This is a genomic window from Kitasatospora sp. NPDC030952, from assembly GCF_055571335.1.
The window spans coordinates 352116-465564 of record NZ_JBVIFM010000003.1; the positions used below are offsets into that span (position 1 = coordinate 352116).

The window sequence follows — 113449 nt, forward strand, 5'->3', positions numbered from 1 at the left end:
TGCAGGACCCGCAGACCGGCGCGGTTCGCGACCTCGTCCGGGACGTCCGGGAGAGCGAGGCGCTGCTGCCCGCGCTGCTGCCGGTCTCGGACGGACTGCTCTGCGCCGTCAAGCGCTAGCCGGGCACGCCCCGGGGCCCGCGGGGGCACCGGGAGAACGCACGGGCCCGGGTACGACGTGACGTCGTACCCGGGCCCGGCAGTACGTCTCCAGGAGACGGCGAGCACCCGCTGCGGTCAGCCGGTGACCTTCTTCAGGGCATCGCCCAGGGCGTCGGCCTCGTCAGGCGTGAGCTCCACCACGAGGCGTCCGCCGCCTTCGAGCGGAACGCGCATGATGATGCCCCGCCCCTCTTTGGTGACTTCGAGCGGGCCGTCACCCGTCCGCGGCTTCATGGCCGCCATGCTCGTTCCCCTTCCTGCAACCGCTCAGCTACGCACCGGCAGTCCGTCCACCGCCGGTATCGAACGCATTGATCGGAAGCCATTATCCCGCATGCCACGGCCTGATGACCAACATCACTCTCGGTGCATCCACGGCCGGACCGGCCGCAACCGTCGCAATTGGCGTCATAAGCCCCGGCGTGGCGGCGGTGGGGGCACCACCGGAAGGTGCGATACCTCACACTCCCCAGGCGGCCCTCCGCTCCGGCATCCTGGCACGACCACCGACGCGACGACCGTTTAGGGAGCCCTCCCCCATGTCCGATTCCGTGCTGTACGAGCTGGACGGCGGCCTGGCCGTCATCACCATCAACCGCCCGGAGGCGATGAACGCCCTGGACGTGGCCACCAAGGTCGCGCTGCGCGACGCCGTGACCGAGGCCGCCGGGAGCCCGGCGGTGCGGGCGGTGCTGCTGACCGGGGCCGGCGAGCGGGCGTTCTGCGTCGGACAGGACCTCAACGAGCATCTGGCGCTGCTGAAGCGCTTCGAGGAGACCGGCGAGGGCGCGCTGCGGACCGTCGCCGAGCACTACAACCCGCTGACCCGCGCGCTGGCCGGGATGCGCAAGCCGACCGTCGCCGCGGTCGGCGGGGTGGCGGCCGGCGCGGGCGCCTCGCTCGCCTTCGCCTGCGACTTCCGGATCCTCTCCGACCGGGCCGGCTTCAACACCGCCTTCGCCGGGATCGGCCTGACCGCCGACTCCGGCGCGTCCTGGACGCTGCCCCGGCTGGTCGGGCACGCCAAGGCCACCGAGCTGCTGATGCTGCCCCGGACGGTCAAGGCCGCCGAGGCGATGGAGCTGGGCCTGGCCACCAAGGTCGTACCGGCCGACGAACTCGCCGCCACCGCACGGGTCTTCGCCCGCGAGCTGGCCGCGGGCCCGACGGTGGCCTACGGCGCCATCAAGGAGTCGCTGGCGTACGGCGCCTCGCACTCGCTGGACGAACTGCTCGACAAGGAGGACGAGTTGCAGACCCTGGCCGGGGAGAGCGAGGACCACCGGATCGCGGTGCGCGCCTTCATCGCCAAGGAGAAGCCCGAGTACGTGGGCCGCTAGGGCCTGTTCGCCCCGCCGGCGCGGACGTGGCAGTCCGCCAGGTGGTCGTCGACCAGACCGCAGGCCTGCATCAGGGCGTAGGCGGTGGTCGGGCCGACGAAGCGGAAGCCCGCCTTCTTCAGTGCCTTCGCCAGCGCCGTCGACTCGGGGGTGACGGCCGGCACCTCGCCCAGTGTGCGCGGGGCCGGCCGGTCCGGGGCGGCGGCGAACTGCCAGATCAGCGCGTCGAGGCCGCCGTCCAGGTCGCGGGCGACCCGGGCGTTGGCGATCGCCGCCTCGATCTTGGCCCGGTTGCGGATGATGCCGGCGTCGGCGAGCAGCCGCTCCTTGTCGGCCTCGCCGAACTCGGCGACCTTGCCGATCTCGAAGCCCGCGAACGCGGCCCGGAAGCCCTCCCGGCGGCGCAGGATGGTCAGCCAGGACAGGCCGGACTGGAAGGCCTCCAGGCAGACCCGTTCGAACAGGGCGTCGTCGCCGTGCACCGGCCGGCCCCACTCGGTGTCGTGGTAGACCCGGTAGTCGTCGGTGGAGTCGCCCCAGCCGCAGCGGCGCAGGCCGTCCGCGCCGAGGACGGCGCCGTCGATCACCGCGGTCACTTCTCCTTCACCGGCTTCGCGTCCTCGGGGGCCTGCGACTTGGTGAGCGCCACCGCGGGCTCGACCACCGCGGCGAACTGCTCCAGGCCGGGCAGCGGTTCGGCGGCCGGGTCGGGGGCGGTGCCGGCCTCGACCGCGCCGCGCAGGTGGGCGGCGGCCTCCAGCTCGGCGATCCGCGAGTCGCGGTAGGCGAGTTCGGCGCCGAGGCGGTCCAGGACGTCGTCCACCTCGTCCATCCGGTAGCCCCGCACGGCCATCGGCAGGCGCAGCTCGTCCACGTCCGTCTTGGTCAGCGGCCGGTCCTGCGGCAGCCGGGCGGCGATGCGGTCCGGCACCGCCTCCGGCATCGAGCCGCCACCGCCGAGCGCCACCAGCGCGGCGCCGCCGACCACCACGGCCATGGCGACCACGATCACCCAGAACACGAGCTGTCCTCCCGAACTCCCGGTCGGCCTCCTCCGAGGTGCCAGGGAACCGGGCTGATCATGACAGCATGGTCCCTAGTGAGGCCGGGGGCCATCATCGCACCCGCAGGAGCTGTGGAGGAGACATCGGTGGCACTGCGCCTGGGACCGCGCGAATTCGGTGACGACGAGCTGGTGATCATGGCCATCGTGAACCGGACCCCCGACTCGTTCTTCGACAAGGGCGCGACCTTCGCCGACGAGGCCGCCTTCGCCGCCGCCGACCGCGCGATGGCCCAGGGCGCGGCGATCCTGGACATCGGCGGGGTGAAGGCCGGCCCGGGCGACGAGGTCACGGTCGAGGAGGAACTGCGGCGCACCGTGCCGTTCGTGGCCGAGCTGCGCGAGCGCCACCCCGAGGCGGTGATCAGCGTGGACACCTGGCGGCACGAGGTCGGCGAGGCGGTCTGCGAGGTGGGCGCGGACCTGCTGAACGACGCCTGGGGCGGGGTAGATCCCCGGCTCGCCGAGGTGGCCGCCCGGTACGACGCCGGGCTGGTCTGCACCCACGCGGGCGGCGCCGAGCCGCGCACCCGGCCGCACCGGGCCGGGTACGAGGACGTGATGGCGGACATCCTGCGGGTCACCGTCGGACTGGCCGAGCGGGCGGTGGAGCTGGGCGTCCGCCGGGACGCGGTGATCATCGACCCGGGGCACGACTTCGGGAAGAACACCCGGCACTCGCTGGAGGCCACCCGGCGGCTGCCGGAGATGACCGCGACCGGCTTCCCGGTGCTGGTCTCGCTCTCCAACAAGGACTTCGTCGGCGAGACCCTGGACCGGCCGGTGAACGAGCGGCTGCTCGGCACCCTGGCCACCACGGCGGTCTCGGCCTGGCTGGGCGCCCAGGTCTACCGGGTGCACCAGGTCGAGGAGACCCGCCAGGTGCTGGACATGGTCGCCTCGATCCGGGGCACCCGCCCCCCGGCGGTCGCCCGCCGGGGGCTGGCCTGAGGCTTTCCCCTCCTCCGGCGCTCGCTCGCCTCTTTCTGACGCTCGCTCGCCTGAGCATCTGGCGCTCGGTTCGCCTCCCTCTGGCGCTCGCTCGCGCTAGATCTCGTCGGCGGGCCGGCGGGCCTCGGCGAGGATCTTCAGGACCTCGTCGATCTCGTCGGTGATGTGGAACAGCTCCAGGTCGTGCGGGGCCGCCTTGCCCTGGGCGACCAGGGTGTTCTTCAGCCACTCGTAGAGGCCGCCCCAGTAGGCGCTGCCGAAGAGGATCACCGGGAACCGGGTGACCTTCCTCGTCTGCACCAGGGTGAGCGCCTCGAACAGCTCGTCCAGCGTGCCGAGTCCGCCGGGCAGGACCACGAAGCCCTGCGCGTACTTCACGAACATCGTCTTGCGGACGAAGAAGTAGCGGAAGTTCAGCCCGAGGTCGACGAACTCGTTGAGGCCCTGCTCGAAGGGCAGCTCGATGCCGAGCCCGACGCTGAGGCCGCCGCCCTCCGAGGCGCCGCGGTTGGCGGCCTCCATCGCGCCCGGGCCGCCGCCGGTGATCACCGCGTAGCCGGCCTCGGCGAGGGCCCGGCCGATGGCCACCCCGGCCTCGTACTCGGGAGAGTCCGCCGGGGTCCGGGCCGAGCCGAACACGCTGATCGCGGGCGGGAGTTCGGCGAGGGCGCCGAAGCCCTCGACGAACTCGGAGGTGATCCGCAGCACCCGCCAGGGGTCGGTGTGCAGCCAGTCGGTGGGACCGGTGGTGTCCAGCAGGCGCTGGTCCGTGGTGCTGGTGCCGACCTGGTCCCGGCGCACCAGCACCGGGCCCTTCTGCTTCTCGGGCCAGGCCTTCTTCTTCCGCGGCACGCCGACCTGCTCGGGGCCGTGTCCGTAGTGCTTGTCGTCTCCTGTGCCTGTCATGACGAAACCCTACGCCCGCCCTCCCCCGTTTTCAGGCAACGGGGGAAGGTCGGTTGGGCAACCGGAAGATGGCGTTCGACCCGGACGGATCGGCCTCGAACGTTTTATGTTCGGCTGGTCAGCTGGTCAGCTGGTCAGCCAGGCGCGCAGCCGGGCCTCGGTCTCGGCGATGGCGGTCAGCGAGCAGTGCTCGTCCCGCTTGTGCGCGTAGTTCGGGTCGCCGGGGCCGTAGTTGACCGCCGGGACGCCTAGCGCGCTGAACCGGGCGACGTCGGTCCAGCCGAACTTGGCGCGGGCCTGGCCGCCGGTGGCCGCCAGGAAGGCCTGGGCGGCGGGCTGGGAGAGGCCGGGGAGGGCGCCCGGGGCGAAGTCGGTCACGGTCAGCTCGAAGCCGTCGAAGACCTCGCGGACGTGCTTCTCCGCCTCGGCCTCGCTGCGGTCCGGCGCGTAGCGGAAGTTGATGGTGATCACGCACTCGTCCGGGATCACGTTGCCGGCCACACCGCCGTCGATCCGCACCGCGTTGAGGCCCTCGCGGTACTCCAGGCCGTCGATCTCCACCCGGCGCGGCCGGTAGTTCGCCAGCCGGGTGAGCGCCTCGGCGGCGTGGTGGATGGCGTTGTCGCCGAGCCAGCTGCGGGCCGCGTGGGCGCGCACGCCGGTGAGCCGCAGCTGGGCCCGCAGGGTGCCCTGGCAGCCGCCCTCGACCATGGCGCCGCTGGGCTCCATCAGCACCGCGAAGTCGGCGGCCAGCCAGTCCGGGTGGTCCTTGGCGAGGTGGCCGAGGCCGTTGCGGTCGGCCTCCACCTCCTCGCAGTCGTAGAACACGTAGGTGAGGTCGCGGTTGGGCTCGGGCAGGGTGGCGGCGAGCCGCAGCGCCACCGCCACACCGGACTTCATGTCCGAGGTGCCGCAGCCGTAGAGCAGGTCGCCGTCGACGTACGAGGGCAGGTTGTCGGCGATCGGCACGGTGTCCAGGTGGCCGGCCAGCACGACGCGTTCGGCGCGGCCCAGGTTGGTGCGGGCCACCACGTTGTTGCCGTGGCGGTCCACGGTCAGGTGGGGGTAGCCGCGCAGGGCGGCCTCGACGGCGTCGGCGAGTGCCTGCTCGTCGCCGCTCACCGAGGGGAAGTCGACGAGCCGGGCGGTCAGCGTGCCGCCGTCGAGGGTCAGGTCCAGGGGCGTCGGGTTCGGGCTGCTCATGGCGCCAGCCTAGGGCGTGTCCCGGCCCGGCGGTCGTGCACCCGGCGTGGTCGTCCTGTGACGCGGAACGCCCGTGGATCGGCAACCGGAGTGCGCCGCACATCCGTCCGAGTGGGTACGGTGTCGGATCAAGCAGGCAGGGCGCGAGAGGGGCGACGGTGGCCAGGAGAAGGCACAGCGATGAGCTGGGCGAGGAGCTGGGCGATGATGTGGCGCCCCGCCGCCGCGGTCCGGTGCGTGCGCTGTTGCTCGTGCTGGTCGGGCTGTTGGGCCTGGCGATGGTCGCGGGCCTGGCGGTGGTCGGGATCTGGTGGTTCGGGTTCCGGCAGGGCGCCTCGGAGGAGTGCACGGTGAAGACCGCGGCCGGCAGCGGCACGCTGGAGCTGCCGCAGGCCGCCAACGCGGCGACGATCGCCGCGGTGGCGCGTGCGCGCGGGCTGCCGGACCGGGCGACGGCGATCTCGCTGGCGACCGCGATGCAGGAGTCCAAGCTGCGCAACCTCGCGGGCGGCGACCGGGACTCGATCGGCCTGTTCCAGCAGCGGCCCTCGATGGGCTGGGGCACCCCGGACCAGATCGCGGACCCGGTGTACGCGACCAACAAGTTCCTGGACGGCCTGATCAAGGTCCCCGGCTACACCAGGATGCCGCTGACCGACGCGGCCCAGGCGGTGCAGAAGAGCGGCTACCCGCAGGCGTACGCCAAGCACGAGACCAAGGCGACCCTGCTCACCTCGGCGCTGGCCGGCCGGGAGCCCGCCTCGTTCAGCTGCGTGGTGAAGGACTACGCCAAGCCGGACCCGGCCGACTCGCCGTCGCCGACCGCCGGCGCCTCGGCCACCCCGGCCGCCCAGCCGGACCGCACCCAGGTGCTGTCGGACCGGGTGCGCCGGGAGTTCGGCAAGACGGTCACCCCGGCCGCCGGCTACGCCTCGACGATCAAGGGCGCGCAAAACGCCGTCGCGCTGACCCCGGACCCGGCCACCGCCGCGCTGACCACCTCGGCGGACACCGGGGCCGACGCGGGGGCGGGCGCCGAGCGGGCCAGCGGCTGGGAGGTGGCCCACTGGGCGGTCGCCCAGGCCCAGCAGCTGGGCATCGCGACGGTCGCCTACGACGGGAAGATCTGGCGCAAGTCCGAGTCCGAGGACGGCTGGCAGAACCAGACCTCGGGGACGTCCACCAAGCTCGTCCAGGTCACTCTGGCCCCGTACGGGAAGGGCTGACGGACACACGTTCGGGTTGCCGCCGGACGGGTGATTCCGGTCAACTGCGGTGGACCGGCCGCCCGTTCCGGCGACCCCGACCGGAGAACCGTCACTTCCCTTGGCCGGAGCCGGTCCGACGGCCTCCCGCGGGGTCCGGGAAGGCCACCCCTGCGGTCCTACGATCTGATCGTCGGTCAGGCTTTTTCCTTGCACCGGCCGAAACCTTCTGGCTTCTCAAGCGGTAACAACGTCGTCCGCCAGGTCCCGTCCGCACCCGGGTCGTCCGCCCGGCGGACGGGACGGACCCAGACCCCTTCGAGGAGCCTCATGTCTCACCCCCTCACGCGCCGGATCGCCCAGGCCGCGCTCGTCGTGGCCGCCGGAGCGACCCCGCTGGTCGCGGCCGGCTCCGCGTCCGCACTGGGCGGGGACGCCCTGCTTCCCAAGAGCGACCTCGCGGCGCCGCTGGGCCAGCTGACCAACACCGACACCGGTTCCACCCTGCAGCACACCACCCACCAGCTCGGCCAGGCGGCCGGCACCACCGGCGCCGCCACCGTCGCCGCGGGTGTACCGGCCTCCGCCGACGCCGCCGGCAACATCGTCGCCCACCAGCTCCCCGAGGCGAACGAGAAGGCCAGCTCGCTGACGGCGCCGGTCGACCAGACCGCCGCCACCACCGGCCAGCTCTCCGCCGTCACCCCGAAGGTCGCCTCGGCCCTGGCCGGCAAGCTCGGCGAGGCCGTGACCGGCAAGGGCATGGGCACCCGCAGCGCCGAAGCCGGCACCAGCCCGGTCGGCGGCCTCGGCCAGGCGGGCGCGCTCGCCCACGCGCTGCCCGGCGCCGACAAGCTCTCCGGCGCCGTCCCCGCCACCAACACCGTCACCGACGCGCTGCCGACCAGCGCGGTCGAGCGCGCCCTGCCGCTCGGCCCGGTCGAGCACGCGCTGCCCGGCGGCCTGCCCGGCACCGACGTGCTGGGCCTGGCGGAGCACGGCTCGGCCAACCGGCTCGGCGGCGCCGACCTCGGCCCGAACAACCCGCTGTCCGGCCTGACCGGCGCGCTCGGCCCGGTCGGCGGCCTGCTGGGCGGCGTGAACGGCGGCAGCATCAGCGGCCTGCCGCTGTAGTCCCGACGCCGAAGGGGCCGGGGTTCCGTTCGGAACCCCGGCCCCTTCCGTCGTACCGTCAGCGTGCCGCGGTCAGCCGCTCCACGGCCGCGGCGACCCGCTCGTCGGTCGCGGTGAACGCGACCCGGACGAACTCGCCGCCGGCCGGCCCGTAGAAGTCACCGGGCGCCACCAGGATGCCCAGCGCGGCCAGTTCGGCCACCGTCTCCCAGCACGGACGGTCCTGGGTGGCCCACAGGTAGAGGCTCGCCTCGGAGTGCTCGACCCGGAAGCCGGAGGCCTCCAGCGCCGCCCGCAGCGCCGAGCGCCGGGCCGCGTACCGCTCCCGCTGCTCGGCCACGTGCGCGTCGTCTGTCAGCGCCGCGACGGTCGCCGCCTGGACCGGCGCCGGCACGATCATGCCGCCGTGCTTGCGCAGCCCCAGCAGCTCCTGGACCACCACCGGGTCGCCCGCCACGAAGGAGGCGCGGTAGCCGGCCAGGTTGGAGCGCTTGGAGAGCGAGTGGACGGCCAGCAGGCCCTCGTGGTCGGTGCCGCAGACGTCCGGGTGCAGGACGGAGACCGGCTCGGCCTCCCAGCCCAGCTCGAAGTAGCACTCGTCGCTGACCAGCAGCACCCGGTGCTCCCGGGCCCACTCGACGGCGCGGCGCAGCTCGTCCGCGCCGAGCACCCGGCCGGTCGGGTTGGACGGCGAGTTCACCCAGAGCAGGCGCACCCGGGAGCCGTCCAGCTCGTCCACCGAGTCGTACTCGACCGGCTCGGCGCCGCACAGCCGTGCGCCCACCTCGTAGGTCGGGTAGGCCAGCCGGGGGTAGGCGACCTGGTCGCCCGGGCCGAGGCCGAGCTGGGTCGGCAGCGAGGCCACCAGCTCCTTGGAGCCGACGGTCGGCAGGACGGCCCGCGGGCCGATCTCCGCCCCGCAGCGGCGGTGCAGCCAGCCGGCGATCGTCTCGCGCAGCTCCAGCGGGCCCCAGACGGTCGGGTAGCCGGGCGTGTCGCTGTGCGCGGCCAGCGCCTTCTGGATCACCTCGGGGACGGGGTCCACGGGGGTGCCCACGGAGAAGTCGCAGAGGCCGCCGGGGTGGGCGAGGGCGGTGGCCTTGTACGGCTCCAGCTTGTCCCAGGGGAACACGGGGAGCCGGTCGGAAACGCGGCGCGCCGCCCCCGGGTGGCCCGGGAACGGCGCGCGCGTGCTGTTGGTGTTCACAGCTCAGTAGCCACCGATCGTCAGTGGTCGGCGTTCTGCGGCGGCAGAGCGGCGATGAACGGGTGGTCCCGCTCGATCAGGCCGAGCTTCGAGGCGCCACCGGGCGAGCCCAGGTCGTCGAAGAACTCGACGTTCGCCTTGTAGTAGTCCTTCCACTCCTCCGGAGTGTCGTCCTCGTAGAAGATCGCCTCGACCGGGCAGACCGGCTCGCACGCGCCACAGTCGACACACTCATCCGGGTGGATGTAGAGGGAGCGCTGGCCCTCGTAGATGCAGTCAACCGGGCACTCTTCGATGCACGCCTTGTCCTTCACGTCGACACAAGGCTGCGCGATGACGTAGGTCACGCTGTCGTTCCTCCTCGGAAGGGCCTGGCGGCCCGTTCTGTTCTGCTGCCGTGCGCGGTGAGCGCGGCGTCGTCGATGCCCGCCCCTAGTATCGCGGGTCGGAGCAGGCAAATGCACAGGAGGTGGCCGGATCATGACCCGAGACCAGCGGGAGAGCCGTCCGGAAGTCCGGATAGATCGCTCTGACGTGGGACTTCGAGTCTCCGTGCGACGCCTCTCGGAGTTCGTGGACGGCCGCCCGGTGTTCCGCGATGTGATCGGCGTGCTCACATCGTGGGACGATCAAGGGCTGACGGTCGAGCCCCGCTCCGGCGGACCGGTCACCTTCCCGGAGAAGCTGCTGGTCGCGGGCAAGGTCGTGCCGCCGTTCCCGGTCCGGCGCGCGCCGCTCCCCGCCGCCACCCCGGTCGAACTGCAGCGGACCGCCGGGCGCGGCTGGCCCGGGGTCGAACAGGAGGCGCTCGGCGCGTGGACGCTGCGCGCCGCGGCCGGGTTCACCCAGCGGGCCAACTCCGTCCAGGCGCTCGGCGACCCGGGCGTGCCGCTGCCCGGGGCGCTGGCCGCCGTCCGGGACTGGTACGCGGCGCGCGGACTGCCCGCCCTGGTGGAGGTGGTCACTCCCGGGACGACCGACGAGCTCCGGCCGCTGCTCGGCCCGCCGCGCTCCCCCACCACGGTGCGCACCGCCCCGCTGGCCGCGCTGGCCCGGACCGGCACCGGGCACGGGCGGGTGCGGCTCTCGCGGACGGCCGACGACGGCTGGCTGTCGCTGTACGGGAAGCTGAGCGAGGACCCGGCGGTGCGCGCGGCGGCCCGGCACGTCCTGCACGGCGGCCCCTCGGTCTGGTTCGCCACCGTGCCCGGCGCCCCCGGACAGCCGCCGCTGGCGATCGGACGCTGCGTCATCGACGGCCCGTGGGCCTGCTTCGGCGCGATCGAGGTGCAGCCGTACGCCCGCCGGGCCGGGCTGGCGACGACGGTCATGGCGGTGCTCGCGGCCCGCGCGGCGGAGGAGGGCGCGAGCGGCGCGTACCTGCAGGTCGAGGCCGGGAACGAGGCCGCGATCGCGCTCTATGACGGACTCGGCTTCACGACCAGTCACACTTACCACTACGCGCTCCTTCCCCAGGAGTAGCCGCCCGACCGTTCCATCCTGGTATGTCCGCTTGTCCGTCCGTCGTACGAAGGCCGTCGCCGTCACCGTGACCGAGCAGAGCAGAGACCGCTTCCGGACCGCCGCCCGCGCCGAGCAGCCCGACCCGGTGCTGCTCTGCCTGCTCGCCGCCGCCGAGCACGACCCCGTCCTCGACCCGGGCGATCCGGGCGAACCGCCCGGCGTGGACACCGTGCTGGCCGCCTGCGAGGCCGCCCTCGACCGGCACGCGACGGCCGTCCGGCAGGCCGTGGCCGAACGCTCGCCGTCCGGGCCGGAGGAGACCGCCGCCCTGCTCGCCGCCGTGCTCGGCGGGCGGGAACGCTTCCACGGGCGGCAGTCCGACTACCGGCGACTGGAGTCCTCACTGCTGCCGGACGTGCTGCGCCGGCGGCGCGGCCTGCCGATCATGCTCTCGCTGGTCTGGGCGGCGGTCGGCCGGCGCGCCGGGCTCACCGTCCACGGCATCGCCCTGCCCGGCCACTTCATCGTCGCGGTCGGCGGCCCGGGCGGCGGCGAGGAGTACGTCCTCGCCGACCCGTTCCACGGCGGACGGCTGCTCGACCCGGCCGACGTCGAACGGCTGGTCGCCGCCTCCGGGCACGACTTCACCCCCGCCCTGCTCACCCCCGCCCAGCCGCTGGACATCGTGCTGCGGGTGCTCGGCAACATCCGGGTCTGGGCCGCCGACCGGCCCGAACAGGCCCGCACCCAGCTGTGGGCCACCGAACTCGCCCTGCTGCTCCCCCGGCACCCGGCCCAGCTCCGCCTGGAGCGGGCCGAACTCCTGGTGCGGATGGGCGACTTCCTCGGCGGCGCGGCGGAGATGGACGACTACGCGCGGATCCTGGACGCCTTCGACCCGGACACCGCCGCGAAGGTCCGCCAGGAGGCCCGGGCGGCCCGCCACCGGCTCAACTGAGCCGCACCCCGACGGAGTTACAGCCAGCCCTTCTCCCGGGCGATCCGGACCGCCTCGGTGCGGTTGCGGGCCTCGGTCTTCTGGATCGCCATCGAGAGGTAGTTGCGGACCGTCCCCTCCGACAGGTGCAGGCGCCTGGCGATGTCCGCGTTCACCGCGCCGTCCGAGGCCGCGCCCAGCACGTCCCGCTCGCGCGCGGTCAGCGGGTTGGCGCCCTCGGCCAGCGCGGCCGCCGCCAGCGCCGGGTCGATCACCCGCTCGCCGCGCAGCACCCGGCGGATCGCCTCGGCCAGCTCGGAGGCGGGCGCGTCCTTCACCAGGAAGGCGTCCGCGCCGGACTCCATCGCCCGGCGCAGATAGCCGGGCCGGCCGAAGGTCGTCGCGATGACCACCTTCGTCCCGGGCGACCGGCGGTGCAGTTCGGCGGCCGCCTCGATGCCCGTCATCCCCGGCATCTCGATGTCCAGCACGGCGACCTGCACGTCGTTCGCCAGCACCGCCGCCACCACCTCGTCCCCGCGGCCCACCTGCGCGACGACGTCGATGTCCCCCTCCAGCCCGAGCAGCGCGGCCAGCGCCTCCCGGACCATCCCCTGGTCCTCGGCGAGCAGCACGCGGATCGAGGGACTGTTCTCTGCGTTACCCATGGCCATGACCTTAGGGCCTGTCACCCGGCGGAACGGGTGGGGATATTCGGGTGCTCCTCGACGGCCGCCCCGCCGTCCGCCACCACCGCGCCCCGGAACCGGAGAGCTAGGGAACCTGCGGGGACGGCGCCGACACCGTGCGCAGCGGAACCGAGGCCCGGACCCGGAAGCCCTTGCCGCGCGGTCCCGGGCCGGTCTCCAGCCGCCCGCCGACCAGGGCGAGGCGCTCCCCCAACCCGGAGAGTCCGTTCCCCGGCTGGGACTTGCCCGGCCCGCGCCCGTCGTCGGTGATCTCCAGGACGGCGTACCGCTCGCCGCTGCCCTCCCAGCTCTCGTCCGCCGTCACGGTGCAGACGGTGGCACCCTCGCCGTGCCGGACGATGTTGGTGACGGCCTCGCGCAGCGCCCAGGCCAGCGCGCCCGCCTCCTCGTTGGCCAGCGACGGCCAGGCGTCCACCAGTTCCGGCGCGGCCTCCAGCCGGACCTGCGCGGCGGCCAGCGCGGTACGGGCGGCGGCCAGTTCGACCGGCAGGGTGGGGCGGCGGAAGCCGGTCACCGCCTCGCGCACGTCGATCAGCGACTGCCGGGCGACCTGCTCGATGTCGGCGACCTGGGCCCGGGCCGCCTCGTCCTTGCCCGCGTCCATGAACCGGCCGGCCAGCTCGCTCTTCAGGGTGATCAGCGAGAGCGAGTGCCCGAGCAGGTCGTGCAGGTCGCGGGCGAGCCGCAGCCGCTCCTCGGAGGCGGCCAGGTGGGCGACGGCGGCCCGGGCCTCGCGCAGCTCCTTCATGGTGGCGACCAGCCGCTGCAGGCCGGTCATCGCGACGCCGGAGAGGAAGGCGCTGAACGCGAAGGTGGTGACGTTGTCGTTCCCGGCGTGGATCAGCACGCCCGTCGCGGCGGTGAGCACGGCCATGCCGACCAGTGCGCGCAGCGCGAGGTTCGGCGGGGTGATGACCGCGAGGCACACCGAGGCGTAGATGAACATGGTCAGGAAGGCGGCGCCGAGGCCCACCGAGGAGCCCACCGCCAGCACGATCATCGTCCCGACGATCACCTGGCAGACCCGCGGCTTCATCCCGGCCTGCGAGCGGAAGAACACCAGCAGCACGTAGGCGACCACGAAGACCGCCAGGCAGACCCAGCCGAGCGCCTGCCCGGCCGGGCTGTGGCCGCCGTTGACCAGGTCGCTCGCCGGGTAGGCCAGGTAGATCATCCACAGCAGCATCCAGGCGACCTTGACCATCAGCTGCCGCCGGGTCTCGACCGGGGCGCCGGGGACGTTCATGAAGGACGCGCGCGCCGGACCCGCCTCCGTCGGCTCGTCGGGGCGTCGGGTCCGGCGCTCGTCACTCATGTGGATCATCATGCCTGGCGGGTGTCACGCCGGTACAGGACCGTGGCGGCGGCCACGAACACCGCGAAGAAGGCGACCAGCCCGGAGACGGCCGCCAGGTCCAGCGAGTGGCCGGGCTGGGTGAAGGTGGCCAGCTTGTTGTACAGGAACACCGGGTTGAACCGGGCGAACTTCTCCAGCGAACCGCTCACCGGGAACCAGGTGCCGCCGAGCAGCGCCATCGCCATGTAGGTGATCATCACGATCGGCTGCACCGCGTCCGGCGCCGCCGCGTAGCCCAGCGCCACGCCCAGCGCGGCGAAGACGAAGCTGCCCAGCCAGAGCGCGGCCGCCAGCCCGATCCACTGCGGCACGCTCAGCGAGACGCCCTGGCTCGCGCCGACCGCGAAGACCACCAGGATCGCCGGCAGCGTGGTCACCGCGGTCGCCGCGATCTTGCCGACGGTGTACGCCCGGCCCGGCAGGGCGGTCAGCCGCAGCTGGCGCGTCCAGCCGCTCTTGCGCTCCAGCGAGATCCGCTGGGCGCTGCCGGTGAGCACCGCGCCGACCGCGCCGAAGGTGGCCATCGAGACCATGAAGTAGGTCTTCACGGGCAGGCCGCCGGCCTGGTTGCCGGAGCCGTAGGCGTTGATGAAGAAGACGTACATCAGCGCCGGGTAGACGACGGTGAAGAACAGGTAGCGCCGGTTGCGGAGGGTCCGCAGGATCTCCAGCTTGATCAGGGTGGTCATCGCGCGCTCTCCTCTGCCAGGTCCTGCTTGTCCAGCTCGCCCGTGATGGTCAGGAAGGCCTGCTCCAGGCCCACCCCGGCGACCTCCAGCCCGCGCGGGTACAGGCCCGCCCGGTAGATGCCGGCCATGCTGGCGTCGGCGTCCGAGGTCCTGATCCGTACCGTCCGCACCCCCGGGACGCGGGCGGTGACGTCCAGCGACCGCACGCCCGGCAGGGCGCGCAGCACGGCCTCGTCGAAGCGGGCGGCGTCCGCGGCGAAGTCGGCGTCGTGGAGCTCGAAGGCGATCCGGCGGGCTCCGGCGCGCGCCTTGATCTCCGCCGAGCTGCCGTCGGCGATCAGCCGGCCCCGGTGCAGCACCAGGACGCGGTCGGCGATCGAGTCGGCCTCCTCCAGGTAGTGGGTGGCGAACAGCACCGTGCGTCCGGCGTCGGCCTGGGCCCGCATGCTCGCCCAGAACGCCTGCCGGACGCTGACGTCCATGCCGGTGGTGGGCTCGTCCAGCACGATCAGGTCGCTGTCGCCGGCGATCGCCAGGGCGAAGCGGACCCGCTGCTCCTGGCCCCCGGACAGCTTGTCCACCCGGCGCTCGGCGAGCTCGGTGATCCCGGCGTCGGTCAGCACCTCCGTGACCGACCGGCCGCGCGGGTGCACCTTGCAGGCGAGTTCGACCAGTTCGCGGACCTTGACGTCGGTCATCAGCCCGCCGCTCTGCAGCATCGCGCCGACCCGCCCGTCCTCGATCGCCGCCCGCGGGGTGCCGCCGAACAGCGTGACGCTGCCCTGGTCGGGCTCCCGCAGGCCGAGCAGCAGGTCCAGGCTGGTGGACTTGCCGGCACCGTTCGGGCCGAGCAGGGCGACGGTCTCGCCCGGCCGCAGCACGAGGTCCAGTCCGTCCACGGCGCGCACCCGCCCGTAGCTCTTGCCGACGCCGCGGAAGGCGGCCACCTCGGTAACCATTCGCCCGGCTCCTCTTCCCTGGTGGTGTCGCGTGCGGTGCTGTCCGCACCACCTCAGGGTCCCGCTCGGGCCGGGGCCGGCGGCAGTGTCGGCCGTCGTGCCTTCGGTATGACGGATGTCATGCCGGCGGCCGGCACCCCGTCCACGGGTACCGGCCGCCGGATCGGCTGGTCAGGGGTGTTACAGCCCCAGCGAGCGCTTCACGAAGTCGACCTGGAGCAGCAGCAGGTTCTCCGCGACCTCCTCCTGCGGGGTCATGTGGGTGACACCGGAGAGCGGCAGCACGGTGTGCGGGCGCCCGGCGGCGAGCAGCGCCGAGGAGAGCCGCAGGGTGTGGGCGGCCACCACGTTGTCGTCGGCCAGGCCGTGGATGATCATCAGCGGGCGCTCCAGCCCGGCCGCGTACCCGGTCAGCGAGTTCGCCCCGTACACCTCGGGCCGCTCGGCCGGGTGGCCCAGGTAGCGCTCGGTGTAGTGGGTGTCGTACAGCTCCCAGTCGGTCACCGGCGCCCCGGCCACCGCCGCGTGGAACACGTCGGGGCGGCGCAGCACGGCGAGCGCGGCGAGGTAGCCGCCGTACGACCAGCCGCGGATCGCCACCCGGTCGAGGTCCAGCGGGAACTCCCCGGCGAGCGCCCGGAGCGCGTCCACCTGGTCGTCCAGAGTGGCCCCGGCGAAGTCGAAGGCGATGGACTTCTCCCAGGCCGGCCCGCGCCCGGGGGTGCCGCGGCCGTCGGCGACGACCACCGCGAAGCCCTGGTCGGCGAACCACTGGGAGTTGAGGTGGGGGTTGTGCGCCTGGACGACGCGCTGGCCGTGCGGGCCGCCGTACGGGTCCATCAGGACGGGCAGCAGGCCGTCCCGCTCGCGGTCGTAGCCGGTGGGCAGGAAGACGGCGGCCGGGATGCGGCGCTCCCCGGCGAAGCGGAAGACCGGGCGGGCGGTGAGGACCGGGGTCTCGGCGTACGAGGTGACGGTGGCGACGTCGTCGACCACCACGCCCTCCGGGAGGTCCCGGGCGACCTGCACCAGGGTGCCGGGCAGGTCGGGCTCGGCGGTGGCCCGGACGGTGATCCCGCCGGCGTGCACCGCGCTGGTGACGGAGGTGAACGGGCGGCCGTTGGCGGACTCCCAGGCCAGCTGCTTGCCGTCGTGGCTGATCCGGCCGACGGCGATCCAGCCGGGCTCGGGGTCGGTCTCCCCGGCGCCGCCGGCGGCGCTGAAGAACACCTCCCGCTCGGTGACCGCGACGACCGAGCGGACGTGCAGGTCGGCGCCGGTGACGGCCTGGTCGCCGACCACCAGGGCGCGCACGCCGTCCTGGTCGGAGATCCGGACCAGCTTGCCGTCCGGGGTCCACGCGGGCACCCCCGGGAAGGCCTCCAGCCAGGCCTCGTCCTGCTCCTCGAACAGCACCTCGGTGGCGCCGGTGGCCACGTCCAGGCCGAGCACCCGCTGGCTGCGCTGGTCGCGGGACTGGACCAGCAGCAGCGGCACGCCGCCGTCGGACCAGTGCACCCGGGCCAGGTACGGGAAGGCCTCGTGGTCCCAGACCACCTCGGTGCGCCCGCCGTGCAGGTCGAGCACCCAGAGCCCGACCTCGGCGTTGGCGGTGCCGGCCGCCGGGTAGGCGACCTCGGCGGGCTCGCGGTCCGGGTTGGCCGGGTCGGCGATCCACCAGCGGCGCACCGGGCTGTCGTCGGCCCGCTCGGCCAGCAGCCGCTCGCCGTCGGGGGACCACCAGAAGCCGCGGTCGCGGTCGATCTCCTCCTGGGCGATGAACTCGGCCTGGCCCCAGGTGACGTTCGGGCCGTCCGGCTCGGCGAGGGCCCGGTCGCCGCCGCCGTCGGTGCGGGTCAGCCGCAGTTCGCCGGCCGTGTTGGCGTAGGCGACGTGGGTGCCGTCCGGGGACAGCCGCGGGTCCAGCAGCGGGCCCACGGCGGGCAGTTCGGCGGTGCCGCCGGTGGCGAGGTCGGCGGTGAACAGCCGGCCGGACAGCGCGAAGGCGGCCCGGGCGCCGGCCGCGTCCAGGGCGTAGCCGACGATGCCGGCCGAGCCCTCCCGGCTGCGCTCGCGGCGGGCCTTCTCGGCCGGCGAGAGGTCCTCCTCGCCGCCGCCGAGCAGCACGGCCGGGTCGGCGGCGATCCGCTCCTCGCCGGTGGCGGTGTCGAGGGTCCAGAGCAGGTTGGCCCGGTCGCTACCGGATCGCGAGCGCAGGAAGACGACCCGCGAGCCGTCCGGGGCGACGGAGAAGGAGCGGGGGGCGCCGACGGTGTAGCGCAGGGTCCGCGCGTACTGCCGGGGGAAGGTGTCCGCAGGGGTGTGGGAGGTCATGGCACCAGACCCTACGACGGCCGACTCCCACAACCGGGTGACTGACGATCACTCGTTCGGAGCATCACCCCCGGGTACGCCCCGAAGGGGCCCACACCCCCTCCGACCGGCCCATGCGCCCCACCAGTGCCCCCGTGCCCCGGCGCGCGCGGACTCACTGAATGTAATGCTCCCCTTACTCATCGGGTATGACTGGTCAGGCGAGTGATCGTCGGCCCCGTCCCGGGCCCCGGTCACCCCACCCCGGTTCCCGTACGGTCCCACCGCCGCCCTCCCCAGGGGGCGGCGCCCGAGAAGGGGTATGAGCCCACATGGCCATGAACATCTCCGCAGCCGTGCTGATGCTCGTCATCGTGGTGGTGCTGATCCGCCGCTCCGGCCTCAAGCTGGCGCACGCCATCGTCTGCGCGCTGCTCGGCTTCTACCTGGCCTCCAGCTCGATCGCACCCTCGATCAGCCAGGTCACCAGCAACCTCGCCGGAATGATCAACGGCCTGAAGCTCTGACCCCTTCCGGCCGGTGGACAGGGGCCTGCCGCCGGCAGGCCCCTGGGCCTGTCTTCAATCTCCCGTCTGCGGGGCGACGCCGGTGCACGCACCTCGCCGCGTTGTCGTCGGTCGCCGATGCGCTGCATCGGGCTCCGCCCCCAGCCTCCGGCCGGGAGGTGCCCCCACCTCCGCCTTGCGATGCACGCACCCCAACGCCGCCCCGCCCGCCCTCCGGGCGGACGACGGGAGTTTGAAGACAGGCCCTAGGCTTCCTCCCATGACCGCGACTACCGGCCGCCGCCTCCTCCTGGTGCACGCCCACCCCGACGACGAGTCGATCGGCAACGGCGCCACCATGGCCAGGTACGCCGCCGAGGGCGCCCGGGTGACCCTGGTGACCTGCACCCTCGGCGAGGGCGGCGAGGTGATCCCGCCCGCGCTGGCCCACCTGACGGCCGATCGGGACGACACCCTCGGCGCGCACCGGATCGGCGAGCTGACCGAGGCGATGCGCGCCCTCGGCGTCACCGATTTCCGCTTCCTCGGCGGCCCGGGGCGCTACCGCGACTCCGGGATGATGGGCGTGCCCGACAACGACGCCCCCGGCTGCTTCTGGCGGGCCGACGTGGACGAGGCGGCCGGCCACCTGGTCGCGGTGATCCGCGAGGTGCGCCCGCAGGTGCTGGTCACGTACGACGACAACGGCGGCTACGGGCACCCGGACCACATCCAGGCGCACCGGGTCGCGATGCGCGCCCACGAGCTGGCCGCCGATCCGGCGCACCGCCCCGAGCTCGGCGCCCCCTGGCGGATCGCCAAGGTGTACTGGAACCGGATGCCCGGCTCGGTGCTCGACGCCGGGCTCGCCGCGACCGCCGCCGAGGCGTCCTTCCCGGGCGTCGCCCAACCCACCGACATCCCCGGGGTGGTGGCCGACGAGGTGGTCACCACCGTGCTGGACGGCACCGGTTACGCCGGGCGGAAGGCCGCGGCGATGGCCGCGCACGCCACCCAGATCACCGTGGCCGGCGCCTCCTTCGCGCTCTCCAACCACCTCGGCCAGCCGCTGTTCGCCACCGAGTACTACCAGTTGGTGCGCGGGCGGGCCGGTGCGGAACGGCCCGAACGCGACCTGTTCGCGGGCCTGGAGGGCGACTCCGCGGCCCCGGGCACCGACCCGACTCCCAGCGAGGGGAACGCCCGATGACCGCACCCGCCGCCAAGCCGAAGAGCCGATCGATCGCGGTGGCTGTCCTCGGCACCCGCGACGAACGGCTGGCCGAGCCCCAACCCCCGCGCGCCGCCCGGATCGCGGCGTATGTCCTGTTCTTCCCACTGGGCGTCGCGGTGTCGGTGTGCGGATCCTTTGTGCAGGCCCTGTGGCCGCCCGTGGGGGTTCTGCTGGCGCTCGCCGCCACCGCCGCGACCTTCTACGCGGGCCTGCGGGTCACCGGCACCCGGCTGGGCGCCGCGATGCCCGCGGCCGGCTGGTTCCTGGCGATGCTGCTGCTGATGGTGCCCCGGCCGGAGGGCGACAACGTGCTCTGGCCCAACGCCACCTCGCTGGCCTGGCTGTTCGTCGGCTCGATCCTGGGCGTGATCTGCGCCACCCTGCCGACCCGCACCAGCTGGTTCCCCGGGGTGCCCAACCCCCCTCGCTGATCCCGGCGGTCGGCCGCGTACGGTGGCGCGCACAACGCGCAGTCAGGACCACTCCCCCGTACTCTCATACCGGAGGAACCGGACGTATCAGGATCTGTCCGAAGCCGTTCACCGCTCAGTTCTTCCCAGTATGGTGGTCCCGCAGTACGTCGTACCCGACCGCCGTTTGCCCCAGGCCCGGCGACCACGAACCGCGGTCGCGCCGCACGGCCCGCCCGCGAACCCGGAGCAGAGCAGCATTGAGCAGCCGCGAATCTGACAACGCCAACCCGACGCCCCGGCGCACGGGCCCGGACGCCTACCCGTCGGGCACGCCGCCCTACGGCACCCCGGGCCTCCCCGGCGGCGACCGGGCCGCGGTCGGCGCCGACACCGGGTCGGGCGGCGAGGACGACGGTCCGAAGACCGAGACCACCCTGACCACCCGGGTCCGGATCAACATCCCCGGCTCGCGCCCGATCCCACCGGTCGTCGTCCGCAGCGCCGTCAAGAACGAGACCGCCCGGACCGACGAGGGCCCGGCCGAGCCGGCCGAGCCCGGCGGCCCGCGGCACCGCTCCGCACCCGCCTCGCCCGTCCTCGGCGTGATGGACGGCGGTGGCCACCCGGCCACCCCGCCGAACCTGCCGCCGGAGTGGCAGATCCCGCCGATCCCGCCGGCGACCTCGGAGTCCGAGTCCACCGGCGCCTGGTTCCGGCCGCGGCAGAAGAAGACCCCGACCGCCGAGCCCGCCCCGGCCGCCGTGCCGGCCGGCGCCCCGAGCGCGCCGCAGGCCCCGACCGGGCCCGGCGCCGCCGCCGAGGCCCGTCCGCAGGCCGCCCCGAACGGTGCCCGCCCGGCCCCGGCCACCGGTGCGGCCCGGCCGAACGGCCGTCCGGTGCCCGCCCAGGGCAAGGCGCCCAACCCGGGCTCCGCGCCCAACCCGGCCGCCCCCGCCGCCCCGTACGGCGCCGGGACCCCGGCCGAGGAGCCGGGCGTGTACGAGGCCGCCGACCCCTTCGCACCGGCCGTCGACCCGTTCGCGCCGGTCGCCGACCCGTTCGCCCGGACCGGCCCCGCCGCCGGTGCGCGCGGTCCGCGCGGCGGCCGTCCGCAGCAGCAGGCGCCGCAGCAGGGCGGCCTCCCGCAGGGCCCGCCCCGGGCCAACGGGGCCCGCCCGAACGGGCCCCAGCAGGGCGGACTGCCGCAGCGCGGCGGTCGCCCGCAGGCCGGGTCCGACCCGGAGGACACCTCGGTGGACGGCTTCGCGCCGATCCGCGAGAACACCCCGCCGCCGGCCGCCATACCCGGCCTGCCCCCGCACGACGCCCGGAACGGCGCCCCGCGCGGCACCGACGGCCGTCCCCAGCCGGGCCTGTTCGCCTCCGCCCCGACCGGCACCGACCCGTTCGCCGCCCAGCGCCCGGCCGCCCCCGGCCAGGACCCCTTCGCCACCCCGGCGGGCCCCGGCGGGCTCTTCCCGGGCGCGCCCCAGCCGGCCCCGCAGCCCGGCCCCGGCGGGCCCCGGCAGGCCGGCCGCGACCCGGAGGTCACCGAGGTCACCCCGCTGCCGGTCCCCGGCCCTCCGGCCGGTCCCGGCGCCCAGCCCGTCCCCGGTCCCGGCGCCCAGCCCGTCCCCGGTCCCGGCGCCGGCCCCGGTGCCACTCCGGTTCCCGCGCCCGGCTCGGCCCCCGCCAAGGCCAAGGCCGAGCCGGCGGCCCCCGCCAAGGCCAAGCGCGGTGGCGCGAAGAAGCTCGTCAAGCTCGGCGTCTACGCCGTCGGCGGGGTGCTCTTCCTCGGCGCCGCCGCGTACGGCACCGGCCTGATGCTCAACCAGTCCGACGTCCCCAAGGGCACCGTGGTGCTCGGCACGGACATCGGTGGCAACGGCCGCGACCAGGCGATCCACGCGCTGGACGCCTCGGTCGGCAAGGCCGGGCAGCAGCCGCTGAAGCTGAAGATCGGCGACCAGTCGGTCGACCTCGACCCGACCGTCGCCGGGCTGAGCTTCGACACCACGGCCACCGTGGACGGCCTCGCCGCGCACAGCTACAACCCGGTCGACGTGATCAAGTCGATCCAGGGCGGCACCAAGGCCGTCGCCCCGGAGGTCCGGATCGACCGCGCCAAGCTCAAGGCCGCGCTGGACTCGCTGGCGGCCGGCTCGGGCCAGGGGCTGCAGGAGGGCTACGTCAAGTTCGCCGACAACGGCGACCCGGTCGTGGTCCCCGGCAGGGCCGGCCAGGCGGTGGACACCAACGCCGCCCTGGACGTCATCGAGCAGGCCTACCGCGACCGCGCCGCCGGCAAGCCCGACCAGCCGATCGCGCTGGCCGTCACGGCCGCCCAGCCCAAGGTCTCCACCCAGGCCCTGCAGGCCGCCGCCGACAGCCTCGGCAAGCAGGTGACCAGCGGCAAGGTGCACATCGTGGCCGGTACCAAGTCCTGGGACTTCGGCCCCAAGACGGCCGCCAAGGTGCTCACGCTGGCCCCGGACGCCTCCGGCAAGATCGCGCCCAAGTGGGACCTCGACGCGCTGAACTCCCAGCTGAACGGGGTGTTCGACAAGGTGAAGACCAAGAAGAACGGCCAGAGCGCCGCGATCAGCCCGCAGGACGTCGCGGACGCCGTCGGCTCGCTGTTCGACAAGACCGGCGACAAGGAACGCACCTACAAGTTCCCCGCCGCCTGACGCCACCCGTCACCGTCGCCGTCGCCGTCCTCGCCGGTACCGACGAACCGGACACGAACGAGGGGCGGGACGACCGCATCCACCGGATGCCACCGTCCCGCCCCTCGACAACTCCCCCTCCCGGTCAGCAAGATGTGACGCCACACCATCCGCCACAGTCACCCCGGGAGTCACGCCGATGGGCCGCCGCCTCCAGCACCACCGGACGGCACTGCTCGCCGGTCTCGCCGTCCTCACGCTCTCCCTGGCGCTCTGCTCCTGCTCGTCCGGGTCGGACGGCGCCGCCGCGGACGCGGTGCCCGGCGCCAACGCCGGGATGCCCAAGCTCACCTCGGTCGACATCAACGCCCACGACCGCGCCCAGCTCCGCCCGGGCGGCACCCTGAACCTGGCGATCGCCCAGTTCTCCCACCAGTGGTCGCCGATCCAGACCGACGGCACGGTGTCCTCGACCGTCGCGGTCAGCAAGCCGCTGCTGCCGACCTTCTTCCGCTCGGACGCGGCCGGCACCCAGACCGTCAACCCGGCCTACCTCCAGGAGGCCCACGCCGAGATCAGGGACGGCCGCCAGGTGGTCACCTGGACGCTCAACCCGAAGGCCCACTGGTCCGACGGCACCCCGATCACCTGGCGCGACATCGAGGCCAACTGGCGTGCCCTGAACGGCAAGGACCCGGCCTACCGGCCCTCCAGCACCTCCGGCTTCGAGCAGGTCACCTCGGTCGAGCGGGGCAAGGACGACTTCCAGGCCGTGATGACCTTCGACCGGCCGTTCTCCGAGTGGCAGTCGATGTTCAACAGCGCCGCCAACGCCCCGCTGCTGCCCGCGAGCAAGGTCGCCACCCCGGACCTCTTCAACTCGGCCTACCTGGACGCCATCCCGCTCACCGCCGGCCCGTTCAAGGTCGAGCGCCTGGACCCGGCCGCGCAGACCGTCACCCTGGTCGCCGACCCGACCTGGTGGGGCGACAAGCCCGTGCTGGACCGGATCGTCTTCCACGCCATGCTGCCCGACGCGATGCGCACCGCCTTCGCCAAGGGCGAGATCGACCTCCTCGACAACGGCCCCGACCTGGCCGGCTACCAGGTCATCAGGAACACCAAGGGCGCGGCCGTCCGCCGGGCCGGCGGGCCGGACTTCCGCCAGCTCACCCTGAACGCCCGCAGCCCGCTGCTCACCGACCCGACCGTCCGCCAGGCCGTCTTCCAGGCGATCAACCGGGACGCCCTGATCCGCACCGACCTCAACGGCCTGGACTGGCCCGCCGTCCCGCTCAACAACCACCTGCTGGTCGCCAACCAGAACGGCTACCGCGACAACTCCCTGGGCCTGTCCCGCTTCGACCCGGCCGAGGCCGCCCGCAAGCTGGACTCGGCGGGCTGGAAGCTCGACGGCGACGTACGGAAGAAGGACGGCCACGAGCTGAACCTGCGGATGGTCGTCCCGACCGGGGTCGCCGTCGCCCAGAACGAGACGACGTCCCTCTCCAAGATGCTCAAGGACGTCGGGATCAAGGTCACCCCGGTGACCGCGGCGCCCAACGACTTCTTCGACAAGTACGTCAACCGCGACGACTTCGACATCGCCGTCTACGCGCTGCTCGGCACCCCGTTCCCGGCCAGCGGCAGCCGTGCCAGCTACGCCCAGAACAGCGCCGGCAACCGGGCCGGCGCGGGCAGCGCCGCCGTGGACACCGCCCTCGACCGGGCGGCCGGCGCCACCGACGCCGGCACCGCCTCCGAGGCGATCAACCAGGCCGACGGCGAGCTCTGGAAGGTGGCCGGCGTGCTGCCGCTCTACCAGCGCCCCCAGCTGTACGGCGCCCGCGCCGACCTCGCCAACCTCGGCGCCCAGGGCCTGTCCGACATCGTCTGGGAGAACGTCGGCTTCACCAAGTAGCGCCGGCCCTCAGCCGTGCAGGGTCTCCCGCCAGTAGTGGCAGGCGCTGCGGCGGCCCGGCAGCTCGGCCCCCTCCTCGGTCGCCACCGGTACCAGCGGCGGGAGTTCGGTCAGGCAGCGGTCCCGCACCCGGTCGCAGCGGGGGTTGAAGGCGCAGCCCTCGGGGACCCGCAGCAGGCTGGGCGGCAGGCCCTTGATGGCGTGCAGGTCCTGGCCCTTCTGGTCCAGCCGCGGGATGGATGCCAGCAGGCCCTTGGTGTACGGGTGGGCGGGCCGCGCGTACAGGTCGTGCACCGGCGCCGTCTCGACGATCCGGCCCGCGTACATCACCGCGATCTTGTCGGCCACGTCGGCGACCACGCCCAGGTCGTGGGTGATCAGGATCAGACCCATGTTGAACTCGGCCTGCAGCTCCGCCAGCAGGTCCATCACCTGGGCCTGCACCGTCACGTCCAGGGCCGTGGTGGGCTCGTCCGCGATGATCAGGTCGGGCTCCAGGGAGAGCGCCATGGCGATCATGATGCGCTGGCGCATCCCGCCCGAGAACTGGTGCGGGTAGTCGCCGACCCGCTGCCTGGCCGCCGGGATGCGCACCCGGTCCATCAGCTCGACGGCCTTCGTCTTCGCCTCGGCGCGCGACAGCCCCTGGTGCACCCGGTACATCTCGCCGAGCTGGTAGCCCACGCTGAGCACCGGATTGAGCGCGGACAGCGCGTCCTGGAAGATCATCGCGATCTGCCGGCCCCGGACCGTCCGCCGGAGCCTGGGGCTCATGGTCAGCAGGTCCTCGCCCCGGAACAGGATCCGCCCCGAGGTGATCTTCGCGGGCGGCATGTCCAGGATGCCCATGATCGCCTGCGCGGTCACCGACTTGCCCGAGCCGGACTCGCCCAGCACCGCCAGCGTCTCCCCCGCCGACACCGAGTAGCTCACCCCGTTGACGGCCTTGGCCACGCCGTCCTGGGTGTGGAACTCGACGTGCAGGTCCTCGACCTCCAGCAACGGCGTCCCGGGCACCAGGTTCTCCCGTCCGCCGCCGGTCACCTCCACCGCGTCCATGTGGGCAGCCCTCCTCAGCGCAGCAGCGACCATCGACAGGCGCAGAGCAACTATCAAGGAAGCGCGGCCACTTGGGGAGCCTGTGGCAGATCTCGGTTCCATCACGGCGAAGGGCGCGCCCTCGTCGCGAGGACGCGCCCTGGGGGCGGCAGCCGATCCGGCACACCGTCAGCCGGGGCCCTGCCCGTCACCCTTCTCCGCCGCGCCCTGCCCGATCTCGCGCTCCGCAACACCATCGCGCTCCGCAGCACTCTGCCCGATCTCGCGCTCCGCCGCGCTCTGCCCAATCTCGCGCTCCGCCGCGCTCTGCCCAATCTCGCGCTCCGCAGCGAAGTGACAAGCCGAGTCGTGCCGCGCCGCCCCCGACAGCCAGCCCGGCGCGGCCAGCAGCGGGACCTCCACCGCGCACCGCTCCTGCGCCTTCCAGCACCGGGTGCGGAACCGGCACCCCGAGGGCGGGTTGGCCGGCGAGGGCACGTCCCCGGTGAGCACGATCCGGTCCCGGGACTCGCGCGCCGTCGGGTCCGGCACCGGCACCGCCGAGAGCAGCGCCTGGGTGTACGGGTGGGTCGCGTGGTCGTAGATCTCGGTGTCGCTGCCGATCTCGACCATCTTCCCCAGGTACATCACCCCCACCCGGTCCGAGATGTGCCGGACGATGGAGAGGTCGTGGGCGATGAACATGTACGACAGGTTGAACTCGCCCTGCAGCTGCTCCAGCAGGTTGATCACCTGCGCCTGCACCGACACGTCCAGGGCCGAGACCGGCTCGTCGCAGATGATGATCTCCGGCTTGAGCGCCAACCCCCGTGCGATGCCGATGCGCTGGCGCTGACCACCGGAGAACTGGTGCGGGTACCGGTTGATGTACTCGGGGTTGAGCCCGACCACGTCCAGCAGGTCCTGGACGGCCTTGCGGCGGTCGCCCCTGGGCGCCACCTCGGGGTGGATCTCGAAGGGCTCACCGATGATGTCGCCGACCGTCATGCGCGGGTTCAGCGAGGTGTACGGGTCCTGGAACACCATCTGGATGTTGCGCCGGACGGCCTTCAGCGCGGATCCGGACAGCCGGGAGATCTCCTCCCCCTTGTAGCGGACAGACCCTCCGGTGGCCGGTTCCAGGTTCATCAGCACCTTGGCCAGGGTGGACTTCCCGCACCCGGACTCGCCGACGACGCCGAGCGTCTCGCCCTGCATCAGGTCGAAGCTGACCCCGTCCACCGCCTTGACCGCGCCGATCTGCTTCCTGAACAGCACGCCCCTGGTCAGCGGGAAGTGCTTGACCAGGTCCCGCACCTCCAGGATCGGCTCGCCGCGCGGCACCGGCTGGCCGAAGGCGACCTCCTCCGGTAGCACCGCGCCCATCGCGCTGGCCCCGTCAACGGTCATGGAGGGTCTCCTTCCAGAAGAAGCAGGCGCTGCCGCGCCCCTCCAGCGGGGTGCCGTCGTCCTCGGCGACCGGGAACAGCTCCGGCACCTCGGCCCGGCAGACGTCCTGCGCCCGGGGGCAGCGGGGGTTGAAGGCGCAGCCCTTGGGGATCCGCAGCAGGTTGGGCGGCAGGCCCTTGATGGCGTAGAGCTCCTGGCCCTTCTGGTCCAGCCGCGGAATGGAGTCCAGCAGGCCCCGGGTGTACGGGTGGGCGGGCCGGGCGTACAGCTCGTGCACCGGGGCGGTCTCGACGATCCGGCCCGCGTACATCACCGCGATCTTGTCCGCGACGTCGGCGACCACGCCCAGGTCGTGGGTGATCAGGATGAGCCCCATGTTGTACTCGGCCTGGAGCTCCGCGAGCAGGTCCATCACCTGGGCCTGCACCGTCACGTCCAGCGCGGTGGTGGGCTCGTCCGCGATGATCAGGTCCGGTTCCAGCGCCAGCGCCATGGCGATCATGATGCGCTGGCGCATGCCCCCGGAGAACTGGTGCGGGTAGTCGTTCACCCGCTGCTTGGCCGCCGGGATGCGCACCCGCTCCATCAGCTCGACGGCCTTCGTCTTGGCCTCGGCCCTGGAGACGCCCTGGTGGGCCCGGAACATCTCGCCGAGCTGGAAGCCCACGCTGAGCACCGGGTTGAGCGCGGACAGCGCGTCCTGGAAGATCATCGCGATCTTCCGGCCGCGGACCCTGCGCCGCTCCTCCTTGCCCATCTTCAGCATGTCCCGGCCGCGGAAGCGGATCTCCCCGCGCGGGATCCGGGCCGGCGGCATGTCCAGGATGCCCATGATCGCCTGCGCGGTCACCGACTTGCCCGAGCCGGACTCGCCCAGCACCGCCAGCGTCTCGCCCGCCCGGACGCTGTAGTTGACCCCGTTGACGGCCCTGGCGACGCCGTCCCGGGTGACGAACTCGACGTGCAGGTCCCGTACGTCGAGCAGCGGCCCCTCGTAGGGCGTCTCCCGCTCCTGCTTGCCGGTGTCCACGGCTGTACTCACGATGCGCTCCCCTCGCTCAGCGAAGCTTCGGGTCGAGGGCGTCGCGCACCGCGTCGCCCAGCATGATGAAGGCCAGCACCGTGACGGAGAGCGCCGCGGCCGGGAAGAACAGCACGTACGGCGCCGTGCGGATCACCTTCTGGGCGGAGGAGATGTCGATGCCCCAGGAGATGGTCGGGTCCTGGAGGCCGATGCCGAGGAAGCTCAGCGTCGCCTCGGTGGCGATGTAGCCGCCGAGCGCGATGGTGGCGACCACGATCACCGGGGCGATCGCGTTCGGCAGGATGTGCCGGAACATCAGCCGCCCGGTCCCGGAGCCGAGCGCCCGGCCGGCCACCACGTAGTCGGACTGCTTGACGGTCAGCACCGCGCCGCGCATGACGCGGGCGATCTGGGTCCAGCCGAGCACGCCCAGGGCGATGACCACGCTCCACACCGTGCGGGTGGCGAAGGCGTTCAGCAGCACCAGGGCGCCGAGCAGCAGCGGGATGCCGAAGAAGATGTCGATGATCCGGGAGATCACCGCGTCGACGCCGCCGCCGAAGTACCCGGCGACCATGCCGGTCAGCCCGCCCAGCACGGTGACCGCGGCGGTGACGAAGATGCCGACGGTGATCGAGGCGCGGGCGCCGTAGACGACCCGGGCGAAGATCGAGCGGCCCTGTGCGTCGTAGCCGAACCAGCCGGCCCCGAACACGTCGCCCCAGTCGGGCCGGCGCAGGTAGTCGTGCACCAGGTCGGCCTTGCGCGGGTCGGCGTCGGTGAAGGCGTACGGGAAGACCGCCATCACCACCAGCAGCAGGATCAGGACCGCCGAGATCAGGAAGATCGGCCGCCGGCGCAGGTCCCGCCAGGCGTCGCCCCAGAGGCTGCGGGCCTCCTCCCGCTTCTCCACGTCGGGTTCGACCAGGGTCTCCCGCTCGACCGACATGCCCTGCTCGCCCGCGTAGTCCAGGCGCGAGACCCCGGGCTTGGGATGTGGTTTGGCGGAGTCCTCGTCGTGGATGTCAGGCATAGCGGATCCTCGGGTCCAGGACCGCGTAGAGCAGGTCGACGAGCAGGCTGGCGACCAGGTAGACGATCACCAGGACGGTCACGATGCCGACCACGGTGGGTCCTTCCTTCGTGTTGATCGCCCGGTACAGGACGTTGCCGATGCCCTGCACGTTGAAGATGCCCTCGGTGACGATCGCGCCGCCCATCAGCGCGCCCAGGTCGGTGCCGAGGAAGGTGACCACCGGGATCAGCGAGTTGCGCAGCAGGTGCCGGACCACGATGGTGCGCCGGGGCAGGCCCTTGGCGACGGCGGTGCGCATGTAGTCGGCCCGCAGGTTCTCGCCGATCGAGGTGCGGGTCAGCCGGGCCACGTAGGCGAGCGAGAGCGATCCCAACACGACGGCCGGCAGCACGAGTTGGGAGAGGTCGTAGCTGTCCTGGACGGTCGGGGTGACCCAGCCGAGATTGGTGGCGAAGATCGTCTGGGCGATGTACGCCAGCACGAAGACCGGGATCGAGATCACCACCAGGGTCATGACGAGCACCAGGGTGTCCTGGACGCTGCCGCGCCGCAGCCCGGAGACCAGGCCGAGGGCGAGACCGAGGACCATCTCGAACACGAAGGCCAGCAGCGCCAGCCGGATGGTGACCGGGAAGGCGCCGGCCATGATGTCCGAGACCGGGCGGCCGGTGAAGCTGGTGCCGAAGTCGCCCTGGAACAGGTTCCCCATGTAGTGCAGGTACTGCTTCCAGACCGGCTGGTCCAGGAAGTACTTGTGCTTGATGCTGGCCACCACGGCCGGGTCGGCCGCTTTCTCCCCGAACAGCGCCGTCACCGGGTCACCCGGCAGCGTGTAGACCATCAGGAAGATCAGCAGCGTGGTGCCGAAGAACACCGGGATCATCTGCAGCACCCGCCGCAGCACGTAACTGCCCATCCGAGCCTCCTTCCAGGGCGGAACCGGCCGGGTCGGCCGGCGGAGAGGACCGGGCCCCGCCCTCCGTGCGGGGAGGACGGGGCCGGCGTGGGGGGCGGGTCAGCCCTTGACCTCGACCTGGGTCCAGGCCGGGTTGCCGAAGGAGTCGAACTTCACGTTCTGCACCTTGTTCGAGTAGCCCGAGTTGGTGCGGTAGTACCAGAGCGGGATGGCCGGCATGCCGCTCGGCAGCACGGCCTCGGCCTGCTGGTAGCCCGTCACCGTGTCGGCGACGCTGGCGGCCTCGTCGGCCTTGGTGGCCGCGTCGTCGAACTGCGGGTTGCTGTAGCCGAAGTCGTTGGAGGCCGCGCCGGTGCGGTAGACGTCGGACAGGAAGTTGGCGTTCAGCGGGTAGTCCTGCACCCAGCCGGTGCGGAAGGCGCCGTTGAGCTGGTGGGAGGTGATCGCCGCGCGGGCGGTCTTGAAGTCGGGCTTCGGGTCGCCCAGGCAGTCCACGCCGGTGCTCTGCCGGATCGAGTTGCAGACGGCGTCGACCCACTCCTTGTGGCCGCCGTCCGCGTTGTAGGTGATCAGCAGCTTGTTGCCGGGGACGCCGCCGCCCTCCTGGATCAGCTGCTTGGCCTTGGTCGCGTCGAACTTGCAGAAGTCGCCGCAGGCGCCGTCCTTGTAGCCCTCGACGCCTTCGGCGACCCAGGCGGTGGCCGGCTTGCGGGAGCCCTGGAGCACGGTCTTGGTGATGGTGTCGCGGTCGATCGCCATCGACAGCCCCTGGCGCACCTTGGCCTTGTCCGGCGAGGACCAGTCGCCCTGGTAGAGCGTGAAGCCGATGTTCTGGATCGCGCCCTGCGGGGCGTCGATCGCCCGGTCGCCGAGGTCGTTCTTGTACGTCGCCAGCGCGGACGGCGGGACCTGGTCCATCACGTCGAGGTTGCTGGACTGGAGGTCCGCGTAGGCGGCCTCGGACGTGGTGTACATCTTGAAGACGATGCCGCCGTTCTTCGGCTTGTCCACGCCCTGGTAGTCCGGGAAGGTCTTGGTGACCACCTCGGTGTTGTGCGACCAACTGACGAACTGGTACGGGCCGTTGCCCACCGGCTTCTGCCCGAACCCGGTCGGGTCCTTGAAGAAGGCGTCCGGCAGCGGCGAGAAGGCGATGTAACCGAGCTTGTACTCGAAGTACGAGACCTTGTGGCTCAGTTTGACGGTGAAGTGCAGGTCGTCGGTGACGGTCAGCCCGGACATCTTGTCCACGGTCGGCTTGCCGGAGGCCGGGTGGATGTCCTGGTAGCCCTCGATGTCGGAGAACCAGGAGCTGTTGATCTGGGCGTTGGCCGGGTTGGCGCCCCAGTTCCAGGCGTCCACGAAGTTCTTGGCGTGCACCGGGGTGCCGTCGTGGAACTTCCAGCCGTCCTTCAGCGTGACGTTGAAGGTCTGCGAGTCGCTGGTGTCGATCTTGTCCGCGACCTGCATCCGGATCTTGGCGGTGCTCGGGTCGTAGTCCACCAGGCCCTTGAAGAGGTTCTGGATGATGCGACCGCCGCCGACCTCGTTCGCGTTGGCGGGCTGCAGCGGGTTCTGCGGCTCGCTGCTCTGGTAGCTGAAGGTCTTGCCGGCGTCCGACGAGCTGCTACCGCCACCTCCGCCGCCACTGCTGCACCCGGTGGCCACCAGGACCACGGACGTCGCAGCGGCGAGCACCAGGCGAGCACGGGCGGCTACGGGCATGGAGGTCCCTCCTCAGGGGTGTGTGTCGCATCACACCCCATGAGATGCGCGCCCCGGCGACGGCGCGAGTCGGGAGCACCCGGACGGGTGCCGTGACCTCCCGCCGAGTTGACGCGGCGCCGGGAACACCGGACCGTCGCCGAACCGGGCCGACACGGCGTCGGAAACGCCGGAAGGGCCCGTGGCCGGAGCCACGGGCCCTTCCGGGTGCGTACGGGACGTCAGGCCGCGGCCGACTCCCGGACCTCGGCGAAGTGGCAGGCCGACTCGTGGGCGGCCGGGCCCTCCAGCGTGGTCGGGATCGCCAGCAGCGGGACCTCCACCGAGCAGCGCTCCTCCGCCTTCCAGCAGCGGGTGCGGAAGCGGCAGCCGGACGGCGGGTTGGCCGGCGAGGGGATGTCCCCGGTGAGGATGATCCGCTCGCGGTTCTCGCGCGCCGCCGGGTCCGGCACCGGCACCGCCGAGAGCAGCGCCTGGGTGTACGGGTGGGTGGCGTTCTCGTAGATCTGCTCGTCGGAGCCGATCTCGACCATCTTGCCCAGGTACATCACGCCGACGCGGTCGGAGATGTGCCGGACGATGGAGAGGTCGTGCGCGATGAACATGTACGACAGGCCGAACTCGCCCTGCAGCTGCTCCAGCAGGTTGATCACCTGCGCCTGGACGGACACGTCCAGGGCCGAGACCGGCTCGTCGCAGATGATGATCTCCGGCTTGAGCGCGAGGCCGCGGGCGATGCCGATGCGCTGGCGCTGACCGCCGGAGAACTGGTGCGGGTACCGGTTGATGTACTCCGGGTTCAGACCCACGACGTCCAGCAGGTCCTGGACGGCCTTGCGGCGGTCGCCCTTGGGCGCCACCTCGGGGTGGATCTCGAAGGGCTCACCGATGATGTCGCCGACCGTCATGCGCGGGTTCAGCGAGGTGTACGGGTCCTGGAACACCATCTGGATGTTGCGCCGGACGGCCTTGAGCGCCGCGCCGCCCAGGGTGGAGATGTCCTCGCCCTTGAACAGCACCTGGCCGGAGGTGGCCCGCTCCAGGTTCATCAGCACCTTGGCCAGCGTGGACTTGCCACAGCCGGACTCGCCGACGATGCCGAGCGTCTCGCCCTTCTTCAGCTCGAAGCTGATGCCGTCGACGGCCTTGACCGCGCCGACCTGCTTCTTGAAGAGGACGCCCTGGGTCAGCGGGTAGTGCTTGACCAGGTCCTTGACCTCCAGGATGTTCTCAGCCATGGAGGGTCTCCTTCCAAAGGTGGCACGCGCTGCGGCGGCCGGTGAGCTCCGTGCCGTCCTCGTCGGTCACGTGGTGCAGCGCCGGGGTCTCCGTGCGGCACAGGTCGGTGGCGACGTCGCAGCGGGGGTTGAACGCGCAGCCGGCCGGAACCTTGAGCAGGTTCGGAGGCAGGCCCTTGATCGCGTACAGCTCCTGGCCCTTCTGGTCCAGGCGCGGGATCGAGCGGAGCAGGCCCTTGGTGTACGGGTGCGCGGGCTTCGCGTACAGGTCGTGCACCGGGGCGGTCTCGACGATCCGGCCCGCGTACATCACGGCGATCTTGTCCGCGACGTCGGCGACCACGCCGAGGTCGTGGGTGATCAGGATCAAGCCCATGTTGTACTCGGCCTGGAGCTCCGCCAGCAGGTCCATCACCTGGGCCTGGACGGTGACGTCCAGGGCGGTGGTGGGCTCGTCGGCGATGATCAGGTCGGGCTGCAGCGACAGCGCCATGGCGATCATGATGCGCTGGCGCATGCCGCCGGAGAACTGGTGCGGGTAGTCGTTCACGCGCTGCTTGGCAGCGGGGATGCGCACCCGGTCCATCAGCTCGATGGCCTTGGCCTTCGCCTCGGCCTTGGAGGCGCCCTGGTGCACCCGGTACATCTCGCCGAGCTGGTAGCCCACGCTGAGCACGGGGTTGAGCGCGGACAGCGCGTCCTGGAAGATCATCGCGATCTTCCGGCCGCGGATCTTGCGCCGCTCCTCGTTGCTCATCTTGAGCATGTCCCGGCCGCGGAACAGGATCTCGCCCTGGGTCACCTTGCCCGGGGGCATGTCCAGGATGCCCATGATGGTCTGGGCCGTCACGGACTTGCCGGAGCCGGACTCGCCGAGCACGGCGAGGGTCTCGCCGGCCGCGACGGAGTAGTTGACTCCGTTCACGGCCTTGGCGATGCCGTCCCGGGTGTGGAACTCCACGTGGAGGTCCTTGACCTCCAGGAGCGGGGTTCCGACTTCGAGACGATCGTTCTTCTGGCTGTTGTTCTCGATCACGGTGGTCATCGGGTCGTCACCTCTTCTCTCAGCGGAGCTTCGGGTCGAGGGCGTCGCGCACCGCGTCGCCGAGCATGATGAAGGCCAGCACGGTGAGGCTCAGCATGCCTGCCGGGAAGAACAGCGCGAACGGCGCCGTACGGATCACCTTCTGGGCCGAGTTGATGTCGATGCCCCAGGAGATGGTCGGGTCCTGCAGACCGATGCCGAGGAAGCTCAGCGTCGCCTCGGTGGCGATGTAGCCGCCGAGCGCGATGGTCGCGACCACGATCACCGGAGCGATCGCGTTCGGCAGGATGTGCTTGAACAGGATCCGGGTGGTGCCCGCGCCGAGCGCCTTGGCCGCGGTCACGAAGTCGGACTGCTTGACCGTGATCACCGAACCGCGCATGACACGGGTCATCTGGGTCCAGCCCAGGGCGACCAGCGCGAAGACCACGCTCCACACGGTGCGCGAGGTGAAGGCGTTGAGGATCACCAGCGAGCCGAGCAGCAGCGGGATGCCGAAGAAGATGTCGGTGACGCGGGAGATGATCGTGTCGACCCAGCCGCCGAAGTAGCCGGCGAGCATACCGGTGATGCCGCCGAGGATCGTCACGCCGAAGGTGACGCAGATGCCGACCACGACCGAGGCGCGGGCGCCGTAGATGACGCGGGCGTAGATGCTGCGGCCCTGGAGGTCGTAACCGAACCAGTCCGCCTGGAACAGGTTCCCGTAGTTCGGCTTCGTCAGGTAGTGGTTGCGCAGGTCGCCGGCCCGCGGGTCCACCGAGGTGAACAGGCTCGGGGCGATCGCGATCACGATCAGCAGCAGGATGAGCAGCGCGGAGATCACGAAGATCGGCTTGCGACGCAGGTCGTGCCACGCGTCGGAGCCGAGGCTGCGGGCCTTCTCCGGCTTGGCGACCGCGGCGATCGCGGTCTGGGCCGGGATCTTCTCGGCCGTCTTCTTCTCGGTCAGATCAGGCATAACGGATCCTCGGGTCCAGGACCGCGTAAAGCAGGTCGACGATCAGGCCGGCGGCGAGGTAGACGAGCACCAGGAAGGCGACGAAACCGGAGACGGTCGCGCCCTCCTTCATGTTGATCGCCTGGTAGAGGGCGTGGCCGACACCCTTGACGTTGAAGATGCCTTCGGTGACGATCGCGCCGCCCATGAGGGCGCCCAGGTCGGTACCGAGGAAGGTGACCACCGGGATCATCGAGTTGCGCAGCAGGTGAGTGCCGATCACCTTCCGGCGCGGCAGGCCCTTGGCCACCGCGGTCCGGACGTAGTCGGCCTTGATGTTCTCGGCTATGGAGGTACGGGTGAGACGCGCGACGTACGCCAGCGAGAGCGAGCCGAGCACGATGGCCGGCAGCGTCAGCTGAGTGAGGTCGTTGCTGTCCTGAACGGTCGGGGTCACCCACTTGAGGTTCTGCCCGAAGATCGTCTGGAAGACGAAGCCCAGCACCGGGACCGGGATCGAGATCAGCAGCAGGGTGAGGACCAGCGCGCCCTTGTCGAACGCCTTGCCGCGGCGCAGGCCGGCGAACAGGCCGATGCCGATGCCGAGCACGATCTCGATGACGAACGCGAACAGCGCCAGCCGGACCGTGACCGGCAGCGCCTCGGTGATCTTGTCGAGCACCGGTCGGCCGTCCAGGGAAGTCCCGAAGTCACCGGTGAGCAGCTTCCCCATGTAGGTGAAGTACTGCTGCAGCAGCGGCTGGTCGAGTCCCTGCTGGTGCTTCAGGGCTGCGAGCTGCACCGGGTCCGGCGCCTTGTCGCCCCACAGTGCTGCCAGCGGGTCGCCGGGCAGCAAGTGCACCATGAAAAAGATGAGTGCGGTCGTTCCGAGGAACACCGGGATCATCTGGAGCAGTCGCCTCGCGACAAAGCGCCCCATCGTGCCTCCATGTATGACTCTGCCGGGCCCGTCAACCCGGCAAGAGATAAGTCGGCGTGCCAACGGCCGGTGCCAGTCCCCGCCCTTGTGGGGATGGGACGGGCACCGGCCGTTGTCACCGGGTCAGGCGGTGCCGACCGATTACTTCTTCTTCTTGACCTCGACGTCGGTGTAGACCGGGTCGCCGAAGGAGTTGAACTTCACGTTCTGAACGTTGTTGGAGTAGCCGGAGTTGGTCTTGTAGTACCAGAGCGGGATCTGCGGCATGTCCTTGGCCAGAACGGCCTCGGCCTGCTGGTACAGCTCCGCGGTCTTCTCGACCGTGGTGGCGGCGTCGGCCTCGTGCGCCAGCTTGTCGAACTCGGGGCTGGAGTAGCTGCCGTCGTTCGCCGCGGCACCGGTGCCGTAGACGTCACGCAGGAAGTTGGCGTTCAGCGGGTAGTCCTGCACCCAGCCGGTACGCATCATGCTGGTGACCTGCTTCTTCGTGATGATGTCACGAGAGGTCTTGAAGTCCGGCTTCGGGTCACCGAGGCACTCGACGCCGGTGGCCTGGCGGATGGAGTTGCAGACCGCGTCCACCCACTCCTTGTGACCACCGTCGGAGTTGTAGAGGATGGTGATCTTGTTGCCGGGGACGCCGCCGCCCTCGGTGATGAGCTGCTTGGCCTTGGCCGGGTCGTACTTGCACGCGTCGCCGCAGGTGCCGGCCTTGTAGCCCATGACGCCGGGCGCCACGAACGAGTCGGCGGGCTGACGGCTGTTGTTCAGCACGGTCTTGGTGATGGTGTCGCGGTCGATCGCCATCGACAGGCCCTGGCGGACCTTGGCCTTGTCCGCGCCCTGCCACTCGGGCTGGTACATCGCGAACGAGATGTTCTGGATCGCGCCCTGCGGGGAGTCGACGGCGCGCTTGCCCAGGTCGTCCTTGTACTTCGGCAGGTCGGTCGAGTCGACCTGGTCCAGGACGTCCAGGGTGTCGGACATCAGGTCCTTGTACGCGGCCTCGGGGGCGGTGTAGTTGCGGAAGACGATCCCGCCGTTCTTCGCCTTGTTGATGCCGGTGTACTTGTCGTACGCCTTCAGCGTGACGGCCTTGTTGTGCTCCCACGAGACGAACTGGTAGGGGCCGTTGCCGACCGGCTTCTCGCCGTAGCCCTTCGGGTCCGCGAAGAACCCGGTGGGCAGCGGGAAGAACGCCGAGTAGCCCAGCTTGTACGTGAAGTACGAGACGGGGGCGGTCAGTTCGATGGTGAAGTGGGTGTCGTCGACGACCTTGAGGCCGGCCATCTCCTTGGCGGTCGGGTCGCCCTTGTCCGGGTGGACGGCGTCGTAGCCGACGATGTCCGAGAACCAGTCGGAGTTGATCTGGCTGTTGGCCGGGTTGGCGGACCAGTTCCAGGAGTCCACGAAGGACTTGGAGGTGACCGGGGTGCCGTCGTGGAAGGTCCAGCCGGACTTCAGCGTGACGGTGTAGTTCTTCGCGTCGGTGGTCTCGATCTTGTCGGCCACCTGGTTGCGCAGCGCACCGGTCGCGGGGTCGTAGTCGACGAGGCCCGTGAAGAGCTGCTTGACGATACGGCCGCCCTGGTTCTCCATGGCGTTGGCCGGCTGCAGCGGGCGCTGCGGCTCCGCGCTCTGGTAGCTGAAGACGCCCGCCGGGTCAACCGCGGCACTGTCCGAGCTCCCGCCGGAGGAGTCGCTGCTGCCGCTGCTGCTACAAGCAGTCGCGGCGAGCGCGACAGCAACAGCTGCGACAACCCACTTGGCCTGGCTCACACCACGCATCGGTGTGCCTCCTGAATTCGACGATTGCGACGAGGAAGGCACCGCGGAACGGTGGTAACCGGACCCGCAATGCCGTCCGCGCTCGTGGTTTCGGCGCGCACCCCTGCGCGTTCACCCTTGACCCGAGCCTGACTGCACCCACTATCCGTCACGCACGGACACGAAAGTGACCAGTGACGATCTCAATTAGGTCACATGAACAGTCGGTAAGTTTCGAAAACCGGACATTTGAGACATAGCCAGACAGGCACCAAACGGACAGTCGTCACGGATGACGAACTGTCACGTTCGCTCAGCGGACACCTGGGTGTGATGAGCGCTATTCGGTTAATAGCGGCCCCGACAACTTGGAGTAGTTGAAAAAGTTCGCCCCCCTCTCCATTGGAAAGGGGGGCGAAGCATTCCGGCCAAAGGCCGATCAAGCCGTCCGGATCACGCCTTCTTGGCGCGCGAGGCGGTGCGGCCGCGGTCCTTCTGGTCGAGCACGACCTTGCGGATGCGAACCGTCTCCGGAGTCACCTCGATGCACTCGTCCTCGCGGCAGAACTCCAGCGACTGCTCCAGCGAGAGCTTGCGCGGCGGGACGATCGACTCGGCCACGTCGGCGTTCGACGACCGCATGTTGGTGAGCTTCTTCTCCTTGGTGATGTTCACGTCCATGTCGTCGGAGCGCGAGTTCTCACCGACGATCATGCCCTCGTACACCTCGGTGCCCGGCTCGCAGAAGAGCACGCCGCGCTCCTGCAGGTTGGTCATCGCGAAGGCGGTGACCACACCGGCCCGGTCGGCGACCAGCGAGCCGTTGTTGCGGGTGGTCAGCGTGCCGAACCACGGCTCGTGGCCCTCGTGGATCGAGTGGGCGATGCCGGTGCCGCGGGTGTTGGTGAGGAACTCGGTGCGGAAGCCGATCAGGCCGCGGGACGGCACGACGAACTCCATCCGGACCCAGCCCGAGCCGTGGTTGGACATGTTGTCCATCCGGCCCTTGCGGATGCCCATGAGCTGGGTGACGGCACCCATGTGCTCCTCGGGCACGTCCACCGTGAGGCGCTCGACCGGCTCGTGGGTCTTGCCGTTGACCTCCTTGGTGACCACCTGCGGCTTGCCGACGGTCAGCTCGAAGCCCTCGCGGCGCATGGTCTCGATCAGGATGGCCAGCGCCAGCTCACCGCGGCCCTGCACCTCCCAGGCGTCCGGACGCTCGGTGTCCAGCACGCGCAGCGAGACGTTACCGATCAGCTCGCGGTCCAGGCGGTCCTTCACCTGACGGGCGGTGACCTTGCGGTCCACCTTGGCGCCGGACTTGGCGTCCGCGCCCTTGCCGCTACCGCCACGGCCGACCAGCGGCGAGGTGTTGGTGCCGATGGTCATCGAGATGGCCGGCTCGTCCACCGTGATCAGCGGCAGCGCGATCGGGTTCTCCGGGTCGGCCAGGGTCTCGCCGATCATGATGTCGCCGATGCCGGCGACGGCGCAGATGTCACCGGGGCCCGCCACCTCGGCCGGCTTGCGGGTGAGCGCCTCGGTCATCAGCAGCTCGGAGATGCGGACGTTGGAGATCGAGCCGTCGCGCTTGATCCAGGCCACGGTCTGGCCCTTGCGCAGCTCGCCCTGCTCGACGCGCAGCAGCGCGATGCGGCCGAGGAAGTTGTCGGCGTCCAGGTTGGTGACGTGGGCCTGGAGCGGCGCGTCCTCGTCGTAGCTGGGGGCCGGCACGTGCTCCAGCAGGGTGGAGAAGAACGGCTCCAGGCTGGTGCTGTCGGCCGGGACGGTGCCGTTCTCCGGCTTGGTCAGCGAGGCGACGCCGTCACGGGCACAGGCGTAGACGATCGGGAACTCGATCTGGTCCTCGTCCGCGTCCAGGTCCAGGAACAGGTCGTAGGTCTCGTTGATGACCTCGTCGATCCGGGAGTCCGGGCGGTCCGTCTTGTTGATGCACAGGATGACGGGCAGGCGGGCCGAGAGCGCCTTGCGGAGCACGAAGCGGGTCTGCGGCAGCGGGCCCTCGGAGGCGTCGACCAGCAGGACGACCGCGTCCACCATCGACAGGCCGCGCTCCACCTCGCCACCGAAGTCGGCGTGGCCCGGGGTGTCGATGATGTTGATGGTGATCGGCGCGCCACCATCCTTCGGGTGGTACTTGACCGCCGTGTTCTTCGCGAGAATGGTGATGCCCTTCTCGCGCTCCAGGTCGTTCGAGTCCATCATGCGGTCGTCGAGGTGCTGGTGGGCGGCGAAGGCGCCGGCCTGCTTCAGCATGGCGTCGACCAGGGTCGTCTTTCCGTGGTCGACGTGGGCGACGATGGCGACGTTACGGATGTCGTTGCGCGTGGGCATGCCTAGCGGATTCTCCCGGAATCGTGGGTTACGGCGGGCCCGGCCGCGAGACGCGCACTTGCGGCCCTCGGCCGCTGCCACTCGTTCCGCCTGCTACTACCGGTCCACCCGCCGGGCATCTGGACATGCCTCGGCTTTTCCCTATGGTACGGGGAAGCGCCCAAGGGGGCAGAAACGAGCAGGTCGGGCGGGACCAAGATCACAGGCGGGTCACACCCTCTTCCCCCGGCGGTCGCGTTCCGACCCCCCTCCGTTCGTGATCCGACACCTTCGAGCCGGGCGGGGCGTCTAACGCTTCCAGCCCAGGTCCTGGAACCGCGGCCACCCGAACCCGAACACCCCGGCCCCGACCACCCCGGCCCGCACCCCGACCAGCTCCGGCCGCTGGTACAGCGGCACCGAGTGCCCGAGCTCCCAGATCCGTACGTCCGCCTCCTGCAGCAGGTCCAGCCGGGCCGCCGGATCGAGTTCGGCGGCCGCCCGGTCGAACAGCCGGTCGATCTCCTCGGTGCCGCTGCGGCCGTAGTTCCGGCCTGAGTCGAGCGCCCCGTCGGCGTCCGGCCGGGGCTTGGCGTACACGGCGCGCTGCTCGGCGGCCGGGCTGGGGCCGGCCGGCCAGGAGAAGAGCGCCAGGTCGTAGTCCCCGGCGGCCAGGTGGTCCTGGACGAAGGTGTCGGCGGGCGCGGTCTGCGGCTTCACCGCGATGCCGTAGCGGGCGAGGTCGGCGGCGAGCGCGTCGGCGGTGCGCCGGGCGGTCGCGGAGCCGGCCGGGAGGAGCAGGCCCAGGGTGAGTTCCCTGCCGTCCTTGACCCGGGTGGTGCCGCTCGCCAGCTTCCAGCCGGCCTCGTCCAGCAGCCGCGCCGGGTCGTCCGGCCCGATCGCGGCGCTGTCGTCCCGGTAGCCCTCCTGGTCGGCGGCGAGCAGGTGGCTGCCGAGCGGGGCGCCGGGCAGCCCGAGCGGGCCGAGCGCGGCCCGGGCGATCCGCCCCCGGTCGAGCGCCCGGGCCACCGCCCGCCGTACGCCCGGTTCGGTGAGCGGCCCGCGCTCGCCGTTGAGGGTGAGCTGGGTGAGCGAGGCGGCGGCCGCCCGGTGGACGGCGACCCCGGGCAGCGACTCGGCCCGCCGTAGCGCCGCCTCGGGCGCGGCGGCGGGCGGAGCGGCGGGCGGAGCGGCGGCGGGCGAGCGCTCGGCCGGCGAAGGGGACGGCGAAGGGGACGACGAGGGAGACGACGTCGCGACCGGCTCCGCCCGGTCCACCGCCGCGGTGAGCGGGGCGATGTCCAGCCGCCCCCGGTCCAGCGCGTCCAGCCGCCGCTCGGGCGGCGCGGCCAGGAAGTCGATCCGGTCGGTCTTCGGCAGGTCCCCCCACCAGAGCGGGTTGCGCTGCACGGTGACCCGCCCGTCCTCGGCGTCGTACCGGGTGACGGTGTACGGCCCGGCGCTCAGGTGCCCGGTGCCGGCCAGCGCCCGGTTGAAGGCCTCCGGCGTGGCCGTCTCCGCGGCCGGGTAGAGCGGCCCGAACAGCGCCCGCCACTCGGCGTAGGGCCGCCGGAAGGTCACCTTGACCTCGTGCGGGTCACCGCCCTGGGTGACCGAGTCGATGGCGTCGTACCCGGCGGCCCGCCTGCCCCGGTAGGCCGGGTCCAGCCCGGACAGGGCGGCCCGCTGGGCGGTGAGGTCGGCGGCCGTCAGCGGGGTGCCGTCGCTCCAGACGGCGTGCGGGTTGAGCCGGTAGGTGACCACCTGGGGCTGCTGCCCGGGCGGGGTGGACTCGGCGCCGACCAGGTAGTCCGGGTCGGGGACGAGCCGACCGTGCTCGTCGGGCCGGAACAGCGAGGGGTAGAGCGCGTGGGCGAGCAGCGCCGAGTCGGTGCCGGCGCCGCGCTGGTAGACGTTGAGCGTGGCCGGGACGCCGTCCAGCGCCCAGTGCAGCGTGCCGCCGTCCTGGACGGCGTCGCGGTCGGCGGGCCGGACGTCCCCGGTGGTGGCGGTGGGGTCGGCCGAGGCGGGTGCGGCCGAGGGGCCGCGGACCGGGTCGTCGGAGCAGCCGCCGAGAGCGGCGGCGAGCAGCAGCGCGACGGCTGCGGCGGTGAGCTGGCGGACGCGCATGGCGGACATCGAACGCCGCCCGCCCGCCCGGGCCCGCGCCGACACGACGTCCCGCCGGGCGACTGCACCCGGACGGCCCAGCGCCGGACCCGGTTACAGCGCCAGCTCGAACCAGACGATCTTGCCCTTGGGCGTGCGCCGACTGCCCCAGCGCTCGGCCAGCAGGCTGACCAGCTGCAGGCCTCGGCCGCCCTCGTCGGTCTCCTGCGCGCGCCGCTGCCGGGGCTGGGCGTAGCCGTCGTCCCAGACCTCGCAGACCATGCTGCGGTCGCGCAGCAGCCGCAGCCGGATCTCGCCCCGCCCGTGCTTGAGCGCGTTCGTGACCAGCTCGCTGACCAGCAGCTCGGTGGTGTCGACCAGTTCCTCCAGCCCCCGGGCGAGCAGCCAGCTGCAGGCCAGTTCGCGGGCCTTGGCGACGGAGGTGGGCTCGGGCGGCAGGAACCAGTTGCCGACGGCGTCCTCGGGGAAGGCGTGCACCTTGGCCATCAGCAGCGCGATGTCGTCCTCGCCGTGGTGCGGGTCGAGTTCGCCGAGGACGTGGTCGCAGAGGTCCTCCAGCCCCTTGCCGCGGTCGGCGAGCGCGGCCCGGAAGGCGCGCAGGCCCTCGTCCAGCTGGTGCTTGCGGCTCTCCACCAGGCCGTCGGTGTAGAGGCCGAGCACGGCGCCGTCCGGGAGGGTCAGTTCGACCTCCTCGAAGGGCTCGCCGCCGACGCCGAGCGGCAGGCCGGGCGGCACGTCGAGCATCCGGGCGGGCTCGCCGGGGCTGAGCAGGACGGGCGGCAGGTGGCCGGCGTTGGCGAACACGCAGCGGCGGGTGACGGCGTCGTAGACGGCGTAGACGCAGGTGGCCAGGTAGACCTCGCGGGCCTCCTCGTCGGCCGTCGAGGTGAGCCGGCCGTACGGGGCGGGCGGGCCGGCCGGGACGGAGTCGTCGCCGAGGCCGCGGGCGATCTCGTCCAGCGCGCCGAGCACCTCGGCCGGGTCGAGGTCGAGCATGGCCAGGGTCCGTACCGCGGTGCGCAGTTGGCCCATGGCGACGGCGGCGCGCAGGCCGCGGCCCATCACGTCGCCGATGACCAGGGCGGTGCGGTTGCCGGGCAGCGGGATGACGTCGAACCAGTCGCCGCCGACCTCGGTGTTGTTGTTGCTGGGCAGGTAGCGGCAGGCGATCTCCAGGCCGCTGGCGGCCGGGTTGCCCGGGGGCAGCAGGCTGCGCTGGAGGATCAGCGCCCGCTCGTGCTCGCGCCGGTAGAGCCGGGCGTTGTCGATGCAGACGGCGGCGCGGGCGACGAGTTCCTCGGCGATCGCCACGTCGCGGGCGTCGAAGGGCTCGCTGCCGATCGCCCGGGAGAGCTGGACGAGGCCGAGGACCTGGTCGCGGGCGACCAGCGGGACGATCAGGGTGGAGCGCAGCAGCGGGTCGCGGCCGGGCTCGGGGACGACGCTGCGGCCGGTGCGCAGCGCCCGGGCGTGCGGGGAGCGGCGCGGGTAGCAGAGGGTGCCGCCGGCTTCGGCGATCGGCAGGCCGGTGACGGAGCCGAGCACCGAGGAGGCCCCGCCGATCACGCTGGAGACGGCGACCCGGCGCAGTTCGCCGCTGCCGTCGGTGAGCACGGTGTCGCCGAGCCGGCCGGCGCTGGGGACGGTCTCGCCGGAGAGCAGCGCGGTGTAGAGGTCGACGGTGGCGAGGTCGCAGAACGGCGGGACGACGACGTCCAGGAGTTCCTTGGCGGTGGTCTCCAGGTCGAGGGTGGAGCCGATGTGCGCGCTGGCCTCGTTGAGCAGGGCGAGGTTGCGGCGCACGCCGTCGGCCTCGCGCTCGGCGACGTGCCGGCTGGTGACGTCGGAGACCTGCCCGGCGACGCCCATCGGCTGCCCGGCCGCGCCGTTGAGCCGGTACAGCGAGACGGCCCAGAGCCGGTTGCCCTCGCGGGTCGGGACGGCGCTGTGGAAGCGCAGGTCGAAGACGGGTTCGCCGGTGGCGAGGACCTTGCGCAGGGCGGCGCTGAGCCGGTCGGCCTCGGACGGCGGGAAGAGGTCGTGCGGAGTGAGGCCCTCGAGGTCGGTGGGGACGAGGCCCATCCCGGAGGCGAAGGCGTCGTTGACCCGCTGCAGCCGCAGCCGGTCGTCGAAGAGTACGAAGCCGGTGGGCGTCTGGCCGAAGACGGCCTCGGAGGCGGCGAGGTCGGTCTCGATCCGGCGCAGTCGGCCGAGGTCGACGGCCAGACAGGTGGCGCCCGCGGTGGGCAGGGCGCTGTCGGGCATCAGGTAGAGCTCGGCGAGGCCCTCGCCGCCGACGGCGTCCCGGTAGGGGGTGGTGCCGACCCACTCCTCGCCGGCCAGGGTGCGCTCCAGCCGGGCGCGGCCGCGCTGCCAGAGTTCGCGGGGGACGAAGGTGGTGATCGGGTCCGAGCCGACGGCTTCGGCGGCGGTGACCCCGAAGAACTCGGCGGCGCGCTCGCTCCACTGGCTGATCCGCCCGTCGGGGCCGATCGCGAAGGTGGCGACCCGGATGTAGTCGTAGATCGAGCCCGGGTCCCCGGCGCCCCAGGGCCTGGGTTCGGCCGTGGGGCGGGCGCCCCGGTAGCCGGACCGGTCCGGGCCCGCGGCGCCGACGGCCGGCGGGGCCGCCGGTGCGGGCAGGTGCGGGGACCCGACCTGCCCGGGCACAGCGGCATGACCGCTGCTGCTCGGCGCGTTCCGCGCCGGAGTGCTGTTCAACGGACCGACCCCTCCAACCCGCGACCGTCCGGATGTCGAGAAGACCGAGTATTCATCATCGAGGGGTGCGTTCACACGCCCTCAACATCACAACATCAGATCGGGCGAAGGTTTTTGTCCTACCGCCCGCGCAACCACAATGCCACGCCCGCGCCCCCTTCCGGGGCGCGCGCTCCCCCTGGGCGCCCGATGGCATATGCGGCACCGTTCTCCTGCGGCTCTACTCGCGTCACTCTGCCGGGTCACTACCCGGCAGCGCGAGCTCGAACCAGACCACCTTGCCGATCCCCTCGGCCCGGGCGCCCCAGTGCAGCGCCAGCCGGTGGACCAGCTCCAGACCCCGGCCGCCCTCGTCGGCCTCGGCCGCGTGGCGCTCCCGGGGCGGGTCCGGCAGCGGGTCGGAGATCTCGACCAGCAGCGTCTCGCCGAGCGTCAGCCGCACCCCGATCGGGGCACTGGCGTACCGGACGGCGTTCGTGACCAGCTCGCTGACCAGCAGCTCGGCGGTGTCGGTGAGGTCCTCGACGCCCCACTCGGCGAGCGTGGCGCGGACCAGCCGGCGGGCCCGGGAGACGGCGGTGGGTTCGGCGGGCAGGGTCCAGCCGGCCGTCGGGGTGCCGGCCTGGCCGTGCCCGAGCCGGGCCAGCAGCAGGGCGACGTCGTCCGGCTCGCGGCCCTGCTCCATGGTGTCGAGCACCGCCTCGCAGGCGGCCTGGATGGAGGCGTGCGGGTCCTGGAGCACGGTGACCAGCCGGCCGAGGCCGACGTCGAGGTCCTTGTCCCGGGACTCCACCAGGCCGTCGGTGCACAGCGCGAGCAGGCTGCCCTCGGGGATCTTCAGTTCGACCGATTCGAACGGAACTCCGCCCACGCCGAGCGGGGCGCCGGAGGGCAGGTCGAGGATCCGGCCGACCCCGCCGGGCAGCGGGCCGCCGGTGCGGGTCGGCTCGGTGGCCTCCTCGCCGGGCACCACCAGCACCGGCGGGATGTGCCCGGCCTTGGCCACCGTCAGCATCGCCGTGCCCGGGTCGAAGACGGCGTAGACGCAGGTGGCCAGCAGCGCCTCGTCCGGGCCCTGGGCGAGGTCGTCGGCCAGCTCGTGGACGTGCCGCAGCAGGACGTCCGGTGGCAGGTCGAGCGCGGCCAGCACCCGGACCGCGGTGCGCAGCCGGCCCATGGTGGCGGCGGCCCGCAGGCCGTGGCCCATCACGTCGCCGACCACCAGCGCGGTGCGGTCGCCGGGCAGCGGGATGACGTCGAACCAGTCGCCGCCGACCTCGGTGCCGCTGCTGCCGGGCACGTACCGGTAGGCGACCTCGACACCGGTGGGCTGCGGGACCTGCTGCGGGAGCAGGGTGCGCTGGAGGGTGAGCGCGGCGGTGCGCTCGCGGGCGTACAGCCGGGCGTTGTCCAGCGAGCTGCCGGCCCGGTCGGCGAGTTCGACGGTGAAGGCGAGGTCGTCGCGGTCGAAGCCCTCGCGGTAGCCGGCCCGGCTGACCAGCAGCAGGCCGATCACGATGCCGCGGGCGCGCAGCGGGACGACCAGCATCGAGTGGACGCCGAGGTCGTGGGCGGCCTGCATCTTGGGGTCGCCGGGGTAGGTGACGTCGTCCAACTGGTCCGCGCCGGAAAGCAGTTCGGGCACGCCGGTGCGCAGCACCCGGCCGCAGGCGGAGTCCTCGGCGAAGGTGATCCGGGCGCCGCGCCGGAGCATCACCTCGACCTCGGGGCCGTCCTGGACGGAAGCGGTGCCGAGCTGGAGCAGCGAGGTGCGCCGGTCGTGGCCGTGCCGGGGCAGGTCGTCGCCGTGGGCGACGGCCTGGAGCAGGATCACCGCGGAGTGGTCGGTCAGCCGGGGGACGACGGAGCTGGCGAGTTCCTGGGCGATCCGGGCGGCGTCGAGCAGGTCGCCGACCCGGGAGCCGAACTCGTTGAGCAGCGAGAGCCGGCGCCGGGCGTGCTCGACCTTGGCCACCGCGCGGTAGCGCTCGGTCACGTCCATCACGGTGCCGGAGATGCCGAGCACCCGGCCGGACCGGTCGGTCATCCGGCTGTAGGAGATCGAGCGGTAGCCGGCCCGGGTGGTGACCGGGGAGGCGAGGGTGACGTCGATGACCGGCTCGCCGGTGGCCAGCACCTGGCGCTGGATCGCGGTGATCTCGTCGGCGGCCCGCTCGGGCAGGGTCTCGCCGGTGGTGCGGCCGACGTGGTCCTCCAGGGCGACGCCGTTCATCTCGGCCAGGGTCTGGTTGACGGCGGTGTAGCGCAGGTCGGTGTCCAGGATGGCGATGCCCAGCGGGGACTGTTCGAACAGCGCGTCGCGCACCGCGAGGTCCCGCTCGACGGCCCGTACGCCGGCCGCCTCGGCGAGGTTGACCTGCAGGAACGGGGTGCCGTCGCCGTCCACCAGCAGGGAGATCCGGGCGTCCACGGCGACCGGCACGCCGTCCCGGTCGCGCAGTTCGGCGTTGCCCGCCCAGCGGCCGTTCCGCAGGGTGTCCTGGACGGCGGCCCGGATCCGGGCGACCTGCTCCTGGTCCGGGATCAGTTCCTCGATCCGGCGGCCGACCAGCAGCTCGCTCGGCCAGCCGAGCAGCTCCTCGGCGGCCGGGCTCCACAACACCACCCGGCCCGCGGTGTCCAGGATCGCGATGGCGACCTTGAGCATGTCCAGCAGGCTGCCGTCGGGGGGCGCGCCCAGGCCCTGCCGGGCGTCGGCCGGCCCGCCGGGGAACGGCCGGCCGGGGCGACTGCGCAGGCCGGGCTGGACACCGGCCTCGGGGACGGCCAGGGTCGGCGCCGGCTGGACGGGCTGCGGCGCGGCACCCGGGACGGCGGGGCCGCCGCGCCGACGGCCGGACGGCGGCTGCGGGGCGGCCGGACGGGCGGCGCGGCGCAGCCGGGCGCGGGCGGCGGCGGTGCCCGCCCGCCGCGCTCCCCCGCCGCCGTTCCCGGTTGTCGACACCGACGGGGCCTCCGGCTCTGGTCGGGATCGGCGTCGCCGGCTGGGACGGCTCACCGACTGGTGACGAATAGTGCCGAAAAGTGACATACCCAGCAGAACCCAGGCTATCCCGGCCGCCGGGTCGTCTTGTCCGATTGACCTATCCGGCGGCTTGCGCGTCGCCCGCCGTCGCGAGCAGCGCCGCGACCTGCGGAAGCACCTCGCGGTCGTGGCCGATCCAGTCCACCGACTCCAGCTCCGCCGGGCCCAGCCAGCGCAGTTCGTCGTGGTCCGCCAGCGCGCTCGGCTCGCCGGCCAGCAACTCGGCGGCCCAGAACCGCAGCTCCAGCCCCGGGCGCACGGTCCACTCGCCGGGCAGCCGCCGCAGCGCCCGCGCCCGTACGCCCAGTTCCTCCCGCAGTTCGCGCTCCAGCGCCTGCGCCTCGGTCTCGCCGGGCTCGGCCTTGCCGCCGGGGAACTCCCAGCGCCCGGCGACCGCCGCGGGCGAGTTGCGGCGGGCGGCGAGCACCCGGCCGCCGCGGATCAGCACCCCGCCGACGACGATCCGGAGCGGGGTCTCGGTGGTGGTCTCGCCGGTCTGGTCCATGCCCCGACCTTAGGGCCTGTCCTAGGGGGCCGGATCCGGCCCCTGGGACTCGACCCAGTAGAGCTGCTTGTGGCCGCGCGCCTCGAACTCGGCCGCCAGGCGGTGCGCCTCGGCCTCGGGCAGGTCCGCGGCGACCAGGAAGCGGTTGCCGTTGTCGTCCTGTCGCATCACCCGGAAGGTGCTCATGCCGGGAGGGTACCGGGGCGCGCGCCCGGTGTCCCCGGCCGGCGTGGGGGTCGGGCCGGGGACACCGGGGTGACCCTACGGGCCGTTCGCTACCGTCAGGTACGGGCGGGGTTAACGCCGGGTAACCCGGCGGCCGGGCGGCTCAGACCCGGAGGTCGGGCACCTGCTCGCCGGTGGACAGGCCGAGCGAGCGCCGGACGTCCACGCTGAGCGGAGTGCTCTTGGCGACCAGCGCGCGGGCCCGGCGAAGGTCCCCCGCCAGGTCGCTGCCGGTGGCCGCGGCGTCCCAGGCGGCGGCTGCCTGGGACTGGGTCTCGGCCAGCTTGTCGATCTTCGGCTGGACGTCGGTCGGCCACTCGGCGGTCGGCCGGCGCAGCGCGGCGGCCTCGGCCCGGGAGGCGGTGGCCATCCTCCGGGCCCAGGAGCGGTACTCGGCCTCGGCGACGGCCACGTCCTTGGCCGGCGCGTCCACGTAGGCCGTGTTGAAGCCCCGGACGGCCTCCAGGTAGGCCAGCTGAACCGAGGTCAGGCTGCGGCGGTCGGTGCGGACCGTCCCCAGGTGTTGGTCCTCGCGGTCCTCGAAGGCGCAGGTGACGTACCGTTCGCCGACCGCCCAGTTGCCGGCGCTCGGGTAGAGGTAGACGTCGTCCATGCCGTCCGGGACGGCCCACTGGTCCAGCGCGTAGTCGTCGAGCACCGTGCGGCACAGCATGGCGGCCCGCTCGCGCACGACGGCCGCGCCCGGGTAGGGGCCCCCGCTGTCGGGGACCTTCGCGGTGCCGGCCACCTCGCCGTTGTGCCGCTCCGAGCAGGCCACCTGGCGCACCCAGGAGACCGTCTCGTCGCCGTTCTCGTCCGGCTTCCCGCTCACGCCGGAGGAGGTGTAGCAGTCCCCGGCCTTCAGGGCGGACCAGCGGACGGATCCGGCCGGCGGCTTCTGGGCGTACCCGCCGCCGCGCCCGTCCCGCGCGGGACCGAAGTCCCCCGCGCCCAGGGCGAGCGACAGCAGCACCGTGCCCGCCGCCCCGAACACCAGGCCGGTCACCGCCATGCCCCGGCCGCGCTGCCCGCGCCGCCTGATCTGGAACAGCGCGATGACCCCGAACACCAGGGCCACCGGCGAGAGCAGGCTCAGGCCGGTCGCCAGCGAGCCGACGGCGAAGCCGTTGGTGCGCGGCTCCGGCCGGGGGTCGTACGGATTGAGGGGGGTGTGGGGGTACGGCGGGTAGGGGTGGGGCGGCTGGTGCGGGGCCGGGTTCTGCCGCGGCTGCGGGGCCGCGGGCCGGAAGCCGGACTCGGCGGCGGGCGGCACCGAGGCCCAGCCTCCGGCCGGCAGCGGCGGGGGCGGCGGCGGAGGCGGGGCCTGCGACGGCGCCGGGGCGGGCGGGTCGGCCGGCGGGGCCCACGGGTCCCGCGGGTCCGGCGCGCCCTTCGCCCCCGGGAGCTCCGGGGTCTCCGGCGCCTTCAGGGTCTCCGGCGCCTTCAGGGCCTTCGGCGCCGCGCCATCGGGGTCCCCGGGGTTCTCGGGGTTCGCTGCGGCCCCGGTGTCCGGCGCGTCCTCGGTGTCCGGTTCCTTGCGGAAGTCCACCCGCGGGTCCGGCCCCGCGGCGGCGGGCGGCCCGGACTCAGGCTTGGACACGTCGGCTCCCCCGACCCGCCGGAGCGGGCCTCTTACTCGGCGTTTCGGCTCTCGACACCGCCGCTCGGGCCGGGCGGGCCCGATCTGGACGGTCGCGCGACTTTACCCGATCTTTCCGAACGCCCGCCCGGCCGTCACCGCCCCGGTCCGGCCTCCGGGACCTGGGCCAGGATCTCGCCGTGGAGCATCGAGAACCACCCGTCCTCGGCGGCGCTCCACTCCCGCCAGCCGTCCGCGATCCGGGCCAGCTCGTCCCGGTCCGCGAAACCCCGCTCCACCGCCGTCCGGCCGAAGGCCGTGCCGGTCACCCGGTCCGCCCACATCCCGCCCCACCAGTCACGCCGCTCGGGCGTCGCGAACGTCCAGGTGCCGGTGCTCGCGGTGACCTCGGTGAGGCCGGCCGCGCGGGCCCAGGAGAGCAGCCGCCGCCCGGCGTCCGGCTCGCCGCCGTTGGCGCGGGCGGTCCGCCGGTACAGCTCCAGCCAGCGGTCCAGCGCGGGCACCTCCGGGAACCAGGTCATCGAGGCGTAGTCGACGTCCCGGGCGGCGATCACCCCACCGGGGGCGGTCACCCGGCGCATCTCGCCCAGCGCGGCCACCGGATCTGCCACGTGCTGCAGCACCTGGTGGGCGTGCACCACGTCGAACTCGCCGTCCCGGTACGGCAGTCGGTGCACATCGGCGAGTTCGAACACCACGTTGGACAGGCCGCGCCCGGCGACGTACCCGGCGGCCTGCTCCAGCACCTCGGCGGAGGCGTCCACGGCCACCACCCGCCCGGCCGGGCCGACCAGTTCGGCCAGGTCGGCGGTGATGGTGCCGGGGCCGCAGCCGACGTCCAGCAGTGCCTGGCCGGGCCGCAGCCGGTCCAGCAGGTAGGCGGCCGAGTCGGCGGCGGTGCGGGAGCGGTGCGAGCGCAGTACGGCCTCCTGGTGGCCGTGGGTGTAGGCGGCGGACTGTGGTCCGGACATGGGTCCCCCTGAGGCGTGGTCGGTGTTCCGTCGTTCCGTCTCCGCGACACCTCGACGCTACGCCCATCCCGCATGGCGAGAAAATCCGTCTCACATAGCGGCCATCGCACGCCCCGGCCGCCCCGGGCCGCCGTACCGTGGAGGCGCCCCGACCGAACGGCCCCGACAGAACGGTCCCGCCCATGCCCGGCCCCGGCCAGCGCCCCTTCGTCCTGCTGAGCGCCGCCGTGTCGCTCGACGGCCACCTCGACGACGCCACCCCCGAGCGTCTGCTGCTCTCCAACGCCGCCGACTTCGACCGGGTCGACGCGGAGCGGGCGGCCGCCGACGCGATCCTGGTCGGCGGCAACACCCTGCGCGCCGACAACCCGCGGCTGCTGGTCAACGACGCCGCCCGGCGGGCCGCCCGGGTGGCGGCCGGGCGCCCGGAGCACCCGCTAAAGGTGACGCTCAGCGCGGGCGGCGCGCTCGACGCCGACCTGCGCTTCTGGCACACCGGCGGCGCCAAGCTCGCCTACACCACGGCGGCCGGGGCGGCGGTGCTGGCGCCCCGGCTCGACGGGGTGGCCGAGGTGGTCCCGCTCGGCGACTCGGTGGACCTCGGCGCGGTGCTGGACGACCTGGGCGCGCGCGGGGTGCGCCGGCTGATGGTGGAGGGCGGCGGCGGGGTGCACACCCAGTTCCTGGCCCGGGGCCTGGCGGACGAACTCCAACTGGCGGTCGCCCCGCTGCTGGTCGGCCAGGAGGGGGCGCCCCGGTTCGTCCGCCCGGCCGCATTCCCGGGCGGCCCGACCCGGCGGATGCGCCTGCTGGAGGCACGTACGGTGGGCGACGTCGTCCTGCTCAGGTACGCCCCGAAGGAGCCCGCGCCGTGACCCGTCCCGCCGCCACCGACCTCGACCACCTGCGCCGGGCGGTCGAACTCTCCCGCCGCTGCCCGCCCTCGGCGACGGCCTTCTCGGTCGGCGCGGTGGTCGTCGGCGCCGACGGCGAGGTGCTGGCCGAGGGCTACAGCCGGGAGGCGGACCCGCACGACCACGCCGAGGAGGCGGCCTTGGCCAAGCTCCCGGCGGGCGACCCCCGACTGCGCGGGGCGACCGTCTACAGCAGCCTGGAGCCCTGCGGCCGGCGGGCCTCGCGCCCGGTGCCGTGCGCCCGGCTGCTGATCGCGGCGGGCGTGCCGCGGGTGGTGGTGGCCTGGCGCGAGCCGGACCTCTTCGTCACGGACTGCCAGGGCACGGCCCTGCTGGAGGCGGCCGGGGTCGAGGTGGTGGAGCTGCCGGAGCTGGCCGAGGAGGCCCGGGCGGTCAATGCCCACCTGCTCCCGTGATCTTTTGTATCATCTAGAAACAAATGTCTCGCTTTTCCTCCTTCCGCCCCTCCCCCTGGAGCAGCCCCATGACCGCCGCCCCCGTCCGGTTCACCGCCCGCGCCCTCCTGCTCGACATGGACGGCACCCTGGTCAACTCCGACGCCGTGGTCGAGCGCTGCTGGACCCGCTGGGCCGAGCGGCACGGCCTCGACCCGGTCGCGGCGCTCACCGTCGTCCACGGCCGCCAGGGCCACGCGACCATGGCCGTCCTGCTGCCGGACCGCCCGGTCGAGGTCAACCTCGCCGAGAACGAGCAGATGCTCGCCGAGGAGCGCGCCGACACCGAGGGCGTCGTCCGGATCCCCGGCGCCGACACCTTCCTCGCCTCGCTGGCCGGCCTCCCGCACGCCCTGGTCACCTCCGCCGACCTGCCGCTGGCCCAGGTCCGGATGGACGCCGCCGGCCTGCCGATGCCGGCCGTCCTGGTCACCGCCGAGTCCGTCGGCGCCAGCAAGCCCGACCCCGAGGGCTTCCTCAAGGGCGCCGCCGCCCTCGGCTTCGCCCCCGCCGACTGCCTCGCCTTCGAGGACTCCGGCGCCGGCATCGCCGCCGCCCGCGCGGCCGGCATGCGCGTCATCGGCATCGGCCCCCGCGCCGCCGCCCACCACCCGGACGCCCTCGCCGCCACCCTCGACGCCGTCACCGTCACCACCGCCCCCGACGGCGTCCTGACCATCACCGTCCAGGCCTGACCGACCGGGCGGACCGACCGAGCCGCGGCAGCGTGGGGCGGGCCGCCGATGAGCCGCCTCTGTGGCGCCCCACCAGCACGGGCGTGCAGTTTCTTGTACCCACTGGAGGAGTCAAGTCATGAAGACGATGACCTACTCGGAGTCCCGTGCACGCTACGCCGAGGTGCTCAACGCGGTCACGGACGACCGTGAGGAGATAGTGATCACCCGCGCAGGACACGAACCGGTGGTCATCGTCTCGCTGGAGGACTACCAGTCCCTCAAGGAGACCGTCTACCTCCTGCACAGCCCCGCCAACGCCCGCCGGCTACTGGCCTCCATCGAGGAGCTGGAGGACGGCGGAGGGACGGTACGGGAGCCGGCGGCCCCGGAGTGAAGATCACTTTCGCCTCCCGGGCCTGGGAGGACTACCTGTGGTGGCAGACCCAGGACCGCAAGATCCCCAAGCGGATCAACACGCTCGTCGCCGATGTCGCACGCAACGGCAACGAGGGGATCGGCAAACCGGAACCGCTCGAGCACGGATTCCAGGGCTACTGGTCCCGCCGGATCAACGACGAGCACCGCTTGATCTACAAGGTCACCGATGACTCGATCCTGATCGCCCAGTGCCGCTACCACTACGAGAACTGAGCCGGCGAGGAGCCCGTACGGACACGAGATGTCGCTCGGCCCGCGTGGGACACACAGGCCGAGCGACACGTCTCGACGCCCGGTCAGACGTTGAAGCGGAACTCCACCACATCGCCGTCCTGCATGACGTAGTCCTTGCCCTCGATGCGGGCCTTGCCCTTGGCGCGGGCCTCGGCGATGGAGCCGGTCTCGACCAGGTCGTCGAAGGAGATCACCTCGGCCTTGATGAAGCCCTTCTGGAAGTCGGTGTGGATGACTCCGGCGGCCTCGGGGGCGGTGGCGCCCTTCTTGATGGTCCAGGCGCGGGTTTCCTTGGGGCCGGCCGTGAGGTAGGTCTGCAGGCCGAGGGTGTCGAAGCCGACCCGGGCGAGGGTGGCGAGGCCGGGCTCCTCCTGGCCCATGGACTGGAGGAGTTCGAGGGCCTCGGCGTCGTCGAGCTCGATCAGCTCGGACTCGATCTTGGCGCTGAGGAAGATCGCCTCGGCCGGGGCGACCAGCTCGCGCTGGGCGTTCTTGAAGTCCTCGTCGGCCAGCTCGTCCTCGTCCACGTTGAAGACGTAGAGGAAGGGCTTGGCGGTCAGCAGGTGCAGCTCACGGATCGGGGCGGTGTCGAAGCCGGCCTCGAAGAGGGTCTTGCCGGTCTCCAGGACCGCCTGCGCGGCCTCGGCGGCGGCCAGCACGGGGGCGGTCTCCTTCTTGAGGCGCGCCTCCTTCTGGAGCCGCGGCAGGACCTTCTCGATGGTCTGGAGGTCCGCCAGGATCAGCTCGGTGTGGATGGTCTCGATGTCGTCCTTGGGCGACACCTTGCCGTCCACGTGCACCACGTCCGGGTCGGTGAAGGCGCGCACGACCTGGCAGATCGCGTCCGACTCGCGGATGTTGGCGAGGAACTTGTTGCCCAGGCCCTCACCCTCGCTGGCGCCGCGCACGATGCCGGCGATGTCGACGAAGTCGACGGTGGCCGGGAGGATGCGCTGGGAGCCGAAGATCTCGGCGAGCTTGGCCAGCCGCCCGTCCGGGACGCCGACGACGCCGACGTTCGGCTCGATGGTGGCGAACGGGTAGTTGGCCGCCAGCACGTCGTTCTTGGTCAGGGCGTTGAACAGGGTCGACTTGCCGACGTTCGGCAGGCCGACGATTCCGATCGTGAGCGACATGAAGCGCAGTCCCGTGGGCTTGGAGGAGTTGGGTCGGCACCGTACGGGCCGACCCCCAAGTCTACGGGCAGCTCCCTCGGAGGCTCACGCCTCGGTCCGCGCGGGCAGCGGCTCCAGGAACTCCAGCCGGTTGCCCAGGCTGTCGGCGGAGTAGAAGCGGCGGTGGCCGGGGTGGTGGTCGTCCCAGGTCACCTCGTGGCCGTGGGCGGTGAGCCGCTCGGCCAGGGCGTCCAGGGAGCGCACCAGGATGCCCGGGTGCCCCTTCTTCGCCGGGCGGAAGTCCGGGGTGACGCCGAGGTGCACCTCGACCCCGCCGCCGCGGAACCAGCAGCCGCCGCGGGCCGCCAGCACCGGCGGCTTCGCCAGTTCCGTCATGCCGAGCACGCCGGACCAGAAGGCGCGGCACTCGTCCTCGGCGCCGGCCGGGATTTCGAGCTGGACGTGGTCGAGGCGTTCGAAGGTGAATGCGGTGGTCATGCGGTCCCCCGTACGGTGATCAGATGATCATGATGTGTCGACTCGGCCGAGCAGGTCAGCCCCTTGAGTGACGATCACAGGAGTACGCCATCCTGGGACACGGGACAAGACCTGAACGGTCCATTACACAGTGTGGCGATGATCGGACCGTACGTTGGGCGGGTGGAGCAGAGCATCCGTACCCAGCCGCCAGGTCCCAGACGCCGTCCGCCGAACAGCGCGGCCTCGGCCGCCGTCCCCGGTCCCGGCCGGGCGCCCGAGAGCGCCGGAGCCCCCGCGGCTCCCCCCTCCCGGCTGCGCCCGGTGGCCGACCGGCCCGCCGCGCGCCCGGCCCCGAAGCGCCGGCTGCGGGTCTACGGGCGACGCCGGACCGGTCGGCCGACCCGGCTGACCGCGATCGGCACCGGCGTGCTCGCGGTGCTGGCCACGCTCGCGGTGGCCGGCCTGGACCGGGTGCTCTTCGACGACCTCGGCTGGCTGTTCGGCCTCGGCTACCTGGTGGTCTGCTTCCAGCTGGCCGTCCGGGTCCGCTACGCCGACCTGCTGGCCGCCCCGATCAGCGGGCCGATCGCCTTCGCGCTCGGCCTGCTGCTGCTCGCCCCGGTCACCTCCGAGGGCGTCACCGCCCAGGTGGTGGCGCTGGCGACCGGGCTGGCGCTGCGGGCCGGCTGGCTGTTCTCCGGCACCGGGCTGGCCGCGCTGATCGTGCTGGCCCGCTTCGTCGCCCAGCGCCGGTTCCACCGCTCCCGCTGACGGCCCGGCGCGCGGGTGTCAGCCCGCCGCCCGGGCCGCCGCCATGGCCGCCCCGACGATGCCCGCGTCGTTGCGCAGCTCCGCCGGCACCACCCGCGCCCCGCGGTCCTTCAGCAGCGGCAGGAACTTCTCGTGCTTGCGGCTCACCCCGCCGCCGATCACGATCAGCTGCGGCGAGAACAGCATCTCCACCAGGTCCAGGTACTCGTCGACCCGCCCGGCCCACTGCTCCCAGCTCAGGTCGTGCCGCTCCTTGGCGGCCGAGGAGGCCCGGCGCTCGGCGTCCTTGCCGCGCAGCTCCAGGTGGCCCAGCTCGGTGTTGGGCACCAGCACGCCGTCGACGAAGAGCGCGCTGCCGATGCCGGTGCCGAAGGTCAGCACCAGGACCACGCCCGGCTCGCCCCGCCCGGCGCCGTGCGCGGTCTCGGCGAGGCCGGCCGCGTCCGCGTCGTTGAGGACGGTCGCGGGCAGGTCCAGCGCGTCGCGGAACAGGGCCTCGGCGTCCAGACCGATCCAGCCCTTGTCCACGTTGGCCGCGGTCCGGGTGCGGCCGCCGACCACCACACCGGGGAAGGTCAGCCCGACCGGGCCCTGGTGGTCGAAGTGCCGGACCACCTCGCGGACGGCGGCGACCACGGCCTCCGGCTCGGACGGCTGCGGGGTGAGCACCTTGTGCCGCTCCTGGGCGAGCACCCCGCGGGCGAGGTCGACCGGGGCGCCCTTGATGCCCGAACCGCCGATGTCCACGCCGAATACCGCCGTCATCGCTCCACCCTCCGCCGTCCGGCCGCGGACCGGCTCGTCCACAGCCTGTGCACAAAGTTACGAGAGCCCGGGCGGGGGTGCACAGCAAAGAGCACCCACGGTCCTGGACGGCGAAGGACCCGGCGCCCGCACCGGGCACCGGGTCCGACGTGTTCGGCCGAAACGCGTTACAGCTTGCCCGCCGCCTCGGAGCGCAGGTCGCGGCGCAGCTCCTTGGGCAGCGAGAAGATCAGGTGCTCCTCGGCGGTCTTGACCGTCTCGACCGTGTCGTAACCGCGCGCGGCCAGGAACTCCAGCACGCCGTCGACCAGGATCTCCGGCACCGAGGCGCCGCTGGTCAGGCCGACCGTGGTGACGCCCTCCAGCCAGGACTCCTGGATCTCCTCGGCGAAGTCGACCAGGTGGGCCGCCTTGGCGCCGTACTCCAGGCCGACCTCGACCAGCCGGACCGAGTTGGAGGAGTTCTTGGAGCCGACCACGATCAGCAGGTCGGTCTCCGGAGCCAGCTGCTTGACCGCGACCTGGCGGTTCTGGGTCGCGTAGCAGATGTCGTCGCTGGGCGGGCTGACCAGCGCCGGGAAGCGCTTCTTCAGCTCGCCGACGGTGGCCATGGTCTCGTCCACCGACAGCGTGGTCTGGGACAGCCAGACGATCCTGGACTCGTCCCGCACCTGGACGTTGGCGACGTCCTCGGCACCGTCCACCAGGTGGATCCGGTCCGGGGCCTCGCCCATGGTGCCGATGACCTCCTCGTGGCCCTCGTGGCCCACCAGCAGGATGTCGTAGCCCTCGTCGGCGAAGCGCACGGCCTCCTTGTGCACCTTGGTGACCAGCGGGCAGGTCGCGTCGATGGTGGCGAGCTTGCCGGCCCGCGCCTCGTCGTGGACGGCCGGGGCGACGCCGTGGGCGGAGAACACCACGATCGAGCCCTCGGGCACCTCCTCCGTCTCGTCTACGAAGATCGCGCCCTTCTTCTCCAGGGTCTGCACCACGTACTTGTTGTGGACGATCTGCTTGCGGACGTAGATGGGCGCCCCGTACTGCTCCAGGGCCTTTTCCACGGCGATCACGGCGCGGTCGACACCCGCGCAGTAGCCCCGGGGGGCGGCGAGCAGGACACGGCGCTGCGCGGTGTTGGACATGGGTCCATCGTACGGGCGGTCGGGAGGCCCGCCGCCCCGGACGGGGAGCCGCGCCGACGGTGGGCGCTTTCCGGTCGCAAAGGGTTGGAAAGTGCTCAAATCTGGTCACCATGAGCGCTGTGAGCGAGCAGTCGACGCCGAGCGGCCTGCGCCGCACCCTGGGCGTCCGCGATCTGATGGTCTACGGACTGCTGTTCATCGCCCCGATGGCCCCGGTCGGCGTGTTCGGCGTGCTGGACGCCAAGAGCCACGGCGCCGTCGCCACCGTCTACCTGGCGGCGACCGTCGCGATGGGCTTCACCGCCTTCTCGTACGCCCAGATGGTGCGCGCGGTGCCGCAGACCGGCTCGGTCTTCGCCTACGCGCGGGCCGGGCTGGGCGAGGGGCCGGGGTTCGTCGCCGGGTGGATGGCGATGCTGGACTACCTGCTGATCCCCGCGGTGGCCTACCTGTTCTCCGGGATCGCGCTGCACTCGCTGGTGCCGGAGGTCTCCCGCTGGGTGTGGACGGCGATCGCCGTCGTGGTGACCACGGCGCTCAACCTGATCGGGGTGCGGACGGCGGCCGCGGTCGGCTTCGCCGTGCTCGCGCTGGAGATCGCGGTGCTGGTGGTGTTCGTGGTCGCGGCCGTGGTGGTGCTGGCGCGGGACGGCGCGCGGCGCGGCTGGGACACCCCGTTCACCGCCGTCGGGGACTTCTCGCCGACCGCGGTGCTCTCCGCGGTCTCCGTCGCGGTCCTCTCCTACCTGGGCTTCGACGCGATCGCGACCTTCGTCGAGGAGGCGGTCGGCGCCTCGGCGGCGGTGGCCCGAGCGGTGCTGTGGTGCCTGGCGCTCGCCGGGGTGCTGTTCGTCGCCCAGACCTACCTGGCGGCGGTGCTGGAGCCGACCGCCCCGCAGCAGCTGGCCGCCGACCCGGCCGCCCAGGGCTCGGCCTTCTACGACACCGTGGAGGGCGGCGTCGGCCACTGGCTGCACGTGCTGGTGGCGGCCAGCAAGGCGATCGGCGCGGCCTTCGCGGCGCTCGCCGGGCAGGCGGCGGCCGGCCGGCTGGTCTTCGCGATGGGCCGGGAAGGGCGGCTGCCGCGGCTGCTCGGCTCGGTCGACCCGGGCAGCGCGGTGCCGCGCCGGGCGCTGCTGGCGGCCGCGGTGGTCACCATGGCGGCGGCGGTCTGGGCGGCCGAGCGGGACGACGGGCTGGACCAGCTGACCTCGGTGGTGAACGTCGGCGCGCTGACCGCGTTCGCGCTGCTGCACGCCTCGGTGATCGGCTGGTACACCGTCCGGCACGGCTCGCGGGACCGGCTGCGGCACCTGGTCGTCCCGCTGCTGGGGATCGCGGTGATCGGCGCGGTGGTCTACGAGGCCGCCACCACCGCGCAGCTGGTCGGGTTGGTCTGGCTGGCGGTCGGCCTGGTGGTGCTCGGCGTGCAGGGCGCCACGGCGGACGGTGTCGGCGGGCGCCGCTAGGGCGTGTCTTGTGGATCAGGTCGGATCAGACCGCGGCGTCAGGGTGCGTGCATCGCAAGGCGGAGGAGGGAGTCCATGCGGAGCATCGGCGACCGACGACAACGCGGCGAGGTGCGTGCCCTGACGCCGCGGGCCTGGCCTGATCCACAAGACACGCCCTAGCCTCGTACGCATGGCCAACTCCAGCTCCCCCGAAGCCCCGCTCCCGGTCGGCAAGGTCTCCGCGCTGATCGGCGGCTGGATCGACCGGCTCGGCGCGGTGTGGGTCGAGGGGCAGATCACCCAGCTCAGCCGCCGCCCCGGGGCGGGCGTGGTGTTCCTGACCCTGCGCGACCCGCAGGCCGACGTGTCGCTCACGGTGACCTGCTTCCGCTCGGTGTTCGACCAGGTCGCGGACGTGGTGCAGGAGGGCTCGCGGGTCGTCGTGCACGCCAAGCCGGAGTGGTACGCGGCGCGCGGGCAGCTGTCGCTGCGGGCCTCGGAGATCCGGCCGGTGGGGCTGGGCGAGCTGCTGGCCCGGCTGGAGCAGCTGAAGCGGCGGCTGGCCGGGGAGGGACTGTTCGCGGAGGCGCGCAAGCAGCGGCTGCCGTTCCTGCCGCAGTGCGTCGGGCTGGTCACCGGGCGGGGCTCGGCGGCCGAGCGGGACGTGCTGGAGAACGCCCGGCGGCGCTGGCCCGCCGTGCGCTTCGAGGTGCGCAACGTCCCGGTGCAGGGGGTCAGCGCGGTGGAGCGGGTGAGCGCGGCCGTCCGGGAGCTGGACGAGCACCCCGAGGTGGACGTGATCATCGTGGCCCGCGGCGGCGGCAGCGTGGAGGACCTGCTGCCGTTCTCGGACGAGGGGCTGGTGCGGCTGGTCGCGGCCGCCCGTACGCCGGTGGTCAGCGCGATCGGGCACGAGCCGGACCAGCCGCTGCTGGACTTCGTCGCCGACCTGCGCGCCTCCACCCCGACCGATGCCGCCAAACGGGTGGTTCCGGACGTCGGCGAGGAGCTGGCCAAGGTCCGCCAGCTGCGCGACCGGGCCCGTCGGCACGTGCGGTCCCGGGTCGAGCGCGAGCTGCACGGGCTGGACGGGCTGCGCAGCCGCCCCGTGCTGGCCGCCCCGCACCGGATGCTGGACGGCCGCGGCCAGGAGGTGGAGGGCCTGCTGGAGCGGGCCCGGCGCACCCTGCGGCACCGGCTGGACCACGCCCAGAGCGACCTCGGGCACACCCTGGCCCGGGTGGTCGCGCTCTCGCCCTCGGCCACCCTGGAGCGCGGCTACGCGGTGCTGCAGCGGGCCGACGGCTCGGTGGTGACGGACCCGGCGCAGGTCACGGCCGGGGAGGGGTTGCACGCCCGGGTGTCGGGCGGCGGCCTCGACGTCACGGTGGCGCCGGAGCAACGGGACCAGCCGGGACCGGCCGTGGCTGGCCGGGACTGACCGCGGCTGGCCGGGACGGGCCGTGGCCGGTCGGGACCGGTAGCGGCTGGTGGGACTTCGGCCGGGAGGGCGCGATCGAGTGCTCGCCGAGCCCGGGTTCCGGCCCGTGGGAGCCGCCCCTGTCGGCGCCAGCCCCTACGCTGGCACGCATGGCAGAGCAGCAGGAGCAGCAGCAGGACGCGGCGGCACCGACCCCGGACGACGCGCTGGGCTACGAGCACGCCCGGGACGCACTGCTGGACGTGGTCCGGCAACTGGAGAACGGCGGCACCTCCCTGGAGGAGTCGCTGGCGCTGTGGGAGCGCGGCGAGCAGCTGGCGAAGGTCTGCCAGCGCTGGCTGGACGGTGCCCGGGCCCGGCTGGACGCCGCGCTGGCCGCCGAGGAGGGCGGGGCCCCGGGCGGGGAGTGATCCTCCGGGCAGCACCGGGCGGGTGTGGGGCAGGTCACAATCACTTGGGGAATCGTTGAATCTTCACCTATGTTGGAGGAATTGATCGGCCGCGCCGGTCACTCCGACGAACCCCCTCCCGCATGAGGTGCAGAAGCATGACCACCGACGCCCTGGTACTCGACGCCGCCGCTCAGGACCTGCTGTTCCGCGAGGCCCGCACCGCGAACACCTTCACCGACGAGCCGGTCACCGAGGAGCAGGTCCAGGCCATCTACGACCTGGTCAAGTACGGCCCGACCGCCTTCAACCAGCAGCCGCTGCGCGTCGTCCTGGTCCGCTCCGCCGAGGGCCGCGAGCGCCTCGTCCAGCACCTGTCGGACGGCAACAAGGCCAAGACCGCCGCCGCCCCGCTGGTCGCCATCCTGGCCGCGGACAACGAGTTCCACGAGGAGCTGCCGACCCAGTTCCCGCACTTCCCGCAGGCCAAGGACGTGTTCTTCTCGGAGCGCGCCGTCCGTGAGCAGTCCGCCAAGCTGAACGGCGCCCTGCAGGCCGCCTACTTCATCATCGGCGTGCGCGCCGCCGGCCTGGCCGCCGGCCCGATGACCGGCTTCGACGGTGAGGGCATCAACAAGGAGTTCTTCGGCGACGGCGAGCACTCGGTGCTGGCCGTGGTCAACATCGGCAAGCCGGGCGATGACGCCTGGTTCCCGCGCTCCCCGCGCCTGGCCTACGACGAGGTCGTCACCACGGTCTGATCCGCGGCGACACGGCGAAGGGCCCGCACCGGTTCGTCCGGTGCGGGCCCTTCCGCGTTCGCGGGGCGGCCGGCCGCTACTTGAGCGCCTGGGCCAGCTCGGCCAGCTCCTCGTAGGAGGCGGTGCCGGTGATCAGGGTGGTCGCCGAGCCGGTCTGGACGGCCAGCGCGCGGGCCTTCTCGCCCTGCACCCGGTCCCAGCTGTGCCCGGCGGCGTCCGAGGTGCCGTCCGGCTGGGCGCCGGCGACCTTGTCGGCCAGCAGCTTCTCGCGCGGGACGTCGGCCTGCTCGACCGCCGCGTACTGGCCGGAGGGGGTCACGAAACCCAGGTGCCAGGCGTTGCCCTTGCCGTTGTCGATGCCGGCCGGCGTGTAGCTGACCGAGGTGGCCCGCCACTTGTCGGACAGCCCGTCCGGGGACAGCAGCGGGTACGGCGCGGCCCGCTTCGCCGAGGCCGCCGCCACCTTGTACTCGACCACGTGCACCGGGTCGCTGTTCGCGTCGTGCGGGAGGAACAGGTAACCGATCCAGACGACGAAACCGACCGCCAGCATCGACAGGACCATGTCCCGTACGGTCTGCCGACCCCTCATGCCCTTGCTCTCTGCAGCCACCCCCTCATGGTGACTCATCCACATTCCGCCGGGTCCACCCGGGGTGTGCACGTACGGGTGAAGCAGGACGAACCGGTGGTTTCCGTCCCGGGGTGGCGACCCGCGCCACAGACAGTCATCTCGTGGGCAGATACGATCGCACTACCCTCACCACGGCGTTCGACCTGGCAGTAGTCGGGCGCTCACTGGCCGTCGCGTACAGAGAGGTAACGACGATGACCACGCAGTACCCGCACCACCTTCCCAGTGCCCTGGAGGTCGCGCCCGAGGCTCCGGACCGGAACCTCGCGCTCGAGCTCGTCCGGGTCACCGAGGCAGCGGCGATGGCCGCCGGCCGGTGGGTCGGCCGGGGTGACAAGAACGGCGCCGACGGTGCCGCCGTCAAGGCGATGCGCACCCTCGTCTCGACCGTCTCGATGAACGGCGTGGTCGTCATCGGCGAGGGCGAGAAGGACGAAGCCCCGATGCTCTACAACGGCGAGCGGGTCGGCGACGGCACCGGCGCCGAGTGCGACGTCGCGGTCGACCCGGTGGACGGCACCACGCTGACCGCCAAGGGCATGAACAACGCGGTGGCCGTGCTGGCCGTCGCCGACCGCGGCACCATGTTCGACCCCAGCGCCGTGTTCTACATGGACAAGCTGGTGGCCGGCCCGGAAGCCGCCGACTTCGTCGACATCACCGCCCCGCCGGCCGTCAACATCCGCCGGGTCGCCAAGGCCAAGGGCAGCGCCGTCGAGGACGTCACGGTGGTCGTGCTCGACCGCCCGCGCCACGACGACCTGGTCCGGCAGATCCGCGAGGCGGGCGCCCGGATCAAGTTCATCTCCGACGGCGACGTGGCCGGCGCCATCATGGCCGCCCGCGAGGGCACCGGCATCGACCTGCTGATGGGCGTCGGCGGTACCCCCGAGGGCATCATCGCGGCCTGCGCGATGAAGTGCATGGGCGGCGTCATCCAGGGCCGGCTGTGGCCCAAGGACGAGGCCGAGCGGCAGAAGGCCATCGACGCCGGGCACGACCTGGACCGGGTGCTCACCACCAACGACCTGGTCAGCGGCGAGAACGTGTTCTTCGTCGCCACCGGCATCACCGACGGCGAGCTGCTGCGCGGCGTCCACTACCGCTCGGAGACCGCCACCACCAGCTCGCTGGTGATGCGCTCCAAGAGCGGCACGATCCGCGAGATCAACTCCGTCCACAAGCTGTCGAAGCTGCGGGCCTACAGCGCGATCGACTTCGACCGGGCCAACTGACCCGGACGCGGACAGCGCGCGACGCGGCCCCGGCGGAATCCCCCTCCGCCGGGGCCGCGTCGCGTCTCCGGCCGCCGTGGCGGCCGGGCGCGAGCTCGACGCCGGGCGCGATCAGGGTGGCGGGCGCGATCCGGGTGCCGGGCGCGGTCCGGGTGGCGGGCGCGGTCCCGCCGCGGCCGTCGTCGGGGCGGCCGCCGTACCGGGCCGGTCTTCGGCCCGGCGTCAACCGGCTATCCGGCGCCCGGTCGTGGCCACCCGGGCCGCCTCGCGCAGCTCGGCGTCCCGGCGCCGCCGCCGGGCCAGCACCACCCGCCGCTCGGCCGCCGTCAGCCCGCCCCAGACCCCGTACGGCTCCGGCTGGGCCAGCGCGTGCTCACGACACTCCAGCAGCACCGGGCAGCGGGCGCACACCTGCTTGGCCTGCTCCTCGCGCGACAGCCGGGCCGCCGTCGGCTCCTTCGAGGGCGCGAAGAACAGCCCCACCTCGTCCCGCCGACAGGCCGCACCGGTGTGCCACGGATTGTCCTCGCCCGCGGCCGTGCCCTGGCCGCCGCCCGGGGGTTGCGGCTGCGGGCGGACGGCCGGCCGGCGCTCCAGCAACTGGGCGGCGGCGACTGGCGAGGTGGTGCGGGACTCGATCGGATGCAGCACGGCCGTACTCCTGACGAGGCTCTCGGACACGGGGAACCTCGCTCCCCTGCCGGCTGCGAACCCCCGCTGTCCAACGCCCGGGGCGGCCGCTGGGCCGCCTCCGGTGCACAGCCGTACAAGAAGCGATGTGCGGAAGGAACTACCCCGCCCGGCCCCGATTCATGCACACTGCACGCAATCGACTACGGAGTGCACCGGACACAACGCCGAGTGCCCGACCGGGAGTTGATTCCCGGCCGGGCACTCGACAGGTCAATTCGTGCTATTCCGTACCGAGTTGCTTGCGGACCCACTCCTTGAGCTTCTTGCCCCGGCGCGGCTTGGCCTCGCAACCGCCGAACAGGGCAAGGCCCTTGACCCGCACGACCGGAGCGTACGGGTCCGCCGCGGTCTGCTCCCGGACGTCGAAGCCGCCGAAGATGCCCACCCCGGAACCGAGCAGCGTCACGTTCTCCGGCACCCGGATGTCGACCCCGCCGAAGACCGCCGTCACGGTGATCTCCACCTCGGGGGACTCGAAGACGGCGTCGGTGAGGTCGATCTCCACCCCGCCGAACGCGGTGAAGGCCGTCAGGTGCGAGCCCACCCGCCAGCGGCCCTTGCGGGAGGCGCCGCCGAAGATCGCCACCACGGACGGGGCCTCGTGCCGCGCCGGCGCCGGCGGCCGGGCCTGCGCGGGGGCCGGCGCCGAGGCGTCCAGCGGCGGCTTGTCGAAGGACACCGACCGGTGGGCCGGAAGGTCCCTGGTCAGCGGGACCAGGTCCCCGAAGGTCTTGGCGGCGTAGGCGGCCCCGATCCGCTCGGCGTGCTCGTCCGCGTCCAACCGGCCCTCGGCGTAGGCGTCCCGCAGCAGCTCCGCGGTCCGCTCGCGGTCGGCGTCCGAGACCCGCATCTCCGCCTGTGCCACCGGGGCGTTCGCCTCGGGCCCGGGCTGGGGCGTCAGTTCGGCCTGGGGCCTCAGTTCGGCCTGGGGCTTCGGTTCGGGCTGGGGCTTCAGTTCGGACTTGGTCAGGGGAACGGGCGCCGGCACCGTCGGCTGCCCCGGGTCGTCCTGCGACGGCGAGTTGTCCACGGCCCAAGCCTAGTCGCTCGCACTGCTGCCCGAGTGAGCCCGGTCACGCAAGGCCGACCTGTCCGCATGCGTCCGGCGGCCGGGTCCTACCCTGGATGGTGCTTCGCCGACGCAGCCGGACCACTGGACCCCTAAGGACCGCCCCGATGGCTCCCACGCCAGACTTCGAGTACAGCGACCTGCTCCCCCTGGGCGCTGACCCGACCCCGTACCGCAAGCTCACCTCCGAGGGTGTCTCCACCTTCGAGGCCGGCGGCCGCACCTTCCTCCAGGTCGAGCCCGAGGCGCTGCGCCTGCTCACCGCCGAGGCGATGCACGACATCTCCCACTACCTGCGCCCCGCGCACCTCGCCCAGCTGCGCCGCATCCTGGACGACCCGGAGGCCAGCCCCAACGACCGCTTCGTCGCGCTCGACCTGCTGAAGAACGTCAACATCTCGGCCGGCGGCATCCTCCCGATGTGCCAGGACACCGGCACCGCGATCGTCATGGGCAAGCGCGGCCAGTCCGTGCTCACCTCCGGCGCGGACGAGTCCGCCATCGCCCGCGGCGTGTTCGACGCGTACACCAAGCTCAACCTGCGCTACTCCCAGATGGCCCCGGTGACCATGTGGGACGAGAAGAACACCGGCAACAACCTGCCGGCCCAGATCGAGCTGTACGCCACCGACGGCGACGCGTACAAGTTCCTCTTCATGGCCAAGGGTGGCGGCTCGGCCAACAAGTCGTACCTGTACCAGGAGACCAAGGCCATCCTGAACGAGGCCAGCATGCTCTCGTTCCTGGAGCAGAAGATCCGCTCCCTCGGCACCGCCGCCTGCCCGCCGTACCACCTGGCGATCGTGATCGGCGGCACCAGCGCCGAGTTCGCGCTCAAGACCGCCAAGTACGCCTCGGCGCACTACCTGGACAACCTGCCGACCTCCGGCGACGCCAAGACCGGCCACGGCTTCCGCGACCTGGAGCTGGAGGCCAAGGTCACCGAGCTGACCCAGAAGATCGGCATCGGCGCCCAGTTCGGCGGCAAGTACTTCTGCCACGACGTCCGCGTGGTCCGACTGCCGCGCCACGGCGCCTCGCTGCCGGTCGCGATGGCCGTCTCCTGCTCCGCCGACCGCCAGGCGCTCGGCAAGATCACCGCCGAGGGCGTGTTCCTGGAGCAGTTGGAGACCGACCCGGCGAAGTACCTGCCGGACACCACCGACGAACACCTCGACGACGACGTGGTGCGCGTCGACCTCGACCAGCCGATGTCCGCGATCCGCGCCGAGCTGTCGAAGTACCCGGTCAAGACCCGGCTCTCGCTCACCGGCACCCTCGTCGTCGCCCGCGACATCGCCCACGCCAAGATCAAGGAGCGCCTGGACGCCGGCGAGGGCATGCCCAAGTACCTCCAGGACCACCCGGTCTACTACGCCGGCCCGGCCAAGACCCCCGAGGGCTACGCCTCCGGCTCCTTCGGCCCCACCACGGCCGGCCGGATGGACTCCTACGTCGACCAGTTCCAGGCGGCCGGCGGCTCCATGGTCATGCTCGCCAAGGGCAACCGCAGCAAGCAGGTCACCGACGCCTGCGCCGCCCACGGCGGCTTCTACCTCGGCTCCATCGGCGGCCCGGCCGCCCGCCTCGCCCAGGACTGCATCAAGAAGGTCGAGGTGCTGGAGTACGCCGAGCTCGGCATGGAGGCCGTCTGGCGCATCGAGGTCGAGGACTTCCCGGCCTTCATCGTCGTCGACGACAAGGGCAACGACTTCTTCCGCGAGACCACCGAGGGCCCGCTGATCACCAACCTGCGGGTGCGCTCCAAGGAGTAACCGCCCCCGCCCCGCCCGTCCCACCGCCCCGGTCGCGCCCGCCGCGCCGGGGCGGTTTTCATCACTCGACGGCGATCGTGGGTAATGTGGACAATGAGCGTGGGCCATCCACATTCTCGGAGGTGCTACCGATGAGCATGACCAACGTCGACATCGACGACAGAGTCCTCTCGGAGGCCATGCGGCTGATGGGAACGACGACGAAGAAGGACACCATCAACAACGCGCTCGCCGACTACGTCAGCCGCCTGAAGCGCTTGGAGGCCCTGGAGAAGCTGGCCCGCCGGGCCGCCGCGGGCGAGTTCGAGCCCACCATGCGGATGTACGAGGCCCGCAAGCGCGCACAGCGAGCGGAAGCCGAATGATCGGCAGCTTCCTGATCGACACCTCGGCCTATGCCCGGCTGGTGTCGGACCGAGAGATCCGCTCCCAATGGTGGGGCCACGTCGAGTCCGGCCTGATCAGGATCAGCAAGTCGACCCGGACGGAGATCCTGTTCTCCGCCCGCGACTCGGCCCACCGGGACGACCTGGAGGACGAACTCACCGCGCTCTTCGGGCCGGCCGTCAGCGCTCCCAAGTCGATCTGGGACTGGGTGGACGGCGCCCAGTACAAGCTGACCCAGAAGGGCCAGCACCGCGCGGCCGGACTGGTGGACCTGCTGCTGGCCGGCACCGCCGTCCACCACGACATGACCGTGCTCCACCTGGACGACGACTTCGCCACCGTCGCCCGGGTGGTCACCGAACTGCGCGAGCAGGACATCCGCCGGCCGATCGTCGACTGACCCCGCCCTACGCGTCGAAGTCGTACTCCAGCACGTAGGAGGCGGCGTCCAGGATCATCTCGTTGAGCTCGACGACCTGGCCCTCGTCGGCGAAGGCGGTCCGGCAGATCAGGATGACCGGGGTCCCGGCGGAGAGTTCGAGGCGGGCCGCCTCCTCGCCGCCGGGCATCCGGGAGCGGACCTCCTCGCGGAAGTGCACGGGCTTGGCGCCGATCTCGGCCAGCCGGGCGTAGGTGCCGCCGGGGCCGGTGTCCTCGCGGGTGATCGCGGTGCCGGCGACCAGGACGGCCGGCAGGTAGGAGGTGGAGAGCAGCACCGGCTTGCCGTCCAGGACGAAGCGGCGGTGCCGCACGCACATCGGGACGCCCGGCTCCACCCCGAGCACCCGGGCCACGTGCTCGGGCGCGCCCTGCTCGGTGACCGACACCTGGTCGACCACCAGGCTGCGGTTGTCGATGTCCGCGGACCATATCGACCGGCCGGAGCCCCACTGGCCCTGCGCCAGCCGCTGGATGCCGCGCCGGCGCAGCGGCCGGAAGTCCCGGACGAACACCCCCGAGCCCTTGCGGGCCTCCACGATGCCCTCGCTCTGCAGCACGCCGAGCGCCTGGCGGGCGGTCATCCGGGCCACGCCGTACTCGTCCATCAGGTCGTTCTCGCCGGGCAGCCGGTCGCCCGCGCGGTAGCGGCCCGCATCGATGGCCGCCTTCAGGGAGTCGGCGATCCGCTGGTACTTGGGCTGCTTGTCGCCACTGCTGCCGGTCATCGCCGCTCCCTCTCCCTCGAATGAAATCGTAGGCGCGCCCGCGGCCGCTGATAAGGAGATACGACCGTTGACATCTCTAGAGATATTAGCTTCTCTAGAGATGTCTGCCAGTCGCTGACAGAGCGAAGGAGCAGTGCGGTGAGCACCCGACAGCGCAACGCCCCGGCCTACCGGCCGCACGTGGGTGAACTCGTCCTCGACCGGAGGACCGGACGCACCGGCATCTACATGGACACCATCGGCGGCGAGTACTACCTGCGCCCCGAGCACGGCGGCCGCGAATGGGCCGCCGAACCGCACCACGTCTCACCCGCCCCCGAGCCCCGCGATTCGGCTGAATGCGATCAGCCCCGGTAATTGCGGATGAATCCACGCAAACCACGTCATTCGGGACCCGGTAATCCCCCCGGTGAATCCGGAATTCCGGAACGCTCCGCGCGTGCCGCCGGGCACGTTACGGATAACGGCGGTCACCATGCGTGCATCAAGGGTGGGAATCGGCCACCCGATGGACCCGCACACGAATTGGCGCGCACATCACGAGAAGTGCCCCCGTGCCCGGACGGGGGCGCGGGGGCACTCGGCGGAACGGCTTACGGGTGGCCGCCGATGACGCTCTCCGGCTTGCGCGGGCCACCCGGCTCGCCGGCGGGCTCGTTGATGTCGTTGCCCTCGTCGCCGAACGAGCCGTTCTCGAACGCGGTCTTGTCGGCGTCGGTCGGCGCGGTGTACCCGGCCGGGTTCGAGGACGCGGCGACCGCGCCCTCGACAGCCTTGCCCGCCTCCACAGCGGCGGCCGGGGCACCGGTCTGCGCCGCGTTCTCGGGCGCCGACGCCACCGGGGTCTCGCTCTGGTCGTTGGCCATTGGGCGGCCGCCTTTCGGTCATCAAATGTGTCCAGCCCGACCTCCGTGGCGCGGGCGCGGGGACAGTATCGTAGGGTTGATTAAATGTCCGATAAACATCGTGCGGCTTGCGGTGCCGTCCGGCAGAGTCGGGCGTCCGCCTAAGCTGAAGCCTCGCGGCGGACCGCCGAGCGCCCTTTCACGGAATCGACACGACAGGCCATCGGGGGACTTCATGGAGTTTCGGGAGACGCCGCAGACCCCTGCGCTGCGCTTCCAAGTCCTCGGTCCGGTCCAGGCCTGGCTCGACGGCAAACCCCTCTCCCTCGGCTCCCCCCAGCAACAGGCCGTTCTGACCACCCTTCTGCTGCATTCCGGGCGCCCGGTCACCACCCAGGACCTGGTCGACGCGCTCTGGGGCGAACGGCCCCCGACCCAGGCGGTGGCCGCGCTCCGCACCTATGTCTCCCGGCTGCGCACCGTCATCGAGCCCCGCCGGGAAGTGCGCCGACCCGCCGAGCTGCTGGTCTCGGTCGCCGACGGCTATGCCCTGCGCATCCCGGGCGAGGCCCTCGACCTGGCGGTCTTCGAACGGCTCTCCACCGAGGCCGCGGCCGCCCGCACCTCGGGCGACAAGCGCGAGGCGCACCGCCTGCTGATGCAGGCGCTGGACCTGTTCAGCGGCCGTCCGCTCACCGGCATCCCCGGCCCGTACGCCGACGCCCAGCGGCTGCGGCTGGCCGAACGCCAGGTCGCCGCCGCCGAGGAGCTGTGCGCCGCCGCCCTCGACATCGGGCTGCACGCCGAGATCGTCGTCGAGCTCAACAACCTGACGGCCGAGCACCCGCTGCGCGAGCGGCTGCGCGAACTGCTGATGCTGGCGCTGTACCGCTGCGGACGCCAGGCCGAGGCGCTCGGCGTCTACACCGACACCCGCAAACTGCTGATCGAGGAGCTCGGGGTCGAGCCGGGCACCGGGCTGTCCAGGATGCACAACCGCATCCTCGCCGCCGACCCGACGCTCACCCTGCCGACCGTTCCCGCCCCGACCATCCACGAGGACGGCCCGGCCGCACCCCCGGCCCCGGCCCAACTCCCCGCCGACGTCTCGGACTTCAGCGGTCGATCGAAGCTGGTGGGCGACCTCTCGACGGTGCTGATGAACGCCACCGGCCAGGCGGTGGTGGTGACCTCACTGGCCGGCATCGGCGGGGTCGGGAAGACCACCCTCGCGGTGCACGTCGCCCACCGCGTCCGCACCGAGTTCCCGGACGGGCAGCTGTACGTCGACCTGCGCGGAGCCGGCGCCTCGCCGGCGGACCCGGTGGTCGTCCTGGGCGACTTCCTGCACGCGCTCGGCGTCACCGAGAGCCCGGACTCGCTCGAACAGCGAGCCGCCCTCTACCGTTCGCTGCTCGCCAGCCGCCGGATGCTGATCCTGCTCGACAACGCGCGCGACGCGGACCAGATCCGACCGCTGATCCCCGGCGTCTCCGGCTGCGCGGTGCTCGCCACCAGCCGCTCCCGGCTGGCCGGCATCCCGGGCGCCCAGCTGTTCGACGTCGAGGAACTGACCCCGGCCGAGGCGCTGGCGCTGTTCTCGGCCATCGTCGGCGAGCACCGGGTCACCGCCGAACCCGAGGCCGCCATAAAGGTGGTCACCGCCTGCGGCTTCCTGCCGCTGGCCGTCCGCATCGCCGCCGCCCGACTGGCCAGCCGCCCGCGCTGGAGCGTCTCCGACCTGGCCAGTCGGTTAGCCGATCAGCGCCGGCGGCTGGACGAACTCCAGCTCGGCAACCTCGCCGTGGAGACCACCATCGGGCTCGGCTACGGACAGCTGTCCGTGGACGAGGCCCGCGCCTTTCGGCTGCTCGCCCTGATCGACTCGCCCGACATCCCGCTGGCGGCCGCCGCGGCGCTGCTCGGCGTGGACGAGTACACCGCCGAGGACCTCGCCGAGGCCCTGGTCGAGGCGAACATGCTGGAGTGCTTCGCCCCCGGCCGCTACCGCTACCACGACCTGCTCCGGCTCTACGCCCAGCGGAAGAACGAGCGGATCGGCGACACGGGGGAACAGGAGCTGGCGGTCATGCGGCTGCTCGACCTGTTGATCCCGACCGTCCGCAATGCCGCTCAGGTCATCGAACCGGACGACCCACTGCCCGAGCTGCTGACGACGTTCACGTCGGCGGGGCTCAACCTGTCGACGAACCAAGCCGCGCAGGACTGGCTCCGAACCGAGGGAGCCCTGCTGCTCAGTGCCGTCGAGGCCGCTGCGAACGGCCCCGCCACCTCGCAGCGCGCGGCCGTCGACCTGCTCAACTACCTGTTCAGCATCGACCCGGACCCGACTCGCGGACCGCGGGCGCTCCCAGTGCTGGAAGCCATCGGCGAGGACGCCCGAGGCCGTGGCGACTCGCCCGGGATCGCCCGGGCGTACTTCGCCCTCGGCACCCTGCAGTTCGCCACCAGTGACTTCCAGGGTTCCGAGCAGTCCTTCCGCCGGAGTCTGGACCACCAGACGCCGGACGAACCGACCGTCCTGCACCTGGCCACGACCAACATGCTCGGCGTGATCGTGAACATGAACAACCGTCCGGCCGAGGCGCTGCTGTTCCTGGAGCAGGCGCACGCCAGCAACCGAGCGGTCGGCACATCGATCGGCGAGGCGCGGATCGTCAGCAACATGGCCCGGGTGCAGCACCGGCTCGGGATGACCGAGACGGCGATCAAGTCCGCCGGTGACGGCGTCGCCGCCGCACGGGCGTCCAACAACGGCCCGCTGCTCGCCCAGACCCTCTACCAGCTCGGCGTGGTGCTCTCCACCGCCGAGGCCGTCCCGCACCTGCGCGAGGCGCACCGGCTCTACCAGTCCCAGCGCAACCCGCTCTGGGAGGGCTACGCCCTGGCCCGCCTCGCCTCGGCCCTGCTCGCCGCCGAGCAACACGCCGAGGCGGCCGAGGCGGCCGGCGGATCGCTCGCCATAGGGCAGGACATGGGCTCCGCCTACTGCCAGGGCCTGGCCAACGCCGCCCTCGGCGAGGCGTTGCTCGCCCTGGCGCAGCCGGCCCGTGGCCTCGCCTGTCTCCAGGAGGCGCACGCGATCTTCACGCGGCTCGGTGTGCCGGAGGCCTCCCCCGTGGCGGACCTCATCTCCCGACAGCACACCGAGCCCTTCTCTTCTCCCCCCGCGCCGTGAGGCCTCCGCTCCCCTGCGGAGCACCTCCCCCGATCCGCGCGTCGGCGCCCCCGCAGCCCCCCGGCTGCGGGAGCGCCCTCAACGCTTCCCCGGCGCTGGATCCCACTGTGCACCCCGCCGATTGACGTTCGATAAACGTCCGATTGTCAGCCTGCGGATCGGCGAAACCGCAGGTCAGCGCCGCCGACCCGGCGCGCTGTCCGGCGTGCGGGGCCGGTCGCACCACCCGGCCCGCAACCCCCGTGCTTCCGCGGACCCGGTCCACATCGGCCCAAGCATGACGAGTTGGCCGGAAAGGGACCCCATGGCGCAGTGATCACGCATATTCTCAGATGCCAGTACGCACACGAGTGTCTGCCGGCAACGTGTCGGGGTGCAGGCCGTCTGTGTGATGCGGGGAGCGTGACGTACCGCCACCGGCAGCGGCCCAGGAGGCTGCGGAGGAGCCGACCGGAGGCCACGGGTGGAAGGGTGCCTCTCAACGTGACGACCGGACAGATATCCGACGCGTTCCCGGTCGGCGAGGACGCCGGCGACGACGGGCCCGACGTGCGACGACGCCGGGCGGCCCGGGCCCTGCAGGCGGTCGCCTTCGACACCATCGGCGCCGGCTACGGCGAGGCGTTCCCGGCCAAGGACGGGCAGCTGGAGTGCGGCCGGCAGCTGCTCGCCGAGCTCGAACCCGGGGCCCGGGTGCTGGACGTGGGCTGCGGCACCGGCGAGCCGACCGTCCGCCAGCTGACCGCCGGCGGGCTGCGGGTGACCGGGATGGACCTCTCGGACGGGATGCTCACGCTGGCCCGGCAGGACCGGACCGCGGGCCCGTACCCGGCCGAGTTCCACCGCATCGACCTCTACGATCTGGCCACCGAGCGCGCCGACCGGGTCTGGGGCGCGCCCGGGCTGGGGCCGGCGGGCCGCGGCGCCTTCGCCGCCGTCACCGCGTTCTTCTCGCTGATCCTGCTGCCGCAGGACGAGATCCCGACCGTGCTCGGCCGGCTGCGCGAACTGCTGCGGCCCGGCGGACTGCTGGTGCTCGGTATGGTCGAGGCGGACCTGGATCACGTTCCGCTTCCGTTCCTTGGCAGAGAGCTGCGGATCAGTGGGTATCTGAGGGAGGATCTGGAACGGGTTCTGGTCGCGGCCGGTTTCGCCGTCGAGGAGTGCTCGGGGCATCCGTACGCGCCGGCCAGTACCACGCTGCCGCCGGAGGAACAGCTGTTCCTGTGCTGTCGACGCGTCGGCTGACCGACCGGAGGACCAGCACAGCCCATCGACACACACCTCCCGACCACACCGAATCCAGGACAGGCAGCCGTGCGCGACCAGCTCAAGACCGAGGCGGAGCAGCCGCCCGCCGTCCCGGGCCAGCGCAGCATGATCCCGATCAGGGCGCACCCCCCGGCGAAGCCGCCGACCGCCCGACCGGACCACGCCAGGTCGCCGGAAGGGGCGGCGGACCGGGCACCGGACCGGGCGGCGGAACGGGTGGCGGACCGCCTCGCCTACCTCGACGCGGCGACCCGGCGGATCAACAGCGCCCTCGACCTGGCCGCGACCCTGCGCAACATCGGCCGGGTGCTGGTGCCGACGCTCGCCGACGCGGCCGTCGTCCACCTGCGCGACCCGCTGCCCAACGTCGAGCGCGAACCCGGCTTCCCGGAGGAGCTGCGGATACACCACAGCACCGGCACCCGGATCGGCCGCCGCGGCCGCAAGAGCGGCGCGGACGACCGGCACCGCTCGCGCTTCGGCTCCCGCTCGACCGCCGACACCGGCCCGGCCACCCCGGTCACCCGCGGTGGCGCGCTGGCGCACATCCTGCTGAGCCGCCGCCCCGCCGAGTCGGCCGTCCTCGGCACGCCCGCCGCCGAGCGCACCGAGGCGCTGCTGCGCGAGCTGTACGGCACCCGCGGGCTGGCCCGGCTGGCCGCCGGCACCTCGGTGGTGGCCCTGCCGCTGCGCGGCCGCAAGGCCGTCCTCGGTCTGCTGGTGCTGATCCGCCGGCCCCCTGAACGCACCGGCCGCCCGGCCTTCGACGCGACGGACACCGCGACCGCCGCGCACCTGGCGACCCAGGCCGGGCTGGCCGTGGACACCGCGCTGCGGTACGCCCGCGAGTGGGAGATAGCCAACGAACTCCAGCGCAGCATGCTGCCGTTGCGGCTGCCGCAGTCGCACGGGGTCCGGCTCGCCCAGCGCTACCTGCCCGGTGAGCGCGGCGCGCAGGTCGGCGGCGACTGGTACGACGCGGTGCCGCTGCCCGGCAACCGGGTCGCCCTGATCGTCGGTGACGTGATGGGCCACTCGCTCACCTCGGCCGCCATCATGGGCCAACTCCGCACCAGCGCCCAGACCTTGGCCGCACTCGACCTGCCGCCGCACGAGGTGCTCTACCACCTGGACGAACAGGCCCAGCGGCTCGGCCGCGAACAGCACCTGGCCACCTGCGTGTACGCGGTGTACGACCCGATCGCCAACCGGGTGGTGCTGGCCAACGCCGGGCACGTCCCGCCCGTGCTGGTCCGCCCGGACGGCACGGCCGAGTTGGTGGAGCTGGACTCCGGGGCGCCGATCGGGGTCGGCGGGGTGGACTTCAACTCGGTCGAGCTGCCCGCACCGCCCGGCTCGGCGCTGCTGCTGTTCACCGACGGCCTGGTGGAGACCCGCACCCGCCCGCTCAGCGACGGCCTGGAGGTGCTCCGCGCGCGGATCGCGGCCGCCCGCTGGCAGTCCCCCGAGCAGCTCTGCCAGGAGGCGCTCCGGATCCTGCCGCCCGGGGACCGCGGCGACGACATCGCCCTGCTGGGCGCCTGCTTCGACGGCATCCCGGCCGGGGACGTCGCCCACTGGTACCTGCAGCCGCGCAACGAGACGCCCGGCCGGGCCCGGCGGCTGGCGGCGCACACCCTGCGCCGCTGGGGGCTGGACGAGCTGAGCGAGGCGACCGAGCTGATGGTCAGCGAGCTGGTGACCAACGCCGTCCAGCACGCGACCCGGCCGGTCACCCTGAGCCTGGTGCGCACCACCCGGCTGCGCTGCGAGGTCGGCGACGACAGCCCGCTGCTGCCGCGCCCGCGCCGTACCGGCCCGGAGGACGAACGCGGGCGCGGGCTGCAGATAGTGGCCCGGAGCGCGGACCGCTGGGGCGCCACCCGGCTGGGCACCGGCAAGGTGGTCTGGTTCGAGCAGCGGCTGCCGCAGTAGCGGCGGGCCCGGTGGGGCGGACCCCACCGGGCACCGCGGTCACACGCCTACGGGCACCGCGGTCACACCCCCACGGGCTCCTCGACCCGCTCCTCCTCCAGCCGGGCGATCAGCTGCTCGCCCTCCATGTCGACCTTCGGCACGACCTTCTCCAGCCGCTTCGGGAACCACCAGGCCGCCTTGCCGAACAGCGCCATCGCGGCCGGCACCAGCGCCATCCGCACCACGAAGGCGTCCACCAGCACGCCCACCGCGAGGGCGAACCCGATCGGCTGGACGATCGGGTCGTGTCCGAGGACGAAGGCGCCGAACACCGAGATCATGATCAGCGCGGCGGCCGTCACCACCCGGGCGCCGCCCTTCACCCCGCCGACGACGGCCTCGCGCGGTGCCTTGCCGTGGACGTACTGCTCCTTCATCCCGGAGACCAGGAACAGCTCGTAGTCCATCGCCAGCCCGAACAGCACGCCGATCAGCAGGATCGGCACGAAGCTGACCACCGGGCCGACCTTCGGCACGTCGATCAGGCCGTCCAGCCAGCCCCACTGGTAGACCGCGACCACCGCGCCGAGCGAGGCCAGGATGCTGAGCAGGAAGCCCAGCACCGCCTTGAGCGGCACCAGCACCGAGCGGAAGGCCAGCGCGAGCAGCACCAGGGCGATGCCGACGATCACCGCGACGAACGGCGGCAGGGCCTGGCCGAGCTTGGTGGAGACGTCGATGTTGGCGGCGGTGGTGCCGGTGACGGCGATGCTCGCCCCGGTGGCGGCCCTGAGCCCGTCGCGCTGGTCGCGGATCTCCTTGACCAGGGTCTCGGTGGCCTTGTCGTCCGGGCCGGTCTTCGGGATGACCGGCACCAGGGCGGTGCCGCTCGCCTGGTCGACCTTGGGCGGCAGCAGGGTCTGCACACCGTCGAGGCCCTGCAGCCGGCCGGCCACCTCCTGCACCGCCTGGTCCGGCTTCGGCGTGCCGTGGGCGTCCACGACCACCACCAGCGGCGCGTTGAAACCCGGCCCGAAGCCCGCGCTGACCAGGTCGTACGCCTTGCGGGCGTCCGTCCCGACGGCCTGTGAACCACCGCCCGGCAGGCCGAGGTTCAGGCTCGCGGCGGGCACCGCCAGGGCGCCCAGTCCGGCCAGGCCGACCAGCAGCACGGGCAGTGGGCGGCGGACCACGAAGCGGGCCCAGCGCTCGCCGAGGGTGACCTTGCCGTGGGTGGTCAGCGCCCGCTTCCAGATCGGCAGCCGGTCGATCGCACGGCCGGTGAAGCCCAGCACCGCGGGCAGCAGCGTGATCGCGACCAGGACGGCCACCACGACGGCGCCGGAGGCGGCCAGGCCCATCACGGTGAGGAACGGGACGCCGGCGACGGCCAGTCCGGCGAGCGCCACGACCACGGTCAGGCCGGCGAAGACGACGGCGCTGCCGGCGGTGGCGGTGGCCCGGGCGGCGGACTCCTCCGGCTCCAGGCCCTCGTCCAGGTGGCGGCGGTAGCGGAACAGGATGAACAGCGCGTAGTCGATGCCGACCGCGAGGCCGACCATCAGCGCGAGCACCGGGGCGGTGGTGATGATCTCGAACGAGCCGGTCAGCGCCAGCAGTCCGGCCATCGCGACGGCGACGCCGACCAGCGCGGTCAGCAGCGGCAGCCCGGCCGCGACCAGGGTGCCGAGGGTGATCACCAGCACCACGCCGGCCACCACCAGGCCGATCGCCTCGGAACCGCCCTCGATCTGGGCGAACTGGTTGTACGCGTCACCGCCGAAGGCCACGTCCAGTCCGGCCGCGCGGGCCGGCTCGGCGGCGGCCTTGACCGCGTCGCGCTGCCGGTCGGTGACGTCGGCGAGCTTGTGGTCGAAGGAGACCAGCGCGATCGCGACCCTGCCGTCCGGGGAGACGGCTCCGGTGGCGTACGGGTCGGGCACCGCGGCGACGCCGGGGACGCGGGCGATCCGGGCGACCGCCTCGCCGACCGCCTTGCCGGCCTCGGGCGTGGTCATGCCGCCGGGCGCCCCGGCCGCGAAGACCACCTGGGCGGAGCCGTGGCCCTGCTCGGGGAAGGTGCCCTTGATCCGGTCCAGGGTGGCCTGGGCCTCGGTGCCCGGGACCTTGAACTCGTCGCTGGTCTTGCCCGCGAAGGCGCCCGCGGCTCCCCCGATGGCGATCAGCAGCGCGATCCAGACGGCCAGGACGGCGCGCCTTCTCCGGAAGCAGTGGCGGCCCAGTCGGTACAGGTACGTGGCCAAGGTCTGACCCCTCGGGTGCGGTCGGCGGACAGGCGGGTGCCTGAGCGAACCCCTCCCACGCTAGACCCAACTTTGTCGGGTGACAAAGTTGGCCGACAAAATCGATCGACAGAGTTGTCCGACCATGGCGCTACCCTGGCTGGATGGCTCATGTCCCCGCCTCCGAACGCCGACCCCAGCTGGTCCGGGCCGCGATCGACCTGATGACCCGGGAGGGCGTCGCGGCCGGCAGCACCCGCGCGATCGCGGCCGAGTTGGGCGTCGCCCAGGCGACGGTGCACTACACCTTCGGCACCAAGAAGGACCTCTACCGGGCCGTCGTCGAGGAGGTGGCCGCCCAGTTCATCGACCAGGTGCGCGCCGCCTCCCCCGGTGACGGCCCGTTCGGCGAACAGGTCCGCACCCTGGTGCACGCGCTCTGGGACGCCGCCACCGGCGAGGAGGGGCGCTGCGTCCTGCTCAGTGAGTTCGAGACGCTGGCGATGCGCGACCCGGACGTCCGGGAGATCATGCTCGGGCTGCAGCTCGCCATGGAGGGCACCGCCACCGAGATGCTCACCGCCCTCGCCGCCGCCCACGGGCTCACCCTGGCGCTGCCCGCCGACCGGATCGCCGCCCACTTCCTCACCGGCTTCGACGGGCTGACCGCCCGCCGGCTGATCCGACGCCACCCGGACGGACAGCCCGACCCGGAGACCCTGGCGGCACTGGACCTGCTGGTGGCGACCACGGTCGGGCTCTGCCTCGGCGCGCCGGCGGCCGGTTAGACCCCTTCCCCTCCCCCGTCTTCCCCGTCTTCCCCGTCTCCCCCGTCGACGATCCGGACCGGCAGTTCGGCCAGCACCTCGCGCAGCGCCGCACCGAAGCGCCCGTACTCGGCACTGCGGGCCGAACCCGGCCGCGTGGCCAGCCCGATCCGGCGGCCGGGCGCCGGGGCGGCGAAGCGGACGGCGGCCAGCCGGTCGGTGCGCCCGGCCTCCACGTCCAGCGCGGTGGCCGGCAGCAGGGTCACCCCGAGGCCCCCGGCGACGAGTTGGACCAGGGTGGACAGGCCCGCCGCGCGGGTGGTGGAGCCGGCCGGGTCGGCGCCGACCTCGCGGCAGATGTCGAGGGCCTGGTCGCGCAGGCAGTGGCCCTCCTCCAGCAGCAGCACGTCCAGGTCGAGCAGCACGTCGCGCGGGACGTCGATCCGCCCGGCGAGCGGGTGCTCGGGCGGGGTGACCAGTACGAAGTCCTCGTCGAACAGCGGGATGTCCCGGGTCGGCGAGGAGCCGCCGGCCGGGAGCGCGAGCAGCAGGACGTCCAGCCGCCCGGCGGCCAGCCCCTCCAGCAGCGAGGGGGTGCGCTCCTCGTGGACGTGCAGCTCCAGCTCCGGGAAGCGGTCGCGGACCAGCCGCAGCACGATGGGCAGCAGGTACGGTGCGACGGTCGGGATCACCCCGAGGTGCAGCGGTCCGGTGAACGGACGGCGGGCGGCCTCGACCTCCTCGGTGAGGGCCTGCAGGGAGGCGAGCACCCGGCGCGCGTGCCCGTGCACACGCTCCCCCAGGGGAGTGACGATCACCTTGCGCGTCGTACGCTCGACGAGCTGGGCGCCCAGCGACTCCTCCAGTGCCGCGACCGCCCCGGACAGCGCCGGCTGGCTGGTCCCGGTCGCGGCGGCGGCCTCCCGGAAGTGCCGGTGCTCGGCCACCGCGACGAAGGCCCTGAGCTGGGCGACCGTCGGGGTGCGCGGACTGCGCACTGTGGCGCTCCCCACAGTCGGCTCGGGTTTGCCGGCGGCGCCCCTGCGGGGGCGGGGCCGGGACGTGGGCGGTTCGGTACTGATAGCAATCTCCGATCAGACACATCCAGTGTAGCTATTTCCCTGATCAGTCCACGATGTGGAATTGTGGGTCGTGTCCGGAATCCGGACAAAACTCCCCGCAGTCTCATGTTCTGGAGAAGCGAACGTGCTCACGATCGGCGACAAGTTCCCCGAGTTCGACCTCAAGGCCTGCGTCGACCTGGACGCCGCGAACGCCTTCGCCGACATCGACCACAAGACCTACGAGGGCAAGTGGAAGATCGTCTTCTTCTGGCCGATGGACTTCACCTTCGTCTGCCCGACCGAGATCGCCGCGTTCGGCAAGCTGAACGACGAGTTCGCCGACCGTGACGCCCAGATCCTCGGCGTCTCCGGCGACTCCGAGTTCGTGCACCACGCCTGGCGCAAGGACCACAAGGACCTGCGCGACCTGCCCTTCCCGATGCTGGCCGACATCAAGCACGACCTGATGCGCGCCTGCGGCGTCGAGGGCGAGGACGGCACCGCCCAGCGCGCCGTGTTCATCGTCGACCCGAACAACGAGATCCAGTTCGTCATGGTCACCGCCGGCTCCGTCGGCCGTAACCCCAAGGAGGTCCTGCGGGTGCTGGACGCCCTGCAGACCGACGAGCTGTGCCCGTGCAACTGGACCAAGGGCGAGGACACCCTCGACGCCCAGGCCCTGCTGGCGGGCTGACCCATGGCCCTCGACGACCTGAAGGCCGCCCTCCCGGACTACGCCAAGGACCTCAAGCTCAACCTGGGCTCGGTCATCGGCAACTCCGACCTCCCCGCCCAGCAGCTCTGGGGCACCGTGCTGTCCTGCGCGATGGCCACCCGCAGCCCCGGTCTGCTGCGCGAGCTGGAGCCCGAGGCCAAGGCCAACCTCTCCCCGGAGGCGTACACCGCCGCCAAGGGCGCGGCCGCGATCATGGGGATGAACAACGTCTACTACCGGACGCTGCACCTGCTCTCCGACAAGGAGTACGGCACGATGCGGGCCGGTCTGCGGATGAACATCATCGGCACCCCGGGCGTCGAGAAGATCGACTTCGAGCTCTGGTGCTTCGCCGTCTCGGCCATCAACGGCTGCGGCCAGTGCCTCGACTCGCACGAGGCCGTCCTGCGCAAGGCCGGCGTCGAGCGCGAGGTCATCCAGGCCTCGATGAAGATCGCCGCCGTCCTGCAGGCCGTGGCCGGCGTCCTCGACTCCGAGGCCGCCCTCGCCGCCGTCAACGCCTGACGCACCCCGCACCACCTGACGGGCCCCTCCGCTCACCGGAGGGGCCCGTCGGCGTTTCCGGGGCCCCGGGGGTCCAACTCGACTACAGTGCAAGGCGATCCGTGCACGACATTCGGTCCGAGGGGGAACCGCAGTGTCCGAACACCCGGAGAACGGCGGGGGCTTCCAGGTCGCCCCGGACGAACTCCAGCAGACCGGGAGCACCGCCGTCGAAACGGCCGGCCAGATCCCCGGCCAACTCAAAGCACTGCTCGACGTTTCGAACCAGTCCGCCGCCGGACTGGCCGGGCTCCAGTGCGGCATCGCACTCGGCACCTGCACCAACGTCTGGAACACCCTGCTGACGGACCTGCACACCACGATGGGCCGACAAGGCCGTGGTCTGATCGACGCGGGCCTCGGCTACGGGAGCACCGACCAGCAGATCAGCACGGCGTTCGGCCCGGACACCCGTACCGTTCCGGCAGGCCCGACCGTAGAGCAGAAGCAGAACTTCGTCCTGCACTTCGGTTAGGGGGCGACCGCATGGACCTCGCCACACTGCGCGACACCGACCTCAGCCACCTGTACGCCGCGGCTGACGCCTACGACAAGCTGCACGGCTCCTTCGGACAGCACGTGGACAAGTGGCGCGACCGCGTCGACGGCCGCATCGCGGCCGCCGGCTGGTCCGGGCCCTCCGCCGACGCGGCCCGCCCGGCACTGCGCCGCAGCACCAGCGAACTGAAGGCCGCCCACAGCGAAATCGGGCAGATCGGCAGGAGCATCCGCGCCGGAGCCGACGCGCTGGCTCTCGCCCAGTCCGCACTGCGCACGGCGCTGACCGACGTACAGACGGCCGGCATGTCCGTCGACGCCCGCGGCACCGTCTCCTGGCCGCCCGGCAGCTACGCCGACCAGCACGACCCCGAATACCGGAAGAGCTGCGAGCGAACCGCCAAAGCACTCGCCGCCCGTATCTCAACCGCCCTGACCGAGGCCGGAACCGTCGATCAGGCCATCGCCGCCCGGCTCCAGCACTACATCAAGCGCGCCCAGGACGGCACCGGCCTCGACTCCGCCTCCGCCGTCAGCGACCAGCTCGACGTCACCCTCACTCCGGACAGCCTGCTGCTCGGCAGCGTCCCGAAGGACGGCGCAACGCCCACCGAGGTCAACGCCTGGTGGAACGCACTGCCCGCCGACAAGCAGCAGTGGCTCATCCATGAGCACCCGGACCTGGTCGGCAACCGCGACGGCGTCCCCGCCGTCGCCAGGAACCAGGCCAACCGGATCCTCCTGCCGAAACTCATCGCCGAGTACGAGAAGGGCGGCCCGTCGTCCGACCCGCACGGCGACCTGAAGCTGAACGGGTACCGCAGGATCGCCGAGCGGCTGCGCCAGACCGACGGGACGGAACCGCCGGTCTTCCTGCTCGGCATCGGCGGGGAGGGACAGGGCCGCGGCATCATCTCCTTCGGGAACCCCGACACCGCCCAGGACGTCACCTCCCTGGTCGGCGGCCTGGACACCACGCTTCAACGCATCGGCGGCGGCGACGCGGACCGGGCGAAGGCCGTGTACGACGCGGCCCGGCGCGCCGACCCGACCCGCAGCACCGCGTCCATCGCCTGGCTGGGGTACGACGCGCCACTCAGCTTCCCGGAAGCCGGCGACATGAGCCGCGCCCAAGGAGGCGTCGACGCCTACCGCAAGTTCCTCGAGGGACAACGCGTCACCCACCAGGGCGCACCGGCCCATGTCACGGCCGAGGGTCACAGCTTCGGCTCCCTCCTGGTCGGCCTCGCCGCGAAGAAACCGGCCGGAATCGCGGCCGACGACGTCATCCTCGTCGGCAGCCCCGGCACCGACGCCTTCCACGCCTCGGAGTTCTCGGTAGGGGCTGATCACACCTACGTCGGCGCCGCCTCCTGGGACCACATCTCGCACCTCGGCTGGTACACCAGGGACCCGGCCAGCGCGGACTTCGGCGCCCATCGCTTCGCCGTGGACGGTGGCTTGCCCGACTTCACCGCACACTCGTCCTACTGGGGCGACGGCCCCGACGACGACCACACCTCGGTCGACAACATCGGACGGATCGTCAGTGGCCACGGCGGCCGGATCACCAAGGCTGCCGGACGCAATGACTGACCTCGATCCGTCGTTCCGGCCGTCGTTCGCCGAGGCTGTCGTCCTGACCGGGATCGGGCCGGTGCTCGGGTGGCTGTGCGCGGCGGGCGGCCCGCTGGTGTGGGCCGCCCCGTGAGCGGCCGGCGGGAGCCGCGGTCCGGCGGCGGCTGGTGGATGGTGCTGGTCACCGTCTGGTGGGCGGCGATCTGCCTCGTCGCGGTGGTCTGGACGATGTTCGCGTCCGAAGACCCGCCCTGGCACGGGTACTACGCCCTGCTGTGGGTGGTGGGGCTCCCCTGGGGCGGGCCGGTACTCGGAGCCGTGCTGACCCGCCGGGTGCTGTGGCGGACGTCGCGGCGCCGGTCGCACTGGGCGGAGCAGGAGGCCCTGATCGCGACCGGCGCGCTGGCGGGGCTGGCGGTCTCGGCCGCCCTCACCGCCGTGATCTCCGCGCTCCTCCCCTAGTCCGCGGCCGCCGCCGGCTGAGCCGTCGCCGGGTGAGCCGCCGCCGGGTGAGCCGCCGCCGGCTGGGCGGCCGCGGTGCGTTCGGCGGCTTCGCGGGCGGCTTCGAGGGCGGTGAAGACGGCCTGGCCGGCCTCGTTGCGGCGGCGCAGGTGGGCGACCACGGTGTTGGTGACGGCGATCAGCGGGACGGCGACCACCGCGCCGCCGATGCCGCCGATGATGCCGCCGGCCGCGACGCCGAGGACCACGCCGAGGGGGTGGACCCGGACGGCCCGGCCGAGGATGAGCGGCTGGAGGATGTGGCTCTCCACCTGCATCACCGCGATCAGCACGACCAGCACCATCAGCGCCGTCCACGGCCCCTGGGTGACCAGTGCGATCAGGACGGCGACGGTGCCGGTGACCAGGGCACCGACCAGCGGGACGAACGCGCCGAGGAAGATGATCACGGCCAGCGGCATGGCCAGCGGCACGCCGAGCAGGTCGATGCCGATGCCGATGCAGACGGCGTCGATGAAGGCCACGCAGACGGTGCCGCGCACGTACGCGGTGAGCGTCGTCCAGGCCTTCGGACCGGCCCCCGCCATCGCGAAGCGGGACTGCCGGGGCAGGCCGCGCAGCGCCCAGTTCCAGATCTTGGCGCCGTCGTAGAGGAAGAAGAAGGTGGTGAAGAAGGTCATCAGCAGCGCGGTCAGGATCTCGACGGCGATCTGCGCGCCGGTGATCGAGGCCGAGGTGATCTGGTCGGTGTTGGTGGTGATGGCCTTGGTGATCTGGTTGGCGAAGTCGGTGATCTGCTGCTGGGTCAGGTGCAGCGGTCCGGTGATCATCCAGTCCCGCAGCTGGTTGACGCCGGTCTTCACCTGGTTGGTGACATCGGGCAGGTTGGTGGACACCTGCCAGACCACGAACCAGCCGACCAGTCCGATCCCGGCGAGGCCGCTGAGGAACACCCCGCCGGCGGCGAGCGACCGCGGCACCCCGCGCCGACGCAGCCAGGAGACCGAGGGCTCCAGCAGCGCGGTGATCAGCAGCGAGGCGAGCACCGAGAAGGCGACCAGCCGCAGCATGTCGACGACGTAGAAGAGGACGTAGAGCGCGGCGCCGAGCAGCAGCAGCCGCCAGGTCGACTCGGCGGCGACCCGCAGTCCCCAGGGCACCGCCTCGGCGGGGGTGGCGGGCCGGCCGGGGTGGTACTCCCGGCCGAGTCCGGTGTGCGTGACGGGCGGCGCAACGGGCGCGGACGGCGCTGCGGGCGCGGACGGCGCGGCAGCCGGCGCCGGGTTCGCCACCGCCTCGACGGTCGGGACCGAGGCCGGGACCACGACCGGTGCCGGTGCCGGTGCGGGGGCCGGATCGGCGCGCGGCACCGGCACCGGGCCGGGCGCCTCGCCGACTCCGGGTGCGGGGAGTTCGTGCGGGTCGGCCGCCATCGCGGCGCGCCGGCGCCGTTCGATCACGGCGGCCGCGCTCGCCACCACGGCCATGCCCTTGGCCACGGCCTTGAAGGCCTTTCCGCCCCGCGCCATCCTCGCTACCACCGCTTCCCTGCCGGACCCGCCGAGTGCGGCGGTACGCCGTGGGTCCCGCCACGGCCGTCGGGGATGACGCTACCCGGCGGGGACGGGGCGGGTGTGATCGCCAGGAGGTTCGACGCGATCGGTTCATTCCACAAACTTGGACAAACCACCAGATTGGTGATGGTTTCACCAGCAGGCTGATGGGGAGGAGTCCGAACGGGACCGAACGGTCACCGAGAAGGACCAACCGCCGGCGGACCGGCCGGTGCGGGGAGCAACCAGGACCCCTCCCCGCGCCCCGCGTCCGCACCCAGGACCGCACCGCCCGTGGGCGCACTGGTCAGCGCAGCCCGGGCGGCGCGGCCCGCCCTTATCCGGCAGTCACCCCGGCCCGACGGTCACCCCGGGCCCGACGGTCACCCCGGCCCGGCCGCCCCCACCACCACGGCAGCCGCCGGAGAATGCCGCGACCCCCGACCACTCGTCGAACGGGACGAGCGGCCGGGGGCCGTGTGGAGTGCGCCGCCCCGCGGGGCGGCGGGCCCTCCTAGTACCAGCTGTGGGCCTGCCAGAACGACCAGGCGCCGCAGGGGCTGCCGTAGCGGCTGTTCATGTAGCCGACGCCCCACTTGATCTGGGTGGCCGGGTTGGTGCGCCAGTCGGCGCCGGCCGAGGCCATCTTGGAGCCGGGCAGGGCCTGGACCAGACCGTAGGCGCCGGAGCCGCTGTTGGTCGCGGTGTAGTCCCAGCCGCTCTCGCGCTTCACGATCTGGCTGAAGCACTGGAACTGGGCGTCGTTGCCGACGATCTGCCGGGCCATGTCCTGGACGGAGCCGGGGCTGACCGAGACCGGCGGGGCACTGTTGTCCACCGCGGACATCGCCGAACGCGCCTTGGAGCGGTTGGCGGCGGCATCGGCGGCGGCGCGCTGGTCGGCGGCGGCCTTGGCGGCCTTGTCAGCGTCGGCCTTGGCCTGGGCGTCCGCGGCGGCCTTCTGGCGCGCGGCCTCCTCGGCGGCCTTCTGCTCGGCGGCGGCCTTGGCCGCGGCGTCGGCGGAGGCCTGCTGGGCGGACGCCTGCTGGCCGATGTTGTCACTGACGGCCTGCGCCTGGGAGCCGGAGGGGACTTCGGCAAGCAGGGTCGCACCGGCGATGTCGACCGTCTGCGTCGTCTTGCCCTCGCTGCCCGAGGCCATACCCACGACGGCACCGACTGCGGTGACGGCGGTGGCGGAGGCCACAGCAACTCCCCGGACCGAGATCCGAGTCACATGGATTCCTTCCAGCATCGCCCACGCGTGACCGTGCGGACGCAACATGCCCCTTGGCACGGACCTCCGCAGGTGCTCTGGTCACGGGAGGTGCTGGCCCGGCGTCCGGTCGGGTTGAGGCGACCGGGCGTTGGAATCGGGCGGCGTACGGCTCATCGGTCTTCAATTGTGCGTCCACCGACCGGAGTTGGTGGACCATCCGGGGCCGGACTCCCGGGGTCCGGAAGCCCTGCCGCGCCGTACGCGGGGCCTGACAGAACCCTCACCATGCCGCACCGGGCACTGTCGACGCAATTCCCGCCCGCGTGGCGCATGTCACATTCACCGTACGGGAGTTCCCCCGCACGGAAAGCACTCGATGTGATGAAAGGGACGGGGCCCGCTCCGTCAGGAACGGGCCCCGCACCGCGAGTTGACCCTATTGTCCTACTATGCCCGGATCAGGGGCGGTTCACGGGTTGATGTCCTCCAGCATCTCCGTGACCAGCGCCGCGATCGGCGACCGCTCCGAGCGGGTGAGGGTGATGTGGGCGAAGAGCGGATGGCCCTTCAGCTTCTCCACCACCGCCACCACGCCGTCGTACCGGCCGACCCGGAGGTTGTCCCGCTGCGCCACGTCGTGGGTGAGCACCACCCGCGAGCCCTGGCCGATCCGGGACAGCACCGTCAGCAGGACGTTGCGCTCCAGCGACTGGGCCTCGTCCACGATCACGAAGGCGTCGTGCAGCGAGCGGCCCCGGATGTGGGTCAGCGGCAGGACCTCCAGCATCCCGCGGGCGATGACCTCCTCGATCACGTCCGGGGTGGTGACCGCCGAGAGGGTGTCGAAGACCGCCTGGGCCCAGGGGCCCATCTTCTCCGCCTCGCTGCCGGGCAGGTAGCCGAGCTCCTGGCCGCCGACCGCGTACAGCGGCCGGAAGACCATGACCTTGCGGTGCTGCCTCCGCTCCAGCACCGCCTCCAGCCCCGCGCACAGCGCCAGCGCCGACTTGCCGGTGCCGGCCCGGCCGCCCATCGACACGATGCCGATGTCCGGGTCGAGCAGCAGGTCCAGCGCCACCCGCTGCTCGGCGCTGCGACCGCGCAGCCCGAACGCCTCGCGCTCGCCGCGCACCAGCCGGACCCGCCCGTCGCCGGTGACCCGGCCGAGCGCCCGGCCGCGCTCCGAGGTGAGCACCAGACCGGTGTGCACCGGCAGTTCCTCGACCCCCTCGACGTCCACCGCCGCGTCGTGGCCGGCCGCGAACAGCGCGTCGACCTGCTCGGCCGCGACGTGCAGTTCGGACATGCCCGTCCAGCCGGAGGTGATCGCGAGCTCGGCCCGGTACTCCTCGGCGAGCAGGCCCACCGAGCTGGCCTTGATCCGCAGCGGGAGGTCCTTGGACACGACGGTGACGTCGTAGCCCTCGGCCTGCAGGTTGCGGGCGACCGCCAGGATCCGGGTGTCGGCCTCGCCCCCACCGGCCCGGTAGCCGGCCGGCAGTATCGACACGTCGGAGTGGTTGAGCTCGACCCTGATCGTCCCGCCCAGCTCGCCGACCGGGATCGGCTCGTCGAGCCGGCCGTGGCGAACGCGGTAGTCGTCGAGCAGGCGCAGCGCCTGGCGGGCGAAGTAGCCCAGCTCCGGGTGGTGGCGCTTGGCCTCCAACTCGGTGACGACCACCACCGGGAGGACGACCTCGTGCTCCTCGAAGCGGGTCATGGCGAGAGGGTCCGCCAGGAGCACGCTGGTGTCGAGAACGTACGTGCGCCGGTCTGGTGTCCGGCGGCTCTTGGAACTGACCACTAGGCCTCCAGAGCGGATGACCCTGCGTCACCCGCGGCATGCCGGCCCCCGCTGCCCCGGTGGCCTCGGGACCGGACTGACTGGAGTATTCCCAGGCGGGGAGCGGTGCATTCGCGTCCCCGGCGAACTGACGGATCATTGCCGGTGAACGTTTGGCCTCGCGCGGCGCCCGGGTACGCCAGGCCTACGGCGGTCATTCCGCCCGGAAGCGCGCCGGCTCCGCCCGGGGATCGGCCGGAATCGGCCGCGATCGGCTCAGGATCGGCAGGATGGCGCCCCGGCCGGGAGGTGGGTCGGCACCCGGTTCGGCCCCGGAGGGCCCGGGTGGGGCCCGGCGGGCGCCGGGTCAGAGGCCCATCCGCCGGTGCCGCTGCTCGAAGGCGCGCAGCGCGCGCAGGAAGTCGACCTTGCGGAAGGCCGGCCAGTACGCCTCGCAGAAGTAGAACTCGCTGTGCGCGCTCTGCCAGAGCAGGAATCCGGACAGCCGCTGTTCGCCCGAGGTGCGGATGATCAGGTCCGGGTCGGGCTGGTTGGCGGTGTAGAGGTGCTCGGAGATGTGCTCGACGGTCAGGATCTCGGCCAGTTCCTCGATCGAGGTGCCGCGCCCGGCGTGCTCCTGGAGCAGCGAGCGGACGGCGTCGGCGATCTCGTGCCGACCGCCGTAGCCGACCGCGACGTTGACGGTGATGCCGTCGATCGCGGAGGTCTCCTCGGCGGCGCGCTTGAGCACGTCGGCGGTGTGCTGCGGGAGCAGGTCCAGCGCGCCGACCGGGTTGACCCGCCAGCGGCGGGCGGCGGCCAGGCCGGTGACGGCGTCCTCGATGATGCCGAGCAGCGGGACGAGTTCGTCGGCCGGGCGGTCCAGGTTGTCGGTGGAGAGCATCCACAGGGTGACGACCTTGACGTGGGTCTCGTCGCACCAGCCGAGGAACTCGCTGATCTTGTCGGCGCCGCGCTGGTGGCCGTACGCGGTGGAGCCGCCGGCGGCCTTGGCCCAGCGGCGGTTGCCGTCGAGGATCACGCCGATGTGGTGGGGGGTGCGGCCGAGGTGGACCTCGACCCGGCGACCGTACAGCCGGTACATCCCGCCCAGCAGGGTGCGCAGCCCCGGCGTCCGTTCGGCGACATCGCGCAGACCCATGGTTTCCCGGCCCCTCCGTACTCGTTCGGGCCGGTTCGTCCCCGGCCCCGGCGCAGCCTACTCCGGCGCGCAGGCGCGCGGTAAAGCCGCAGGTAGCGGTCTGGTCACGGTCCTGTACGAAGTCTGTCGCGGCGGGCGTGTCCGGGCCCGCGGGCGGGTCCGGCGGGGCCCGCGGGGCGGGTGCGGCCGTCGTGGACACGGAACGGTCTCCGAATCCTTAAGGGAGCCGTAAACCGGTTGTCGCGTCCTTGACGTCCGGCAATGGTCTAGTCCAGCTTTTGACCCGAGGCGGAACGGAACACCCCGCCTCCAGGAGTCACCTGCGGACCTCCCCTCCCCCACACGCGGCCGCCGCGCCCCCCACCGCGGCGGCCGCTCCTTCCCCAGGAGCGTCACCCATGGCCCGTACGCCGAACCAGCCCGCGCACCGGCGCCGGCGCAGCCCCCTCCCGGCCCTCGCGGCCGGCGCCACCGCCCTCGCCCTGGCCGGCGGCGGCCTCGCCCTCTTCGCCGGCGGCGCCAGCGCGGCGGACGGCAACCTGGTCACCGACGGCGGTTTCGAGAGCGGACTCGGCGGCTGGTCCTGCACCGGCGGCGCGACCGCGGTGTCCTCGCCGGTGCACTCCGGCAGCGGTGCGCTGCAGGCCACCCCGGGCGCGGGCGACACCGCCGAGTGCACCCAGACCATCAGCGTGCTGCCCAACACCAGCTACACCCTCAGCGCCTGGGTGCAGGGCCCGTACGTCTACCTCGGGGCGCGCGGCACCGGCGGCACCGACCCGTCCGCCTGGTCGAACCAGAACAGCTGGAACCAGCTCTCCAGCACCTTCACCACCGGGGCGAACGCCACCAGCGTCACGGTCTACCTGCACGGCTGGTACGGGCAGGGCGCCTACCTCGCCGACGACGTCGCGCTGGTCGGCCCGGGCGGCACCGCCACCCCCTCGCCGACGGCCACCCCCACCAGGACGCCGACCCCGACGCCGACGGCCACCGCCTCCCCGACCGCCACTGCGACGCCCACCCGGACCCCCACCGCGACGCCGACCCCCACGGCCACCCCGACCGCGACTCCGACCGCGACCCCGACCGCGACCACCCCGCCGGCCACCGGCCTGCCGGCGCACGCGCTCACCGGCTACTGGCAGAACTTCGACAACGGCTCGACCCCGCAGCGCCTGAGCGACGTCCAGAACGCGTACGACATCATCGCGGTCTCCTTCGCCGACGCCGTGCCGACCCGGACCGGCGCGATCAGCTTCACCCTGGACCCGGGCCTGTCCAAGGCGCTCGGCGGCTACACCGACGCCCAGTTCCGCGCCGACATCAAGGCCAAGCAGGCGGCCGGCAAGAAGGTCGTCCTCTCCATCGGCGGCCAGAACGGCGCGATCACCGTCGGCGACGCCACCGCCGGGGCGAACTTCGCCGACAGCGCCTCCGCGATCCTCAAGGACTACGGCTTCGACGGCGTCGACGTCGACCTGGAGAACGGCGTCCAGGCCGGACCGCTGGGCGACGCGCTGCACGCCCTGCAGGCCAAGGTCGGCCCCGGCTTCGTGCTGACCATGGCCCCCGAGACCATCGGGATGTACAGCACCGCCGGCGCCTACTTCCAGCTGGCGCTGAACACCAAGGACATCCTGACCGTCGTCAACACCCAGTTCTACAACTCGGGCGGCATGAACGGCTGCGACGGCAAGGTCTACAACCAGGGCACGATCGACTTCATCACCTCGCAGGTCTGCACCCACATCCAGGGCGGTCTGCGGCCCGACCAGGTCGGCATCGGGGTCCCCGCCTCCGGCAAGGCGGCGGGCGGCGGCTACGTCGACCCGTCGGTGGTGAACAACGCGCTCAACTGCCTGGCCACCGGCAACAACTGCGGCAGCTTCGTGCCGCCGGCCAAGTGGCCCACCATCCGGGGCGCGATGACCTGGTCCACCAACTGGGACGCCAACAACGGCAACGCCTTCTCGAACGCCGTCGGCCCGTTCGTCCACAAGATGCCCTGAGGACTGTCCGCAGAGCCGCAACTCCCTTAGACCGACCGGCAAATGGTGAGCGGTCTTCGGCGCGCCACTCCTTGAGGGTGGGGCCGGCGCGCCGACGGAAGGGGCCCGCCGTACCGGTTCCGGTACGGCGGGCCCCTTCCGCGCTACCGGGCCAGCACCGCGGTGAGCGCGCCCAGCAGCAGGAAGGGGCCGACCGGGACTTCGAGGCCGCGCCACGGGCGGCGGCGGACCAGCAGGGCGGCGACCCGCAGGGTGCCCCACAGCCCGGCGAGCACCACCGCGGCGACCAGCCCACCGATCGCCACCCACCAGCCGTACCAGCCGAGCAGCCCGCCCAGGGCGAGCCCGAGCGGCGAGTCGCCGGGGCCCAACGCGCCGATCTGGACGGCGACTTCGAGCAGCGCCCCGACGGTCAGCGCGACCAGCAGGCAGCGCAGCAGCACCCCGGGGCGCCCCTCGGCCAGCGCCGCCACCGCCAGCAGCGCGGCCACTCCGGCCAGCAGCGGCCCGGTCAGCCGGTAGGGCAGTCGGCGCACCCGGGCGTCCGTGAAGCCGAGGGCCACCCCGAGCCCGCCCGCCCAGGCCAGCGCCGCCGTCTGCGGCCCGTCCGCCGCGTACGCCACCGCGACCGCGACCACCGCCGCGACCGCCTCCACCGCTCCCGCCCCGGGGCCCAGCCGGCCGCGGCAGCCCGGGCAGCGCCCGGTCGGCGGCAGTGCGGCCCCCACCGCGCGGCCGCACAACGGGCAGGCCCCGCACCAGGGTTCGCCCTCGGGGACGGCGAAGCGGGCGACCAGCGCACGCAGCAGCGGAGCCACCAGGAGTCCGACCAGTACCGCCCCGGCCACGACCACCACCACCGGCACTCCCCTCCTCGTCGACGGACCGGGCCCCATCTTCCCGTCCGGAGCGGGCGGTCGGTGTGCCGTCCGTCTCGTTCCGCGCCGGAATCCGTGCGGGATTCGGATGGCGTTCCTCGCATACATGAGCATTCCGGACATCGAGCCACCGGTTTGAAAGGCCGCCCGACGCCCCCGCCTGCCGATCCAAGGGGGCCCTTGCGAACCCGGCGGGCCGTGCTCCCGAACGCCCCGCCCGGGGCCCCGCCGAGCCCCTAAAGTAGGCAGGCATGCAGGTCATCCAGTCCAGCAAGCTCGCCAACGTCTGCTACGACATCCGCGGCCCGGTGCTCGACGAGGCGATGCGGCTGGAGGAACAGGGCCACCGCATCCTCAAGCTCAACACCGGCAACCCCGCCACCTTCGGCTTCGAGGCACCCCCGGAGATCCTCCAGGACATCCTGCGCAACCTCGCGAACGCGCACGGGTACGGCGACTCCAAGGGCCTGCTCTCGGCCCGCCGCGCCGTGGTCATGCACTACGAGGAGCGCGGGCTGCACGGGCTCTCCGTCGACGACGTCTTCCTCGGCAACGGCGTCTCCGAGCTGATCCAGCTCGCCATGACCGCGCTGCTGGACGACGGCGACGAGGTGCTCGTCCCGGCGCCGGACTACCCGCTGTGGACCGCCTCGGTCTCGCTGGCCGGCGGCACCGCGGTGCACTACCGCTGCGACGAGCAGTCCGAGTGGTACCCGGACCTCGCCGACATCGAGTCCAAGGTCACCGACCGGACCAGGGCCATCGTGGTGATCAACCCGAACAACCCGACCGGCGCGGTCTACCCGCGCGAGGTGCTGGAGGGCATCGCCGAGATCGCCCGCCGGCACCAGCTGGTGGTCTACGCGGACGAGATCTACGACAAGATCCTCTACGACGACGCCGAGCACGTCCCGCTGGCCACCCTGGCCCCGGACCTCTTCTGCGTCACCTTCAACGGACTGTCCAAGGCGTACCGGGTGGCCGGCTTCCGCTCCGGCTGGATGGTGCTCTCCGGCGACCGCCAGCGCGCCCACAGCTACGTCGAGGGCCTGACCGTGCTCGCCTCGATGCGGCTGTGCGCCAACATGCCCGCCCAGCACGCGGTGGCCGCCGCGCTCGGCGGACGGCAGTCGATCAAGGACCTGGTGCTGCCCGGCGGCCGGCTGCTCGCCTCCCGCGACGCCGCGTACGAGCTGCTCAACGCGATCCCCGGGGTCAGCTGCGTCAAGCCCAAGGGCGCGCTGTACGCCTTCCCCCGGCTGGACCCCAAGGTCTACAAGATCAAGGACGACGCCCAGATGGTGCTGGACCTGCTGCGCTCCGAGCGCATCCTGCTGGTCCAGGGCACCGGCTTCAACTGGCCCGAGCCGGACCACTTCCGGCTGGTCACGCTGCCCCGGCCGGAGGAGATCACCGACGCGGTGACCAGGATCGGCGAGTTCCTCAGCGGCTACGCCCAGCCGTAGGGGCTACACCCGGCCGTAGGGGCTACACCCGGCCGTAGGGGCTGCACCCAGCCGGAGAGCCGGAGGGGCCGCACCCGGCCGGAGGGCCCGGTGGAACGGAAAACACTACGGCCGGAGTCCCGGCCCGGGCGGTCTCCTTGGTCGGGGAAAGACCACCCGGCGGAACTCCGGCCGTCCCATCGCTCGGCCGGCGCGCGGTTCGTGCCGCGCGCCGGCCTCTCGCTCGGCTGAGGCTGAGACCAAGGCTCAGTTTCAGCCGAGGCGCGCGACCAGGCTCCGGTACTCGTCCCACAGCTCCTTCGGGGTGTGGTCGCCGAACAGCTCCAGGTGGGCCGGCACCAGCGCGGCCTCCTGGCGCCAGATGTCGGCGTCCACGGTGAAGAGCAGGTCGAGGTCCTCCTCGGACAGCTTCAGGTCACCCAGGTCGAAGCCGTCGACCTTCGGCAGCACGCCGATCGGGGTTTCGACGCCCTCGGCGGTGCCCTCCAGGCGCTCGACGATCCACTTGAGCACGCGGCTGTTCTCGCCGTAGCCGGGCCAGACGAACTTGCCCTCGGCGTTCTTGCGGAACCAGTTGACGTAGTAGATCTTCGGCAGCTTGGCGGCGTCCGCCTGGGCGCCGACCTTCAGCCAGTGGGCGAAGTAGTCGCCCATGTTGTAGCCGCAGAACGGCAGCATCGCGAACGGGTCGCGGCGCAGTTCGCCGACGGTGCCCTCGGCGGCGGCGGTCTTCTCGGAGGCGATGTTGGCGCCCAGGAAGACGCCGTGCTGCCAGTCGAAGGACTCGGTCACCAGCGGGACGGCGGTGGCCCGGCGGCCGCCGAACAGGATCGCCGAGATCGGCACGCCCGCCTGGTCCTCCCACTCCGGGGCGATGGTCGGGCACTGCGCGGCCGGGACGGCGAAGCGGGCGTTCGGGTGGGCGGCCGGGGTGCCGGACTCGGGGGTCCAGTCGTTGCCGCGCCAGTCGATGAGGTGCGCCGGGGGCTCCTCGGTGAGGCCCTCCCACCACACGTCGCCGTCGTCGGTGAGGGCGACGTTGGTGAAGACGGTGTTGCCCCAGAGGGTGTCGATGGCGTTGGCGTTGGTGTCCACGCCGGTGCCGGGGGCGACGCCGAAGAACCCCGCCTCGGGGTTGATCGCGTAGAGGCGGCCGTCCTCCTTGTTGAACCGCATCCAGGCGATGTCGTCGCCGATGGTCTCGACCTTCCAGCCCGGGATGGTCGGCTGGAGCATGGCCAGGTTGGTCTTGCCGCAGGCCGACGGGAAGGCCGCCGCGACGTACTTGACCTCACCGGACGGCGGGGTGAGCTTAAGGATCAGCATGTGCTCGGCCAGCCAGCCCTCGTCGCGGGCCATGGTCGAGGCGATGCGCAGCGCGTAGCACTTCTTGCCGAGCAGGGCGTTGCCGCCGTAGCCGGAGCCGAAGGACCAGATCTCCTTGGTCTCCGGGAAGTGCGAGATGTACTTGGTACTGTTGCACGGCCACGGGACGTCCGCCTCACCCGCGGCCAGCGGGGCGCCGACGGTGTGGACGGCCTTGACGAAGTCCCCGTCCTCGCCGAGCTGGTCGAGCACGGCCTGGCCCATGCGGGTCATCACGCGCATCGACACCGCGACGTAGGCGGAGTCGGTGATCTCGACGCCGTACGCGGCCAGCGGGGAGCCGACCGGGCCCATCGAGAAGGGCACGACGTACATCGTGCGGCCCTTCATCGCGCCGCGGAACAGGCCCTGCTCGCCCTGGAAGATCGCCCGCATCTCGGCGGGGGCCTTCCAGTGGTTGGTCGGTCCGGCGTCCTTCTCCTGCTCGGAGCAGATGAAGGTGCGGTCCTCGACGCGCGCCACGTCCGAGGGGTCCGAGGCGGCGTAGTAGGAGTTGGGGCGCTTCTCCTCGTTCAGCTTCTTGAAGGTGCCCTGCGCCACCAGCAGGTCCGCGAGGCGCTGGTACTCCTCGTCGGAACCGTCACACCACTCGATGCGGTCCGGCTGGGTGAGCTCGGCGATCTCGCTCACCCAAGCGAGCAGCTGCTTGTGGCGGGTGGGCGCGGATGCGCTGAGAGCAGAGATCTCGTACGACACGATCGCTCCGTTTCACGCCGTCTCGGCGAGGAGACGGCGTTGCGGGGGTCTGAGGGTGCTTGCAGCGTAGCTCCGGGTCCTGGCCCTCAACGCGGCACTCCGGCGAAATTGACGCATCTTTTACTACAGTAAGTATGATTACCGGCCAGTAGTGGGCCGGGAACCTCCGGGACGGAGTGCGCGGCACCACACTCCGATTGCTCCAAAACGTCCAAGAGTGATGAGCGCCACTTCATTACGCATCAGTAACCTACGGTCCCGTAGGTAGCAGGTAGCATGCTGCGCATGACTGCTGCTGCGCTCGCGGAGAGCACTGGGGAGGATCCGGCCGAGGGCCGGGAGGGCAAGCCGAAGTGGCGCGGCTGGCTGCACGCCGGAATGTTCCCCGCCACCGTCGCCGCCGGGATCGTGCTGATCTGCCTGGCCGACTCCACACCGGCCAAGATCGCCTGCGCGATCTACTCGATCAGCGCCTGGCTGCTGTTCGGCGTCAGCGCGGTGTACCACCGCTTCGACTGGGGCCCGCGGGGGGACGCCGTGCTCCGGCGGCTGGACCACGCGAACATCTTCCTGATCATCGCGGGCACCTACACCCCGTTCACCATGCTGCTGCTCAAGGGCGCCGAGCAGCAGATACTGCTCTGGGTCGCCTGGGGCGGGGCGCTCGCCGGGATAGCTTTCCGGGTGTTCTGGGTCGGCGCGCCGCGCTGGCTGTACACCCCCGTGTACATCGCGCTGGGCTGGGCCGCCGCCTTCTTCCTGCCGGACTTCCTGCGCGCCGGCGGGGTCGCCGTGCTGGTGCTGATGATCGTCGGCGGGGTGCTCTACAGCATCGGCGGCGTGGTGTACGGGCTCAAGCGGCCCAACCCCTCACCGCGCTGGTTCGGCTTCCACGAGGTGTTCCACGCCTTCACCCTCGGCGCCTTCATCGTGCAGTACGTCGGCGTCTCACTGGTGGCGTACAGCGTGGCCGGCTGAACCCGGCGCGCCCCGACGGGCGGTCGTCCGGTCCGCGGACCGGGTGGCCGCCCGTTCGGCCGTCCAGGGCCGCTCGTACCCGGCCCGGCCCTGCGGGCGGCGCGGGTACGACGGGTGCTCGGCGCCGTCCGGCGCCGACTGCGGCGGCTGCGGGGAGCCCGGGGACTGCGGGGAGCTCTGGGACTGCGGGGAGCTCTGGGAGCCCGGGGAGTGCGGGTGCACCGCCTCCGCCGATCCCAGCGGCTCCGGCGGCTCCGACTCGACCTCCGGGCGCACCGCCCAGGCGGCCGACACCATCCGCCCCCGCGCCTGCCGGGCGTCCAGCGCCTCGCGGGCCCGGCGGCAGCGCTCGCAGTGGGCGGCGTCCGGGATGCCGCGCCGGGGCCGGTGACCGGCCGGGGAGGCCTGCCGGTGCATCGCCCGCCAGCGCCGGCCGACGTACCCCATCAGCAGCAGCGTCTCGACCCCGGCGACCACGAGGACCAGCGGCGGGCCCTTGATCAGATAGGCCGCGACCACGGCCAGCGCGGCACCCACCACCACGACCGCGCCCCACGTCTGGACACTCGCCCGGCTGTCGTCACTGTCGGCCACTTCGGCTCCCCTTTCCCGGCGCCGGGCTCGTGGTCGGCTCCTGCCGCCCCACCCCTTCTCCGCTCTCGGCACGCGTCCGGCCAGCACTGACCGATTGCCACATGGTATCTACCGACAGTCACCCGGCACCGCCCCGGGGCGGCGAACGACAGATCAACGTTGCGTCAATTCCTTGTGCGGAAGCGGCACTTCCAGGACACATTACGCAGAGTGATTGAATGGCCGCCCTACTTTCATATTGACAGTCGCCACCTTTTGAGAGTTACTCTCATTTGAGAGAGACTCCCTTGCCAGGGCCTGGAGGCTGCCGTGTCCACCGCACCGCACGTACCACCCGCACCGCCCGTGCCACCCGCATCGCCCGTACGACCCGCACCGCCCGCTCACGGCGCCGGGGTCGCGGACCCGCGCCGGTGGCTCGCCCTGGTCGCCGTCGCGCTGAGCGTCCTGGTGGTCAGCTTCGACATGACGATCCTCAACGTCGCCCTGCCCACCCTGGCCTCGCAGTTGCGGGCCACCACCGGCCAGCAGCAGTGGATCGTCGACGCCTACACCGTGGTCTTCGCCGCCGTGATGCTCCCGGCCGGCCTGCTCGGCGACCGCTACGGCCGCCGCCGCACCCTCACCACCGGCCTCGCCCTGTTCGGACTCGCCTCCGCCATCGGGATGCTCACCGACTCCCCCGGCACCCTGATCGCCGCCCGCGCCGCGATGGGCCTGGCCGCCGCGCTCGTCATGCCGATGTCGCTCGCGGTCATCTCCGGGATCTTCCCGGCCGGCGAACGGCGCAAGGCCACCGCGATCCTCACCGCCGCGATCGCCGGCGGCGCCCCGCTCGGGCCGCTCATCGGAGGCCTGCTGCTCCAGCACTTCTGGTGGGGCTCGGTCTTCGCGGTCAACATCCCGCTGACCGTGATCGGCATCGTCGCCTGCGTCCTGCTGCTGCCCGAGACCCGCAACCCCGCCGCACCCCGGATGGACCTGCCCGGCACCGCGCTCGCCGCCACCGGCCTCGGCGCGCTCACCTACGGCATCATCGAGGGCTCCGACCGCGGCTGGTCCGACCCCCTGGTCCTCACCACCCTGATCGGCTCGGTGCTGCTGCTCACCGCCCTGGTCCTGCGCAGCCGCCGCCAACGCGAGCCGATGCTCGACCTCGCCCTGCTCGCCGACCCCACCTTCCGCTGGTCCTCCGCCGCCGCCACCCTGATCTCACTCGTCCTGTTCGGCGCCTTCTTCGTCCTGCCGCTCTACTTCCAGAGCGTGCTCGGCACCGACGCCCTCGGCTCCGGGCTGCGGCTGATGCCGATGATGCTCGGCCTGCTGATCGCCGCCAAGCTCAGCGAACGGCTGGTCGAGCGGCTCGGCACCCGCGCCGTCATCACCCTCGGCCTGGCCCTGCTCGCCGCCGCCCTGCTCTTCGGCAGCCGCACCGCCGTCTCCGACGGGTACGGGCGGGCCGCGGCCTGGCTCACCGTCCTCGGCCTGGGCATGGGCCTCGCCCTGATCACCGCCCAGGCCTCCGCCCTGATCACCCTGCCACCCGCCCGGGCCGGCGTCGGCTCCGGACTGCTCCAGACCCTGCGCCAGGTCGGCGGCGCGATCGGGATCGCCGCCTTCGGCAGCCTGGCCGCCGGGGCGTACCGGGGCGCACTGGACACCGGCGGGCTGTCCGCCGAGGCCGCGCACCGGGCGGGGAAGTCGGTGGTCGCCGCCGAGGCCGTCGCCCGGGAGACCGGACGGCCCGCGCTCGGCGCCGCCGCCCACGCGGCGTACGTGCACGGCATGGGGGTGGTACTGCTGGTCGCCGGGCTGGTCGCGGTCCTCTCGGCGGTGCTGGTCGCGGCCCGGATGCCGGGCGGCGCCGCGGCCGACGGTCCCACGCCCACGGCCGAGCCCACTACCGACGGTCCCGCGCCCACGGGCGCCGCGGCGAAGCAGCCCGGGACCACCGCCACCGGAGACGACGGATAATCGGGACCATGAACACCTCGCAGTCGACCGCGGCCCTCCCGGGCGCCCCGGCCAACCCGGTCCAGGCCCTGTTGGAGGCGCCGCTGTCGCTGCGCGAGCGCAAGAAGCTGAAGACCCGGCAGACCGTGCGCCGCGAGGCGTACCGGCTGTTCTCCGCCCAGGGCTACGAGAACACCACGGTGGAGCAGATCGCCGCCGCCGCCGAGATCTCCCCCTCCACCTTCTTCCGCTACTTCGCCACCAAGGACGACCTGGTCCTCACCGACGAGTACGACCCGGTGATCATCGACACCCTGCTGGAGCGCCCCGCCGACGAGCCCTTCCTGCAGTCCTGCCGGACCGTGCTGATCGGGCTGATCCACGACCTGCTCGAACATGACCGGCAGGAGATGGTCACCCGGATGCGGCTGGTCACCGAGGTCCCCGCGCTGCGCGCCGGGCTCTCCCGCAGCGGCAGTAGCCCCCACGAGCTCTTCCTCACCGTGCTGACCCGGCGGGCCGGCGTCGAGGAGCCGACCTACGACATGCGGGTCACCGCCGCCGCCCTCGGCGCGGCCACCACCGAGGCGGTGCTGCGCTGGGCGGCGGGCGACGGGCGGGAGGACATCGCGGAACTGGTCGACCACACCTACGCGCTGCTGGAGAGCGGCTTCGCCGGGGTGTGAGCGGCGGACGCGTCGACGGGGCCCGGCTCGTCGAGCCGGGCCCCGTCCGGGGTCAGTGGGTGATTCCCGCCGTCAGCGGGTGACCCCCGCCCTCAGCCGGTGCTCCGCGTCAGCGGGTGTTCCGCCTCCGCCGCAGCACCGCGCCGGCGCCCACCAGCGCGGTGGCGCCCAGCGCCGCGGCCGCCGTCACGGCCGGGACCGCCGAGTCGCCGACCGCCGCCGCCGTGTCCGCCGCGGCGTCCAGCGGGTACCCGCCGCCCTTGCCCTCCCGGTCGTACGCCGAGCCGGGCAGCTTGTCCCCGTACCGCTGGTGCACCAGCTGCTGGTACGCGGCCAGCGACGCCCCGCCCGCGCCCACCGAGCGCCGGGCCTCGTCGTCCAGCGGCAGCACCCGGCCGTCGCGCAGCACGTACCAGGCGTTGACCTGCGGCTCCCGGAAGGCCGTACCGCCGCCGCTGTCGGCCGCCTTCGCCGCGTAGTCGCTCTCGTCGCCGCCGGAGGCGATGTTGACGACCCGCCAGGCATCGCCCTGGCGGACGGTCCATACCGAGGCGGTCTGCCCGTCCGCCGCGACCACCTTGCTGGCCGTGAACTCCGCCTTGGCCACCGGCGCGCCCGGGGTGCCGGCCACGAAGCCGGCGTCCAGGGTGTAGACCGGCACGGTGTCCCCGGCCAGCCGGGGCGCCGCGTCGCCGGCCGCCTTCGCCTCCTCGGCGGCGCCGATGGTCAGCTGCTGGGTCGGCGGGACGCCCTTGCGGGCGAAGAAGTGACCCACCTTGTCGAGCACCGACGGGTCCTGGACGGCACTGCGGGCCCGGGCCAGGTCGGCGGCGGGCACCGGTGCGGGGGCGCCCTGGGCCGGGGCGCCCGAGACCGGGGCGTCGGCGTGCGCGGCCGGGGCGAGCGCCAGCGCGAGGCCGGCGGCGAACAGCGCGGTGACGGCGGCCCGACGGGCCTTGCTGAGCTCGGTCATGGTCGTCCTCACGCGCCGATCCGGTACAGGGAGTGGGTCCACGAGAACGTGTCGTTGTTCACGTAGTACCAGTAATCCGCCCAGTTGTAGCGGTAGTTGGACGGCCACGGGTCACCCCAGTAGACCCAGTTGTTGCTGGTGTCGTAGCCGTACACGACGTGCATGTGACCGCCGCCCGAACTCCACTGGATGCGCGTCTCGACCGGCCGGTTGGCGTCCACCTCCGACTGCACGGTGCTGTAGCGCAGGTAGCCGGTGACGTACGAACCCGGGTTGATGCCGACCCAGTCCAGCCCGTTCTGCACGTCCGCCAGCGACGCCTGGCTGTTGGGGCAGCTGGAGTCGATCGAGCGGCCGAACGCGGCGTTGCAGAACTGGTTCTGGCTGTAGTTGTAGCCGAACCAGGAGGCGATGGTGTTCCCGCTCGCCGCCCAGCACCAGTTGGTCTGCTGTTGCTGCTGCATGGTGATGTTGAGCTTCTTGTACGTGCCGGCCAGGTCGGCCGTGCTGCCGGGCGCGGCCGCCTGGCGGACCTGGGCGAGTCGCCCTTGGACGTTCGTGGGGGCGGCGACCGCCGGGGTGGCCACCGCGGCGGTCAGCGCCGGACCGAGGACGCCGAGGGCCAGCAGGGCGACCGCGCGACGCAGCCGTATCCGTGGAACTGGCATGGGGGAATGCCTCCTTGCGAGTGGAGCGAGGTGCTGTGTGGGGGCGCGGTCCGGATCGCGCCCCGAGCATCGCGCCGCCGACGGAGGCCGGTCAACGCCCCCGTAAGGGCCCCGATCACGCTGTGAACGGGCCCGCGCGGATGTGAACGGCACCCCGGGAACCACCGCGCGAGCTGCCCGGACCGGTGACAAACCGCCGTCCGGATGTGAATATTCACGGTCAAAACCCGGTACGCAACCGCCAGGAGGCCGCCATCCACCGGAGCGACCCAGCCGACCTCGCCGCCGCCCTGCGCACCGGCCCCTTCCACCACGCCCTGCGCACCGCCATCACCACCCGCGGCCTCGCGCTCCACCGCATCCGCCGCCACCTCGCGCTGCGCGGCGTCAACGTCGGCCTCACCAGCCTCAGTTACTGGCAGCAGGGCCGCCGCCGCCCCGAACGCCCCGAATCACTGCGCGCCGTCGCCGCCCTCGAAGACGTCCTCGACCTACCCGAACACTCGCTCACCCGGCTCCTCGGCCCCCGCCGCACCGCCACCGCCGCCGGACCACCCGTACGCCCCTACCGCGACCTGATCTCCCCGCCCACCGCCGTCGACGACCTCCTCGCCACCCTCGCCGGCCCCCGCGACACCGGCCTCCACACCATCACCCACATCGAACGCATCCGCATCGGCCCCGACCGCCAACTCACCCGCCGCGACTCCCAACACGCCCTGCGCGCCCACCGCGACGGCATCGACCGCTACCTCGCCCTCCACCAGGGCGACCCCGGCAGCGACACCACCCTCGTCGGCGTCCGCGCCGAGGAGAACTGCCGCCCCGGCCGCATCCGCCGCGACCAGACCCACCACCTGATCGCCGCCGAACTCCTCCTCGACCGCCGCCTCCGCGCCGGCGACACCCACCTCCTCGGCTACGGCTTCGACGACGCCCCCTCCCCCACGCCCACCTGCGAATACATCCGCGGCTTCAACTCCGGCGCCGGCCAGTACGTCCTCCAGATCACCTTCCACCCCACCGCCCTCCCCGTCCGCTGCCACCGCGTCGCCCTCCGCTCCCCCGGCGAAACCCCCTACGAGACGGAGGAGCTCACCCTCGACGGCCACCACTGCGTCCACCTGGTGGCCACCGCCGTCCGCCCGTGCATCCTGGGGATCCGCTGGGACTGGGAGTGAGCGGCGGCGGTCAGTGCGACCAGTACGGATCGTCGACGTCGGGGGCGGGAACCTGGCCGGTCGGTCGCTCGCCGATCGGAGGGGCGCCGTAGTCCTTCTCGGGCTGGTAGCGCACCCCGAAGGCATCCGCGCTCATGAGCACCCGCACGGTCGAATCGGTCGTGGAACTGATCACCGTCAACGTGAACACGGCGTCGCCGCGTCCGGAACAGTGCAGTTCGGTGTAGTGCGTCACCGCGCTGCTCTCGGTGCTGTCGGACCGCCTGCAATCGCCCCATAGCTGCGTCATCCGGTCCAGCAGCACCGGGATCTTCGCCTGAGCCACCTTCGTCCGCGCCGAGACCACCTCGCTGACGCTGGACAGGAGACTCGGCTCGCCATCGGCGTGTTCCGGTCCCCGTTCCACTGCGTAGAAACCGCCGTAGTAGGCCATCGGCGGGACGGTGGCTCCCATCGCAGCCTGCAGCGTGCCGTCGAGCTGCGCCTTCACCTCCTGCGGGTTGCGGGCACCCTCCCGGTCCTTCAGACCCATCGGTCCGTACCCGCCGTAGAAGAGCCCGGCCCCGGTGGCCAGCACGACCACCGCTGCCACCGCACAGCCCAGCCGCCGTCGTGGCCGCTTCACCCGCGCCGGCCCGTCAGCTTCACGTCCCCGCTACCCGTGACGACGGCCGCGATGTTGTCCAGCGAGGGCCCGCCCCGCCCGTTCAGGTACTTGGTGTGCGCGTCGACGGGGTCGCCGCGGCTCCAGTCGTCGACGGTGAACCGGTTCGCGCCGAAGTGCTTGCTCGACGGGTCCCGTCCGTACCACCGCTCGTCCGGGTCGAGGCTGAGCTTCGAGGGAGCGTGCGTCACGACGTCGTTGTCAGCGGCACCGACCCAGACGTGACCGGCGGGCATCTTGAGGTCAGCGGCCTTGTCCACGCCGACGCCCGGGCTGCCGATGAAGACCACGTCGTCCGGCGGCGCGAAGTGCGATCCGGGCTGGGTGGCCAATTTGGTGGCCTGGCCGACCAGGTACGAACCGTAGCTGTGTCCGACCGAGGTGATGTGTGGTGGTTGAACGCCCTCGTGACTCGCCCGCACTCCACTGAGGAACTTCGCGTACGCCGGGGCGCCCTCCTTGCCCGCCTTGGTCGACGCGGCGCCGAGGTCCATCCCTGGCGAGTCATAGCCGAGCCAGACGACCGAGGCGACGGAGTGGCCGGCCGGAGCTTTGCTGCTTGCGGCGCGGTAGAGGTTCAGTCCGTTCTCGCCCTCGTTGGTCCCGTCGTTCTTCCCCGGCCCGAGACTGGCCATGGTGGTGGTGATCCCGGGCACGTAGGCGGAGATGTCGGTGGCGGTGTCGGGGTTCCCGTACGAGAGGACCGCCCGGCCCTGGCCCTCGCTACCGAACCCGAGCAGATACAGCGGTGGATCTCCCTTGTGCTGTGTGAGGCGCGCGTCAATGGGACCGTACAGGGCGACCAACTGCTTCTCGGCGGAGTTCAGTTCGTGCGGCTTCTTACCCCGGATGCGAGCCATCAGGTTTTTCAGCTGTTCCCGGTTCACCTTGTCCCGCACCTCCGCCGGTACGCCGTCGAGGTTGCCGAGCACCTCCGGGTGGTGGCTGAGGAACCACTGCTGGCCCTGCGGCCCGAGCCCCTTCCACCAGGCGTTGACCTCCGTCGGGGCGGCGTCCTTGCCCGGCATGCCCCGCTGCCACATCGGGTTGGACGCGTCGCCGAACTGGTCGATGTAGGCATCGGCGCCGGCCGTCTTCTCGTCCAGTCCGGACTTGTCCTTGGCGTGCCCCGCGAACCTGTTGAGCGTGCCGGTCAGGCTGCTGTCGGCCTCGTCCGCGTCGGACAGTGCCTTGCCGATCTGCTTGCTGATCCCGTCGGCCGCCGCCTTCTGCTTGGCCTCCCAGTCGGTGGCCTGGTACGGGTTGGTCGACGCGGGCCAGCTCACCGCGCCGGTGTCGCTGACCGAGAAGCCCTTGGCCTGGGCGTCGGACAGTGCTTGGGCGAGGCGGCCCTGGGCCAGCGACATGGCGTCGGCGCAGTCGCGGATCTCCTTGCCGATGAGGCCGAGTTCCGTCGCCGCCGCCCGCAGCTTGCCGGTGACGCCGTCCAGCACCGGCAGCGCGGCATCGGCCGAGGGCCCGGTCCACTGGGAGCCGTGGACGCGGTCCGCGGTTCCGCTCGTCCAGTCGCCGACGTGCTGTTGGAACGCCTTGGCGAGTGTGTCGTACGCCCCCGCCGCCGTGTACAGGTCTGCCAGTGTGGCGTTCCTCAGGCTCGCGATGTCCATCCCAGTCCCCCTGTGCGGCCAGTGTCTCCCCCGACACTCACGGCTACCATAACCTCCGCAGCCGACACGGATGTAGGGGGAAATCAGTGGGACAGGATCCGGGATTCACGGTCAGGCCGGGCGAGTTGACGGCCGCCGGGAACAACGCGCTGACGGTTGCCGGGAAGGTCCCCGAGGAGACGGCGAAGCTCGCGGAGCCGAGCAGCAAGGCCGCCGGGAGCCTGACCGGGTGGCAGAGCGGCCCGGCGCTGACGGGGTGCAGCGGCGCCTGGAAGACGCTGCTGGACGGGCTCGCCACGGACATGAAGACGGCCGGGGGCCACCTGATCACCTGCGCGCACGACTACCAGAACGCCGACCACCTGCCACCGCCGACCGCGTCTGCGACTGCGACTGCGACTGCGACTGCGACTGCGGTCCACGACCCCTTCGAGACGAAGGTGGTCGGGGTGGCCGGCGTCCATCTCACCAGGGACGCGTAACTCCGCTACGGCGCCCGGAAGTCCAGCACCAGGCAGTCCTCCACCGGCCGGTAGCCGATCTGCTGGTAGATGGAGTTGCTGGTCGGGTTGGCGAGGTCGGTGTAGAGCAGCACCTCCACCGCCCCCTGGACGAGCGCGTGGGCGGACGCGGCGGCGGTGGCGGCGCTGGCGTAGCCGCGGCCGCGGTGGTCGCGCGGGGTGTAGACGGGGCCGATGCGGGACATCCCGGCGAGCACGGGGCTGGTGCCGGCCATGGCGACGGGGTGGCCTTCGTCCTCCCAGAGGTGGAGGCCGCCGACCGCGATCCGGTCGTCCACCGTCCGGGCCACGTTGGCGCTCTTCGGGACTCTCGCCTCGGCCGTGAACTCCTGGTGCCAGCGGATCAGCAGTTCACGGTCGGCCGGTTCGGCGAGCCGGTGGCGGCCGGCGGGCGGGCGCGGCGGATCGGTCAACTCGCCGAGCCGGTAGAGCCGTTCCTCGACGCCGCCGGACCGGACCGCACCGGTGGCGGCCGTCCAGGCGCCGGCGAAGGCGCGGACCGCGCCGGCTTCGCCGCCGACCCCGACCACCTCGGCGAACTCGCCCCCGGCCACGGCCAGTTCGCGCGCCAGCTCGGCGGCCAGGGACTCCGGCATGCAGGAGAGCCGGTGGGCGTACGGCGGGGTCCGCAGGAAGGCGCCCTGGACCGGGCCGCCCGGCCCGGCCTGCCACCAGCCGAAGACCGGCGGCCGTTCCCCGAACACGTCGAGCCCGGCCTCGGCGAGCCGGTGGGTGAGGGTGAGCAGGACGGTGTTCTCCGCCGGGCGGGCGGCCAGGAAGGCACCCGCGTGGGCCCGGAAGTCGTCGAGCGAGGCGCTGAAGGTCCAGGTCATGACCCATCCTCGCCCCGCTCGACGCCCGCCCGCCAACGATTATTCGAGCAGGAACCGCGAGCAGGAACCACGAGCCCGAGCTACGAGCCCGAGCTACGGCCCCAAGCTACGACCCCGAGCTACGAGCCGGACTGTTCGAGTACGGCCCCGAGCCGCTCGCCGAGCACCGCCGGGTCGGTGGTGGGCGTCTCGCAGGCGAAGTGCCGGCAGACGTAGGCCGCGGGCGCCCCGTCGACCAGCGGCCGGTCGGCCAGCAGCGGCACCTCGGCCGCGGCCTCCCCCGGCTCGCCGACCGCGACGACCGCACCGGGCGCCGTCCCGAGCAGCGCGGCCCGGCGCAGGGCGGCGGTGGCCGGGTGGCCGGCCGGGCCGACGACGGCGATCTCGCGCGGCCCGTCCAGCAGGGCCTCGGCGACGGCCAGGCCCCAGCCGATGAACCGAGGGGCCCGCCCGGCCAGTGCGCCGACGATGCCGAGGGCGCGTTCGGCGGCCGTGCGGTGCCGGTCGGAGCCGGTGTACGCGGCGTAGCCGAGGAGGGCTCCGGCGGCGGCGGTCCAGCCGGAGGGGGTGGCGTTGTCGGTCGGGTCCTGGGGGCGGCGGATGAGTTCCTCGGCGTCGTCGGCCGTGTCGTACAGGGCGCCGGAGGTCTCGTCGGTGAAGTGCTTGAGCACGGTGTCGAGCAGGCCGCCGGCCAGTTGGAGCCACTCGGCCTCGCCGGTGACGGCGTACAGCGCGAGGAAGCCCTCGGCGGTGTCCGCGTAGTCCTCCAGGACACCGGCGTTGCTGCCGGGCCGGCCGTCCCGGGAGGTGCGCAGCAGCCGCCCGTCGGCGGTGAGGTGGACGGCGAGCAGCAGGTCGGCGGCGCGTTCGGCGGCCTCGACGAGGTCGGGGCGCTCCAGTAGGGCGCCGGTCTCGGCGAGGGCGGCGATGGCGAGGCCGTTCCAGGCGGCGACCACCTTGTCGTCCCGGGCGGGTGCGGGCCGGGCGGTCCGCGCCTCGGACATCCGCCGCCGGATCTCCTCGTACTCTGCGAAGTCCTCGGGTTCGGCGAGGAGTTGGAGTACGGAGGTCCCGTGCTCGAAGGTCCCGTCCGCGGTCACGGTGAACAGCCGGGCGGCGGTGGCCGCGTCGGCGGGGCCGAGCAGGTCGACCAACTGGCCCGGCTCCCAGGCGTAGTAGGCGCCCTCGGCCATCGCCCCGGTCTCCTCGTCGAGGCTGTCGGCGTCCAGTGCGGAGGCGAACGCCCCTTCGGGCGTGCGGAGTTCGCGCAGCAGGAAGTCGGCCGTGGACAGCGCGACCCGCCGCCACAGCCCGGTCCCGGTGGCCCGCCACAGGTGCAGGTAGGCGCGCAGCAGCAGGGCGTTGTCGTACAGCATCTTCTCGAAGTGCGGCACCACCCAGCCGGCGTCCACCGCGTACCGGGCGAAGCCGCCGCCGAGCTGGTCGTGGATGCCGCCGCGGGCCATCGCCTCGCCGGTGCGGACGGCCATCTCCAGCGCCGCCTCGGAGCCGGTCCGGGCGTGGTGGCGCAGCAGGAACTCGATCACCATGGCCGGCGGGAACTTGGGCGCCCCGCCGAAGCCGCCGCGGGCCTGGTCGAAGTCCCGGCTGAGCGCGACCAGCGCCTGGTGCAGGTCGGCGTCGGCGGGCGGGTGGTGGGAGCCGGCCGAGTAGACGGCGGCCCGCTCGGCCAGGTCGGCCCTGATCCGCGCGGCGACCTCACCGACCTCCTGCCGCCGCTCCCGCCAGGCCGCGTCGACGCCTTCCAGCACCTGCCGGAAGGACGGCATCCCGTGCCGGGGGCTGGGCGGGAAGTACGTCCCGAAGTAGAACGGCTCCTTGTCGGGCGTGAGGAACACCGTCATCGGCCAACCACCCTGCCCGGTCGCCGCCTGCACGGCCTCCATGTACACCGCGTCGACGTCCGGCCGCTCCTCCCGGTCCACCTTGACCGCGACGAACCGCTCGTTCAGGTACCCGGCGAGCCCGGCGTCCTCGAAACTCTCGTGCGCCATCACATGGCACCAGTGACACGCCGCGTACCCCACGCTCAGCAGCACCGGCACTCCCCGCCGCCGCGCCTCCTCGAAGGCCTCCACCCCCCACGGCCACCAGTCGACCGGGTTCTCGGCATGCTGCAGCAGGTACGGCGAGGTCGCGTCCGCGAGACGGTTCGGCATGCCCCCCATCCTCCCGCATCGGACGCCCCGCACCCGTCAGGCCCGCCCCGGGCCGGGCCGAGCAGCACGGCCCGCCGGACCGGCTTCCCCGAGGCCGGTCCGGCGGTCGTCGCGCCCGCACCCGGGAGCCCGCCGACCCGAAGCACCCGCCGGCCCGAAGCGCCCGCAGGCTCGCAGCCCCGCCGGCCCAGCAGCCCGCGGCCCGCGGGGGTCACTCCTTGGGAGCCTCCGGCTCCTCCGTGAAGTCGACCTTCTTGAACTGCCGGTTCATCGACTTGGCCAGGAACCACGTCGCCACGCCGAGGGCGGCGAAGACGACGAAGCCGAGGAGACCGGGGGTGACCTTGGCGTCGTCGACGGCGAGGTCAGCGGCGAGGTGGACGAGGTTCACGGGGGCACTCATATCTCTATGGTGGCCCGGCTCACGCCGGGCCGGGCCGTCGGGGGTGGGTCAGTCGCGCGTGTCGGCGGCTTCGGCCGCCAGGGTGAGGGTGCGCAGTCCGGCGAACAGGTCGTCCTCCGGGAGGTCCACGTCGACCAGGGTACGGGCGAGTTCGTAGTCCTCGGTGGGCCAGACCTCGCGCTGGACGTCGAGCGGGACGCGGAACCACGGGCCGTCCGGGTCGATCTGGGTGGCGTGGGCGATCAGGGCGCGGTCGCGGGTCTCGAACCAGTCGTCGCAGCGCACCCGGGTGGTGATCTCGCGCTCCTTGCGGCCGCTCTTCTCCCAGCCGGCGATCCACTCGCCGTACGGGGAGTCGTGGCCGTGCTCGGTGAGGTACTGGTGCAGGGCGCGGATGCGGCCCATCGGGAAGCCGTGGTTGTAGTAGAGCTTGAGCGGCTGCCAGGGCTCGCCGGCCTCGGGGTAGGCGTCCGGGTCACCGGCGGCGTCGAAGGCCAGCATGGTGATCTTGTGGGTCATGATGTGGTCCGGGTGCGGGTAGCCGCCGTTCTCGTCGTAGGTCGTGATGACCTGCGGCTTGAACTCGCGGATCAGCCGGACCAGCGGCTCGGCCGCCTCCTTGACGTCCTCCAGGGCGAAGCAGCCCTCGGGCAGCGGGGGCAGCGGGTCGCCCTCCGGGAGGCCGGAGTCGACGAAGCCCAGCCAGGCCTGCTTGACGCCGAGGATCGCCCGCGCCTCGTCCATCTCCTTGCGGCGCACCTCGTGGATGTTCTCCTCGATGTACGGGTCCCCCTGGAGTTTGGGGTTGAGAACCGACCCGCGCTCGCCCCCCGTGCAGGTGGCCACGAGCACGTCCACACCCTGCTCGACGTACCTGGCCATGGTGGCCGCGCCCTTGCTGGACTCGTCGTCCGGGTGGGCGTGCACCGCCATCAGTCGCAACTGCTCAGTCAACGCCTTGCGTTCCTTCCACATCGTCGGGCGTTCCGCGAAGTCCGGTCTGCCCACCGTACGAACCGCTCACTTCGGGACCGCGTCGCCGCAAGGCCGGCCTGCGGCGCCGGTCTCCGGCGCGGCCGAGCCCCGCCCCCGCCGGACCGGCCGCGGGCGTGCCCCTCCTATAGTGACGGAATGGAGGACCGTCGCATTCCCCAGCACCGCCCGCACGGCTCCTCCCCAGGAGAGGACGGAGTCCGATGACTGCACAGAGCACCGCCCCGCGGCCGCCCGAGGGGCGCTACGGCCGCGGCGGCGACGGCGAGTCGGACCGCCGCCTGAAGGTGATCGGCGCGGTCTGCGGTGTGCTCGGCCTGGGGCTGATCGCCTGGCTGGGCGGCTCCTACCTGCTGCGCGAGTCCAAGATCAACGGTTCGGTGCCGACCTTCCAGGTGCTCTCCGACTCCGAGGTGCAGCTGCACCTGACCGTGCGCAAGAGCGACGGGACGGCCGGCACCTGTACGGTCCGCTCGCAGAGCGACGACCACGCGGTGGTCGGGGTGGCCGACTTCCCGGTCCCGGCGGCCGGGTCGAGCTACGAGGCCACCGTCACCCTGCGCACCACCGCCCGGGGGACCACCGCCGAACTGCTGGGCTGCACCCCGGCGAAGTGAGCCGGAGCAGGGCCGCGTGGGCCGCCGAGCACCCGGAAAGGGCTCGCGGACGCATATTCGTTCAGCGGAACGGGCATCCGTAGGGAGTCCCGCACCCGGTTGCCGTACACCGTGGCGCAACGACACCGTCAATGCCGCGACAGCGCCTCTCCCGCTTGTCGGCAGGACTTGTTAGGCTCGTGGTTTCGCCCCTTCCGCACCGGATGGTACGGGAGCGGGCGTTGCTTTGTAGTTGAGACCGATATCACCGTCGACCCTGCTGACGACGCACACCCTCAGCACCGCCCCAGCACCTACGAGGAGCACCCGTGACCCAGACCAGTGAGAACGTGACCTGGCTCACTCAGGCCGGCTATGACCAGCTCAAGGCCGAGCTGGATCACCTGACCGGGCCCTGGCGCATCGAGATCGCCCAGAAGATCGAGGCGGCGCGCGAGGAGGGTGACCTCAAGGAGAACGCCGGCTACCACGCGGCGAAGGAGGAGCAGGGCAAGTACGAGCTGCGCATCCGCCAGCTGACCCAGCTGCTGGAGCGCGCGAAGGTCGGCGAGGCCCCGGCCGACTCCGGCGTGGTGGCCCCGGGCATGATCGTCACGGTCGCGTTCGACGGCGACGAGGACGACCTGATGGAGTTCCTGCTCGCCTCCCGCGAGGTCGCCAACACCGATGACCTGGACGTCTACTCGCCGCAGTCGCCGCTGGGCCGCGCGATCGACGGCAAGAAGATCGGCGACGAGGCCACCTACGAGCTGCCGAACGGCAAGCCGGCCATGGTGAAGGTCGTCAAGGTCGTGCCGCACGCCGGCTGATCCGGCCCCCGAGCACCGACGCACCGCCGAGGGCGGCTGAGGAGTCCCCGGACTCCTCAGCCGCCCTCGGGCGTTCACGGCCGACCGCGACGGTTCACCCCACGGCCGAGCGGTACTCGCGCACCGACAATCGAACGGTTCACCCCACGGCCGAGCGGTACTTGCGCACCGACAGCCAGGAGAACACCGCCGTGATCACCAGCGACCACAGCACCGACACCAGCGCCGCGTGCTGCATCGGCCAGGCGCTGTCCACCGGCCCGACCTGGTTGCCGAAGAGGTCCCGGCAGGCCTGCACCGTCGCGCTGAACGGGTTCCAGTACGCCACGCCCTGCAGCCAGCCCGGCATCGAGCTGACCGGCACGAAGGCGTTGGACACGAAGGTCAGCGGGAACAGCCAGATCAGCCCGGCCGAAGTGGCCGCCTCGGGGCTGCGCACCGAGAGGCCGATCAGCGCGCCGATCCAGGAGAAGGCGTAGCCGAGCAGGAGCAGCAGCCCGAAGGCGCCGAGCGCCCTGAGCACCCCGTCGTGCACCCGCCAGCCGACCAGCAGCGCCACCAGCGCCAGCACCACCAGGGTGAACGCGGTCTGGCAGAGGTCCGCGAGGGTGCGGCCGACCAGCACCGCCGAGCGGGCCATCGGCAGCGAGCGGAAGCGGTCCACCAGGCCCTTGGTCATGTCCTCCGCGATGCCGGCCGAGGCGCCGGCGACGGCGAAGGTGACGGTCTGGGCGAAGATGCCGGCCATCAGGAACTGGATGTACGTGTCGGAGCTGGAGTTCGTCCCGGGGATCTTGATCGCCCCGCCCATGACGTACGAGAACAGCAGCACGAACATGACCGGCTGCATGAGCCCGAACACCACGATTTCGGGAATCCTGGACATTCTGCGCAGATTGCGCTTGGCGACCACCCAGGAGTCGTGCAGGGTCGCGGACAGGCCCCGGCGGGGCGTCGGCATCGCCCCGCCGATGGCGTGCTCGGTGGCGGTGCTCATCTCAGCGCTCCGTTCCGGCCGCGACGGCCTGCTGCTGGTCGGGCCCCGGGCCCTCGCCGCCGTCGGCGCCGTCCGCGCCGTCGCCGCCCTTCCCCCGACCCCGGCCACCCCGGCCACGGCCCTTGCCACCCGCCCCGCCACCGTCCCCCTCGGCCGACTCGGCCGACTCGGCCGACTCGGCGACATGGCCGGTGAGGGTGAGGAAGACGTCGTCCAGGGTCGGGCGGCGCAGCCCGATGTCGTCGATCTCGATGCCCCGGCCGTCCAGTTCGCGGATCGCGTCGGCGAGCACCCGGGCGCCGCCGCTGACCGGCACGGTGATCCTCCGGGTGTTCTTCTCCACCGCAGGCTCGCCCAGGGCGTACCCGGAGAGGGCCGCGACGGCGTCCGCGACCAGACCCGGGTCGTGCACCACGACCTCGATCCGCTCGCCGCCGATCTGCGCCTTGAGCTGGTCGGCGGTGCCGCGGGCGATCACCCGGCCGTGGTCGACCACCGCGATGTCGTGGGCGAGCCGGTCGGCTTCCTCCAGGTACTGGGTGGT

Annotated in this window: 103 protein-coding genes and 1 pseudogene (2 of these 104 only partly in view); 45 read left to right on the top strand and 59 right to left on the bottom strand. The window is 72.5% G+C overall.

What is annotated here, in order from left to right:
- Window positions 1–119, top strand: the end of a protein-coding gene (locus ACZ47G_RS09160; protein WP_189915839.1) for an O-methyltransferase. Its footprint begins 514 nt before the window's first position; 119 of the gene's 633 nt are visible here — the last part of the coding sequence; its start codon lies beyond the left edge, outside the window; its stop codon occupies window positions 117–119.
- 117 nt (window positions 120–236) lie between these two features.
- Here the strand turns inward: ACZ47G_RS09160 and ACZ47G_RS09165 are convergent, their stop codons facing one another.
- Window positions 237–404 carry a DUF3117 domain-containing protein gene (locus tag ACZ47G_RS09165; protein ID WP_188303543.1) on the bottom strand — a complete coding sequence of 56 codons (168 nt, stop codon included), beginning with the start codon at window positions 402–404 and terminating at the stop codon, window positions 237–239.
- Between the two features lie 296 nt (window positions 405–700).
- Between ACZ47G_RS09165 and ACZ47G_RS09170 the strand changes: the two genes are divergently transcribed.
- Window positions 701–1501, top strand: a complete 801-nt coding sequence (locus tag ACZ47G_RS09170; RefSeq protein ID WP_380457860.1) for an enoyl-CoA hydratase-related protein — start codon at window positions 701–703, stop codon at window positions 1499–1501.
- Here the strand turns inward: ACZ47G_RS09170 and ACZ47G_RS09175 are convergent.
- Both ACZ47G_RS09175 and ACZ47G_RS09180 read right to left on the bottom strand, forming a co-directional pair.
- Window positions 1498–2088 carry a DNA-3-methyladenine glycosylase I gene (locus tag ACZ47G_RS09175; protein ID WP_465740890.1) on the bottom strand — a complete coding sequence of 197 codons (591 nt, stop codon included), beginning with the start codon at window positions 2086–2088 and terminating at the stop codon, window positions 1498–1500. The two genes, ACZ47G_RS09170 and ACZ47G_RS09175, sit on opposite strands and share 4 nt — an antisense overlap.
- A gap of 5 nt (window positions 2089–2093) precedes the next feature.
- Window positions 2094–2522 (bottom strand): DivIVA domain-containing protein, encoded by a 429-nt coding sequence (locus ACZ47G_RS09180; protein ID WP_380457862.1) that lies wholly within the window; start codon window positions 2520–2522, stop codon window positions 2094–2096.
- Window positions 2523–2702: 180 nt separating this feature from the next.
- Here ACZ47G_RS09180 and folP point away from each other — a divergent pair, with 180 nt between their 5' ends.
- Complete coding sequence (gene folP / locus ACZ47G_RS09185; RefSeq protein ID WP_465740891.1) at window positions 2703–3515, top strand: dihydropteroate synthase; 813 nt, start codon at window positions 2703–2705, stop codon at window positions 3513–3515.
- A gap of 96 nt (window positions 3516–3611) precedes the next feature.
- Here the strand turns inward: folP and ACZ47G_RS09190 are convergent, their stop codons facing one another.
- Entirely contained in the window at window positions 3612–4421 is an 810-nt protein-coding gene (locus ACZ47G_RS09190; protein WP_465740792.1) for an LOG family protein, read from the bottom strand.
- 126 nt (window positions 4422–4547) lie between these two features.
- Window positions 4548–5624, bottom strand: coding sequence for a succinyl-diaminopimelate desuccinylase (gene dapE / locus ACZ47G_RS09195; RefSeq protein WP_465740793.1), 1077 nt, complete (start codon window positions 5622–5624; stop codon window positions 4548–4550).
- Between the two features lie 158 nt (window positions 5625–5782).
- Between dapE and ACZ47G_RS09200 the strand changes: the two genes are divergently transcribed.
- Both ACZ47G_RS09200 and ACZ47G_RS09205 read left to right on the top strand, forming a co-directional pair.
- The gene (locus ACZ47G_RS09200) at window positions 5783–6850 is read left to right on the top strand and encodes a VldE C-terminal domain-containing protein (protein WP_465740794.1); all 1068 of its coding nucleotides are present in this window, start codon (window positions 5783–5785) and stop codon (window positions 6848–6850) included.
- A 309-nt stretch (window positions 6851–7159) separates the two neighbouring features.
- Window positions 7160–7963, top strand: a complete 804-nt coding sequence (locus tag ACZ47G_RS09205) for a hypothetical protein (protein ID WP_465740795.1) — start codon at window positions 7160–7162, stop codon at window positions 7961–7963.
- Between the two features lie 58 nt (window positions 7964–8021).
- On the opposite strand, the gene dapC is transcribed toward ACZ47G_RS09205, so the two are convergent.
- Entirely contained in the window at window positions 8022–9170 is a 1149-nt protein-coding gene (gene dapC, locus ACZ47G_RS09210; RefSeq protein WP_380457872.1) for a succinyldiaminopimelate transaminase, read from the bottom strand.
- Between the two features lie 20 nt (window positions 9171–9190).
- Window positions 9191–9517, bottom strand: a complete 327-nt coding sequence (fdxA, locus tag ACZ47G_RS09215) for a ferredoxin (protein WP_030287402.1) — start codon at window positions 9515–9517, stop codon at window positions 9191–9193.
- Window positions 9518–9650: 133 nt separating this feature from the next.
- Between fdxA and ACZ47G_RS09220 the strand changes: the two genes are divergently transcribed.
- The gene (locus ACZ47G_RS09220; protein WP_465740796.1) at window positions 9651–10652 is read left to right on the top strand and encodes a GNAT family N-acetyltransferase; all 1002 of its coding nucleotides are present in this window, start codon (window positions 9651–9653) and stop codon (window positions 10650–10652) included.
- Window positions 10653–10683: 31 nt separating this feature from the next.
- Window positions 10684–11592, top strand: a complete 909-nt coding sequence (locus tag ACZ47G_RS09225; protein ID WP_465740797.1) for a SirB1 family protein — start codon at window positions 10684–10686, stop codon at window positions 11590–11592.
- Between the two features lie 17 nt (window positions 11593–11609).
- Here ACZ47G_RS09225 and ACZ47G_RS09230 read toward each other — a convergent pair whose 3' ends face one another.
- From ACZ47G_RS09230 to ACZ47G_RS09250, 5 genes are all read right to left on the bottom strand, one after another.
- Window positions 11610–12239 (bottom strand): response regulator transcription factor, encoded by a 630-nt coding sequence (locus ACZ47G_RS09230; protein WP_380457878.1) that lies wholly within the window; start codon window positions 12237–12239, stop codon window positions 11610–11612.
- Window positions 12240–12345: 106 nt separating this feature from the next.
- A complete protein-coding gene (locus ACZ47G_RS09235) occupies window positions 12346–13596 on the bottom strand; it encodes a sensor histidine kinase (RefSeq protein ID WP_465740798.1) in 1251 nt (416 codons plus the stop codon).
- Window positions 13597–13604: 8 nt separating this feature from the next.
- Complete coding sequence (locus ACZ47G_RS09240; protein WP_465740799.1) at window positions 13605–14327, bottom strand: ABC transporter permease; 723 nt, start codon at window positions 14325–14327, stop codon at window positions 13605–13607.
- Window positions 14324–15286 (bottom strand): ABC transporter ATP-binding protein, encoded by a 963-nt coding sequence (locus tag ACZ47G_RS09245; protein WP_465740800.1) that lies wholly within the window; start codon window positions 15284–15286, stop codon window positions 14324–14326. The genes ACZ47G_RS09240 and ACZ47G_RS09245 overlap by 4 nt, the downstream gene beginning before the upstream one ends.
- A 180-nt stretch (window positions 15287–15466) precedes the next feature.
- Entirely contained in the window at window positions 15467–17620 is a 2154-nt protein-coding gene (locus tag ACZ47G_RS09250) for a S9 family peptidase (RefSeq protein ID WP_465740801.1), read from the bottom strand.
- Between the two features lie 311 nt (window positions 17621–17931).
- Here ACZ47G_RS09250 and ACZ47G_RS09255 point away from each other — a divergent pair, with 311 nt between their 5' ends.
- The 5 genes from ACZ47G_RS09255 (at window position 17932) to ACZ47G_RS09275 (ending at window position 24342) form a co-directional block, all read left to right on the top strand.
- Window positions 17932–18126: a DUF2304 family protein gene (locus ACZ47G_RS09255; RefSeq protein WP_030062563.1), complete on the top strand. Its 195-nt coding sequence runs from the start codon at window positions 17932–17934 to the stop codon at window positions 18124–18126.
- A 259-nt stretch (window positions 18127–18385) separates the two neighbouring features.
- Window positions 18386–19315 (top strand): N-acetyl-1-D-myo-inositol-2-amino-2-deoxy-alpha-D-glucopyranoside deacetylase, encoded by a 930-nt coding sequence (gene mshB, locus ACZ47G_RS09260; RefSeq protein WP_465740802.1) that lies wholly within the window; start codon window positions 18386–18388, stop codon window positions 19313–19315.
- A complete protein-coding gene (locus ACZ47G_RS09265) occupies window positions 19312–19770 on the top strand; it encodes a DUF6113 family protein (protein WP_465740803.1) in 459 nt (152 codons plus the stop codon). The genes mshB and ACZ47G_RS09265 overlap by 4 nt, the downstream gene beginning before the upstream one ends.
- A 239-nt stretch (window positions 19771–20009) precedes the next feature.
- Window positions 20010–22442, top strand: a complete 2433-nt coding sequence (locus ACZ47G_RS09270) for a peptidoglycan binding domain-containing protein (protein ID WP_465740804.1) — start codon at window positions 20010–20012, stop codon at window positions 22440–22442.
- Window positions 22443–22620: 178 nt separating this feature from the next.
- Entirely contained in the window at window positions 22621–24342 is a 1722-nt protein-coding gene (locus tag ACZ47G_RS09275; protein WP_465740805.1) for an ABC transporter family substrate-binding protein, read from the top strand.
- Window positions 24343–24351: 9 nt separating this feature from the next.
- Here ACZ47G_RS09275 and ACZ47G_RS09280 read toward each other — a convergent pair whose 3' ends face one another.
- The 19 genes from ACZ47G_RS09280 to ACZ47G_RS09370 form a co-directional block, all read right to left on the bottom strand.
- Window positions 24352–25401 carry an ABC transporter ATP-binding protein gene (locus tag ACZ47G_RS09280; RefSeq protein WP_465740806.1) on the bottom strand — a complete coding sequence of 350 codons (1050 nt, stop codon included), beginning with the start codon at window positions 25399–25401 and terminating at the stop codon, window positions 24352–24354.
- A gap of 168 nt (window positions 25402–25569) precedes the next feature.
- Complete coding sequence (locus tag ACZ47G_RS09285; RefSeq protein ID WP_465740892.1) at window positions 25570–26766, bottom strand: ABC transporter ATP-binding protein; 1197 nt, start codon at window positions 26764–26766, stop codon at window positions 25570–25572.
- A gap of 13 nt (window positions 26767–26779) precedes the next feature.
- The gene (locus ACZ47G_RS09290; protein ID WP_465740807.1) at window positions 26780–27832 is read right to left on the bottom strand and encodes an ABC transporter ATP-binding protein; all 1053 of its coding nucleotides are present in this window, start codon (window positions 27830–27832) and stop codon (window positions 26780–26782) included.
- Between the two features lie 16 nt (window positions 27833–27848).
- Window positions 27849–28847: an ABC transporter permease gene (locus tag ACZ47G_RS09295; protein WP_465740808.1), complete on the bottom strand. Its 999-nt coding sequence runs from the start codon at window positions 28845–28847 to the stop codon at window positions 27849–27851.
- Window positions 28840–29766 (bottom strand): ABC transporter permease, encoded by a 927-nt coding sequence (locus ACZ47G_RS09300; protein ID WP_465740809.1) that lies wholly within the window; start codon window positions 29764–29766, stop codon window positions 28840–28842. Before ACZ47G_RS09300 ends, ACZ47G_RS09295 begins: the two co-directional genes overlap by 8 nt.
- 99 nt (window positions 29767–29865) lie before the next feature.
- Window positions 29866–31491: a peptide ABC transporter substrate-binding protein gene (locus ACZ47G_RS09305; RefSeq protein ID WP_465740810.1), complete on the bottom strand. Its 1626-nt coding sequence runs from the start codon at window positions 31489–31491 to the stop codon at window positions 29866–29868.
- Window positions 31492–31712: 221 nt separating this feature from the next.
- On the bottom strand, window positions 31713–32729 hold the full coding sequence (locus ACZ47G_RS09310) for an ABC transporter ATP-binding protein (protein WP_465740811.1): 1017 nt from the start codon (window positions 32727–32729) through the stop codon (window positions 31713–31715).
- Window positions 32722–33774: an ABC transporter ATP-binding protein gene (locus tag ACZ47G_RS09315; protein ID WP_465740812.1), complete on the bottom strand. Its 1053-nt coding sequence runs from the start codon at window positions 33772–33774 to the stop codon at window positions 32722–32724. Before ACZ47G_RS09315 ends, ACZ47G_RS09310 begins: the two co-directional genes overlap by 8 nt.
- Before the next feature lie 19 nt (window positions 33775–33793).
- The gene (locus ACZ47G_RS09320) at window positions 33794–34735 is read right to left on the bottom strand and encodes an ABC transporter permease (RefSeq protein ID WP_465740813.1); all 942 of its coding nucleotides are present in this window, start codon (window positions 34733–34735) and stop codon (window positions 33794–33796) included.
- Window positions 34728–35654 (bottom strand): ABC transporter permease, encoded by a 927-nt coding sequence (locus ACZ47G_RS09325; RefSeq protein WP_465740814.1) that lies wholly within the window; start codon window positions 35652–35654, stop codon window positions 34728–34730. Before ACZ47G_RS09325 ends, ACZ47G_RS09320 begins: the two co-directional genes overlap by 8 nt.
- 141 nt (window positions 35655–35795) lie before the next feature.
- Window positions 35796–37442: a peptide ABC transporter substrate-binding protein gene (locus ACZ47G_RS09330; protein ID WP_465740815.1), complete on the bottom strand. Its 1647-nt coding sequence runs from the start codon at window positions 37440–37442 to the stop codon at window positions 35796–35798.
- Between the two features lie 432 nt (window positions 37443–37874).
- Window positions 37875–39779: a translational GTPase TypA gene (typA, locus tag ACZ47G_RS09335; protein WP_380457914.1), complete on the bottom strand. Its 1905-nt coding sequence runs from the start codon at window positions 39777–39779 to the stop codon at window positions 37875–37877.
- Window positions 39780–40067: 288 nt separating this feature from the next.
- Entirely contained in the window at window positions 40068–41888 is a 1821-nt protein-coding gene (locus ACZ47G_RS09340; protein WP_465740816.1) for an ABC transporter family substrate-binding protein, read from the bottom strand.
- A 93-nt stretch (window positions 41889–41981) separates the two neighbouring features.
- Entirely contained in the window at window positions 41982–44609 is a 2628-nt protein-coding gene (locus tag ACZ47G_RS09345; protein WP_465740817.1) for a SpoIIE family protein phosphatase, read from the bottom strand.
- Between the two features lie 229 nt (window positions 44610–44838).
- Window positions 44839–47574, bottom strand: coding sequence for a SpoIIE family protein phosphatase (locus ACZ47G_RS09350; RefSeq protein WP_465740818.1), 2736 nt, complete (start codon window positions 47572–47574; stop codon window positions 44839–44841).
- 139 nt (window positions 47575–47713) lie between these two features.
- Window positions 47714–48160, bottom strand: coding sequence for a (deoxy)nucleoside triphosphate pyrophosphohydrolase (locus ACZ47G_RS09355; RefSeq protein WP_465740819.1), 447 nt, complete (start codon window positions 48158–48160; stop codon window positions 47714–47716).
- Window positions 48161–48181: 21 nt separating this feature from the next.
- Complete coding sequence (locus ACZ47G_RS09360; RefSeq protein ID WP_465740820.1) at window positions 48182–48346, bottom strand: SPOR domain-containing protein; 165 nt, start codon at window positions 48344–48346, stop codon at window positions 48182–48184.
- Window positions 48347–48488: 142 nt separating this feature from the next.
- Entirely contained in the window at window positions 48489–49985 is a 1497-nt protein-coding gene (locus ACZ47G_RS09365) for a DUF4190 domain-containing protein (RefSeq protein WP_465740821.1), read from the bottom strand.
- 134 nt (window positions 49986–50119) lie between these two features.
- Window positions 50120–50956: a methyltransferase domain-containing protein gene (locus tag ACZ47G_RS09370; RefSeq protein ID WP_465740822.1), complete on the bottom strand. Its 837-nt coding sequence runs from the start codon at window positions 50954–50956 to the stop codon at window positions 50120–50122.
- A 182-nt stretch (window positions 50957–51138) separates the two neighbouring features.
- Here ACZ47G_RS09370 and ACZ47G_RS09375 point away from each other — a divergent pair.
- The 4 genes and pseudogenes from ACZ47G_RS09375 to ACZ47G_RS09390 all read left to right on the top strand — a co-directional run bounded on the left by ACZ47G_RS09375 (window position 51139) and on the right by ACZ47G_RS09390 (window position 53653).
- Window positions 51139–52286 (top strand): annotated as a pseudogene (locus tag ACZ47G_RS09375) (dihydrofolate reductase family protein).
- A gap of 68 nt (window positions 52287–52354) precedes the next feature.
- A complete protein-coding gene (locus tag ACZ47G_RS09380) occupies window positions 52355–53020 on the top strand; it encodes an HAD-IA family hydrolase (RefSeq protein WP_465740823.1) in 666 nt (221 codons plus the stop codon).
- A gap of 118 nt (window positions 53021–53138) precedes the next feature.
- Window positions 53139–53396, top strand: coding sequence for a type II toxin-antitoxin system Phd/YefM family antitoxin (locus ACZ47G_RS09385; RefSeq protein ID WP_465740824.1), 258 nt, complete (start codon window positions 53139–53141; stop codon window positions 53394–53396).
- The gene (locus ACZ47G_RS09390) at window positions 53393–53653 is read left to right on the top strand and encodes a Txe/YoeB family addiction module toxin (protein ID WP_465740825.1); all 261 of its coding nucleotides are present in this window, start codon (window positions 53393–53395) and stop codon (window positions 53651–53653) included. The genes ACZ47G_RS09385 and ACZ47G_RS09390 overlap by 4 nt, the downstream gene beginning before the upstream one ends.
- Before the next feature lie 83 nt (window positions 53654–53736).
- Here the strand turns inward: ACZ47G_RS09390 and ychF are convergent, their stop codons facing one another.
- Together ychF and ACZ47G_RS09400 are read right to left on the bottom strand one after the other, a co-directional pair.
- Entirely contained in the window at window positions 53737–54810 is a 1074-nt protein-coding gene (gene ychF, locus ACZ47G_RS09395) for a redox-regulated ATPase YchF (RefSeq protein ID WP_380453901.1), read from the bottom strand.
- An 84-nt stretch (window positions 54811–54894) separates the two neighbouring features.
- The gene (locus ACZ47G_RS09400; protein ID WP_465740826.1) at window positions 54895–55287 is read right to left on the bottom strand and encodes a VOC family protein; all 393 of its coding nucleotides are present in this window, start codon (window positions 55285–55287) and stop codon (window positions 54895–54897) included.
- Window positions 55288–55449: 162 nt separating this feature from the next.
- Between ACZ47G_RS09400 and ACZ47G_RS09405 the strand changes: the two genes are divergently transcribed.
- Window positions 55450–56040 (top strand): DUF6542 domain-containing protein, encoded by a 591-nt coding sequence (locus tag ACZ47G_RS09405; RefSeq protein ID WP_465740827.1) that lies wholly within the window; start codon window positions 55450–55452, stop codon window positions 56038–56040.
- Between the two features lie 18 nt (window positions 56041–56058).
- Here the strand turns inward: ACZ47G_RS09405 and ppgK are convergent, their stop codons facing one another.
- Both ppgK and ACZ47G_RS09415 read right to left on the bottom strand, forming a co-directional pair.
- Window positions 56059–56805, bottom strand: a complete 747-nt coding sequence (gene ppgK, locus ACZ47G_RS09410) for a polyphosphate--glucose phosphotransferase (RefSeq protein ID WP_465740828.1) — start codon at window positions 56803–56805, stop codon at window positions 56059–56061.
- Window positions 56806–56972: 167 nt separating this feature from the next.
- Window positions 56973–57947, bottom strand: coding sequence for a 4-hydroxy-3-methylbut-2-enyl diphosphate reductase (locus ACZ47G_RS09415; protein WP_465740829.1), 975 nt, complete (start codon window positions 57945–57947; stop codon window positions 56973–56975).
- A gap of 110 nt (window positions 57948–58057) precedes the next feature.
- Here ACZ47G_RS09415 and ACZ47G_RS09420 point away from each other — a divergent pair, with 110 nt between their 5' ends.
- From ACZ47G_RS09420 to ACZ47G_RS09435, 4 genes are all read left to right on the top strand, one after another.
- Window positions 58058–59416, top strand: a complete 1359-nt coding sequence (locus tag ACZ47G_RS09420; RefSeq protein WP_465740830.1) for an APC family permease — start codon at window positions 58058–58060, stop codon at window positions 59414–59416.
- A 172-nt stretch (window positions 59417–59588) separates the two neighbouring features.
- Window positions 59589–60839: an exodeoxyribonuclease VII large subunit gene (gene xseA, locus ACZ47G_RS09425; protein WP_465740831.1), complete on the top strand. Its 1251-nt coding sequence runs from the start codon at window positions 59589–59591 to the stop codon at window positions 60837–60839.
- A 149-nt stretch (window positions 60840–60988) separates the two neighbouring features.
- The gene (locus ACZ47G_RS09430; protein ID WP_465740832.1) at window positions 60989–61249 is read left to right on the top strand and encodes an exodeoxyribonuclease VII small subunit; all 261 of its coding nucleotides are present in this window, start codon (window positions 60989–60991) and stop codon (window positions 61247–61249) included.
- A 137-nt stretch (window positions 61250–61386) separates the two neighbouring features.
- A complete protein-coding gene (locus tag ACZ47G_RS09435) occupies window positions 61387–61989 on the top strand; it encodes a malonic semialdehyde reductase (RefSeq protein WP_380453885.1) in 603 nt (200 codons plus the stop codon).
- A 76-nt stretch (window positions 61990–62065) separates the two neighbouring features.
- Here the strand turns inward: ACZ47G_RS09435 and ACZ47G_RS09440 are convergent, their stop codons facing one another.
- Window positions 62066–62602 carry a DUF4245 domain-containing protein gene (locus ACZ47G_RS09440; RefSeq protein ID WP_465740833.1) on the bottom strand — a complete coding sequence of 179 codons (537 nt, stop codon included), beginning with the start codon at window positions 62600–62602 and terminating at the stop codon, window positions 62066–62068.
- Window positions 62603–62817: 215 nt separating this feature from the next.
- Between ACZ47G_RS09440 and glpX the strand changes: the two genes are divergently transcribed.
- Window positions 62818–63858, top strand: coding sequence for a class II fructose-bisphosphatase (glpX, locus tag ACZ47G_RS09445; RefSeq protein ID WP_465740834.1), 1041 nt, complete (start codon window positions 62818–62820; stop codon window positions 63856–63858).
- Between the two features lie 222 nt (window positions 63859–64080).
- On the opposite strand, the gene ACZ47G_RS09450 is transcribed toward glpX, so the two are convergent.
- On the bottom strand, window positions 64081–64458 hold the full coding sequence (locus ACZ47G_RS09450; RefSeq protein WP_380453915.1) for a WhiB family transcriptional regulator: 378 nt from the start codon (window positions 64456–64458) through the stop codon (window positions 64081–64083).
- A gap of 313 nt (window positions 64459–64771) precedes the next feature.
- Window positions 64772–65581: a DUF1707 SHOCT-like domain-containing protein gene (locus ACZ47G_RS09455; protein ID WP_465740835.1), complete on the bottom strand. Its 810-nt coding sequence runs from the start codon at window positions 65579–65581 to the stop codon at window positions 64772–64774.
- 146 nt (window positions 65582–65727) lie between these two features.
- On the opposite strand from ACZ47G_RS09455, the gene ACZ47G_RS09460 reads away from it, so the two are divergent.
- The 3 genes from ACZ47G_RS09460 to ACZ47G_RS09470 all read left to right on the top strand — a co-directional run bounded on the left by ACZ47G_RS09460 (window position 65728) and on the right by ACZ47G_RS09470 (window position 68182).
- Window positions 65728–67395, top strand: coding sequence for a fumarate hydratase (locus ACZ47G_RS09460; RefSeq protein ID WP_465740836.1), 1668 nt, complete (start codon window positions 65728–65730; stop codon window positions 67393–67395).
- A 131-nt stretch (window positions 67396–67526) separates the two neighbouring features.
- Window positions 67527–67760, top strand: a complete 234-nt coding sequence (locus ACZ47G_RS09465; RefSeq protein ID WP_465740837.1) for a type II toxin-antitoxin system VapB family antitoxin — start codon at window positions 67527–67529, stop codon at window positions 67758–67760.
- Window positions 67757–68182, top strand: a complete 426-nt coding sequence (locus tag ACZ47G_RS09470; protein ID WP_465740838.1) for a PIN domain-containing protein — start codon at window positions 67757–67759, stop codon at window positions 68180–68182. Before ACZ47G_RS09465 ends, ACZ47G_RS09470 begins: the two co-directional genes overlap by 4 nt.
- A gap of 7 nt (window positions 68183–68189) precedes the next feature.
- Here ACZ47G_RS09470 and ACZ47G_RS09475 read toward each other — a convergent pair whose 3' ends face one another.
- On the bottom strand, window positions 68190–68948 hold the full coding sequence (locus ACZ47G_RS09475; RefSeq protein ID WP_380453875.1) for a GntR family transcriptional regulator: 759 nt from the start codon (window positions 68946–68948) through the stop codon (window positions 68190–68192).
- Between the two features lie 138 nt (window positions 68949–69086).
- Between ACZ47G_RS09475 and ACZ47G_RS09480 the strand changes: the two genes are divergently transcribed.
- Window positions 69087–69305, top strand: a complete 219-nt coding sequence (locus ACZ47G_RS09480) for a hypothetical protein (RefSeq protein ID WP_465740839.1) — start codon at window positions 69087–69089, stop codon at window positions 69303–69305.
- 236 nt (window positions 69306–69541) lie between these two features.
- On the opposite strand, the gene ACZ47G_RS09485 is transcribed toward ACZ47G_RS09480, so the two are convergent.
- Window positions 69542–69814, bottom strand: a complete 273-nt coding sequence (locus ACZ47G_RS09485; protein WP_465740840.1) for a hypothetical protein — start codon at window positions 69812–69814, stop codon at window positions 69542–69544.
- A gap of 214 nt (window positions 69815–70028) precedes the next feature.
- Between ACZ47G_RS09485 and ACZ47G_RS09490 the strand changes: the two genes are divergently transcribed.
- The 3 genes from ACZ47G_RS09490 (at window position 70029) to ACZ47G_RS09500 (ending at window position 76199) form a co-directional block, all read left to right on the top strand.
- Window positions 70029–72992, top strand: coding sequence for an AfsR/SARP family transcriptional regulator (locus ACZ47G_RS09490; protein WP_465740841.1), 2964 nt, complete (start codon window positions 70029–70031; stop codon window positions 72990–72992).
- A 483-nt stretch (window positions 72993–73475) separates the two neighbouring features.
- Complete coding sequence (locus ACZ47G_RS09495) at window positions 73476–74240, top strand: class I SAM-dependent methyltransferase (protein ID WP_380453867.1); 765 nt, start codon at window positions 73476–73478, stop codon at window positions 74238–74240.
- A gap of 69 nt (window positions 74241–74309) precedes the next feature.
- Window positions 74310–76199 (top strand): SpoIIE family protein phosphatase, encoded by a 1890-nt coding sequence (locus ACZ47G_RS09500; protein WP_465740842.1) that lies wholly within the window; start codon window positions 74310–74312, stop codon window positions 76197–76199.
- 62 nt (window positions 76200–76261) lie between these two features.
- On the opposite strand, the gene ACZ47G_RS09505 is transcribed toward ACZ47G_RS09500, so the two are convergent.
- A complete protein-coding gene (locus ACZ47G_RS09505; RefSeq protein ID WP_465740843.1) occupies window positions 76262–78445 on the bottom strand; it encodes an MMPL family transporter in 2184 nt (727 codons plus the stop codon).
- Between the two features lie 143 nt (window positions 78446–78588).
- Between ACZ47G_RS09505 and ACZ47G_RS09510 the strand changes: the two genes are divergently transcribed.
- Window positions 78589–79212 carry a TetR/AcrR family transcriptional regulator gene (locus ACZ47G_RS09510; protein WP_465740844.1) on the top strand — a complete coding sequence of 208 codons (624 nt, stop codon included), beginning with the start codon at window positions 78589–78591 and terminating at the stop codon, window positions 79210–79212.
- Here ACZ47G_RS09510 and ACZ47G_RS09515 read toward each other — a convergent pair.
- The gene (locus ACZ47G_RS09515) at window positions 79209–80189 is read right to left on the bottom strand and encodes a LysR substrate-binding domain-containing protein (protein WP_465740845.1); all 981 of its coding nucleotides are present in this window, start codon (window positions 80187–80189) and stop codon (window positions 79209–79211) included. The two genes, ACZ47G_RS09510 and ACZ47G_RS09515, sit on opposite strands and share 4 nt — an antisense overlap.
- Before the next feature lie 208 nt (window positions 80190–80397).
- Between ACZ47G_RS09515 and ACZ47G_RS09520 the strand changes: the two genes are divergently transcribed.
- The 6 genes from ACZ47G_RS09520 (at window position 80398) to ACZ47G_RS09545 (ending at window position 84072) form a co-directional block, all read left to right on the top strand.
- Window positions 80398–80949 carry a peroxiredoxin gene (locus ACZ47G_RS09520; protein ID WP_380453857.1) on the top strand — a complete coding sequence of 184 codons (552 nt, stop codon included), beginning with the start codon at window positions 80398–80400 and terminating at the stop codon, window positions 80947–80949.
- Window positions 80950–80952: 3 nt separating this feature from the next.
- Window positions 80953–81495 carry an alkyl hydroperoxide reductase gene (locus ACZ47G_RS09525; protein ID WP_465740846.1) on the top strand — a complete coding sequence of 181 codons (543 nt, stop codon included), beginning with the start codon at window positions 80953–80955 and terminating at the stop codon, window positions 81493–81495.
- A 133-nt stretch (window positions 81496–81628) separates the two neighbouring features.
- Window positions 81629–82009: a hypothetical protein gene (locus ACZ47G_RS09530; RefSeq protein WP_465740847.1), complete on the top strand. Its 381-nt coding sequence runs from the start codon at window positions 81629–81631 to the stop codon at window positions 82007–82009.
- 11 nt (window positions 82010–82020) lie between these two features.
- Window positions 82021–83628, top strand: coding sequence for an alpha/beta hydrolase (locus tag ACZ47G_RS09535; protein WP_465740848.1), 1608 nt, complete (start codon window positions 82021–82023; stop codon window positions 83626–83628).
- Window positions 83621–83743, top strand: coding sequence for a hypothetical protein (locus ACZ47G_RS09540; RefSeq protein ID WP_465740849.1), 123 nt, complete (start codon window positions 83621–83623; stop codon window positions 83741–83743). Before ACZ47G_RS09535 ends, ACZ47G_RS09540 begins: the two co-directional genes overlap by 8 nt.
- Window positions 83740–84072 carry a hypothetical protein gene (locus ACZ47G_RS09545; RefSeq protein WP_465740850.1) on the top strand — a complete coding sequence of 111 codons (333 nt, stop codon included), beginning with the start codon at window positions 83740–83742 and terminating at the stop codon, window positions 84070–84072. The genes ACZ47G_RS09540 and ACZ47G_RS09545 overlap by 4 nt, the downstream gene beginning before the upstream one ends.
- On the opposite strand, the gene ACZ47G_RS09550 is transcribed toward ACZ47G_RS09545, so the two are convergent.
- From ACZ47G_RS09550 to ACZ47G_RS09565, 4 genes are all read right to left on the bottom strand, one after another.
- Window positions 84069–85601, bottom strand: a complete 1533-nt coding sequence (locus ACZ47G_RS09550; RefSeq protein WP_465740851.1) for an AI-2E family transporter — start codon at window positions 85599–85601, stop codon at window positions 84069–84071. The two genes, ACZ47G_RS09545 and ACZ47G_RS09550, sit on opposite strands and share 4 nt — an antisense overlap.
- A gap of 538 nt (window positions 85602–86139) precedes the next feature.
- Window positions 86140–86862 carry an aggregation-promoting factor C-terminal-like domain-containing protein gene (locus ACZ47G_RS09555; protein ID WP_380453845.1) on the bottom strand — a complete coding sequence of 241 codons (723 nt, stop codon included), beginning with the start codon at window positions 86860–86862 and terminating at the stop codon, window positions 86140–86142.
- Between the two features lie 451 nt (window positions 86863–87313).
- On the bottom strand, window positions 87314–88648 hold the full coding sequence (locus tag ACZ47G_RS09560) for a PhoH family protein (protein WP_380453843.1): 1335 nt from the start codon (window positions 88646–88648) through the stop codon (window positions 87314–87316).
- Between the two features lie 346 nt (window positions 88649–88994).
- On the bottom strand, window positions 88995–89789 hold the full coding sequence (locus ACZ47G_RS09565) for an isoprenyl transferase (protein ID WP_465740852.1): 795 nt from the start codon (window positions 89787–89789) through the stop codon (window positions 88995–88997).
- Window positions 89790–90187: 398 nt separating this feature from the next.
- Between ACZ47G_RS09565 and ACZ47G_RS09570 the strand changes: the two genes are divergently transcribed.
- A complete protein-coding gene (locus tag ACZ47G_RS09570; protein ID WP_465740853.1) occupies window positions 90188–91801 on the top strand; it encodes a chitinase in 1614 nt (537 codons plus the stop codon).
- A gap of 143 nt (window positions 91802–91944) precedes the next feature.
- Here ACZ47G_RS09570 and ACZ47G_RS09575 read toward each other — a convergent pair whose 3' ends face one another.
- Window positions 91945–92661, bottom strand: coding sequence for a prepilin peptidase (locus ACZ47G_RS09575; protein ID WP_465740854.1), 717 nt, complete (start codon window positions 92659–92661; stop codon window positions 91945–91947).
- Between the two features lie 269 nt (window positions 92662–92930).
- Between ACZ47G_RS09575 and ACZ47G_RS09580 the strand changes: the two genes are divergently transcribed.
- The gene (locus ACZ47G_RS09580) at window positions 92931–94145 is read left to right on the top strand and encodes a pyridoxal phosphate-dependent aminotransferase (protein WP_465740855.1); all 1215 of its coding nucleotides are present in this window, start codon (window positions 92931–92933) and stop codon (window positions 94143–94145) included.
- 252 nt (window positions 94146–94397) lie between these two features.
- On the opposite strand, the gene ACZ47G_RS09585 is transcribed toward ACZ47G_RS09580, so the two are convergent.
- Window positions 94398–96227: a phosphoenolpyruvate carboxykinase (GTP) gene (locus tag ACZ47G_RS09585; RefSeq protein ID WP_465740856.1), complete on the bottom strand. Its 1830-nt coding sequence runs from the start codon at window positions 96225–96227 to the stop codon at window positions 94398–94400.
- Between the two features lie 285 nt (window positions 96228–96512).
- Between ACZ47G_RS09585 and trhA the strand changes: the two genes are divergently transcribed.
- Window positions 96513–97205, top strand: coding sequence for a PAQR family membrane homeostasis protein TrhA (gene trhA / locus ACZ47G_RS09590; protein ID WP_465740857.1), 693 nt, complete (start codon window positions 96513–96515; stop codon window positions 97203–97205).
- Here the strand turns inward: trhA and ACZ47G_RS09595 are convergent.
- Window positions 97176–97799 carry a hypothetical protein gene (locus ACZ47G_RS09595; RefSeq protein ID WP_465740858.1) on the bottom strand — a complete coding sequence of 208 codons (624 nt, stop codon included), beginning with the start codon at window positions 97797–97799 and terminating at the stop codon, window positions 97176–97178. The genes trhA and ACZ47G_RS09595 overlap by 30 nt on opposite strands.
- 345 nt (window positions 97800–98144) lie before the next feature.
- On the opposite strand from ACZ47G_RS09595, the gene ACZ47G_RS09600 reads away from it, so the two are divergent.
- A complete protein-coding gene (locus ACZ47G_RS09600; RefSeq protein ID WP_465740893.1) occupies window positions 98145–99773 on the top strand; it encodes an MFS transporter in 1629 nt (542 codons plus the stop codon).
- A gap of 8 nt (window positions 99774–99781) precedes the next feature.
- Entirely contained in the window at window positions 99782–100438 is a 657-nt protein-coding gene (locus ACZ47G_RS09605) for a TetR family transcriptional regulator (RefSeq protein WP_465740859.1), read from the top strand.
- Between the two features lie 109 nt (window positions 100439–100547).
- Here the strand turns inward: ACZ47G_RS09605 and ACZ47G_RS09610 are convergent, their stop codons facing one another.
- Window positions 100548–101411 carry a hypothetical protein gene (locus ACZ47G_RS09610; protein ID WP_465740860.1) on the bottom strand — a complete coding sequence of 288 codons (864 nt, stop codon included), beginning with the start codon at window positions 101409–101411 and terminating at the stop codon, window positions 100548–100550.
- 8 nt (window positions 101412–101419) lie between these two features.
- Entirely contained in the window at window positions 101420–102079 is a 660-nt protein-coding gene (locus tag ACZ47G_RS09615; RefSeq protein ID WP_465740861.1) for a papain-like cysteine protease family protein, read from the bottom strand.
- 212 nt (window positions 102080–102291) lie between these two features.
- On the opposite strand from ACZ47G_RS09615, the gene ACZ47G_RS09620 reads away from it, so the two are divergent.
- Window positions 102292–103260: a hypothetical protein gene (locus ACZ47G_RS09620; protein WP_465740894.1), complete on the top strand. Its 969-nt coding sequence runs from the start codon at window positions 102292–102294 to the stop codon at window positions 103258–103260.
- Window positions 103261–103270: 10 nt separating this feature from the next.
- Here the strand turns inward: ACZ47G_RS09620 and ACZ47G_RS09625 are convergent, their stop codons facing one another.
- A complete protein-coding gene (locus tag ACZ47G_RS09625; RefSeq protein WP_465740862.1) occupies window positions 103271–103843 on the bottom strand; it encodes a hypothetical protein in 573 nt (190 codons plus the stop codon).
- Window positions 103844–103881: 38 nt separating this feature from the next.
- Window positions 103882–105552 carry an alpha/beta hydrolase gene (locus tag ACZ47G_RS09630; protein WP_465740863.1) on the bottom strand — a complete coding sequence of 557 codons (1671 nt, stop codon included), beginning with the start codon at window positions 105550–105552 and terminating at the stop codon, window positions 103882–103884.
- 86 nt (window positions 105553–105638) lie between these two features.
- Between ACZ47G_RS09630 and ACZ47G_RS09635 the strand changes: the two genes are divergently transcribed.
- Window positions 105639–106034 (top strand): hypothetical protein, encoded by a 396-nt coding sequence (locus tag ACZ47G_RS09635; protein WP_465740864.1) that lies wholly within the window; start codon window positions 105639–105641, stop codon window positions 106032–106034.
- Between the two features lie 5 nt (window positions 106035–106039).
- Here ACZ47G_RS09635 and ACZ47G_RS09640 read toward each other — a convergent pair whose 3' ends face one another.
- The 4 genes from ACZ47G_RS09640 to mca form a co-directional block, all read right to left on the bottom strand.
- Entirely contained in the window at window positions 106040–106906 is an 867-nt protein-coding gene (locus ACZ47G_RS09640) for a GNAT family N-acetyltransferase (protein ID WP_465740865.1), read from the bottom strand.
- A 119-nt stretch (window positions 106907–107025) separates the two neighbouring features.
- Window positions 107026–109086 (bottom strand): thioredoxin domain-containing protein, encoded by a 2061-nt coding sequence (locus ACZ47G_RS09645; RefSeq protein WP_465740866.1) that lies wholly within the window; start codon window positions 109084–109086, stop codon window positions 107026–107028.
- A gap of 211 nt (window positions 109087–109297) precedes the next feature.
- On the bottom strand, window positions 109298–109489 hold the full coding sequence (locus tag ACZ47G_RS09650; protein WP_031076542.1) for a hypothetical protein: 192 nt from the start codon (window positions 109487–109489) through the stop codon (window positions 109298–109300).
- A 48-nt stretch (window positions 109490–109537) separates the two neighbouring features.
- The gene (mca, locus tag ACZ47G_RS09655) at window positions 109538–110443 is read right to left on the bottom strand and encodes a mycothiol conjugate amidase Mca (protein ID WP_465740867.1); all 906 of its coding nucleotides are present in this window, start codon (window positions 110441–110443) and stop codon (window positions 109538–109540) included.
- A 242-nt stretch (window positions 110444–110685) separates the two neighbouring features.
- Here mca and ACZ47G_RS09660 point away from each other — a divergent pair, with 242 nt between their 5' ends.
- Window positions 110686–111099, top strand: a complete 414-nt coding sequence (locus ACZ47G_RS09660) for a DUF4307 domain-containing protein (protein WP_380453786.1) — start codon at window positions 110686–110688, stop codon at window positions 111097–111099.
- A 308-nt stretch (window positions 111100–111407) separates the two neighbouring features.
- Window positions 111408–111908: a transcription elongation factor GreA gene (greA, locus tag ACZ47G_RS09665; RefSeq protein ID WP_380453784.1), complete on the top strand. Its 501-nt coding sequence runs from the start codon at window positions 111408–111410 to the stop codon at window positions 111906–111908.
- A 139-nt stretch (window positions 111909–112047) separates the two neighbouring features.
- Here greA and ACZ47G_RS09670 read toward each other — a convergent pair whose 3' ends face one another.
- Both ACZ47G_RS09670 and ACZ47G_RS09675 read right to left on the bottom strand, forming a co-directional pair.
- Window positions 112048–112905 (bottom strand): ABC transporter permease, encoded by an 858-nt coding sequence (locus ACZ47G_RS09670; protein ID WP_465740868.1) that lies wholly within the window; start codon window positions 112903–112905, stop codon window positions 112048–112050.
- A gap of 1 nt (window position 112906) precedes the next feature.
- Window positions 112907–113449 carry the end of an ATP-binding cassette domain-containing protein gene (locus ACZ47G_RS09675; protein ID WP_465740869.1) on the bottom strand. It continues 570 nt past the right edge of the window, so only the last 543 of its 1113 coding nucleotides appear in the window; its start codon lies off the right edge, out of view — the gene reads right to left on this strand; its stop codon occupies window positions 112907–112909.

What these genes read in the sequence shown, in the direction of transcription:
- ACZ47G_RS09650 (WP_031076542.1), bottom strand. Translation starts at nt 109,489, where the DNA reads ATGAGTGCCCCCGTGAACCTCGTCCACCTCGCCGCTGACCTCGCCGTC.
- ychF (WP_380453901.1), bottom strand. Translation starts at nt 54,810, where the DNA reads ATGTCGCTCACGATCGGAATCGTCGGCCTGCCGAACGTCGGCAAGTCG.
- ACZ47G_RS09340 (WP_465740816.1), bottom strand. Translation starts at nt 41,888, where the DNA reads ATGCGCGTCCGCCAGCTCACCGCCGCAGCCGTCGCGCTGCTGCTCGCC.
- ACZ47G_RS09645 (WP_465740866.1), bottom strand. Translation starts at nt 109,086, where the DNA reads ATGCCGAACCGTCTCGCGGACGCGACCTCGCCGTACCTGCTGCAGCAT.
- ACZ47G_RS09380 (WP_465740823.1), top strand. Translation starts at nt 52,355, where the DNA reads ATGACCGCCGCCCCCGTCCGGTTCACCGCCCGCGCCCTCCTGCTCGAC.
- ACZ47G_RS09640 (WP_465740865.1), bottom strand. Translation starts at nt 106,906, where the DNA reads ATGACCTGGACCTTCAGCGCCTCGCTCGACGACTTCCGGGCCCACGCG.
- ACZ47G_RS09315 (WP_465740812.1), bottom strand. Translation starts at nt 33,774, where the DNA reads ATGACCACCGTGATCGAGAACAACAGCCAGAAGAACGATCGTCTCGAA.
- ACZ47G_RS09385 (WP_465740824.1), top strand. Translation starts at nt 53,139, where the DNA reads ATGAAGACGATGACCTACTCGGAGTCCCGTGCACGCTACGCCGAGGTG.
- dapE (WP_465740793.1), bottom strand. Translation starts at nt 5,624, where the DNA reads ATGAGCAGCCCGAACCCGACGCCCCTGGACCTGACCCTCGACGGCGGC.
- ACZ47G_RS09220 (WP_465740796.1), top strand. Translation starts at nt 9,651, where the DNA reads ATGACCCGAGACCAGCGGGAGAGCCGTCCGGAAGTCCGGATAGATCGC.
- ACZ47G_RS09420 (WP_465740830.1), top strand. Translation starts at nt 58,058, where the DNA reads ATGAGCGCTGTGAGCGAGCAGTCGACGCCGAGCGGCCTGCGCCGCACC.
- ACZ47G_RS09400 (WP_465740826.1), bottom strand. Translation starts at nt 55,287, where the DNA reads ATGACCACCGCATTCACCTTCGAACGCCTCGACCACGTCCAGCTCGAA.
- ACZ47G_RS09300 (WP_465740809.1), bottom strand. Translation starts at nt 29,766, where the DNA reads ATGGGCAGTTACGTGCTGCGGCGGGTGCTGCAGATGATCCCGGTGTTC.
- ACZ47G_RS09355 (WP_465740819.1), bottom strand. Translation starts at nt 48,160, where the DNA reads ATGGACCAGACCGGCGAGACCACCACCGAGACCCCGCTCCGGATCGTC.
- mshB (WP_465740802.1), top strand. Translation starts at nt 18,386, where the DNA reads ATGACCGCGACTACCGGCCGCCGCCTCCTCCTGGTGCACGCCCACCCC.
- ACZ47G_RS09325 (WP_465740814.1), bottom strand. Translation starts at nt 35,654, where the DNA reads ATGGGGCGCTTTGTCGCGAGGCGACTGCTCCAGATGATCCCGGTGTTC.
- ACZ47G_RS09250 (WP_465740801.1), bottom strand. Translation starts at nt 17,620, where the DNA reads ATGACCTCCCACACCCCTGCGGACACCTTCCCCCGGCAGTACGCGCGG.
- ACZ47G_RS09570 (WP_465740853.1), top strand. Translation starts at nt 90,188, where the DNA reads ATGGCCCGTACGCCGAACCAGCCCGCGCACCGGCGCCGGCGCAGCCCC.
- ACZ47G_RS09330 (WP_465740815.1), bottom strand. Translation starts at nt 37,442, where the DNA reads ATGCGTGGTGTGAGCCAGGCCAAGTGGGTTGTCGCAGCTGTTGCTGTC.
- ACZ47G_RS09630 (WP_465740863.1), bottom strand. Translation starts at nt 105,552, where the DNA reads ATGGACATCGCGAGCCTGAGGAACGCCACACTGGCAGACCTGTACACG.
- ACZ47G_RS09170 (WP_380457860.1), top strand. Translation starts at nt 701, where the DNA reads ATGTCCGATTCCGTGCTGTACGAGCTGGACGGCGGCCTGGCCGTCATC.
- xseA (WP_465740831.1), top strand. Translation starts at nt 59,589, where the DNA reads ATGGCCAACTCCAGCTCCCCCGAAGCCCCGCTCCCGGTCGGCAAGGTC.
- ACZ47G_RS09415 (WP_465740829.1), bottom strand. Translation starts at nt 57,947, where the DNA reads ATGTCCAACACCGCGCAGCGCCGTGTCCTGCTCGCCGCCCCCCGGGGC.
- ACZ47G_RS09295 (WP_465740808.1), bottom strand. Translation starts at nt 28,847, where the DNA reads ATGCCTGACATCCACGACGAGGACTCCGCCAAACCACATCCCAAGCCC.
- ACZ47G_RS09280 (WP_465740806.1), bottom strand. Translation starts at nt 25,401, where the DNA reads ATGGACGCGGTGGAGGTGACCGGCGGCGGACGGGAGAACCTGGTGCCC.
- ACZ47G_RS09275 (WP_465740805.1), top strand. Translation starts at nt 22,621, where the DNA reads ATGGGCCGCCGCCTCCAGCACCACCGGACGGCACTGCTCGCCGGTCTC.
- ACZ47G_RS09610 (WP_465740860.1), bottom strand. Translation starts at nt 101,411, where the DNA reads ATGACCGAGCTCAGCAAGGCCCGTCGGGCCGCCGTCACCGCGCTGTTC.
- ACZ47G_RS09615 (WP_465740861.1), bottom strand. Translation starts at nt 102,079, where the DNA reads ATGCCAGTTCCACGGATACGGCTGCGTCGCGCGGTCGCCCTGCTGGCC.
- ppgK (WP_465740828.1), bottom strand. Translation starts at nt 56,805, where the DNA reads ATGACGGCGGTATTCGGCGTGGACATCGGCGGTTCGGGCATCAAGGGC.
- ACZ47G_RS09320 (WP_465740813.1), bottom strand. Translation starts at nt 34,735, where the DNA reads ATGCCTGATCTGACCGAGAAGAAGACGGCCGAGAAGATCCCGGCCCAG.
- ACZ47G_RS09605 (WP_465740859.1), top strand. Translation starts at nt 99,782, where the DNA reads ATGAACACCTCGCAGTCGACCGCGGCCCTCCCGGGCGCCCCGGCCAAC.
- ACZ47G_RS09245 (WP_465740800.1), bottom strand. Translation starts at nt 15,286, where the DNA reads ATGGTTACCGAGGTGGCCGCCTTCCGCGGCGTCGGCAAGAGCTACGGG.
- ACZ47G_RS09535 (WP_465740848.1), top strand. Translation starts at nt 82,021, where the DNA reads ATGGACCTCGCCACACTGCGCGACACCGACCTCAGCCACCTGTACGCC.
- ACZ47G_RS09540 (WP_465740849.1), top strand. Translation starts at nt 83,621, where the DNA reads ATGACTGACCTCGATCCGTCGTTCCGGCCGTCGTTCGCCGAGGCTGTC.
- ACZ47G_RS09460 (WP_465740836.1), top strand. Translation starts at nt 65,728, where the DNA reads ATGGCTCCCACGCCAGACTTCGAGTACAGCGACCTGCTCCCCCTGGGC.
- ACZ47G_RS09230 (WP_380457878.1), bottom strand. Translation starts at nt 12,239, where the DNA reads ATGGGTAACGCAGAGAACAGTCCCTCGATCCGCGTGCTGCTCGCCGAG.
- ACZ47G_RS09190 (WP_465740792.1), bottom strand. Translation starts at nt 4,421, where the DNA reads ATGACAGGCACAGGAGACGACAAGCACTACGGACACGGCCCCGAGCAG.
- ACZ47G_RS09490 (WP_465740841.1), top strand. Translation starts at nt 70,029, where the DNA reads ATGGAGTTTCGGGAGACGCCGCAGACCCCTGCGCTGCGCTTCCAAGTC.
- ACZ47G_RS09565 (WP_465740852.1), bottom strand. Translation starts at nt 89,789, where the DNA reads ATGGGTCTGCGCGATGTCGCCGAACGGACGCCGGGGCTGCGCACCCTG.
- ACZ47G_RS09475 (WP_380453875.1), bottom strand. Translation starts at nt 68,948, where the DNA reads ATGACCGGCAGCAGTGGCGACAAGCAGCCCAAGTACCAGCGGATCGCC.
- ACZ47G_RS09670 (WP_465740868.1), bottom strand. Translation starts at nt 112,905, where the DNA reads ATGAGCACCGCCACCGAGCACGCCATCGGCGGGGCGATGCCGACGCCC.
- ACZ47G_RS09510 (WP_465740844.1), top strand. Translation starts at nt 78,589, where the DNA reads ATGGCTCATGTCCCCGCCTCCGAACGCCGACCCCAGCTGGTCCGGGCC.
- folP (WP_465740891.1), top strand. Translation starts at nt 2,703, where the DNA reads ATGGCCATCGTGAACCGGACCCCCGACTCGTTCTTCGACAAGGGCGCG.
- ACZ47G_RS09305 (WP_465740810.1), bottom strand. Translation starts at nt 31,491, where the DNA reads ATGCCCGTAGCCGCCCGTGCTCGCCTGGTGCTCGCCGCTGCGACGTCC.
- ACZ47G_RS09265 (WP_465740803.1), top strand. Translation starts at nt 19,312, where the DNA reads ATGACCGCACCCGCCGCCAAGCCGAAGAGCCGATCGATCGCGGTGGCT.
- ACZ47G_RS09430 (WP_465740832.1), top strand. Translation starts at nt 60,989, where the DNA reads ATGGCAGAGCAGCAGGAGCAGCAGCAGGACGCGGCGGCACCGACCCCG.
- glpX (WP_465740834.1), top strand. Translation starts at nt 62,818, where the DNA reads ATGACCACGCAGTACCCGCACCACCTTCCCAGTGCCCTGGAGGTCGCG.
- ACZ47G_RS09285 (WP_465740892.1), bottom strand. Translation starts at nt 26,766, where the DNA reads ATGGGCGCGGTGCTACCGGAGGAGGTCGCCTTCGGCCAGCCGGTGCCG.
- ACZ47G_RS09435 (WP_380453885.1), top strand. Translation starts at nt 61,387, where the DNA reads ATGACCACCGACGCCCTGGTACTCGACGCCGCCGCTCAGGACCTGCTG.
- ACZ47G_RS09580 (WP_465740855.1), top strand. Translation starts at nt 92,931, where the DNA reads ATGCAGGTCATCCAGTCCAGCAAGCTCGCCAACGTCTGCTACGACATC.
- ACZ47G_RS09470 (WP_465740838.1), top strand. Translation starts at nt 67,757, where the DNA reads ATGATCGGCAGCTTCCTGATCGACACCTCGGCCTATGCCCGGCTGGTG.
- ACZ47G_RS09360 (WP_465740820.1), bottom strand. Translation starts at nt 48,346, where the DNA reads ATGAGCACCTTCCGGGTGATGCGACAGGACGACAACGGCAACCGCTTC.
- ACZ47G_RS09485 (WP_465740840.1), bottom strand. Translation starts at nt 69,814, where the DNA reads ATGGCCAACGACCAGAGCGAGACCCCGGTGGCGTCGGCGCCCGAGAAC.
- ACZ47G_RS09255 (WP_030062563.1), top strand. Translation starts at nt 17,932, where the DNA reads ATGGCCATGAACATCTCCGCAGCCGTGCTGATGCTCGTCATCGTGGTG.
- ACZ47G_RS09525 (WP_465740846.1), top strand. Translation starts at nt 80,953, where the DNA reads ATGGCCCTCGACGACCTGAAGGCCGCCCTCCCGGACTACGCCAAGGAC.
- ACZ47G_RS09370 (WP_465740822.1), bottom strand. Translation starts at nt 50,956, where the DNA reads ATGTCCGGACCACAGTCCGCCGCCTACACCCACGGCCACCAGGAGGCC.
- ACZ47G_RS09550 (WP_465740851.1), bottom strand. Translation starts at nt 85,601, where the DNA reads ATGGCGCGGGGCGGAAAGGCCTTCAAGGCCGTGGCCAAGGGCATGGCC.
- ACZ47G_RS09205 (WP_465740795.1), top strand. Translation starts at nt 7,160, where the DNA reads ATGTCTCACCCCCTCACGCGCCGGATCGCCCAGGCCGCGCTCGTCGTG.
- ACZ47G_RS09465 (WP_465740837.1), top strand. Translation starts at nt 67,527, where the DNA reads ATGAGCATGACCAACGTCGACATCGACGACAGAGTCCTCTCGGAGGCC.
- ACZ47G_RS09165 (WP_188303543.1), bottom strand. Translation starts at nt 404, where the DNA reads ATGGCGGCCATGAAGCCGCGGACGGGTGACGGCCCGCTCGAAGTCACC.
- ACZ47G_RS09235 (WP_465740798.1), bottom strand. Translation starts at nt 13,596, where the DNA reads ATGAGTGACGAGCGCCGGACCCGACGCCCCGACGAGCCGACGGAGGCG.
- trhA (WP_465740857.1), top strand. Translation starts at nt 96,513, where the DNA reads ATGACTGCTGCTGCGCTCGCGGAGAGCACTGGGGAGGATCCGGCCGAG.
- ACZ47G_RS09310 (WP_465740811.1), bottom strand. Translation starts at nt 32,729, where the DNA reads ATGGCTGAGAACATCCTGGAGGTCAAGGACCTGGTCAAGCACTACCCG.
- ACZ47G_RS09660 (WP_380453786.1), top strand. Translation starts at nt 110,686, where the DNA reads ATGACTGCACAGAGCACCGCCCCGCGGCCGCCCGAGGGGCGCTACGGC.
- ACZ47G_RS09240 (WP_465740799.1), bottom strand. Translation starts at nt 14,327, where the DNA reads ATGACCACCCTGATCAAGCTGGAGATCCTGCGGACCCTCCGCAACCGG.
- typA (WP_380457914.1), bottom strand. Translation starts at nt 39,779, where the DNA reads ATGCCCACGCGCAACGACATCCGTAACGTCGCCATCGTCGCCCACGTC.